At 65.6% G+C, this 114,474-nt stretch carries 94 protein-coding genes and 1 pseudogene (1 of these 95 only partly in view); 47 read left to right on the top strand and 48 right to left on the bottom strand.

What is annotated here, in order from left to right; translation table 11 throughout:
- From ACOJB8_RS24780 to ubiA, 4 genes are all read left to right on the top strand, one after another.
- Positions 1–922 carry the 3' portion of a catalase gene (locus tag ACOJB8_RS24780; RefSeq protein WP_368683749.1) on the top strand. Its footprint begins 518 nt before the window's first position, so the window shows 922 of its 1,440 coding nt (coding positions 519–1,440); the start codon falls outside the window, past its left edge; it ends in the stop codon at positions 920–922.
- 88 nt (positions 923–1,010) lie between these two features.
- A complete protein-coding gene (locus ACOJB8_RS24775) occupies positions 1,011–1,187 on the top strand; it encodes a hypothetical protein (protein ID WP_368606757.1) in 177 nt (58 codons plus the stop codon).
- Positions 1,188–1,357: 170 nt separating this feature from the next.
- Positions 1,358–1,846: a Dps family protein gene (locus tag ACOJB8_RS24770; protein WP_042262475.1), complete on the top strand. Its 489-nt coding sequence runs from the start codon at positions 1,358–1,360 to the stop codon at positions 1,844–1,846.
- 158 nt (positions 1,847–2,004) lie between these two features.
- Positions 2,005–2,868 carry a 4-hydroxybenzoate octaprenyltransferase gene (ubiA, locus tag ACOJB8_RS24765; RefSeq protein WP_475014816.1) on the top strand — a complete coding sequence of 288 codons (864 nt, stop codon included), beginning with the start codon at positions 2,005–2,007 and terminating at the stop codon, positions 2,866–2,868.
- A 72-nt stretch (positions 2,869–2,940) separates the two neighbouring features.
- On the opposite strand, the gene proC is transcribed toward ubiA, so the two are convergent.
- The 6 genes from proC to ACOJB8_RS24735 form a co-directional block, all read right to left on the bottom strand.
- Positions 2,941–3,756: a pyrroline-5-carboxylate reductase gene (gene proC, locus ACOJB8_RS24760; protein WP_475014815.1), complete on the bottom strand. Its 816-nt coding sequence runs from the start codon at positions 3,754–3,756 to the stop codon at positions 2,941–2,943.
- 22 nt (positions 3,757–3,778) lie between these two features.
- Positions 3,779–4,477 (bottom strand): YggS family pyridoxal phosphate-dependent enzyme, encoded by a 699-nt coding sequence (locus ACOJB8_RS24755; protein ID WP_475014813.1) that lies wholly within the window; start codon positions 4,475–4,477, stop codon positions 3,779–3,781.
- A 177-nt stretch (positions 4,478–4,654) separates the two neighbouring features.
- Positions 4,655–5,884, bottom strand: coding sequence for a glycolate oxidase subunit GlcF (gene glcF / locus ACOJB8_RS24750; protein ID WP_069267817.1), 1,230 nt, complete (start codon positions 5,882–5,884; stop codon positions 4,655–4,657).
- 18 nt (positions 5,885–5,902) lie between these two features.
- On the bottom strand, positions 5,903–6,991 hold the full coding sequence (gene glcE / locus ACOJB8_RS24745) for a glycolate oxidase subunit GlcE (RefSeq protein WP_069267816.1): 1,089 nt from the start codon (positions 6,989–6,991) through the stop codon (positions 5,903–5,905).
- A 141-nt stretch (positions 6,992–7,132) separates the two neighbouring features.
- Complete coding sequence (locus ACOJB8_RS24740; protein ID WP_069267815.1) at positions 7,133–8,638, bottom strand: FAD-linked oxidase C-terminal domain-containing protein; 1,506 nt, start codon at positions 8,636–8,638, stop codon at positions 7,133–7,135.
- Positions 8,639–8,686: 48 nt separating this feature from the next.
- On the bottom strand, positions 8,687–10,102 hold the full coding sequence (locus ACOJB8_RS24735; RefSeq protein ID WP_069267814.1) for an FAD-binding oxidoreductase: 1,416 nt from the start codon (positions 10,100–10,102) through the stop codon (positions 8,687–8,689).
- A 194-nt stretch (positions 10,103–10,296) separates the two neighbouring features.
- Between ACOJB8_RS24735 and ACOJB8_RS24730 the strand changes: the two genes are divergently transcribed.
- Positions 10,297–10,872, top strand: coding sequence for a cob(I)yrinic acid a,c-diamide adenosyltransferase (locus ACOJB8_RS24730; protein WP_475014809.1), 576 nt, complete (start codon positions 10,297–10,299; stop codon positions 10,870–10,872).
- Positions 10,873–11,133: 261 nt separating this feature from the next.
- A complete protein-coding gene (gene hmpA, locus ACOJB8_RS24725) occupies positions 11,134–12,336 on the top strand; it encodes an NO-inducible flavohemoprotein (protein WP_069267812.1) in 1,203 nt (400 codons plus the stop codon).
- Between the two features lie 119 nt (positions 12,337–12,455).
- On the opposite strand, the gene ACOJB8_RS24720 is transcribed toward hmpA, so the two are convergent.
- The 3 genes from ACOJB8_RS24720 to ACOJB8_RS24710 all read right to left on the bottom strand — a co-directional run bounded on the left by ACOJB8_RS24720 (position 12,456) and on the right by ACOJB8_RS24710 (position 16,290).
- Entirely contained in the window at positions 12,456–13,460 is a 1,005-nt protein-coding gene (locus ACOJB8_RS24720) for a GlxA family transcriptional regulator (RefSeq protein ID WP_342947677.1), read from the bottom strand.
- 321 nt (positions 13,461–13,781) lie between these two features.
- Positions 13,782–14,234, bottom strand: a complete 453-nt coding sequence (locus ACOJB8_RS24715) for a GDP-mannose mannosyl hydrolase (RefSeq protein ID WP_069267835.1) — start codon at positions 14,232–14,234, stop codon at positions 13,782–13,784.
- A gap of 190 nt (positions 14,235–14,424) precedes the next feature.
- The gene (locus ACOJB8_RS24710; RefSeq protein ID WP_475014807.1) at positions 14,425–16,290 is read right to left on the bottom strand and encodes a hypothetical protein; all 1,866 of its coding nucleotides are present in this window, start codon (positions 16,288–16,290) and stop codon (positions 14,425–14,427) included.
- 721 nt (positions 16,291–17,011) lie between these two features.
- Here ACOJB8_RS24710 and ACOJB8_RS24705 point away from each other — a divergent pair.
- The 7 genes from ACOJB8_RS24705 (at position 17,012) to ACOJB8_RS24675 (ending at position 27,090) form a co-directional block, all read left to right on the top strand.
- Positions 17,012–18,016: a GlxA family transcriptional regulator gene (locus ACOJB8_RS24705; RefSeq protein WP_028202002.1), complete on the top strand. Its 1,005-nt coding sequence runs from the start codon at positions 17,012–17,014 to the stop codon at positions 18,014–18,016.
- 89 nt (positions 18,017–18,105) lie between these two features.
- Entirely contained in the window at positions 18,106–19,641 is a 1,536-nt protein-coding gene (locus tag ACOJB8_RS24700) for a mannose-1-phosphate guanylyltransferase/mannose-6-phosphate isomerase (RefSeq protein WP_069267808.1), read from the top strand.
- Between the two features lie 43 nt (positions 19,642–19,684).
- Positions 19,685–21,076, top strand: coding sequence for an undecaprenyl-phosphate glucose phosphotransferase (locus ACOJB8_RS24695; protein WP_069267807.1), 1,392 nt, complete (start codon positions 19,685–19,687; stop codon positions 21,074–21,076).
- Between the two features lie 62 nt (positions 21,077–21,138).
- Positions 21,139–23,370, top strand: a complete 2,232-nt coding sequence (locus ACOJB8_RS24690; RefSeq protein ID WP_069267806.1) for a polysaccharide biosynthesis tyrosine autokinase — start codon at positions 21,139–21,141, stop codon at positions 23,368–23,370.
- Positions 23,371–23,459: 89 nt separating this feature from the next.
- Positions 23,460–24,578 carry a GDP-mannose 4,6-dehydratase gene (gene gmd / locus ACOJB8_RS24685; RefSeq protein WP_069267834.1) on the top strand — a complete coding sequence of 373 codons (1,119 nt, stop codon included), beginning with the start codon at positions 23,460–23,462 and terminating at the stop codon, positions 24,576–24,578.
- A gap of 6 nt (positions 24,579–24,584) precedes the next feature.
- Complete coding sequence (locus ACOJB8_RS24680) at positions 24,585–25,544, top strand: GDP-L-fucose synthase family protein (RefSeq protein ID WP_475014804.1); 960 nt, start codon at positions 24,585–24,587, stop codon at positions 25,542–25,544.
- 178 nt (positions 25,545–25,722) lie between these two features.
- Positions 25,723–27,090, top strand: coding sequence for a WcaI family glycosyltransferase (locus ACOJB8_RS24675; protein WP_475014803.1), 1,368 nt, complete (start codon positions 25,723–25,725; stop codon positions 27,088–27,090).
- A 62-nt stretch (positions 27,091–27,152) separates the two neighbouring features.
- Here ACOJB8_RS24675 and ACOJB8_RS24670 read toward each other — a convergent pair whose 3' ends face one another.
- A complete protein-coding gene (locus ACOJB8_RS24670; RefSeq protein WP_475014802.1) occupies positions 27,153–27,809 on the bottom strand; it encodes a hypothetical protein in 657 nt (218 codons plus the stop codon).
- Positions 27,810–28,034: 225 nt separating this feature from the next.
- Between ACOJB8_RS24670 and ACOJB8_RS24665 the strand changes: the two genes are divergently transcribed.
- On the top strand, positions 28,035–28,736 hold the full coding sequence (locus tag ACOJB8_RS24665) for a DapH/DapD/GlmU-related protein (protein WP_475014800.1): 702 nt from the start codon (positions 28,035–28,037) through the stop codon (positions 28,734–28,736).
- Between the two features lie 96 nt (positions 28,737–28,832).
- On the opposite strand, the gene ACOJB8_RS24660 is transcribed toward ACOJB8_RS24665, so the two are convergent.
- Positions 28,833–29,975 carry a polysaccharide biosynthesis/export family protein gene (locus tag ACOJB8_RS24660; protein ID WP_256094969.1) on the bottom strand — a complete coding sequence of 381 codons (1,143 nt, stop codon included), beginning with the start codon at positions 29,973–29,975 and terminating at the stop codon, positions 28,833–28,835.
- On the opposite strand from ACOJB8_RS24660, the gene ACOJB8_RS24655 reads away from it, so the two are divergent.
- Positions 29,965–30,264, top strand: coding sequence for a hypothetical protein (locus ACOJB8_RS24655; RefSeq protein WP_342947686.1), 300 nt, complete (start codon positions 29,965–29,967; stop codon positions 30,262–30,264). The genes ACOJB8_RS24660 and ACOJB8_RS24655 overlap by 11 nt on opposite strands.
- On the opposite strand, the gene ACOJB8_RS24650 is transcribed toward ACOJB8_RS24655, so the two are convergent.
- On the bottom strand, positions 30,261–31,490 hold the full coding sequence (locus ACOJB8_RS24650; protein WP_368606748.1) for a glycosyltransferase: 1,230 nt from the start codon (positions 31,488–31,490) through the stop codon (positions 30,261–30,263). The genes ACOJB8_RS24655 and ACOJB8_RS24650 overlap by 4 nt on opposite strands.
- Positions 31,487–32,884: a sulfite exporter TauE/SafE family protein gene (locus ACOJB8_RS24645; RefSeq protein WP_069267801.1), complete on the bottom strand. Its 1,398-nt coding sequence runs from the start codon at positions 32,882–32,884 to the stop codon at positions 31,487–31,489. The genes ACOJB8_RS24650 and ACOJB8_RS24645 overlap by 4 nt, the downstream gene beginning before the upstream one ends.
- A 313-nt stretch (positions 32,885–33,197) precedes the next feature.
- Here ACOJB8_RS24645 and ACOJB8_RS24640 point away from each other — a divergent pair, with 313 nt between their 5' ends.
- Complete coding sequence (locus ACOJB8_RS24640; RefSeq protein WP_069267800.1) at positions 33,198–34,361, top strand: acyltransferase family protein; 1,164 nt, start codon at positions 33,198–33,200, stop codon at positions 34,359–34,361.
- 63 nt (positions 34,362–34,424) lie between these two features.
- Here the strand turns inward: ACOJB8_RS24640 and ACOJB8_RS24635 are convergent, their stop codons facing one another.
- Positions 34,425–35,738 (bottom strand): glycosyltransferase, encoded by a 1,314-nt coding sequence (locus tag ACOJB8_RS24635; RefSeq protein ID WP_406953102.1) that lies wholly within the window; start codon positions 35,736–35,738, stop codon positions 34,425–34,427.
- A gap of 346 nt (positions 35,739–36,084) precedes the next feature.
- On the opposite strand from ACOJB8_RS24635, the gene ACOJB8_RS24630 reads away from it, so the two are divergent.
- Entirely contained in the window at positions 36,085–37,332 is a 1,248-nt protein-coding gene (locus tag ACOJB8_RS24630; RefSeq protein ID WP_368606745.1) for an oligosaccharide flippase family protein, read from the top strand.
- 29 nt (positions 37,333–37,361) lie between these two features.
- On the opposite strand, the gene ACOJB8_RS24625 is transcribed toward ACOJB8_RS24630, so the two are convergent.
- A complete protein-coding gene (locus ACOJB8_RS24625) occupies positions 37,362–38,558 on the bottom strand; it encodes a glycosyltransferase (RefSeq protein WP_475014796.1) in 1,197 nt (398 codons plus the stop codon).
- A gap of 405 nt (positions 38,559–38,963) precedes the next feature.
- Between ACOJB8_RS24625 and ACOJB8_RS24620 the strand changes: the two genes are divergently transcribed.
- Positions 38,964–39,899 (top strand): glycosyltransferase family 2 protein, encoded by a 936-nt coding sequence (locus ACOJB8_RS24620; RefSeq protein WP_475014795.1) that lies wholly within the window; start codon positions 38,964–38,966, stop codon positions 39,897–39,899.
- 56 nt (positions 39,900–39,955) lie between these two features.
- Here ACOJB8_RS24620 and aroG read toward each other — a convergent pair whose 3' ends face one another.
- The 4 genes from aroG to ACOJB8_RS24600 all read right to left on the bottom strand — a co-directional run bounded on the left by aroG (position 39,956) and on the right by ACOJB8_RS24600 (position 48,465).
- Positions 39,956–41,029, bottom strand: a complete 1,074-nt coding sequence (aroG, locus tag ACOJB8_RS24615) for a 3-deoxy-7-phosphoheptulonate synthase AroG (RefSeq protein WP_069267830.1) — start codon at positions 41,027–41,029, stop codon at positions 39,956–39,958.
- 426 nt (positions 41,030–41,455) lie between these two features.
- Positions 41,456–42,922 carry a metalloprotease TldD gene (gene tldD, locus ACOJB8_RS24610; protein WP_069267797.1) on the bottom strand — a complete coding sequence of 489 codons (1,467 nt, stop codon included), beginning with the start codon at positions 42,920–42,922 and terminating at the stop codon, positions 41,456–41,458.
- A gap of 149 nt (positions 42,923–43,071) precedes the next feature.
- Complete coding sequence (locus ACOJB8_RS24605) at positions 43,072–43,899, bottom strand: carbon-nitrogen hydrolase family protein (protein ID WP_069267796.1); 828 nt, start codon at positions 43,897–43,899, stop codon at positions 43,072–43,074.
- Between the two features lie 87 nt (positions 43,900–43,986).
- Positions 43,987–48,465: a YhdP family phospholipid transporter gene (locus ACOJB8_RS24600; RefSeq protein ID WP_475014793.1), complete on the bottom strand. Its 4,479-nt coding sequence runs from the start codon at positions 48,463–48,465 to the stop codon at positions 43,987–43,989.
- 184 nt (positions 48,466–48,649) lie between these two features.
- Here ACOJB8_RS24600 and glnE point away from each other — a divergent pair, with 184 nt between their 5' ends.
- The gene (glnE, locus tag ACOJB8_RS24595; protein WP_475014855.1) at positions 48,650–51,604 is read left to right on the top strand and encodes a bifunctional [glutamate--ammonia ligase]-adenylyl-L-tyrosine phosphorylase/[glutamate--ammonia-ligase] adenylyltransferase; all 2,955 of its coding nucleotides are present in this window, start codon (positions 48,650–48,652) and stop codon (positions 51,602–51,604) included.
- On the opposite strand, the gene ACOJB8_RS24590 is transcribed toward glnE, so the two are convergent.
- The 4 genes from ACOJB8_RS24590 to ACOJB8_RS24575 all read right to left on the bottom strand — a co-directional run bounded on the left by ACOJB8_RS24590 (position 51,601) and on the right by ACOJB8_RS24575 (position 54,986).
- Positions 51,601–51,921 (bottom strand): type II toxin-antitoxin system RelE/ParE family toxin, encoded by a 321-nt coding sequence (locus ACOJB8_RS24590; RefSeq protein WP_475014791.1) that lies wholly within the window; start codon positions 51,919–51,921, stop codon positions 51,601–51,603. The two genes, glnE and ACOJB8_RS24590, sit on opposite strands and share 4 nt — an antisense overlap.
- On the bottom strand, positions 51,918–52,199 hold the full coding sequence (locus ACOJB8_RS24585; RefSeq protein WP_069267792.1) for a type II toxin-antitoxin system Phd/YefM family antitoxin: 282 nt from the start codon (positions 52,197–52,199) through the stop codon (positions 51,918–51,920). The genes ACOJB8_RS24590 and ACOJB8_RS24585 overlap by 4 nt, the downstream gene beginning before the upstream one ends.
- A gap of 100 nt (positions 52,200–52,299) precedes the next feature.
- Entirely contained in the window at positions 52,300–53,979 is a 1,680-nt protein-coding gene (recN, locus tag ACOJB8_RS24580; protein ID WP_069267791.1) for a DNA repair protein RecN, read from the bottom strand.
- A gap of 95 nt (positions 53,980–54,074) precedes the next feature.
- Positions 54,075–54,986 (bottom strand): NAD kinase, encoded by a 912-nt coding sequence (locus ACOJB8_RS24575; RefSeq protein WP_069267790.1) that lies wholly within the window; start codon positions 54,984–54,986, stop codon positions 54,075–54,077.
- Positions 54,987–55,246: 260 nt separating this feature from the next.
- Between ACOJB8_RS24575 and hrcA the strand changes: the two genes are divergently transcribed.
- The 7 genes from hrcA (at position 55,247) to pabB (ending at position 64,707) form a co-directional block, all read left to right on the top strand.
- Positions 55,247–56,266, top strand: coding sequence for a heat-inducible transcriptional repressor HrcA (hrcA, locus tag ACOJB8_RS24570; RefSeq protein ID WP_028202023.1), 1,020 nt, complete (start codon positions 55,247–55,249; stop codon positions 56,264–56,266).
- 193 nt (positions 56,267–56,459) lie between these two features.
- Positions 56,460–57,527, top strand: a complete 1,068-nt coding sequence (hemH, locus tag ACOJB8_RS24565; RefSeq protein WP_069267788.1) for a ferrochelatase — start codon at positions 56,460–56,462, stop codon at positions 57,525–57,527.
- A gap of 58 nt (positions 57,528–57,585) precedes the next feature.
- Positions 57,586–57,993, top strand: a complete 408-nt coding sequence (locus ACOJB8_RS24560; RefSeq protein WP_342947693.1) for an RNA-binding S4 domain-containing protein — start codon at positions 57,586–57,588, stop codon at positions 57,991–57,993.
- Positions 57,994–58,542: 549 nt separating this feature from the next.
- Positions 58,543–59,130, top strand: coding sequence for a nucleotide exchange factor GrpE (gene grpE / locus ACOJB8_RS24555; protein WP_069267785.1), 588 nt, complete (start codon positions 58,543–58,545; stop codon positions 59,128–59,130).
- Between the two features lie 250 nt (positions 59,131–59,380).
- The gene (dnaK, locus tag ACOJB8_RS24550) at positions 59,381–61,339 is read left to right on the top strand and encodes a molecular chaperone DnaK (RefSeq protein ID WP_069267784.1); all 1,959 of its coding nucleotides are present in this window, start codon (positions 59,381–59,383) and stop codon (positions 61,337–61,339) included.
- A 294-nt stretch (positions 61,340–61,633) separates the two neighbouring features.
- On the top strand, positions 61,634–62,770 hold the full coding sequence (dnaJ, locus tag ACOJB8_RS24545; protein WP_069267783.1) for a molecular chaperone DnaJ: 1,137 nt from the start codon (positions 61,634–61,636) through the stop codon (positions 62,768–62,770).
- A 53-nt stretch (positions 62,771–62,823) separates the two neighbouring features.
- A complete protein-coding gene (gene pabB / locus ACOJB8_RS24540) occupies positions 62,824–64,707 on the top strand; it encodes an aminodeoxychorismate synthase component I (protein ID WP_368683765.1) in 1,884 nt (627 codons plus the stop codon).
- A 92-nt stretch (positions 64,708–64,799) separates the two neighbouring features.
- Here pabB and panB read toward each other — a convergent pair whose 3' ends face one another.
- From panB to hda, 6 genes and pseudogenes are all read right to left on the bottom strand, one after another.
- Positions 64,800–65,615: a 3-methyl-2-oxobutanoate hydroxymethyltransferase gene (panB, locus tag ACOJB8_RS24535; RefSeq protein WP_069267781.1), complete on the bottom strand. Its 816-nt coding sequence runs from the start codon at positions 65,613–65,615 to the stop codon at positions 64,800–64,802.
- Positions 65,616–65,681: 66 nt separating this feature from the next.
- Complete coding sequence (locus ACOJB8_RS24530) at positions 65,682–66,374, bottom strand: deoxynucleoside kinase (protein WP_342947697.1); 693 nt, start codon at positions 66,372–66,374, stop codon at positions 65,682–65,684.
- Positions 66,371–66,916 carry a 2-amino-4-hydroxy-6-hydroxymethyldihydropteridine diphosphokinase gene (gene folK / locus ACOJB8_RS24525; RefSeq protein WP_342947698.1) on the bottom strand — a complete coding sequence of 182 codons (546 nt, stop codon included), beginning with the start codon at positions 66,914–66,916 and terminating at the stop codon, positions 66,371–66,373. The genes ACOJB8_RS24530 and folK overlap by 4 nt, the downstream gene beginning before the upstream one ends.
- Before the next feature lie 72 nt (positions 66,917–66,988).
- Positions 66,989–68,623, bottom strand: a complete 1,635-nt coding sequence (gene pcnB / locus ACOJB8_RS24520) for a polynucleotide adenylyltransferase PcnB (protein WP_475014784.1) — start codon at positions 68,621–68,623, stop codon at positions 66,989–66,991.
- The gene (locus ACOJB8_RS24515; RefSeq protein WP_069267777.1) at positions 68,620–69,306 is read right to left on the bottom strand and encodes a histidinol-phosphatase; all 687 of its coding nucleotides are present in this window, start codon (positions 69,304–69,306) and stop codon (positions 68,620–68,622) included. The genes pcnB and ACOJB8_RS24515 overlap by 4 nt, the downstream gene beginning before the upstream one ends.
- A gap of 617 nt (positions 69,307–69,923) precedes the next feature.
- Positions 69,924–70,625 (bottom strand): annotated as a pseudogene (hda, locus tag ACOJB8_RS24510) (DnaA regulatory inactivator Hda); the annotation flags it as partial.
- A gap of 283 nt (positions 70,626–70,908) precedes the next feature.
- On the opposite strand from hda, the gene purM reads away from it, so the two are divergent.
- Positions 70,909–71,982, top strand: a complete 1,074-nt coding sequence (purM, locus tag ACOJB8_RS24505; protein ID WP_069267776.1) for a phosphoribosylformylglycinamidine cyclo-ligase — start codon at positions 70,909–70,911, stop codon at positions 71,980–71,982.
- Between the two features lie 77 nt (positions 71,983–72,059).
- Here the strand turns inward: purM and kynA are convergent, their stop codons facing one another.
- Genes kynA through kynB form a run of 3 tightly spaced genes read right to left on the bottom strand, consistent with a single transcriptional unit; the run spans position 72,060 to position 74,965 of the window.
- Positions 72,060–73,028 (bottom strand): tryptophan 2,3-dioxygenase, encoded by a 969-nt coding sequence (kynA, locus tag ACOJB8_RS24500; RefSeq protein ID WP_368683766.1) that lies wholly within the window; start codon positions 73,026–73,028, stop codon positions 72,060–72,062.
- Between the two features lie 10 nt (positions 73,029–73,038).
- Positions 73,039–74,289, bottom strand: coding sequence for a kynureninase (kynU, locus tag ACOJB8_RS24495; RefSeq protein ID WP_475014780.1), 1,251 nt, complete (start codon positions 74,287–74,289; stop codon positions 73,039–73,041).
- Positions 74,290–74,323: 34 nt separating this feature from the next.
- Positions 74,324–74,965: an arylformamidase gene (gene kynB / locus ACOJB8_RS24490; protein ID WP_475014778.1), complete on the bottom strand. Its 642-nt coding sequence runs from the start codon at positions 74,963–74,965 to the stop codon at positions 74,324–74,326.
- 174 nt (positions 74,966–75,139) lie between these two features.
- Here kynB and ACOJB8_RS24485 point away from each other — a divergent pair, with 174 nt between their 5' ends.
- Positions 75,140–75,646: an Lrp/AsnC family transcriptional regulator gene (locus ACOJB8_RS24485; protein ID WP_069267772.1), complete on the top strand. Its 507-nt coding sequence runs from the start codon at positions 75,140–75,142 to the stop codon at positions 75,644–75,646.
- Between the two features lie 31 nt (positions 75,647–75,677).
- Here the strand turns inward: ACOJB8_RS24485 and ACOJB8_RS24480 are convergent, their stop codons facing one another.
- Entirely contained in the window at positions 75,678–76,190 is a 513-nt protein-coding gene (locus ACOJB8_RS24480; RefSeq protein WP_069267771.1) for a flavin reductase family protein, read from the bottom strand.
- Positions 76,191–76,382: 192 nt separating this feature from the next.
- Between ACOJB8_RS24480 and msrA the strand changes: the two genes are divergently transcribed.
- Positions 76,383–76,931, top strand: coding sequence for a peptide-methionine (S)-S-oxide reductase MsrA (msrA, locus tag ACOJB8_RS24475; protein WP_069267770.1), 549 nt, complete (start codon positions 76,383–76,385; stop codon positions 76,929–76,931).
- A 41-nt stretch (positions 76,932–76,972) separates the two neighbouring features.
- Here the strand turns inward: msrA and ACOJB8_RS24470 are convergent, their stop codons facing one another.
- From ACOJB8_RS24470 to pdxH, 3 genes are all read right to left on the bottom strand, one after another.
- Entirely contained in the window at positions 76,973–78,385 is a 1,413-nt protein-coding gene (locus ACOJB8_RS24470; RefSeq protein ID WP_475014775.1) for a DUF72 domain-containing protein, read from the bottom strand.
- 120 nt (positions 78,386–78,505) lie between these two features.
- Complete coding sequence (locus ACOJB8_RS24465) at positions 78,506–79,720, bottom strand: class I SAM-dependent methyltransferase (RefSeq protein ID WP_475014773.1); 1,215 nt, start codon at positions 79,718–79,720, stop codon at positions 78,506–78,508.
- 183 nt (positions 79,721–79,903) lie between these two features.
- Positions 79,904–80,545, bottom strand: a complete 642-nt coding sequence (gene pdxH, locus ACOJB8_RS24460; RefSeq protein WP_475014771.1) for a pyridoxamine 5'-phosphate oxidase — start codon at positions 80,543–80,545, stop codon at positions 79,904–79,906.
- Between the two features lie 176 nt (positions 80,546–80,721).
- Between pdxH and tcdA the strand changes: the two genes are divergently transcribed.
- Positions 80,722–81,594 carry a tRNA cyclic N6-threonylcarbamoyladenosine(37) synthase TcdA gene (gene tcdA / locus ACOJB8_RS24455; protein WP_475014769.1) on the top strand — a complete coding sequence of 291 codons (873 nt, stop codon included), beginning with the start codon at positions 80,722–80,724 and terminating at the stop codon, positions 81,592–81,594.
- Between the two features lie 90 nt (positions 81,595–81,684).
- Here tcdA and ACOJB8_RS24450 read toward each other — a convergent pair whose 3' ends face one another.
- A complete protein-coding gene (locus ACOJB8_RS24450; RefSeq protein WP_069267766.1) occupies positions 81,685–82,419 on the bottom strand; it encodes a Crp/Fnr family transcriptional regulator in 735 nt (244 codons plus the stop codon).
- Positions 82,420–83,162: 743 nt separating this feature from the next.
- On the opposite strand from ACOJB8_RS24450, the gene ACOJB8_RS24445 reads away from it, so the two are divergent.
- A complete protein-coding gene (locus tag ACOJB8_RS24445; RefSeq protein ID WP_475014767.1) occupies positions 83,163–84,701 on the top strand; it encodes a mannose-1-phosphate guanylyltransferase/mannose-6-phosphate isomerase in 1,539 nt (512 codons plus the stop codon).
- Between the two features lie 50 nt (positions 84,702–84,751).
- On the opposite strand, the gene trxA is transcribed toward ACOJB8_RS24445, so the two are convergent.
- Together trxA and ACOJB8_RS24435 are read right to left on the bottom strand one after the other, a co-directional pair.
- On the bottom strand, positions 84,752–85,600 hold the full coding sequence (trxA, locus tag ACOJB8_RS24440; RefSeq protein WP_342947709.1) for a thioredoxin: 849 nt from the start codon (positions 85,598–85,600) through the stop codon (positions 84,752–84,754).
- 91 nt (positions 85,601–85,691) lie between these two features.
- Positions 85,692–86,573, bottom strand: a complete 882-nt coding sequence (locus tag ACOJB8_RS24435; RefSeq protein WP_368603956.1) for a pirin family protein — start codon at positions 86,571–86,573, stop codon at positions 85,692–85,694.
- Between the two features lie 221 nt (positions 86,574–86,794).
- Between ACOJB8_RS24435 and ACOJB8_RS24430 the strand changes: the two genes are divergently transcribed.
- Entirely contained in the window at positions 86,795–87,691 is an 897-nt protein-coding gene (locus ACOJB8_RS24430) for an EamA family transporter (protein WP_475014765.1), read from the top strand.
- Positions 87,692–87,775: 84 nt separating this feature from the next.
- Here ACOJB8_RS24430 and ACOJB8_RS24425 read toward each other — a convergent pair whose 3' ends face one another.
- Positions 87,776–89,323 (bottom strand): N-acetylmuramoyl-L-alanine amidase, encoded by a 1,548-nt coding sequence (locus ACOJB8_RS24425; RefSeq protein ID WP_406953116.1) that lies wholly within the window; start codon positions 89,321–89,323, stop codon positions 87,776–87,778.
- Positions 89,305–89,895 carry a tRNA (adenosine(37)-N6)-threonylcarbamoyltransferase complex ATPase subunit type 1 TsaE gene (gene tsaE / locus ACOJB8_RS24420; RefSeq protein WP_342947713.1) on the bottom strand — a complete coding sequence of 197 codons (591 nt, stop codon included), beginning with the start codon at positions 89,893–89,895 and terminating at the stop codon, positions 89,305–89,307. Before tsaE ends, ACOJB8_RS24425 begins: the two co-directional genes overlap by 19 nt.
- A 137-nt stretch (positions 89,896–90,032) precedes the next feature.
- Here tsaE and queG point away from each other — a divergent pair, with 137 nt between their 5' ends.
- From queG to ACOJB8_RS24385, 7 genes are all read left to right on the top strand, one after another.
- On the top strand, positions 90,033–91,298 hold the full coding sequence (gene queG / locus ACOJB8_RS24415) for a tRNA epoxyqueuosine(34) reductase QueG (RefSeq protein ID WP_475014763.1): 1,266 nt from the start codon (positions 90,033–90,035) through the stop codon (positions 91,296–91,298).
- A gap of 116 nt (positions 91,299–91,414) precedes the next feature.
- The gene (locus ACOJB8_RS24410) at positions 91,415–91,900 is read left to right on the top strand and encodes a methylated-DNA--[protein]-cysteine S-methyltransferase (protein WP_069267827.1); all 486 of its coding nucleotides are present in this window, start codon (positions 91,415–91,417) and stop codon (positions 91,898–91,900) included.
- A 10-nt stretch (positions 91,901–91,910) separates the two neighbouring features.
- Positions 91,911–92,885, top strand: coding sequence for a site-specific tyrosine recombinase XerD (xerD, locus tag ACOJB8_RS24405; protein WP_069267826.1), 975 nt, complete (start codon positions 91,911–91,913; stop codon positions 92,883–92,885).
- A gap of 42 nt (positions 92,886–92,927) precedes the next feature.
- Entirely contained in the window at positions 92,928–93,419 is a 492-nt protein-coding gene (gene ybaK / locus ACOJB8_RS24400) for a Cys-tRNA(Pro) deacylase (protein WP_342947716.1), read from the top strand.
- A gap of 200 nt (positions 93,420–93,619) precedes the next feature.
- Positions 93,620–94,240: a glycerol-3-phosphate 1-O-acyltransferase PlsY gene (gene plsY / locus ACOJB8_RS24395; protein WP_069267759.1), complete on the top strand. Its 621-nt coding sequence runs from the start codon at positions 93,620–93,622 to the stop codon at positions 94,238–94,240.
- A gap of 81 nt (positions 94,241–94,321) precedes the next feature.
- Complete coding sequence (locus ACOJB8_RS24390; protein ID WP_368616805.1) at positions 94,322–94,645, top strand: ArsR/SmtB family transcription factor; 324 nt, start codon at positions 94,322–94,324, stop codon at positions 94,643–94,645.
- Positions 94,638–95,126 carry an SRPBCC family protein gene (locus tag ACOJB8_RS24385; protein ID WP_342947718.1) on the top strand — a complete coding sequence of 163 codons (489 nt, stop codon included), beginning with the start codon at positions 94,638–94,640 and terminating at the stop codon, positions 95,124–95,126. Before ACOJB8_RS24390 ends, ACOJB8_RS24385 begins: the two co-directional genes overlap by 8 nt.
- A gap of 84 nt (positions 95,127–95,210) precedes the next feature.
- On the opposite strand, the gene ACOJB8_RS24380 is transcribed toward ACOJB8_RS24385, so the two are convergent.
- Positions 95,211–95,696 (bottom strand): YajQ family cyclic di-GMP-binding protein, encoded by a 486-nt coding sequence (locus ACOJB8_RS24380; RefSeq protein WP_028209548.1) that lies wholly within the window; start codon positions 95,694–95,696, stop codon positions 95,211–95,213.
- A gap of 278 nt (positions 95,697–95,974) precedes the next feature.
- On the opposite strand from ACOJB8_RS24380, the gene murB reads away from it, so the two are divergent.
- Positions 95,975–97,030: a UDP-N-acetylmuramate dehydrogenase gene (gene murB / locus ACOJB8_RS24375; RefSeq protein WP_069267825.1), complete on the top strand. Its 1,056-nt coding sequence runs from the start codon at positions 95,975–95,977 to the stop codon at positions 97,028–97,030.
- A 42-nt stretch (positions 97,031–97,072) separates the two neighbouring features.
- On the opposite strand, the gene ACOJB8_RS24370 is transcribed toward murB, so the two are convergent.
- The gene (locus tag ACOJB8_RS24370; RefSeq protein ID WP_342947720.1) at positions 97,073–97,900 is read right to left on the bottom strand and encodes an EAL domain-containing protein; all 828 of its coding nucleotides are present in this window, start codon (positions 97,898–97,900) and stop codon (positions 97,073–97,075) included.
- 245 nt (positions 97,901–98,145) lie between these two features.
- On the opposite strand from ACOJB8_RS24370, the gene hmgA reads away from it, so the two are divergent.
- Complete coding sequence (gene hmgA / locus ACOJB8_RS24365; RefSeq protein ID WP_475014758.1) at positions 98,146–99,495, top strand: homogentisate 1,2-dioxygenase; 1,350 nt, start codon at positions 98,146–98,148, stop codon at positions 99,493–99,495.
- Positions 99,492–100,805 (top strand): fumarylacetoacetase, encoded by a 1,314-nt coding sequence (gene fahA / locus ACOJB8_RS24360; protein ID WP_475014756.1) that lies wholly within the window; start codon positions 99,492–99,494, stop codon positions 100,803–100,805. Before hmgA ends, fahA begins: the two co-directional genes overlap by 4 nt.
- A 31-nt stretch (positions 100,806–100,836) precedes the next feature.
- On the opposite strand, the gene ACOJB8_RS24355 is transcribed toward fahA, so the two are convergent.
- Both ACOJB8_RS24355 and ACOJB8_RS24350 read right to left on the bottom strand, forming a co-directional pair.
- Positions 100,837–101,994, bottom strand: a complete 1,158-nt coding sequence (locus ACOJB8_RS24355) for an MFS transporter (RefSeq protein ID WP_475014753.1) — start codon at positions 101,992–101,994, stop codon at positions 100,837–100,839.
- A gap of 111 nt (positions 101,995–102,105) precedes the next feature.
- Positions 102,106–103,290: an MFS transporter gene (locus ACOJB8_RS24350; protein ID WP_342947724.1), complete on the bottom strand. Its 1,185-nt coding sequence runs from the start codon at positions 103,288–103,290 to the stop codon at positions 102,106–102,108.
- A gap of 350 nt (positions 103,291–103,640) precedes the next feature.
- Here ACOJB8_RS24350 and ACOJB8_RS24345 point away from each other — a divergent pair, with 350 nt between their 5' ends.
- Positions 103,641–103,910 (top strand): hypothetical protein, encoded by a 270-nt coding sequence (locus ACOJB8_RS24345; RefSeq protein ID WP_256094966.1) that lies wholly within the window; start codon positions 103,641–103,643, stop codon positions 103,908–103,910.
- A gap of 63 nt (positions 103,911–103,973) precedes the next feature.
- Here ACOJB8_RS24345 and ACOJB8_RS24340 read toward each other — a convergent pair whose 3' ends face one another.
- Positions 103,974–105,791, bottom strand: a complete 1,818-nt coding sequence (locus ACOJB8_RS24340) for a winged helix-turn-helix domain-containing protein (RefSeq protein WP_475014749.1) — start codon at positions 105,789–105,791, stop codon at positions 103,974–103,976.
- Between the two features lie 242 nt (positions 105,792–106,033).
- A complete protein-coding gene (locus tag ACOJB8_RS24335; protein ID WP_475014747.1) occupies positions 106,034–106,846 on the bottom strand; it encodes a crotonase/enoyl-CoA hydratase family protein in 813 nt (270 codons plus the stop codon).
- A gap of 119 nt (positions 106,847–106,965) precedes the next feature.
- On the opposite strand from ACOJB8_RS24335, the gene ACOJB8_RS24330 reads away from it, so the two are divergent.
- Entirely contained in the window at positions 106,966–107,496 is a 531-nt protein-coding gene (locus tag ACOJB8_RS24330; protein ID WP_141710832.1) for a plasmid fertility inhibition factor family protein, read from the top strand.
- Positions 107,497–107,594: 98 nt separating this feature from the next.
- On the opposite strand, the gene ACOJB8_RS24325 is transcribed toward ACOJB8_RS24330, so the two are convergent.
- Positions 107,595–108,557 carry a LysR family transcriptional regulator gene (locus tag ACOJB8_RS24325; protein ID WP_475014745.1) on the bottom strand — a complete coding sequence of 321 codons (963 nt, stop codon included), beginning with the start codon at positions 108,555–108,557 and terminating at the stop codon, positions 107,595–107,597.
- A gap of 588 nt (positions 108,558–109,145) precedes the next feature.
- On the opposite strand from ACOJB8_RS24325, the gene aspT (ACOJB8_RS24320) reads away from it, so the two are divergent.
- The 3 genes from aspT (ACOJB8_RS24320) (at position 109,146) to ACOJB8_RS24310 (ending at position 114,345) form a co-directional block, all read left to right on the top strand.
- The gene (gene aspT / locus ACOJB8_RS24320) at positions 109,146–110,828 is read left to right on the top strand and encodes an aspartate-alanine antiporter (RefSeq protein ID WP_475014744.1); all 1,683 of its coding nucleotides are present in this window, start codon (positions 109,146–109,148) and stop codon (positions 110,826–110,828) included.
- A gap of 98 nt (positions 110,829–110,926) precedes the next feature.
- Positions 110,927–112,612, top strand: coding sequence for an aspartate-alanine antiporter (aspT, locus tag ACOJB8_RS24315; RefSeq protein WP_069267746.1), 1,686 nt, complete (start codon positions 110,927–110,929; stop codon positions 112,610–112,612).
- A gap of 71 nt (positions 112,613–112,683) precedes the next feature.
- Positions 112,684–114,345 carry a bifunctional aspartate transaminase/aspartate 4-decarboxylase gene (locus tag ACOJB8_RS24310; RefSeq protein WP_475014742.1) on the top strand — a complete coding sequence of 554 codons (1,662 nt, stop codon included), beginning with the start codon at positions 112,684–112,686 and terminating at the stop codon, positions 114,343–114,345.
- The last annotated feature ends 129 nt before the right edge of the window (positions 114,346–114,474 follow it).

Raw genomic sequence — 114,474 nt, 5'->3', positions numbered from 1 at the left:
TCAGGTGACGATCCTCATGAGCGATCGCGGCATTCCGAAGAACTATCGCCAGCAGCACGGTTTCGGCTCGCACACGTTCTCGTTCATCAACGCGAACAACGAGCGCTTCTATGTGAAGTTCCACTTCAAGTCGGCGCAGGGCGTGGAGAACTACAGCGATGCCGAAGCCGCGCAGGTGATTGCTCAGGACCGCGAATCGGCGCAGCGCGATCTTTTCAACGAAATCGAAAAGGGCAATTTCCCGAAGTGGCATTTCCGCATTCAGGTGATGCCCGAGGCCGATGCCGCGAAGGTGCCGTACAACCCGTTCGACATCACGAAGATCTGGCCGCACAAGGACTATCCGCTGATCGACGTCGGCACGATCGAGCTGAACCGCAATCCGGAGAATTATTTCGCCGATGTCGAGCAGGCCGCTTTCACGCCGGCGAACGTGGTGCCGGGCATCGGCTTCTCGCCGGATCGCTTGCTGCAGGGGCGTTTGTTCTCGTATGGCGACACGCAGCGCTATCGCCTCGGTGTGAACCATCACCAGATTCCGGTGAATGCGCCGCGCTGCCCGTTCCACTCGTTCCATCGCGACGGCGCGATGCGCACCGACGGCAACCTGGGCGGCAACGTGAACTATGAACCGAGTCGTTTCGGCGACTTCGCGCAGCGTCCGCAGGCGGGCGAGCCGCCGCTCGCGGCCGGTGCGGTCGATCACTACGATCACCGCGAAGACGATGACTACTACAGCCAGCCGGGCGCGTTGTTCCGGCTGTTCGATGCGGGCCAGCGCGAGCGGCTTTTCGCGAACATCGCCCGGCATATCAACGGTGTGCCGGCTCAGATCGTGGAGCGTCAGATCGAACACTTCCGCCGCGCCGATCCTGCGTATGCGCAAGGCGTGATCGACGCGATCGCGAAGCTGGCGAAGTAAGGACGCAGGCGCGGTTTGTTGTCACGACGTCAAGACAGCGAGCCGCGCCTGAAGCAGGAATTCGAGGAACGACCACAGGAGCATGATCATGACCCGAACGATGACGATGACCCTCAAGACGATGGGACCGGGAAATGCGGCCGCGATGGCGCGCACGCGTGCGCAAGGCACGCAGATCGTGCGCCGGATGGTGGGCTTTGCGATCGTGGCGAGCGGCTTCGTGGCGATCGCCACGCAAGCCTTCGCGCACCTGGCAGGGCATTGAACGAGCCGGGCGCGTTGCTGCACAGTAGGGCCGGATGAGCCGGGTTTCTGATATTTCCAGGCTACACTGACGACCGATCGAGCGCTCGCGCGCCAGTTTTTTTTAAGGCGCAGGCGGGCACAACAGGATCGTCAAGCACGCGTAGTCTCACTGCTACACAAGGAGTCGTCATGGCCAAAAAAGCAACCGTACAGCACGTGAATATCGGCATCAGCGACAAGGATCGCAAGAAGATCGCGGAGGGTCTCTCGCGCCTGCTCGCGGACACCTACACGCTGTATCTGAAGACGCACAACTTTCACTGGAACGTCACGGGGCCAATGTTCAACACGCTCCACCTGATGTTCGAAGGGCAGTACAACGAACTCGCGCTGGCTGTCGACGCCATCGCCGAGCGTATTCGTGCGCTGGGCGTGCATGCGCCGGGCAGCTACAAGGAATTCGCGAAGCTCTCGTCGATTCCCGAAGCGGACGGGGTGCCGGCCGCGGAAGACATGATCCGCCAGCTGGTGGAGGGCCAGGAAGCCGTGGTGCGCACCGCGCGCGCGATCTTCCCGTCGACGGAAGCGGCCAACGACGAACCGACCGCCGACCTGCTCACGCAACGCATGCAGACGCACGAAAAGACCGCGTGGATGCTGCGCTCGCTGCTGGCCTGATGCCGATGCGGCGCCCGGGCGCTGCGCCTGAAGCGCGATTAGCACGATGAAAGGCCCGCCGGATGTCCGGCGGGCCTTTGTTTTTGCGCGGGCGCGGCTCGCGGCGACGGCGCGCCGCCCTGGCCTACAATAGCGGCATCGCTTTTCCCGCCCCGATCATGTTCGCCCGACTCCCGCTCTATTTGCGGCTCGTCCGCATGGACAAGCCGATCGGCAGCCTGCTGCTGCTGTGGCCGACGCTCAACGCGCTGTGGATCGCCTCGGACGGCCATCCGCCCCTCTCGCTGCTGATCATCTTCACGGTCGGCACCGTGCTGATGCGCTCGGCGGGCTGCGCGATCAACGACTACGCCGACCGCGATTTCGACCGCCACGTCAAACGGACGGCCGAACGCCCCATCACGTCGGGCCGCATTCGCGCCTGGGAAGCGGTGGCGATTGCCGCGGGCCTCGCGCTCGTGTCGTTCCTGTTGATCCTGCCGCTCAATGCGCTGACGAAGCAGCTTTCGGTCGTGGCGCTGTTCGTAGCGGCGTCGTATCCGTTCACCAAGCGCTATTTCGCGATTCCGCAGGCGTATCTGGGCATCGCGTTCGGCTTCGGCATTCCCATGGCATTTGCCGCCGTGCAGGACCACGTGCCGGCGCTCGCGTGGATCATGCTGGCCGCGAACGTGTTCTGGTCCGTGGCCTACGACACCGAATACGCGATGGTCGATCGCGACGACGACATCAAGATCGGCATTCGCACCTCGGCGCTCACTTTCGGCCGTTTCGACGTGCTCGCGATCATGCTCTGCTATGCGGCCACGCTCGGCATTTACGTGTGGGTGGGCGTGACGCTGGGCTTCGGCTGGCTCTACTGGCTCGGCTGGGCGGCCGCCGTGGGCTGCGCCATTTATCACTACACCCTCATCAAGAACCGCGAACGCATGCCGTGCTTCGCCGCGTTCCGCCACAACAACTGGCTGGGCGGCGTGCTGTTCGTCGGGATTGCTGCCCACTACGCCGTCGCGGGACTCTGAGGCGAGATCGATGAAAAAAAGCGCCGGGTGCATGACGCACCCGGCGCTTTTTCTATCTGGACTGCGGTGCGCTTACTGCTTGCCGAATTCCTCGCCCATTTCCTTCGCGCGTGCATCGGCCGCTAGCGCGCCCTTGACGATGGCGGCCTTCACGCCCGAAGCGTCGAACGATGCCAGCGCGGCGGCGGTCGTGCCGCCCTTGGAAGTCACGCGCTCGCGCAGCACGGCGGGCGGCTCGTCCGATTGCAGCGCGAGTTGCGCCGCACCCGCGAACGTGGCGATGGCGAGCGCGCGGCCTTGCTGCTCGTCCATGCCGAGTTGGCGCGCCGCTTCTTCGAGCGCTTCGATGAAGTAGAACACATAGGCCGGCCCGCTGCCCGAAATGCCCGTGACCGCGTCGATCTTCGCTTCGTCGTCGAACCAGACCGTTTGGCCGACTGCGCCGAGCACATCCGAAGCGAGCTGGCGGCCCGCTGCGTCCACGCCGCTGCTCGCGACGAGACCGGTTGCGCCCATGCCGATCAGCGCGGGCGTGTTCGGCATCGTGCGCACGACGCGCGCGTGGCCGTTCAGCCAACGCGAGAGATCGTCGATGCGAATGCCGGCCATGATGCTGATGACGACCTGATGCGCACCAAGGTACGGTGCGACGCCTTCGGCCACGGCCTTGGCGATTTGCGGCTTCACGGCGATCAGAACGGCGTCGTACGACGCGAGCGCGGCGTCCGCGGCGGCGCCGGTGCGCACGCCGAACTGCTCGGCGCTGCGCTTGCGGGCGTCCTCGTTCGGATCGATCGCGTAGAGGTTGTCGGCGGGAACGCCCTTGCGGATCAGACCGCCGATGAGTGCGGCGGCCATGTTGCCGCCCCCGATGAAGGCAATTTTCATGGTGATGGAATCGTTCAGTGAATCAGTGAGAGTAGTCGCGCGCGCCGAAAATCGCGGTGCCGACGCGCACGATCGTCGCGCCTTCGAGCACCGCGGCTTCGAGGTCGGCCGACATGCCCATGGAGAGCGTGTCGAGCGCGAGGCCATCTGCGCGTAGCGCTTCGAACAGCTCGCGTAGCTGGCGGTGCGGCGCGCGTTGCCCCTCGAGTGAGGTTTCCGGCTCGGGAATCGACATGAGCCCGCGCAGGCGCAGGTTGGGCAGGGCGGCGATCTGGCGCGCGACCTGCCGCGCTTCTTGCGGAGTGACGCCGCTCTTGCTGGCTTCGCCGCTCACGTTGACCTGCAGGCAGACGTTGAGCGGCGCCATGCCGGCGGGACGTTGCGCCGACAGGCGTTCGGCAATCTTCAGACGATCGACCGAATGGACCCAGTCGAATCGCTCGGCTACAGGGCGTGTCTTGTTCGATTGGAGCGGCCCGATGAAATGCCATTCCATGCTCGCGCGCAAGTCGGCGAGCGCCTCGATCTTGTCCACGGATTCCTGCACGTAGTTTTCGCCGAACGCGCGCTGGCCGACAGCGTGAGCGGCGCGCACGTCTTGCGCAGGAAACGTTTTCGAAACCGCGAGCAGCTCGACGCTTTGCGGGTCACGGCTGGCGTTGCGGGCGGCGGCGGCGATGCGCTCGCGGACAGCTTCGAGATTGTGGGAGAGATCGGTCATCGGGCTGAACGCCGGCGCGTGAAATGGCGCGCGCCGCTGTTTGGATCCAAAACGAACAGAACGAGGGCCATTATACGGACTGCGCACGGCGCGAAACACTGGCCGGAAAGGCTATACCGAATGGCCGACTGTTGGCGCGCCGCGCGTCTCGTTACGCTGGTTCTGTTCCCGATGGAGTCAATTCGTCACCAGCATATGTTCGACCAGCTCAATCCAGTGCGTGACCGGAATTGCCGTGCCGCTTTGCAGGTGCGTAATGCAGCCTATGTTAGCGGAGACGATCAATTGCGGCTCCAGCGCCTGCAGCCGGTCCACTTTCTGGTTGCGCAGCGTGTAGGAAAGGCGCGGCTGCATGATCGAATAGGTGCCCGCGGAGCCGCAGCAAAGATGGCTGTCGGCCGGCAACCGCACATCGAGCCCGAGCGCGGTGAGCAGCCGTTCCACGCCGCCGCGCAACTGCTGGCCATGCTGCAGTGTGCAGGGCGGATGCCACGCTACCGTCTTGATGCTACGGCGCCTCGTGTTGGCCACGAGCTGTTCCTCGAATGCGGGCAGCAATTCCGAGAGATCGCGGGTGAGTTCGACCACGCGGCGCGCCTTCTCCACATAGGCCGGATCGTCGCGCAGCAGGTGCGCGTATTCCTTCACCGTCGCACCGCAGCCCGAGGCGTTCATCACGATCGCTTCCGCGCCTTGCTCGATGTACGGCCACCAGGCGTCGATGTTCGCGCGCACGTCGTCGAGCGCGTCATCGGCGTAGCCCATATGCAGGCGGATCGCGCCGCAGCAGCCCGATTGCGGCGCGACGATGGTTTCGATGCCGAGCGCGTCCAGCACGCGCGCGGTCGCGATGTTGATGTTGGGCATCATCGAGGGCTGCACGCAGCCTTGCAGCATGAGCATCTTGCGCGCGTGCTTCGCCGTGGGCCAGGCGAGCGAGCGCTGGCGCACAGGCACCTTGTCGCGCAGGCGCTTGGGCAGAAGCGGCCGCACCTGCTGGCCGAGGCGCATCGCCGGCGTGAAGAGGGCGCGGCGCGGCAGCACGCCCGCGAGCAGGCGGCGCATGATGCGCTGGCGCAGCGGCCGCTTCACCATCTGTTCGGCATGCTTGCGGCCTACTTCCACGAGGCGTCCGTACTGCACGCCGGAAGGGCAGGTGGTCTCGCAACTGCGGCATGTGAGGCAGCGGTCGAGGTGCGTGAGCGTGCTCTTCGTGACCGGCGCGCCTTCCACCATCTGCTTCATGAGATAGATGCGCCCGCGCGGGCCGTCCAGCTCGTCGCCGAGCAACTGATAGGTCGGGCAGGTCGCGGTGCAGAAGCCGCAATGCACGCACTTGCGCAGGATCGCGTCGGCTTCGTCGCCGTCGGGGGTGTTGCGTATGAAGTCCGCGAGGTTCGTCTGCATCGCCGCGTGTGGGTGTCGTCAGAAGTCGGAATACAGCCGGCCGCGATTGAAGATGCGGGCCGGGTCGAAGGCGGCCTTCAGGCCGCGATGGATCCTCATGAGCGGCGCGGGCAAAGGCGTGAAGACGCCCGCGCTGCGATCGTAGTCGCGTCCCGTGCGGAACATCGTGGCGTGACCGCCGGCTTGCTTCGCGCTGATACGCACGGTTTGTGCGTCGGTTTCCGTGATCCACCAGCGCTGCGCGCCGCCCCATTCCATGAGTTGCGCGCCGGGCAATTGCAGGGGCTCCGCGATCGAGGGCAGCGCGAGGCGCCAGAGCGCCGCGTTGGGCGCAATCGACGCAAAGAACGGATCGGTCTGCTCGCGCAGGCCCGCCCAGAAGCGTTCGGCCTCCACGGCGTCCACTACTTCGCCGCCCAGGCTCGCGCGGGCCGTCTTCACCGCGGCTTCCGCGCCCGCGAGGCGTACCGCGAGCGTGCCGTTGCGCCAGGCGCTCGCCGTCATCGGCAGCGGGCGGCCGCCCCATTCGTTGAGCTTGCGCACGGCGTCCGTGCCGTTCATGTCGAACTTGAGCGTGGTTTCCGCTTGCGGCGTCGGCAGCACCTTCACCGAAAGCTCCAGCAGCAGCCCGAGCGTGCCGAGCGAGCCCGCCATGAGCCGCGAAACGTCGTAGCCCGCCACGTTCTTCACGACCTGGCCGCCGAAATGCAGCACCTCGCCGTGGCCGTTCATGAGCACCGCGCCCAGTACGAAGTCGCGCGGTGCGCCCGCGCTCGCCCGCCGCGGCCCGGCAATGCCTGCGGCAATGCAGCCGCCCAGGGTGGCCTGCGCGCCAAAGTGCGGCGGCTCGAACGCGAGCATCTGGCTGTGGGCCGCAAGCGCCGTTTCAATGTCCGCAAGCGGTGTGCCGGCGCGCGCCGTGATCACCAGTTCTGCCGGGTCGTACGCGATGATGCCGCGGTGTGCGCGCGTGTCGAGAATCTCGCCTTCGAGCGACTGGCCGTACCAGTCCTTCGTGCCCCCGCCGCGAATGCGCAGCGCCCGGCCATCGGCGCTCGCCGCCCGGATGCGTTCGGACCAGTCCGAGACGATGTCGTCCTCTTCCATGTCGTGATGGTCGCGCTCGTTCGTTATATGGTTCGTTCGATTGTACTGAGCGAACCCCGCCTGACAACCCGGAGCGGACCCTCATTCGGGTCACGCGATATGCATAGACTGCGCGGTGCCGGGTGCGTGTTTGCGCGTCCGTCAGAAGCGCGGCAACTCGGGGTGTGGCAGCAGATTCCCGCGCACATGCATGCGTCCGTACTCGGCGCAGCGCGCCCGGGTGGGGATCCCCTTGTCGGGGTTGAGCAGCCTGGCCGGGTCGAACGCATGTTTCACCGCATGAAACGCGTCGCGCTCCTGCGGCGAGAATTGCACGCACATCGAATTGATCTTCTCGATGCCCACCCCGTGCTCGCCCGTCACGGTGCCACCCAGTTCGACGCAGGTCTCGAGAATGTCCGAGCCGAAAGCCTCTGCGCGGTGCCATTCGTCGAGGTCGTTGCCGTTGAAGAGAATGAGCGGGTGCATGTTGCCGTCGCCGGCATGGAACACGTTGATGCAGCGCAGTCCATACTGCTTTTCCATCTCGTGGATGCGCGCGAGCAGCGGCCCGATCGCGCGGCGCGGCACGGTGCCGTCCATGCAGTAGTAGTCGGGCGAGATGCGGCCCGCGGCCGGAAACGCATTCTTGCGGCCCGACCAGAAGCGCAGGCGTTCTTCCTCGGTGCGCGAGATCTGGATGCGCGTGGCGCCATGCTCGCGCAGCACCGTGGTCGTGCGCGCGATCTCGTCGGCGACTTCCTCGGGCGTGCCGTCGGCTTCGCACAGCAGGATGGCGGCGGCGTCGAGGTCGTAGCCCGCGTTCACGAACTCCTCCACCGCGCGCGTGGCCGGCTTGTCCATCATTTCCAGGCCCGCCGGAATGATGCCGGAGGCGATGATGCCCGCGACGGCGTCGCCGCCTTTCACGACGTCGTCGAAGCTCGCCATGATGACCTGCGCGGTTTGCGGGCGCGGAATCAGTTTGACGGTCACCTCGGTCACGATCGCGAACATGCCTTCGCTGCCGATCATCACCGCGAGCAGGTCGAGGCCCGGCGCATCGGGCGCGAGCGAGCCGAATTCGACGATCTCGCCGTCCATCGTGACGGCGCGCACCCGCAGCACGTTGTGCACCGTGAGGCCGTACTTCAGGCAATGGACGCCGCCGGAATTCTCCGAAACGTTGCCGCCTATCGTGCAAGCGATCTGCGACGAAGGGTCTGGCGCGTAGTAAAGGCCGAAGGGCGCCGCCGCTTCGGAAACGGCCAGATTGCGCACGCCGGGTTGCACGGTGGCCGTGCGCGCATAGGAATCGACTTCGAGAATGCGCTTGAAGCGCGCGAGCGAAAGCACGATGCCATGCCGGATCGGCATGGCGCCGCCCGAGAGGCCGGTGCCCGCGCCGCGCGGCACGACCGGCACGTCGAGGCGCCGGCAGATCTGCACGATGCGTTGCACCTGCGACTCGGTCTCCGGCAGCGCCACGGCGAGCGGCAGCCGCCGGTAGGCGGCGAGGCCGTCGCACTCGTAGGCGACGGTGTCCTCCTCGCGATGCAGCAGGCAATGCGCCGGCAGCACGGCCATCAACGCCTGGACTACCTCGCGCTGGCGTTGCGCGAGCGCTTCCGGGCTCAGCTCGGGCAAGTTCGCCTCGGGTGCGTTCATGTCTCCTCCCGTCTGTTGCGCATGTGTGCGCTTCTCAGCGCTTGTCGGTTACACCGCCCAGCTGAAGATCTTGCCCGGATTCATCAGGTTGTGCGGATCGAGTGCGTGTTTGATCGCGCGCATCGTGTCGATGGTGTCCGCGCCGTGCTCTTCCACGAGGAAATCCATCTTGTGCAGGCCCACGCCGTGTTCGCCCGTGCAGGTGCCGTCCATCGCGATCGCACGCTGCACGATGCGGTGATTCAGGCGTTCGGCCTCCTCGATTTCCTCGGGCTTGTTCGGGTCGATCAGGATCGCCACGTGGAAATTGCCGTCGCCCACATGGCCGACGATCGGGCAGGGCAGCGGCGAGGCTTTGAGGTCGGTTTCCGTCTCGATCACGCATTCGGCGAGGCGCGAGATCGGCACGCATACGTCGGTCGTCACGGCGCGGCAGCCGGGCTTGAGCTGCAACATCGCGAAGTAGGCGTTGTGGCGCGCGTTCCACAGGCGGCTGCGGTCCTCGGGGCGCGTGGCCCATTCGAAGCCTTCGCCACCGTGCTGCGCGGCAAGCTCTTGCACGAGCTGCGCCTGTTCCGCGACGCCCGCCTCGGTGCCGTGAAATTCGAAGAAGAGCGTGTGCTTCTCGCGCAGCGTGAGGTTCGAATGCTTGTTGATCGCGCGCACCGCGAGCGAGTCGATGAATTCCACGCGCGCGATCGGCACGCCGATCTGGATCGTCTCGATCACCGTGCGCACGGCCTCCGCCATCGAAGGGAACGCGCACACCGCCGCCGAGACTGCCTCGGGCTGCGGGTAGAGTCGCACCGTGATTTCGGTGATCACGCCGAGCGTGCCTTCCGAGCCGACGAAAAGGCGTGTGAGGTCGTAGCCCGCCGACGACTTGCGTGCGCGCGTGCCGGTTTTGACCACGCGGCCGTCGGCGAGCACGGCGGTCAGGCCGAGCACGTTCTCGCGCATCGTGCCGTAGCGCACGGCGTTGGTGCCCGAGGCGCGCGTGGCCGTCATGCCGCCGATGCTCGCATCGGCGCCCGGGTCGATCGGGAAGAACAGACCCGTGTCGCGCAGCGCTTCGTTGAGTTGCTTGCGCGAGATCCCGGGCTCGACGGTCACGGTGAGATCTTCGGCGTTGATCGAGAGCACGCGGTTCATCTGCGAGAGGTCGATCGACACGCCGCCCTGCACGGCCAGCAAGTGACCCTCGAGCGACGAGCCGTTGCCATAGGGAATGATCGGCACGCCGTGACGGGCGCACAGCTTGACGATGGTCTGGATATCTTCGGTGCTCTGCGCGAACACCACGGCGTCGGGCAGTTGCGGATCGAAGGGCGATTCGTCGCGGCCGTGATGGGCGCGTACGGCTTCGGAGGTGGAGACGCGTTCGCCGAACGCGCTGCGCAGCTGATCGAGGAGTTCGGCGGGGAACGGGCGGCGTGCGAGGGCCGGCGGCGCGGGGTGATTCACGCGGGTGTCTCCTTCGTATGGGTATGACTTCTGGCTCGGACCATTTTACGCTGAACGTCCGCGCCGCAAAGCCGCGCTCCTTATGCTGCAGTGCACGAAACCTATAATAGGGCCGGCAGGCGTGGACGCCGTACCCGGCGCCGGGTGCGCGTGATGCGCGACCTGCGCGAATTTACAGCTTCGGAGAGCACGAGATGGGCAATCGCCTGAGCAAGATTGCAACGCGCACCGGCGACGACGGTTCGACCGGCCTCGGCGACGGCAGCCGCGTACGCAAGGACGACGCGCGCATCGCCGCGATCGGCGACGTCGATGAGCTGAACTCGCAGATCGGCGTGTTGCTGTGCGAAACGCTCCCCGATGATGTGCGCGGGGCGCTCGTCGCAATCCAGCACGACCTGTTCGATCTCGGCGGGGAGCTGTGCATGCCGGGCCACACGCTCGTGACCGACGAACACCTCGCGCGGCTCGATGGCTGGCTCGAGCACTACAACGCCACGCTGCCGCCGCTCAAGGAATTCATCCTCCCCGGCGGCTCGCGGGCGGCGGCGCTCGCGCACGTGTGCCGCACCGTGTGCCGGCGCGCCGAGCGCGCGGTTGTCGCAATGGGCGCGTCGGCGAACTCGGGTCCGCTGCTCGCCGATACGCCTCGCCGCTACGTCAACCGGCTCTCCGACCTGCTCTTCGTGCTCGCGCGCGTGCTCAACCGGGCCGCGGGCGGCAGCGACGTGCTCTGGCGGCACGACCGGGGCGCGGGCAAGCGCGAGTAAGGCATAAAAGGGCGCGAGCGCGCGGCGCCGTCCGGCCGACGTGCGCTCCGAGGTGGCGTCTAGCGTCCAACCGCACCGCCATCGTCCGAAAAAGACTGTTTCCCGCACCGCAAAAACTCCGCCGAAGCGGGCTCCACGGCCATGCGCCGCGCGTCCCGGGCGACCGCAGTCGGGAAATTGCTGGGTGCGACAAAATGCCTGGGTCGGGCTGTGGCATTAAAGATGTATTGTGTATGCATCTTTACCACGGAGAAGCCGTAAATGACTGCGCTCACCGCCGACCAGATGGCCCGCGTGAAGGCCACTGCGCCCGTTTTCGCCGAGCACGGCGCCACGATCACCAAGCATTTCTACAAGCGGATGTTCGCCGCGCACCCCGAGCTCAAGAACATCTTCAACCAGACGCATCAGCAAAGCGGCAGCCAGCCCGAAACGCTCGCCCGCGCCGTGTACGCGTACGCGGCGAACATTGACAATCTGGGCGCGCTCGGCGGCGCGGTCACGCACATCGCGCACAAGCATGCGAGCCTGAACATCCGTCCGGAGCACTATCCGATCGTCGGCCGCCATCTGCTCGGCGCAGTCGTGGACGTGCTCGGCGACGCCGTGGACCAGCCCACACTCGACGCCTGGGCCGTGGCCTACGAGCAGCTCGCGAACATCATGATCGGCACCGAGGCGAAGCTGTACGAAGGGGCTTCGTGGAGCGGCTTCCGTCCGTTCAAGGTGATGCGCAAGCAAGTCGAAAGCGATGAGATCACCTCGTTCTATCTCGCGCCGGCCGACGGTGCATCGGCAGGCGGCTTCGAGCCGGGCCAGTATGTGAGCGTCACGCGCTTCGTCGACAAGCTCGGCGTGGACCAGCCGCGTCAGTACAGCCTCTCGGACGCGCCGCACGGCAAATGGCTGCGCATCTCGGTGAAGCGGGAGGCTGGCCGCGGCGAAGCGCAGCCGGGCCACGTATCGAACCTCATGCATGACGGCGTGGAAGAAGGCGCGGTGGTGCACGTGAGCGCGCCGATGGGTGAGTTCACGCTCGATCGCAAGAAGACGTCGCCGGTCGTGCTGATGAGCGGCGGTGTGGGCATTACGCCGATGAAGTCGATGCTCTCCACGCTGATCGCCGAGCGTAGCGAGCGCAAGGTGACCTTCGTGCACGCATGCCGTAACGCGAAGGTGCACGCATTCCGCGACTTTCTGCGTCACGCGGTCTGCGAGTACCCGAACGTCAAGCGTGCCGTGTTCTACGAAGAAGTCGGTACAAACGACCGCCAGGGCGTTGACTACGACTTCGAAGGGCGCATCGATATCGGCCGCATCGAAGCGGATGCGTTGCTGCCCGACGCCGATTACTACCTGTGCGGCCCCGTGGCATTCATGCGCGAACAGCGCGAGGCGCTGATTGCCCGCGGCGTCGATGCTTCGCGTATCCACACGGAGATCTTCGGCTCCGGCATGCTGTAACGTTGCACACGAGGCGTGCCGAAATTACACGCTGAGTACGCCGAATGAAAAAGACGCCGCGCGTAAGCGCGGCGTTTTGCATATGCAGCGGTAAAACATGTATCGAATTGCGACCGGGATCACTCACCCGAAGCCCGCCGGTTCACGGCGCGATACCCCGATGGCGAAATCGAGAGCCTGCGTCGGAAGATCCGCGCAAGACGCTCGCCGCGCGGCACGCCGCAGCGTTGCGCGATCTCGTCGATGGGAAGATTGGTTTGCGCGAGCAGGAGGCAACTGGCATCGAGCCGGGTACGCAGCAAATATTCGGACGGCGTGAGTCCCGTTTGCGTCTTGAAGTGGCGCAGGAAGTTTCGCATGCTCATCTGCGCGACGCGCGCCGCATCGGCCACCGAAATCGGCTGATGGTAGTTCTCGCGCAGCCAGTGCGCAGCCGAACTGATCTTGCCGTTCGCGCTGTCCGCTTCGCCATCGTCGAGCATGGGGCCGAGCCGCTCCCACGAGCCCGGCATCGAGTCCTCGGAGACGCGCTGCGCGAGCGCCACGCCGTGATTGCGCTTGACCACCTTGAGCGCGGCGACGAGCGCCTCGGAAGGCGTCACGACAGAAGCGCCGGCGTTGCGCGCTTCCAGCGCCCGGCGTAGCCGCTGCGCCGAGCTTGCCGTATTGCCGCCCGTGCGCAGGAAGGGCACATCGGCGGCGGCGAGTACGGCGCGTCCCTCGCCGAGCGCGCGGATGATGCGCACTTTCGGTGCGAGCATCTGCAGCCGCGTGATGAGCCGCGCGTTGTCGCGCGCTTGCATCGCACCAGGGCCGCCGGCGATGAACAGTGTGTCGAAGCCGCTGCGCAGCGGGCCATGCAGGCTCTCGGACCATATCCGCAGGCCGCAGCCGCTGGCCACGTTGCCGCCAGGCTCGGAAAGCATGACGATCGAATAAGCAGGAAGCGTGTCGGCGCAGGCATCGTTCGCGAGACGAAACACATCGGCGAGCAAGGTCACATCCCCGAGCGGGAAGCCCTCGAAAACCAGGATGCCGATGCGTTTGGCCACGTGTCCGAACTTCAAGTGAGCGCCGCGCGGCTGGAAAGCGGCTTGCCGGCAGACCACCCTGTCGATGTACATGGCCGGTTCCTCGCGCAGAAAGGATTCGCAGGAGTACGTTGCGCTTTTGCGCCGCGTGCCCTGATCCGGCTGAGTGGGGCTGTTACATGCGGTCACATCACGCTCTCGGGATTCATGATAGGCCCGTGGGGTGCTGACGCACGCCGCAGTCTGAAAATGCCGAGAACTTGGCAGAATGGCTCGGTATGGTGGGCAAGGCGGAGCGGTCCTGGCGCGGCGTTGCACCCGGGTCTTACGGGCGCGCACGCGCGCCCCGCGCGAGCTTCACGAACGCCTTGCGGGGAAATCCACGACGCGTGTGTGTCTGTTACTGGGGCATTTTCAGCGGAAATATTGTTTCGAATTCTTGTGCACGTCTTCGCGCATGAGCAGCTCCTCTGGCCACAGCCACGCGTACTGGCTGTGCTGATCGAAGCGCCCCACAGGCACGGTGCTATCCAGCATGAACGCATACGCAAGTACAACGTAATGTGTGCCGATGCCGTTTTCTGCCGCGAAGTTGTCCGGATAGTGATGCTCGAAGACGCCGACGAAGCGCGCAGCCGAGCGCTGCATGCCCGCAATGCCGAGCTCTGTTTCGACGATGCGCGTGAACGCGCCGTCGAGCCATTCGTCCTTGTGGATGCGTCCGCCGGGCACGAACCATTTGCCGCGCGCCGGACGATTGCGTCGTTCACCCACAAGCACGCGGCCGTCGGCGTCGGCGACGATGAGGTCGATCCCGACAAGCGGTGCGAGCCGCACAACCTCGAGGAATTCGGTAGGCGACAGCATGGACGAGCGGATCCGTGGGGTGGCGGTCGTGTCGATATGATTGTCTCGAGCGCAGCCGTTGCGCGCGCGGCGCATGACAATCAGGCGTCGCGTTCATGAGCAGTCTAGGCGGCTCAAAAACGCGTTGCACTGTCCAGAGCCGCCTAAGTCTCGCTATCGTGGGCCAAGATGCGAGCCCTGGCCCTCGCCCTCAAGGCTTCGGCGCGACATAGCCCGCGGGCGTGACGGCATTCGATCTGGCGATCTCGGCGTTGTCCGACACTACGTATACAGGCGATTCGGTCAGGCGCAGCGGGAGCATGCCGTCGTTGTAAGTCATGGTGGTCGGGTTCCCCATCAGGTCGAACACGCTTACCTTGCCCGAGCGCCCGCGCGCGTCCACCTGAAGCGTGTAGTTCGTCGCGCGCGTCGCGTCGTACCCGGTCTTCGCGCTCCAGCGCGCGTTGTCGTGGCTCCACAGCGCCGTGATTACCTTGCCGCCGCCCGGACGCGCGAACGCGTAGGCGTAAACGCCTGCGGGCGTGCCCCGCAACGGCCCGAGTGTATACGTACCGTCGATCAGCCGCGTCATGGTCGCGACCGCGAGCGCGGCCGGCTTCGGGCTGATGTTCGAGGCGCCGTACATGCCCTTCGGATGCTCGAGTTCGAAAAACACGCCGTAGCCGGGTGTCGTCTCTGGCATGTCCGCGCCATAGAAGATGAACGTCGTGTCCGCGCCTTCGCCCAGCAGGATCAGATGCGAGCGCGCGACGACCGCGCCCTGCGCGTAGAGCGTTTGTGCGTCGGGATAGTTCGCTGCGTAATTCGTACCGATGTCGTAACTAATACCCGTTTCGGTCACGACGAGCGGGGCGCCCGGCTTGAGCAGGTCGCGCATCGTCGTGCGCAGTTCGCGCATGGCTTCGGGTAGCGAAAGCGTGCCTTTTTCGGGGGCGCCATACAGACGCTCCGGCGGATGCGAAGGGCTAGTGCCGAAATCGTAGTAGCCGTGGATCGTCACGCCATCGAGATATTTAGCAATCCCAAGCGGTGCGAACTTCTTGAGCCACTCGGTGTTGCCCTGCACGCCTGCATAGGTCGGGCCCATCACGATCGCCGACGGGTCGGTGGCGTGTATGCCCTCGTAGACGGTCTTGTAGAGATCGACGAAATGCGCGTCCGTATCTTTCCATGGCAGCCCGCCGTCCTTGTCGGGCTCCCACGTGACCTGATAGTAGTCGTGCGTCTGGCGCGGGAAGACGCGTGCCCGGATGCGCGCGGACTCCGCGCCTACGCGCGACATGTATTCGCGCAACTGGGGTAAGGACGAAGGCACGTAGCTGTGGGTCTCTTCGCCGTTCGGACTCGCCCAGCCGGGAAAGCCGTCGAGCGTGATCAACCGCATGATGTCGCCGGGCTTGAACTGTAGATCGAGCTGGGGGGAGGCCGCGTCGAACATATTCGGACCTTTGGGCTCCATGACGTACCAGCCCCGCTTGTCGTTGGCCCACGCCAAACCGAGGTCGGTGTAGAGCGGCCGCAGGCCATCACCGCCGCAGCAGTGCTGTCCGGGCGCGATATATGCTGAGCCTTGGCCACCGAAGCGGTGCAGGTCCTGGCGCGCGAAGGTGGGTGCGGGAAGTGCTGCACTCACGTCGGGCAGCAGGCCGAACGTGGTGATTCCGGCCGGCCGGGTGCCACGTCGGGGCAAACCCGTAGAGGGCTGCGAAGCCAGCGACGCCGAAAACGCGAAGTAGCCCGCCTGCGGCAGCGTGCAGGTGAGCGACGTGACGCGTGGGCCGGCTGCCACCGTGAAGTTGCCGCTTGCTTGCGGGCGGCTCCAGGTATCCGTGATCTGCCATTGCACCTTGTCGTCGCCCGTCGCGCGCGTGGTCACATCGATACGCACGCTCTTGCCGCGGGGAAAGAGGCGTGTTCCGTCGCTTCCGGGTGTATCGGCGGAGATGGGATCGTCGCCTGTGTCTGTTGCGATGCGGCTGGCCGCGCTCCTGCAAACGGGCGCGTCGGCGGCGCGACAACTCAGCACCGGGAGCAGCACGCCGAGGACGCTAAGCACGAGCGTGGCGGCCGGCACCCATGAAAAAGCGCGCGATCCGCGCGCCGGAGGAGGGTTCACAAGTGCAGATGCAAGCGCTGGTCGCAATGTCATTGGCAGGTTCCTCACAGCATGAAAGGGTAAGACTAGTTGTTCGAGCCAGTCATTTGACGCCAGCCTCCAGGCATTGTGCGCAATTTCTCCGGGAAGCGGCGCGACAGAGTTGTGCAGTGCTCGCGGAGCCCGATCATATAAAGCGGCTTTTTGTGAATTTTTTTATTGTGCGGCGCAAACAGGATTTAACGGGTTTAAAATGCGCCTGGCATGCTCGAAATCGGAACTCAAAGCTTCTTAAACATCATTTAATCAGACGAATAGACGCGCGGTCTCTAATTGCCCGTTTCGCTTCCATCCCGTGCGTACGCATCGATCGGAAGGCGTCAAACGATTTTGTAGTAACAAAGGCGAATATACCTGCCTGTAACGGTTATCAGGCACTTTTGGCCAATTCGATGTAATCGAACCAATTGCCTTTCACGCAGTTTGCTTTTTGTCATTTGATTTGGCGCCCAACCATCTAATCGGTCCTCGACCGGACTAAATGCGCCAATGTCTCGCCAGTTTCGGTCAGTCATCGTTGCGGGAATTTTTCTCTGCCTATGATGCACTGCACATGGAATGCTATCGAAATGCTATTACCGGGACTTTTCGCTTGGTACGGGGGATTGTTTAGGGGAAAAGCATGGCGTACGCAAGTCTGGATTTGCCGTCGTTCAGTCGCCCGCATCTAGTCACCGCGGGCATCAGTCGAGAGGTGCGTCATATCGCAATTCTGCTGTTCGATGGTTGTTCGCTCCTCGGCGCCGGTATCGTGGCTGAAGTGTTTCATGTAGCGAACGAGCTCTCGACAGACACCGCTCGTAGTTCGCCTTACGATGTAAGCATCCTTTCGGCCGACGGCGGCAACGTGACGTGCTCGTCGTCGGTACGGGTCTGGACAGATGGACTCGATGCGCGCCACTACGTCGGTTTCGACGCGCTGTTCGTGGCGGGTGGAAAGGGTGCCTTCGCGGCCGCCAACGACGAACGTCTCGTCGCATGGTTGCGTCGCGTGCATGCGAATACCGGCACTATTCGTCCGATTGGTGAAGGCCGTTCACTGCTCGAAGCAGCGAGTCTGTGCGGCCAGCGCACGCAGCACGAGTTCGGCTCGTATGCGATGCAAACGGGACGCGAGGAAGCGGGCGGTGACGCCGGCGACCGGCTCGAGTCGATGAAGAGCGCGCTCACGCTGGTCAAGCGAGACCTGGGCGTGGATGTTGCGCGCGCGGTGACTGAGCGGCTCATGCCCGATTCGGGCGGCAACCTGTTGCCATTCCTCGGCGATGCGCTGGGTAGTGCGCCAGCTGACAAAGTGCGTGCAGCTGCGCGCTGGCTGCAGGAAAACTGTCAGCGGGCCATTTCGATAGCGGACGCTGCGCAGGTTGCCGCGATGAGCGAGCGTAACTTTCTGCGCCGCTTCAAGCTCGAGATGGGCATCACGCCATCTGATTACTTACTGCATGCGCGGCTTGCGATTACCTGCAGCCTGCTCACCGATTCGGAATTGCCGGTCGACAAGATCGCGCGCCGCACCGGCATGGGCAATGGCGATCGCCTCGCCAAGATCTTTCGCAAACGCATGATGATTTCGCCCACCGAATACCGCGAGCAAAGCCGCCGCGAGGCCGGCGTCGCTGTATCGTAACGCCGCGGTAACAACGGTCGCACTTCGTTACAAACGGGGTCGCTGTTCGCGAGCCGAGGTGATCCTGCCCGATATGAAGGAGTCCGAAGATGAATGAAAGGTCATCGATTCACGAAGGACAAAGTCAGGCCCGTGCGCAAAGCGAGCCACGTCCAGCGCGCGAAGACGCCACGCCTTGCACGCGCATCGTGCCCGTGGTACTGGCGGGCGGTTCCGGTACCCGCTTGTGGCCGATGTCGCGCGAACAATTCCCTAAGCAGCTAATTGGTGTGGTGGGCAGCGATACGCTGCTGCAGGCAACTGTGCATCGCCTCGACGGCTTTTCGTCAGAGTGGGAGGTCTCGAGTTCGCCAATCGTCGTATGTGGTGAAGAACACCGCTTCGTGATCGTCGATCAGTTGCGTGCATGTGGCATGGACGCGCGGCTCGTCGTCGAGCCGGCGCGGCGCGACACGGCGCCGGCGCTCACGCTCGCTGCGGCGCTTGCGTGCGCAAACGGCGACGACGCGATTCTCATCGTGATGCCGTCGGACCATGCGATCGCCGACGTGGACGCCCTGCAGCGCGCGCTCGAATGCGCAGCGCGCCACGCGCAGCGCGGCGCGATCGTCACGCTGGGCGTGCCGCCGCGTTCGCCTGAAACGGGGTTTGGTTACATCCGCGTCGGCGAGGCGCTTGCCGACGGCGCGCATCGTATCGACGGTTTCGTCGAAAAGCCCGCGCCGGAACTCGCCACGCAGTACATCGCGCAGGGCGGCTACTGGTGGAACAGCGGCATCTTCGTGATGCGTGCGAGCGTGTGGCTCGATTCGCTGCGCGCGCTGCAGCCCGATATGCATGCGGCGTGCCTTGCCGCGTTCGTCGATGGCCAGCAGGACGGCCCTGCGTTCCGACCGGCCGCCGATGCCTTCAAGCGTGCCCCGTCGGACTCGATCGACTACGCGGTCATGGAGCGGCTGTCGGCCAGCAACGGCTGGACGCCCGAGGGCGTGGTGGTCGCGCTCGACGCGGGCTGGTCCGACCTCGGCTCGTGGGACGCCGTATGGGCGGCAATGGAAAAGGACGAAGACGGCAACGTCGGACGCGGGCGCGTGGTATTCGAAGGAGCGGTCGCGACTTACGCGCACTCCGACGGCAGGCTCGTGGCTTGCGTGGGCACGTCCAACCTCGTGGTGGTCGAAACGGCAGATGCGGTGCTCGTCGCCGACCGCTCGAAGGTGCAGGACGTGAAGGGGCTGGTTGCACGAATCAAGGCGGAACACGCGCCCGAGGCGGCGTCGCATCGCAAGGTGCAACGTCCGTGGGGCTTTTACGATTCGATCGATTCGGGGGAGCGCTTCCAGGTCAAGCGCATCGTCGTCACGCCGGGCGCACGGCTCTCGCTGCAACTGCATCACCATCGCGCCGAGCACTGGACGGTCGTGCGTGGCACCGCGCTCGTCACTCGTGGTGAGGAATCCTTTCTTATGACGGAAAACGAGTCCACTTATATTCCGCTCGGTGTGCGTCACCGGCTGGAAAACCCGGGCAAGGTGCCGCTCGAAATCATCGAGGTGCAGTCGGGAGCGTATCTGGGAGAGGACGACATCGTTCGTCTCGACGATACGTACGGCCGCTGCGGTTGAGGCTGGCGGCACGGCTTGCAGGGAGAGAAAAAAGGGAGAAAGCATGCGCGAGCTACAAAACTTGATGGCGAGAGTGCTCGACGTATCTGCCGTAATGATCGGCGCGAGCGTGGCTTCGGAGATCCGCTTCGAAGATATCGTGCCGCGTGGCGTGAACGAAGCTTTCGTGCTGCTCTCCGCAGCCTTCGCGCTCGTGATCTTTCCGGCGTTCGAGCTTTACCAGTCGTGGCGCGGCCGCTCCAAAGCGTTGCTCGCGGGTCAGGTGTCGCTTGCCTGGCTCGTGGTGCAGGGTTGCGCACTGATCTCGATGTACTCGACGATGCACCATGTCGATGTCGTTTCGCGTCTGTGGTTCGCTTACTGGACTGCGCTTGCAGGCGGCTTGCTCATTACGTGGCGAGTTTTCGCGCACGGTGTGCTTGCGCACATGCGGCGCGCGGGCATGAACCTTCATCAGGTCGCCATTGCAGGTTCCGCGTCGCAGTGCGACGAGATTGTGCGGCGCATCGATGCGGAGCCGGGCTCCGGTTTTCGCGCGAGCGCGCTCTACAACACGATGCCGCAATCGGCGCGACCCGCGAGCGAGAAATACGCGCAGGTGTGCGAGACGATCGAGGCGTTCGCGCAGCACATCCGCGAGCATGACGTGCACGAATTGTGGCTCGCCCTTTCGCTTGCGGAGGAGCGCACGGTGGTGCGGCTCGTCAGCGAGTTTCGCAACGACCTCGTGAACATCCGCTTCATTCCGGATGTGCGCTCGCTGGCGCTGTTCGATACCAGTACGGTGATCGAGTTGCTCGGCGTGCCGGCGATCAACCTCGTTGCCTCGCCGCTGCCCGCGAGCGCGCAGTTCAAGAAGGCGTTGTTCGACCGCGTGTTCGCAGCGCTTGCGCTCGTGAGCCTCATGCCGCTTCTCATCGGCATTGCCATTGCGGTGAAGTGTTCCTCGCCGGGGCCGGTGCTGTTCAGGCAGCGACGCAAGGGCGCCGATGGCCGTGTGTTCACGATCTACAAGTTCCGTACGATGCGCGAACACAAGGAGGCGCCCGGGACGGTGAGTCAGGCGACGCGCCACGACCCGCGCGTGACACGTCTCGGAGCGCTCCTGCGCCGCACGAGCCTCGATGAATTGCCGCAGTTCTACAACGTGTTGCGCGGCGACATGTCGGTGGTCGGACCGCGCCCGCATGCGCTCGAGCACGACGATCTCTATCAGAGCGTGGTGAAGGGTTACATCCACCGCTATCGCATCAAGCCCGGCATTACCGGCTGGGCGCAGGTCAACGGATTTCGCGGCGAGACCGATCGCCTCGAAAAGATGGAAATGCGCGTAGCACACGATCTTTATTACCTTGGCCATTGGTCGTTCTGGCTCGACATGCGCATCATCGCGGCCACGATCATTCACGGTCTGGTTGGCCGCAACGCTTATTGAGCGCAGCGGCGCATTCGAGCAAGCATCACCAGCAAGCAACACCAGGTTTCGGGAGAAGCAAGATGGCGATGAATTATGACGGCGCTTACTATGGCGCAGCAGGCGCCGACGAGCGATACCTAGGCGATTACCTGCAAACGATGGTGGCGAACTGGCGCGCCATCGCGATCGTGACGCTTGCCGTCACGCTGCTCGGCGCAGCCTATGCATTTCTCGCCACGCCGACCTATCGGGCCGACGTGCTGTTCCACCTCGTCGACAAGGGCGACGCCAGCAAGAAGGAAAGCAGCCTGCCGCCGCTCACGGGCATGTTCGACGAGAAGTCGACCGCGAACGGCGTGATCGAAATGCTGAAGTCGCGCAACGTGACCGAGGAAACGGTGCGCAAACTGCACCTCGATATTTCGGCGCGGCCGCGCGAAATGCCCGTGATCGGCGGCATGCTCTCGGGCATCATGAGTGCGCCCTGGGCGCAGCACCTGCCCGGGTTCCTTCGGCCATCCGGCTACGCCTGGGGCGGCGGCGACATCAAGGTGTCACGCTTCGATACGCCCGAGGCGATGTATGAGCGCGACTTCACGATCGTCGCCGGCGAAGAGCCCGGCACCTTCACGCTGCGCGACCCCGACGGCATTCCGCTCCTGCAGGGCCGCGTGGGCGAGGACGTGAGCGCCAACACGTCGGTCGGGCCGATCGCGCTGCACGTCGACAGTTTGAGCGGGCCGCCCGGAACGCCTTTCCTGCTCACGCGCGCCTCGACGCTCACCACTGTCGACCGGCTGGAGAATTCGCTGCAGATTCAGGAGGTCGGGCTACAGTCCGGTGTGATCCGCGCGAGTCTCGAAGGCCACAACAGCAAGACGACGGCTGCGATCCTCAACAACGTGGCGCACGAGTTCATCAAGCAGGACATCGCGAGCCGTTCAGCGGAAGCGGAACACATGCTCGCGTTCCTCGACGATCAGCTGCCGCAATTGCGCTCGCAGGTCGATGCCGCCGAGCAGAAGTACAACAAGTTCCGTAACGAGCACGGCACCGTCGATCTCGGCGAAGAAAGCCGGCTGCTGCTCCAGCAGGTGAGCGACAACAAGATCCGTCTCGAAGACCTGCGGCAGCAACGCGCGGAACTCGCGCAGCGTTTTACCGAGCATCACCCGGCCGTTCAGGCGCTCGATGCGCAGATCGGCACGCTGCAAGCCGCACAGTCGCAACTCACGCGTAATGTGGCGCAACTGCCGGATACGGAACAGTCCGCCGTGCGGCTCTTGCGCGACGTGCATGTGAGTACGGAGCTTTACACGAGCCTCCTGAACAGCGCCCAGCAACTGCGTGTGGCGCGCGCGGGCCAGGTGGGCGACGTGCGCGTGGTCGATTTCGCCGAACCACCGGATGATCCCGTGCGTCCGAAGAAGCTGCTCGTGATCGCGATCGCGATCGGTGCGGGGCTCGTGCTGGGCGTGCTCGTCGCGTTCGTGCGCAAGTCGCTGTACGGCGGTGTGGAGCGTCCGGACGAGCTCGAAGCCGCGCTTGGCGTGCCGGTCTTCGCCGTGGTGCCGCGCAGTCCGCAGCAGCTGCGGTTGCAGCATCACGTGTCGTCGCGCCGGCGCGGACTGCACGTGCTCGCGCAGCAGAATCCCCAAGACGTCGCGGTGGAAGGCGTGCGCAGCCTGCGGACTTCGCTGCAGCTCACGCTCAACGACGCGCGCAACAACATCGTGATGCTTACGGGCTCACGGCCCGACATCGGCAAATCATTCCTCTCGGTCAATCTCTCCGCGCTGGTCGCCTCAGTGAACAAGCGCGTGCTGATCGTCGACGGCGACATGCGGCGTGGCGACGTGCACTCGCACTTCGGCATCGTGCACCAGCCGGGTCTCTCCGACGTGTTGCTCGGCGCCGATCTGGACCAGGCGATCCAGCACGAGGTGCTGCCCGGGCTCGACGTGCTCGCCAAGGGCTCGCTCCATTCGCATCCGTCCGAACTGTTGATGAGCCCACGCTTCGAGTCGCTGCTCGAAGAACTGGGGGCGCGGTATGACCTCGTGATCGTCGACACGCCGCCGGTGCTCGCGGTGACCGACTCGACGGTCATCGGGCGCTACGCGGGTACGACACTTCTCGCGATCCGCCATGGCCGCCACCCGATTTCGGAGCTCGAGGAAACGGTCAAGCGCCTGCGCATTGGCGGCGTGAATCTGCGTGGCGTGCTGCTCACCGACGTGCCGAAGACGGGCGCGTTCATCGGCGGCGGGTATCGCGGCGGTTACTACGGTTACGAAAGCATTGCAGGGTAGCAGCAGGTTGACGGTCGGTTTTCGGGCCGCCCGTCGATGATGAAAACCACCGAATCCCATTTCGCGCACGCGAGGAGAGAACGATGGCAATGGCTCGTAAAGTTGCTTTGATTACCGGCATCACCGGTCAGGACGGTTCGTATCTGGCAGAACTGCTTTTGAACAAAGGCTATGAGGTGCACGGCATCAAGCGCCGCTCATCGCTCTTCAACACGGACCGCATCGATCACCTGTATCGCGATGCACACGACTCGGAGCCCGGCATCCACCTGCATCACGGCGAAATGACAGACACTACGGCGCTGTTGCGCGTGGTCCAGGAGATATCGCCCGACGAAGTCTACAACCTCGCCGCGCAGAGCCACGTGGCCGTGTCGTTCGACGAGCCCGAATACACCGCGAACGCGGACGGTCTCGGCACGCTGCGCATTCTGGAAGCGATCCGCATTCTCGGCCTCGCGAAGAAAACGCGCTTCTACCAGGCTTCGACCTCGGAACTTTACGGGCTCGTGCAGGAAGTTCCGCAGCGCGAAACCACGCCGTTCTACCCGCGCAGCCCGTATGCGGTCGCGAAGCTGTTCGCGTACTGGACCACGGTGAACTACCGCGAGGCGTATGGCATCTACGCGTGCAACGGCATTCTCTTCAACCACGAGTCGCCGCAGCGTGGCGAGACCTTCGTTACGCGCAAGATCACGCGTGCGATTGCGCGCATCGCCGTCGGGTTGCAGAAGGAACTGTATCTCGGCAACCTCTCGGCCATGCGCGACTGGGGCCATGCGCGCGATTACGTCGACATGCAGTGGCGCATGCTCCAGCAGGAGCAGCCCGAGGACTTCGTGATCGCAACGGGTGTGCAGTACAGCGTGCGCGACTTCGTGCGCGCGGCGGCGGCGGAACTGGGCATCACTGTGCGTTTCGAGGGCAGCGGTGTCGATGAGGTCGGCATTGTCGACCACGTCGACTCGCGTGAGATGCGGCTCGAAGCGGGGCAGGTGATCCTGCGGGTCGACCCGCGCTACTTCCGCCCGGCCGAGGTCGAGACGCTGCTTGGCGACGCCTCCAAGGCGCAGGAGAAGCTGGGCTGGAAGCCAGCCACTTCGTTCCAGGCGCTCGTCAAGGAAATGGTGCGAGCCGACTATCAGGCCGCCCGGCGCGACGCGCTCGTCACGCTGGCCGGCTTCAAGGCTCTCGAACATCACGAGTGAGATGCCATGGACAAGAACTCCCGAATCTTCGTTGCCGGCCACCGCGGTATGGTGGGCTCAGCACTCGTGCGCGCGTTGCAGGCGCACGGCTACCATAACCTCGTCACGCGTCCCCACGCGGAGCTCGACCTCACCGATCAGGCCGCGGTTGACGCCTTCTTCGAAGGCGAGCACATCGACGCGGTGCTGCTCGCGGCCGCGCGCGTGGGCGGTATCCTCGCGAATTCGACGCAGCCCGCACAGTTCGCCTGGGACAATCTGGCGATCGAGACCAACGTGATCCGGGCCTCGTACAACGCGGGCGTGCAGCGCCTCGTGTTCTTCGGCTCGTCGTGCATTTATCCGCGCGAATGCCCGCAGCCGATCCGCGAAGACTATCTGCTCACTTCGCCGCTCGAGCCGACCAACGAGGCCTACGCGATCGCGAAGATCGCGGGTCTGAAGCTCTGCGAAGCGTACAACCGCCAGTACGGCACGCATTTCGTCTCGCTCATGCCGACCAACCTGTACGGCCCCAATGACAACTACGACCTCGGCAGCAGCCATGTGCTGCCCGCGCTGATCCGCAAGGCGCACGAGGCGCGCGGCAACGGCCAGCGCACGCTGACCGTCTGGGGTTCGGGCAGGCCGCGCCGCGAGTTCCTGCACGTCGACGATCTCGCCGATGCGACGATCTTCGTGCTCGAGCACGAGACCGGCGACGGGGTGTACAACGTCGGCGTCGGCGAGGACCTGTCGATCCGCGACCTCGCGCAGCGCGTGTGCGACGTGGTGGGCTTCGAAGGCGAACTGGTATTCGATTCGACCAAGCCCGACGGCACGCCGCGCAAGCTGCTCGACGTGTCGCGCCTGGGCGACCTGGGCTGGCACGCGCACATTGGCCTCGAGGAGGGGCTCGCCCGCACCTACGACGATTTTCTGCAAACCCATGCCGCGCCGGCGTACGAGGCGGGCATGCGGGCTTGACGTGGCCTGACGGGACCGATGGCTTTTAAACAATCGGCTCAACAGGACGAAAGGGAACAGGCGTCTGGTTGGTGGTGGGCGTCGTGCGCGGACCGGATGCACGACGCCCGCTTTTTTTCGCTCGGCGCGCGAGACGATTAAAAGCGGCACACAGCAGTTCAGGGACGGAAGCAACGCAATGAGAATCCTGATCTACGGACTTAATTACGCGCCCGAAGTCACAGGCGTCGGCAAATACACAGCCGAAATGGCGGAGCTGCTCGCGGCGCACGGCCACGAGGTGCGCGTGATCTGCGCGCCGCCTTATTACCCGCAATGGCGCGTGCATGAAGGCTATCGCGCGGGGCGTTATCAACGCGAAACGTTGCGCGGCGTGGGCGTCTCGCGAGCGCCGCTGTGGGTGCCGACCCGGCAGGGCGGCTTCAAACGCATCGTGCATCTGGCGAGCTTCGCGCTCTCGTCGCTGCCGCTTCTCGCGCGCCTCGCGGCGTGGCGGCCCGAGGCGGTCATGTTGATCGTGCCGACGCTCTTCTGCGCGCCCGGCGCCCTCATGCTCGCACGTGCCGTCGGCGCGCGCAGCTGGCTGCATATTCAGGACTTCGAAGTCGATGCGGCATTCGACCTCGGGCTGCTGCGCGGCGGCCAGGGGTCGCGTCTCGGGCGCGCGGCCCTTGCCGGCGAACGCTGGCTGCTGCGGCGCTTCGACGTCGTCTCGTCGATTTCAGCGCGCATGGTCGAGCGCGCCATCGACAAGGGTGTGGACGCCGCGCGCGCCGTGTGCCTGCCGAACTGGGTCGACACCCAGACGATCTTCCCGCTGCCGTATCCGAGCGCGTTCCGGCGTCGCCTCGGTATCCCGCAGGACAACACCGTCGTCCTCTACTCGGGGAACATGGGGGCGAAGCAGGGCATCGAAATTCTCGCGGACGTCGCAACGGCGCTCGCCGCGCGGCCCGACATCAGCTTCGTGTTCTGCGGCGACGGCGCGGCCAAGCGCGAGCTGATGGCGCGTTGCGAGCCGCTCTCGAACTGTCACGTGCTGCCGCTGCAGCCGTCTTCGATGCTCAACGAGCTGCTGAACGTGGCCGATATCCACGTGCTGCCGCAGCGCGCCGACGCTGCCGACCTCGTGATGCCCTCGAAACTCACCGGCATGCTCGCGAGCGGCCGTGCGGTGGTCGCCATGGCGCGGCCCGGCACGAGTCTCTTCGACGTGGTCTCGGACCACGGGATTGTGGTGCCGCCCGAGGATAGCGGGGCGCTCGCTGCGGCGATCGTCGATCTGGCCGGCGACCCCGCGCGCCGTGCCGAGCTTGGCCATGCCGCGCGTCGCTACGCGAAGCGCATGCTGTCACCGCAAGCGATCTTCGACGTGCTCGAAGCGAGGCTTGCCGGGCTGGCAGGTGAAGTCGCCGAGCCGCCGGCGGCCCAGACCCAGGTCGAAGCGCAGACCGCGGCAAATGGCGCTGCATCGGCGCAGCAACCTGCGCGTCAGGCAGGCAAAGGCGGGTCGACGTTGCCGGAGGTCGAGCAGTCCGATGTATGAGCGACTGCGCCCAAGGCCGCGATGATGGTGGCCTTGGGCTGTCCCTGACCGCTGGCGGAGGCTTACCAGGGCGACTTGTAGAGTTCGGAGTTGGACTGATCCGGCGACCCGTACGGGCTGCCATACGGATTGCCATAGACTTGCGCAGTTGGCGAGGTCTGACTGGCGCCGTAGTCATAGCCAGCCGTCGAGCGGCCTCTCCCCGCAGGACCCCCCGCACCGGCCCCACCGGTGCTCCTCGCCACCGCATTGCCGGCGCGCGACATGCCGTTCGCGCCGATCCTGCCGTGGTTCGCGGCACCCCTGCCGCCTGCGCTCGAAGTGCTGCTTCTGTCGCCCCTGCCGCCGTTGGCGCTCACCGCGCTCGCCGCGTAATCGCCAGGCGTCACGACGTGCATGTGCTTTTCGTTCGTGAGCGCGTCTCGCGCGTCGTCTGGCGAAGCGCCGTTGCTGCTGTAGGGGGTCACGCTGTACGGGTTGTCGGAAGTGCCCGGACCGCCGAGCAGGCGCTGTTCGTCCTGTTGCTGGCGCTGCACGGCGCCCGTGCGGGTGTCGCCCTGGCTGCCCTGGCGACTCTGGTCACTCGCGGCAGCGGGGGAGCCCCCGGCGCCGTACGGGGCGTTCTGCGCAAATGCCGCGTACGGCCAGGCGGCGCACGCAGCTTGCAGCGCGGCGGCGAGTACATAAGGCGCAAATCGATGATGAGAAAAACTGGACATGGCATTGATCCCGCGCGCCGCGAACGATGCGGCGTCAAGCCTTCATGTTGCCTACCGCGCGTCGCGCCGCTGCGCCAAAACCCCTGCCGTGTCGGCCACGCGTATGGGGCGATGCGGTGGCCGCCCGATAATGAAATCGTGGCCTGATGCGTCCCGTTATGCGGGCCGCCAGGCGCAATCCGCAGGAAGCCAACAGGAACCGACCCGGATGGGCAAGGAGCGTTCATGACGGAAGCGGTCGAAGGTCTAGGGGCCCGCAAAGGGAACGGCGGCGCGGCCGGCCGTAGGGATGGAGCGGGCGAAGCGCCGCCCGCAGGCGTCGTACCGCCACAAGCCGCAAACGACGCGCGAGCCGCGGAAATCCGCGTGATCGATTTGAGTCGTGCGGGCAAGGGCAACTTCGTCGCGCGCCGGGGCAAGCTCGTGCAGGCCGCGTGGTATCTGGTCGAGGCCTGCGTGCTCGACAACCGTCTGCTGCCGCTCTCCGCGCTGCGCGTAGGCCTGCTGCGCCTGTTCGGCGCGAAGGTCGGCCAGGGCTGCCGCCTCGTCCATCCCATGCGCGTGAAGGCGCCGTGGAATCTGGAAATGGGCGACAACTGCTGGATCGGCGTGGACGTCTGGATCTACAACCAGGCGCCCATCCGCGTCGGCTCGAACGTCTGCCTTTCGCAGGGCGCGTTTCTCAGCGCCGGCTCGCACGACATGCGCACGAACATGGACCTGCACGTCGCGCCGATCGTGATCGAGGACGGTGCGTGGGTCTCGTCGAAATGCGTGGTGCAGATGGGCGTGACGATCGGGCGCTCGGCGGTCGTGACGCCGCTCTCGGTCGTGCATCGTTCGCTGGAAGCCGGCGGCGTGTATGGCGGCAATCCGTGCCGCTTTATCCGCTGGCGTTTCGAGGAGGGCAAGCCGCCCAAGGCATAAGGGCGGCGCGAAGCTGGCTCGTTTCAAGCAGATTCATTCAACGCACGAGCAGGCCCGAAGGCCTGCTCATGCTCATACTCATACGAACCCCGCCGGCTAGTATCCGCCGTAACCCACCGCCCGGCCCGCTGCGGCCGCCTGCGTACTCGGCAGGATCAGGTTGATGACGCGGCTCCATTTCACGAGCGCCGACGCGTCGACGAACACGACATCGTTCGGCTGCAACTCGAACTCGTCGGCCGTGGCCATGGCTTCCGGCGACGACGCGTCGAGGTGGAAGACCTGACGGTGTCCCTCCTTCTGCCCGCGCACGACGTACACCTGCGAGGCGTCACCCGAACCCTGGCTGACGCCGCCTGCGTTGCCTAGCGCGTCGTTCAGCGAGAGGTGGCCGTTATCGAACGGCAAGGGCCCCGGGTGTCCCACTTCGCCGAGCACGAACACGCGGCTTTCGTTCGCCGAATACACGCGCACGAGGTCGCCGTTCTGCAGCAGGATCTTGTCCGGGTTCACACCCTTCTTGATCATGTCGGGAATGTTCACCATGGTCGTCTTGTCGCCGCGCGTGACGCTAACCCGCGAGCGGTCGCCGTTCGCCGTGAAGCCGCCCGCGCGGTTGATCGCCTCGGGCAGCGACATCGTCATGTCGTTGAGCACCATGAGACCGGGCGTGCGCACTTCGCCGTCCACGTATACGCGCCGGCTGCGGTACGACTCGATGCGCAGCGTCACCTGGGGTTTGTTCAGGTAGTAGGCGAGCTTCTTCGACACGAGGTCGCGGGCTTGCATCTCGGTGAGCCCCGCCACGTGGATCGGACCCACGTACGCCACCTGGATCGCACCCGACGAGTCGACGGTATAGCCCGACTGCACCTGACTCGCGCTCTGGTCCTGCTGCCCGCTGCCACCGCCGCCGCCGCCGTTCGTCGGCAGATTCATCTCGGGGTGATCCCACACGACGATGCTCAGCACGTCGCCGGGCCCGAGCGTGTAGGGCTTGGGCGTGCCGAACAGCGTCTCGACGTTTGCCGGGACATTCGACGGTCTCGCTGCGGCTTCCTTCGCGACCAGTTCGTTGTTGATCTCGATGAGCGCGCCTGGCGGAGGTTGATCACCCTTTCCGCCTGAACGGGCGGCGTCGGTCGCGGCCTTCGCCTGCGTGACGCTCGATGGCGCCTGCATGCCAGGCGAGAGCGCGCAGCCCGCCAGCAGGGCCGCAGCCGTCACCATGGTCGCCATCGCCGCCAGGGCCGCCCGTGCGCGGCCCGCCGATAATCTGCGCAAACTGCGCGCGGGCTGCTTCACAGGCTGCGCCGCGGTTACGTCGACGGTCTCGCCGCCCGAACAATCAGGTCTGCTGTTTAACATAGTGTTGCCCCCTTACTCACAGGATTCGCACATCGCCACGAAAGTGCAACGCGGGTTCATCGTTCGACTCGTTATGACGCTTCAGCTGCGTTGCTTCGTCACCCCTGCCAATCCCTACCATTTCCGCTATCTGAATTTGATGCCGCTTTTTTCAATTTAATCAGCCTGTTCCGCGGGCTCGCCCTGCGCCATGGCGCTCATCGGGCGCCCTGGGCGAAATCGCGCGCCAGCGTGTAAAGGATGTTCCTGCAACAAGCCCAGCAGCGAGCGCACCATGCCATCCATCGCGAAGCGTGCGTCGAACGTGCGCCGGGCCTGAGCGCGCATCGCGTCGCGCGCGCGCTCGTCGAGCGCCCGCCATGAGGCAAAGTTGCGCTGCGTGCCGGCGACCGTGTCGGGCGCAACGAACCCCGCGCCGTCCTCGTCGATCTCGCGCCAGACGCCGACCTTGTCCGAAACCAGTGCGGGCAGTCCGCACGCCAGCGCCTCCGCCACGGAAACGCCGAAGTTCTCCTGGTGCGACGGCAGCACGAACACGTCGCTAGCAAAAAACGCGCCCCACTTCAGGTTGCCCTGCAGCATGCCCGGCCAGCTGATGCGATGTGCGATGCCGTGCGACTGCGCGATCGCCTGCAGCGCGGGTTGCCAGTTACCCTTGTCGGGCCCCGCGATCAGCAGATGCGCATCCGGCGTTTCGCGCGCATGTTCGGCGAACGCGTGAACCAGCACGTCGCAACCCTTCTTCGGGTGCAGACGCCCGAGAAACAGGACGATGCGCTTGTTGCGCAAATGCGGCGACTCCTGCAGGAAGGCTTCGCGCAACGTGTCCGGGTTCTCGCTGGGCGCATTGGTGCCGAACGGCACGACGCGCTCATTGGCGCGGTACAGCCAGAACGATTCGCGCGCAAGCAGGCGTTCTTCGTCGGTCGTGAAGATCACGGCGCAGGCGTCGCGCAGCACGCGGAAATCGGCCCATGGCCAGTACGCCCACTTCTTCAGATGCTTGACCGGATAGGTGGCCTTGAACCACGGATCGAGCATGCCGTGTGTGTACACGTAATACGGCACCTGCGCGTGGCGCAGCGCGCGCCACGCGCCGAAGCCGTGGTATTGCCAGAGTCCGTGCACGATCGCCGCGTCGAAGCGCGTCGCGTTCGCGCGCAGCCACGACACGTAGCCGGGGCAGTATCCGTAGTGCCCGCGGCCCGGCCCCAGCGCGTGCAGCGGGAGCGGAAATTCGCGCACATAGGGCGCGTCGATCGGATCGAGCGACGCCACTTCGATCTGGTGATCGAGCGCCGTCATCGCGAGACCGCTCTGGCGAACGCCCTCAATCGGGCCGCCCGAGCGGGGGTCGACCGTGGAAACGAGGTGCAGGATTTTCATCGGGGCTCCGGAGTCGCATACGTGTTGAGCGGCACCGGCGCCGCCGCGGGCGCCGTGGGTTGGAAGGCAGGTTCGCGCCCGTAGGACGGATGCAGGCGTTGGCGCTTGCGTTGAAGGTCAATGCGGTAATGAAGCTGCGAATACAGCGCGACGATGAGCCCGAGCGCGAGGCCGTAGACGAGGCCCGAGAAACGCGTGCCGAGCGGATTGCCGCCGATCGACGCGCCCGGCAGCGCGGCGAGCACGAGCAGCGCCATGCTGAGCGGCATGAGCATCGGGTGACGCGGCGCGATGCGGCGCCAGCGTCTGAACGCGCGGCCCGCGACGATGAGCGCGACGATCACCGCAAGCGGCATGCAGCCTCCGAACACGATACCTTCGGCGTAGAGCTGGTAGACCCAGAAGTTGTGGCCCGCCACCCAGTCGCTGGTGTTGAAGTAATCGTCCTTGCTGAAGGTCTGGTTCACGTACTGGTAGTAAATCGGCGAATAGCGGTAGAGGTGCCCATAACCCTTGCCGAACAGGACCGAATCCACCGATTCGGTGACCTGGTCGTACTGGTCGCGCATCTCCGCAATACGCGTGACCGTGGTCGGATCGCGGTCGGACTCCGCGTTCTGCGCGGCCGTCACGCGCTGCGTCCAGTGTTCGGTGATGGACGGGAAGAGCCACGCCGTTCCCACGCCCAGCGCGACAACGAACGAAAGCGCGATGCCCGTGCGGAAAAACGATTTGATCAGATGACTGAGCGACGGCGAGGCGAGCCACGCCGCAAACATGGCGAGCAGGATGGTCGCGATCAGCAAACTACGCGTGACGCTCAACAATTCGACGACGAGCGTGGCGAGGAACACGAGTACCATCGTCATGTTGAAGCGCCGGGCGACGATGAACTGGTGCAGCAGCATGGCCTGCAGCGCGAGCATGGTCGGCGAGACGATGCGAAACCGAATGTCGGCCAGCGGCCCGCCGACTGCCAGCAAGCCGAAGAAGAAGGTAAACACGAGGCCCATCACCATCGCGTAATAAAGCGCACGCTGCATCTGCATGACGCGCATGATGTGCCACGGGCGGCACATGGCCCAGTACCCGAGCGCGAACAGCAGGAACGGCAGCATCACGCGCAGGTACTGCCCGACAGGATTGTGCTGCAGCATTTGCGCAATGAGACTGCCGACGAGGCTGGCGACGAGCGCGCCCGTCACGAACGAGCGCAGCCGCGTCGGGCGCGCGAAGCGCGGGCCGATCAACGCGAGAATGAGCGCGCCAGCCAGGGCCGGAACGACGGCCAGCCATTGCGCGCTGTGGCCGAACTGGGAGTCCGGTGCCTTATAGTCGAAAGCAAGAGGCACGAGGCACACCCAGAGCCAGAGTGCAGCATGTTTGTTTCGCATCGGCGTTTCTCCCGGTGCGGTGCATAGGGTCGCATACGTTGCGCAAAATACATGCGCGCCGCACGCGTTGGCTCGACTCAATATAAAACGCCGCAAGTGGCTTGCGCATGCGCGTGGCGGGAACCGGCTGGGTTGTGGCGGCAGGAAAAAAATTCTGATTTCACGTGTGGTTTCGCCCACACACCTGGCCGACAAGGAAGGGAACTTGGCGCACGCTGCACGGCGCCTGTGTCCATGATGGGGCCGGCAGGAGTAAATTTTTCATCGTCTGCCTTGCGTAAGAATCCGGCATGGACGTAGCGAGGGAAAGGTCATGAAGCTGCTACACGGAGTGCGACTGTCGACGAAAGGGCGTTCCGTCGAGCTCGACTTCGTGCGTGGCGTTGCGATCTTCGTCGTGATGGGCTATCACTTCCACACGGTGCACACGGGCCATCCCTGGGTGAAAGTGCTCGAGTATCCGCTGAAGAGCTTCGGCCACGAAGGCGTCAATCTATTCTTCACACTAAGCGGCTTCCTGGTGGGCGGGCTGTTGTTGCGCCAATATTCGCAAACGGGCCGCATAGGCGCGCGCCGCTTCATCGTGCGACGGATCTTCAAGATCTGGCCCGCGTATTACGCGCTGATTTTCTTTCACCTGCTTGCCGGCCGCCATCGGTCCGATACGTTCCTCTGGCAGAACCTCACCCACATGCAGAATTACTTCGGCACCTCCATCGCGCAAACGTGGAGCCTCGCTGTCGAAGAGCACTTCTATTTGTTCCTGCCCGCGCTCCTGATCCTGCTCGCGCACTTCCGGCTGCGCGCGAATGCGCTGATCGCCGTGATGGCCAGCCTCTGCGTAGTCGTCCTCAGCGCGCGTTGCATTGCGGTATCCCATGGCGACCTCGTTGGGGCGTTCAACTACACGCAGTACCGCATGGACAGCCTGCTCGTCGGCGTCATTCTCGCGACCGTCTACTGGATGAAGCCCGATCTCTGGCGCCTGCTCGTCGCGAAGAAGCGCTGGCTGTTCGGCGTGGTGGGGCTGCTGCTCGCCTGGCTCATCTTCGCGACGCCCGACGTCGCGCTGGACGAGAGCGTGGGCTACACGATACAGGCCGTGGGCTTTTGCGCGCTCATCATGCTCGTGCTCGAACATTCGGGCGGATTGCGCACGACGTGGGTGTATCGCGGGCTCGCGTGGCTCGGCGTGTACTCCTATGGCATTTACCTCTGGCACTCGCTCGCGCTCGCGCCCGGCGACTATCTGATCCACAAGGCAAGCGCGCTCGGTGTGCCGCCGCTCGCCGCCTGGCCAGTCGTGATCGTCGCGCAGTTCTTCATCGCCTCGGTGCTGGGCTATCTCACCACGCGAGCCGTCGAGTTCCCGTTCCTGCGTCTGCGCGACGCGATGTTCCCCGACATGCGCGGAGCCGTCCCCGCCGAGCGGCCCGACACGAGCGCGGCCGACAACAAGGTCGAAGGCATTGCGTGATCCTTCGTGACTGGATCGGACTGGTTCGGGTTGCTCAATATTTAACGGCGTTCCTGCGAGCGTTCACGCTATCGCGGCCTGAAGCGTGCGCTTGAACTGCTCAAGCGTATTGCACGAAAGGAGGTGTTCGCCGGTGGGCTGCACGGCGTTCGCACCTGCGCGCCAACGCTCGGCGAGTACATCGAGCGCGCGTGCGATCGTGGCCGGCTCGAGGTCGTCGAGCAATGGGCCGAGCGCGCCGTCGCGGCAATACCAGCCGATCAGGCCGTCAGCGCTCGCCACCACGGGCTTGCGGAAGCGGTACGCCTGCACCAGCACGCCGCTCATGCCGTAGTGCTGCTTGTAGCCGAGCCACACGGCGTCGCAGGCGGAAAAGAGTTCGCGCTCCATCTCGTCGGAGATGAACTGGTTGTAGATCACCGGCGCGCTCGCGAGCCGCGGTGCGTGAGCGTCGATGAACGCGCGCGTTTCGTCGTCCTGCTGGCCCGCGATTACGAGGCACGGCGCGTCGGGCTTGTGCTCGAGCGCGAGCATCAGTTCGCGAATGCCCTTGCGTTCGCCGATCGCGCCGTACACGAGCAGATAGCGCGTATGCGCGCCGAGCTTCAGCTGCTCGCGCGCGAACACGGGGTCCATCGCTTCGATTTCGGGAAACGGGTCGGCCAGGTAGCTGAGCGGCGCCGCGCGCTGCGGCTTCGTGGTCGCGAACCAGTCGGGCAGCGTCGGGTCGATCGTGAAGAGTTCGCGCAGCCCGCGCGAGCGCATGGCACGGCGAAACAGCGCCGACTTGGCCAGGTCGACGAAGCGTCGGCGCGGCGTGCGCAAGCCGATGCGCGCCTGATGAAACGTCATGCCCATGACGATCGCGATCCACGGCGTCTCGCCGAATGGCGAGTCGAACCCCGCGAGCGTGTAGAAGAAGTAGTCGGCGTAGGGCGCGATGACGAGCCGCACGTGCATCGTTTTGCCCACCTCACGCAACGCGCGCGCATAGAAGTTGCGAAAGCGCATGTACACGCTCGCGGCGAAATGCGGGCCAGGCGGAACCGTATGCAGGTCGAGCAGCACGAGGCGCAGATCGGGCCGCGCTTCGCGCACGATGCGCTGCGCGAGCGGATGGTCCGCGTACTCGTTATCAGTCACGACGAGGCAGCGGTGCCCGGCTTCCACGCACGCCTGCGCGATCCACTCGACGTAGCGCCAGCGGTGCCCCGTGAAGTTCGGCTCGATGACGGCGATCCAGTCGCCGCCAACCGACGCACGGGTGTCCGCAGGCGCGGACGTCACGAGTGTATCGGCCTCGACGTCGCACAGTGCGGCGGAGTCCGGGCTGTTAGGGGCGGCATTGCGATATCTGGCGATCGACACGTTTTCCATGCGGGCGGCCCGATGAGCATTATTACGAACAAAATAGCAGCGGTGCGCAAGCGGCATGCGCCAGATTGCGGGGCAGAGTGGCCGAAAAAACCTGGGGATATGCCGATTGCCTGAAAATTCGTGAATTGCTGCCGCGCGCATTGGCTTTCCATGAGAGGCCGCCCCGCGGTTGGCCGCCCCACGGATGGCCGCCCCGTCTGATTCCACCTGGTAGATGGCGCGTCCTGTACGCCGCCGCGCGGTAAGGTCCAGAACGGGTGGCAAAAACGCGTTCCCAAACATGTTTAAAGGAACTGGGAAAAGGGGCGAAAGCTCCGACTCAGAGATCGACAACAGGAGAGGCATTTTGCGCGTAATGCGGCTGCCAGCCATACCGATCAAGGCCGGCTTCGGACCCGGCGCAGCAACCTGGGTGTTGCTGCAGCAGGTCGTCGTGCGCGGCCTCGTGGCCGTCAAGTTCCTCGTGATCGGGCGCATTCTTGGGCCGTCCGCAATCGGTCTCGCGAGCGTCGCGTTGCTCGCGGTCGCGATTGCCGAAGCGCTCTCCGATACCGGCCTCGCGCAGGCCGTCATACAGGGCCAGTCGCCGCCCACGCGCGCGGAGGCCGGCGCCGTCTGGACCACGCTTGCCACGCGGGGCCTGCTGATCGGTTTGCTGCTCGTCGCGAGCGCGCCGCTCATGGACGCGCAGTTCCACCTGGGCGGCGCGATCGGCCTCGTGCAACTCGCCGCGCTGCTCCCGCTCCTGCGCGGACTCGCCTCGCCCGCGTATTTCATCACGCAGCGCGAGCGCCACTTCCAGCATATTGCGGCGATCGAAATCTCGTCGTCGTGTCTCGACTGCGCTTTCGGCATCGGGCTCGCACTCGCGGGGGCGGGTCCGTACTCGCTCTTGCTCGGCATGATGATCGGCGAGGCCTTCAAGAGTGTCGTCACGTGGATCGCGCTCTCGCCGCGTCCGCCGATCCGGCTGCGCTGGTCGGGCATCGGCCATTACGTGGGCTTCAGCCGCTGGATCTGGGCGAGCAGCGTGATCATTCTCATCACCAACCAGTTCGACAAGGTGGTGGTGGGCAAGCTGCTCGGGCCGACGCAGCTGGGCGCCTGGCAGATGTCCTCGAAGCTCGCGCAAATGCTGCTCGCCGACGCCGCGCTCGCTCTGTCGCAGTATCTTTTCCCCACGTTCGCCGCGCATCATCGCGGCGGTCCGCAATCGGCCGCACGGCTTTTTCGTCTCTATCTCATGATCGCCGTGGCGGGGCTGGCGTGCGTGGTGATCGTACTGCGCTTCGCCGCCGAGCCGCTCTTTTCGCTCGTGCTCGGCGCCGCGTGGCTGTCGGCCGTGCCGCTCTTTCGCATCTTCGTCATCAACATGGCGATCAGCGCGCTCAACTCGGTGCTCGCTTCGTATCTGCGCGCGGTTGGCGACGCGCGCGCCGTCACGGTGGCGTCGCTGCTTCAGGTCGTGGCGCTCGTCCTGTCCGTGCCGCCTTCGTTGCACCTGTGGGGTGTGACGGGCGTTGCATGGTCGATGACCGTCGGGCTGACCTCGTGCGCGGCATGGATGCTGTATCGCGTCTCGCGGCAGAAATAAGCCTGAGCGCAGAGGGACTCAAGCGGGATTCAGGCGCGCAGCGCCGCTTCGACGATCTCCGCGAGCTGATGTCCGAGCGTAGGCGAGTTGAGCTGGCAGTACACCGCGTGCGCGGCGGTCGCGGCTGCGCGCATTTCGTCGGGCGGCATGGACCAGATGCGCCGCAGCGTGGCGGCAAGCGCTCCTTTGCCGCCGTCGCGCGCGAAGAAAAAGCCGCTGCGGCCGTCCTCGACATAACCCGGCTCGGGGCCCATGTGCAGCGGCAGCCGGTCGTGCACGATGGGCGGCAGGCTCAACGCGAACATGTGCACGACGCTCAAGCCCGCCGAGCCGGGATAGCAGCCCACGCGGCAGCACCGGCTGATGGTCGCGATGGCGTCGTCGTCGAACACCGCGCCATACCAGACCACGTAGCTGCGATCGCTGTACTTGCGTTTCAGGCGCTCGCCGTGCTCGCCGTCGCCGATCACGTGGAGCGTGATGTCGTTGCCATCGGCATGAAGCTGCCCGACCACGTCGATGAGCGGTTCGATCTCCGACCCTTCGCGCAGCCTGCCGATGAACAGCACGCCGCTCTCGGCGCCCGTCTTGGTGGCAGGCTCCACGCCGCACGAGACCGTGAGGGCATTGTTCGCGACAACGAGCTTCGCGAGCGGGCAGCCGATGGCAACGAGCGAGCGCCGTGAAGCCTCGGTATAGCAGACGTAGCGCACGGCGAGCGCGACCGCGAGGCGGTAGCAGACCGTGCGCACGAGCCCCGCGCTCTCGTGCCGGTAGAGCCCCTGGCCGTGAATGAGCACAGGCACGCGCATGACGCGTCCGGCGAGGAGCGCGAGCCACAGCGACAGATAGCGAACGTCTGCAAAGATCAGGACTGCATCGGGACGTTCGAAAACGATGCGGCTCAGCACGCGGCTTTGCAGGCGAATCCGCCGCGAGGGCAGGCCCGCGAAACTCGCGATATGCGTTTCGACGAATTCGTCGCACTCGGGCTTCTCACGCGAAAAGCCGTTGGCCTCCACGCCCTCGGAGCATGCGAACACCTTGACGGAGAAAAGACGGTTTAGCGACTCGATGACTTCGATGCGATAGCGCGCGATCAACGGCTGCACGTAGAAGACCACGGGGCGTTTGAGCCGCGCGCCGGATTCGGTTTCGCAAACCGTTGTCCCGGAAGAGATGATCTCGTGTTCCACTGGCTGGCTCTGACGTGTCGACGCAGTCATGTTGAGAGGATCTTTCCGGTGGGGCGGGCTAGTCGGTCATATTTGCGCGAATCTCTTTTAGCAGTTGTAGGCGAGTCTTATCAAAAGAGGAATCCGAAAATTGCTATTGGACGAATTTACCGTGGGGTGCCGCGCTATGGGTGATGCGTAATCGATAAATGCGCAGAAAAAGTGCAATAAATGCGGATTTTATTAACGGAAAAAAGAAGCGGTAAAAGGTTCGCCCGTACGCGGCCATGCAGACACGGCGCACTACGCCCCGCATGCGTGCTTGTTCACAAACAGTTGGAATCGGTCGTTGAATAGATCGTTTCGGACAACTTGAATCCGGCCCGACTGGCGGCGCGAAGGCCTCGTGCTAACCTCGGTTCGAGTCGAAACGACCACCGGAATGCGGAGAAACCGATGACAACGCTCGCTACCGATGATCTCGCGTCTTCCGTGGCCGCGAACGGCGCGAAGGCGCGCATGCGCGTCGCGGTGGTGATCGCGACCAAGGGCCGTCCAACCGCCACCGCATGGGTCGTGCGCCTGCTCGCGCGGCAAACTGTGCGGCCGGATCAGATCATCCTTTCTGGCAGCAGCGCAGACGACATCGGACCTTACGATGCCAACGGTCTGCGCGTGAACGAAATCATCGGTACGGCGGGTTCGAGCGTGCAGCGCAATCGCGCGCTCGACGCGCTTGCGCCGGACATCGACATCGTGATTTTCCTCGACGACGACTTCGCGCCCGAGTGTCACTGGATCGAGTTGTGCGTGGAGCTGTTCGAGAGCGACGCGAATCTCGTGGGCGTCTCGGGCCGCACGCTGCGCGACGGTGCGAACACGCAGCCGATCTCATGGGAAGAAGCCATTGCGCTCGTGGACGGTGCGCAAGCGGAGGTGATGCGGCGTCCGCCGCTGCGGCCCTGCGTGGAGCTGTATGGCTGCAACATGGCGTGCCGCGCGCAGGCCATCGCCGATCTGCGCTTCGACGAGCGTCTCGTGCTGTACGGCTGGCTGGAAGACAAGGACTTCTCGCGGCGCCTCGCGCGCCGTGGCGGGCTCGTGTACTGCGACTATCTGCTCGGCGTGCACCTCGGGCTGCGAGGCGGGCGCGTTTCGGGCCGCCGCTTCGGCTATTCGCAGGTGGTCAACGCGATGTACCTGTGCAACAAGGGCGTGATGTCGCGCAAGGAAGCGACCAGCAACATCCTGCGTGCGCTCAGCATGAACTGCGTGAAGTCGGTGCGCCCGGAGGCGCATCTCGACCGGCGCGGCAGGCTCATCGGCAACGTGATCGGGATTGCCGATCTGTGCATCGGCGCGGTGCGGCCCGAGCGCGCAGAGCGGCTTTGATTCACGCGCAGCGCGGCATTAAATGACCGCACCGCGCGCTCCGATGCGTGCGGCGCTCAGTTGCCCGAACCGCGCGCAATGCGACGCTGCTTCACCGCTTGCGCGAGCCCTTCGAGCACGCCCACGCTTTCGTCCCAGCCGATGCACGCATCGGTGATGCTCTGGCCATAGGTCAGCTCGCAGCCTTCCTTCAGGTCCTGGCGGCCCGCCACGAGGTGCGACTCCACCATCACGCCGACGATGCGCTCGTCGCCCCCCGCCACCTGGCGGCCGATGTCGGCGCACACCGGAATCTGGTTCTCGTGCTTCTTCGAGCTGTTTGCGTGGCTCGCGTCGATCATGAGTCGCGCGGCGAGACCCGCCTTGCCGATATCGCTGCACGCGGCGTTTACGCTATCCGCGTCGTAGTTCGGCGTCTTGCCGCCGCGCAGAATCACATGGCAGTCCTCATTGCCCGCGGTCGAGACGATAGCCGAGTGGCCGCCCTTCGTCACCGAAAGGAAATGATGCGGCTGCGAGGCGGCCTTGATCGCGTCCACGGCGATCTTCACGTTGCCGTCCGTGCCGTTCTTGAAGCCGACCGGGCACGACAGACCCGAAGCCAGCTCGCGGTGCACCTGCGATTCCGTTGTGCGCGCACCGATCGCGCCCCACGAGATGAGGTCGGCGATGTACTGCGGGCTGATCATGTCGAGGTATTCGGTGCCGGCGGGCAGGCCCAGCTCGTTGATCGAGACGAGCAATTCGCGCGCGGTGCGCAGACCGTCGTTGATCTTGAAGCTGTTGTCGAGGAACGGGTCGTTGATGAGGCCCTTCCAGCCCACCGTCGTGCGCGGCTTCTCGAAGTACACGCGCATCACGATTTCGAGTTCGTTCTTGAAGCGCTTGCGCTCTTCGACGAGCTTCTTCGCGTAGTCGACCGCGGCCTTCGTGTCGTGAATCGAGCACGGCCCGATGATGACGATCAGGCGGTCGTCCATGCCGTGCAGGATGCGGTGCATGGCGCGGCGCGATTCGAAGATCAGCGTGGAGGCCGCTTCCGAGCAGGGGAATTCGCGGATCAGGTGAGCGGGCGGCGTGAGTTCCTTGAGTTCGCGAATGCGGACATCGTCGGTGTTGTGCGGGGGCATGGTCGTTTTCTCCTGATCCTGTGCGTAGCGTGCGTCGTTCGGACGGTGCTTCAAATTCGGTTAGATGAAGGTGCGGCTCGCAACTGTTGTCGAAACTGCGGGGCGAAAAAAAACCGCCAGGCTTGGCTGGCGGTTTCTCGTGTGTTCGGGGTCCTGCGCGTACTATCAACCCTCTCGATCCGCCAGCGGTCTGAGATACCAAAAGAAGTAAAAATAAAACTTCGTGGCGAACATGGCGGGTCTTGTCTGAACGTTCGTTACGTCGAAAGGGTGGTTGCCTTTATAACCCGGCCGTCTCGTGGCTGGCAAGCAGGGTGCGGTAAAAAAGCGGATTATCTGCGCAAATAACGACTCATGTGCAGAAAATCCGCATAGCGATGCGGAATTCCCGCATCGCCGTGCATGGAATGCGCGCAGGCCAAACGCTTAAACCGTGCCGCCGACCGTCATGCGGTCGATGCGCAGCGTCGGCTGACCCACGCCCACCGGCACGCTCTGCCCCTCCTTGCCGCACACGCCCACGCCCGAATCGAGCCGCATGTCGTTGCCGATCATGCTCACGTACTTGAGCGATTCCGGGCCGCTGCCAATGAGCGTCGCGCCCTTCACGGGGTAGGTGATCTTGCCGTTCTCGATCATGTAGGCTTCGGAGGCCGAGAACACGAACTTGCCGTTCGTGATGTCCACCTGACCGCCGCCGAAGTTCACGGCATACAGACCGTTCTTCACCGAGCCGATGATTTCCTGCGGGTCCTTGTCGCCGTTGAGCATGTACGTGTTGGTCATGCGCGGCATGGGCAGCGCGGCGTACGACTCGCGGCGCGCGTTGCCCGTCACGGGCATCTTCATGAGGCGCGCGTTCAGCGAGTCCTGAATGTAGCCCTTGAGAATGCCGTCCTCGATCAGCGTCGTGCACTGCGTGGGGTTGCCTTCGTCGTCGATATTGAGCGAGCCGCGGCGGTTGGGCAGCGTGCCGTCGTCGACCACGGTCACGCCCTTCGCGGCTACCCGCTCGCCAATGCGCCCGGCGAACGCCGACGAGCCCTTGCGGTTGAAGTCGCCTTCGAGGCCGTGGCCGATCGCCTCGTGCAGCAGCACGCCGGGCCAGCCCGGGCCGAGCACGACGGTCATCGCGCCGGCGGGTGCCGGGCGCGCTTCGAGGTTCACGAGCGCAGCATGCACGGCGTCGTCCACGTACTTCGACAGGAGGTCGTCGGTGAAATAGCCATAGTCGTAGCGGCCGCCGCCGCCGCCGTTGCCGATCTCGCGGCGGCCGTTCTGCTCGGCGATCACCGTGACCGAGACGCGCACGAGCGGGCGGATGTCGGCGGCGAGCGCACCGTCGCTGCGGGCGACGAGCACCACGTCGTACTCGCCCGCGAGCGCGGCCATGACTTGCGTGATGCGCGGATCGCGCCCGCGCGCCATCTCTTCGATGCGCTCGAGCAGCTTCACTTTTTCGGTCGCGTCGAGCGAGCTCAACGGGTCGGAGGGCAGGTACAGATCGCGGCCCGTAATGCCCGTGAGCGACTTCGCCACCTGGATCTTCTGCTTGCCGCCGCCCGCCTTGGCGATCGAGCGCGTGGCGATGGCGGCCTGGCGGATCGCTTCGGGCGAGAGGTCGTCGGAGTAGGCGAAAGCGGTGCGCTCGCCGGACACGGCGCGCACGCCGACGCCCTGGTCGATGCTGAAGCTGCCCGACTTGACGATGCCTTCCTCGAGGCTCCAGGCCTCGCTGCGCGTGGTCTGGAAGTAGAGGTCGGCGTAGTCGATGCGATGCGTGAAGATCTCGCCGAGCGTGCGCGTGAGCACTGCCTCGTCGAGGCCGTAGGGCGTGAGGAGCAGGTCCTTCGCGGTCGCCAGATTGCGGATGCCGGGTTCGATGATGTTCATGCGCTCTGTGGGATCAACGATAAAGTCTGTCAATGGAGATTCGGGCGCGGTGCTGCGAAATCAAGCGCCTTAAACGGAGAACTCGCGTGGAATTCGATGGGGTTCATTCGCGGGGCCAGTCGTCGCGTGCGTTGCATGCGTTACGCGCGTCATGCGCAGTCGAGCACGCGGTGACGCCACGCCGGAAGGCTCGCGCGCACGCTGGCGATGCGCTCGAGGTCGATGTCGCCGGCCACCACGCCCGGGCCTTCGTCGCGCACGTCGACGATCTCGCCCCACGGGTCGACCAGCATGCTGTGGCCCCATGTGCGTCGGCCGTTCTCGTGCGTGCCGCCTTGCGCCGCGGCGAGCACGTAGCACTGGTTCTCGATCGCGCGGGCGCGCAGCAGGAGCTGCCAGTGGGCGCGGCCGGTGGTGTAAGTGAACGCTGAAGGCACGACCATCAGTGCGCAGTCTCCCATGCGCCGGTACAGCTCGGGAAAGCGCAGATCGTAGCAGACCGACAGGCCGACACGGCCAAACGGCGCCTCGAACGTGCGCACCTCGGCGCCGGGCCGGATCGTGCGCGCTTCGTCGAACGATTCGGCGCCTTTTTCGAAATTGAAGAGGTGGATCTTGTCGTAACGCGCGCGCTCCTCGCCGCTCGGGTCGAACACGAGCGTGGTATTGAGCACACGGGTTTCCTCGGGCGCATTCAGCGGCAACGTGCCGCCGATCACCCACACGTCATGGCGCCTTGCGGCATCGGCAAGAAAACGCTGAATGGGGCCGTCGCCGTGGGGCTCGCGGATCGCCAGTTTGTCGCTGTCCTTGTGACCCATGAAGCAGAAATATTCGGGCAGCAACACGAGGCGCGCGCCCGCGGCGGCGGCTTCGGCGATCAACTGGTCCGCTTCGGCGAGATTGCGCTCGCGCTCGGGCGTGCTGACCATCTGCAGCGCGGCGACGCGAAACGGGTCGAGGGGGGGAGCGCTCATCGGCAGATCTTGATTGGGTTCGGGATGCATGGCACGCATACCGCGTGCCCGCGACGCGGCGCACCTGGCGGCAACTCAGTGCGTAATTCAGTGCACTGCGGCCGGCGCCTGCGCGTCCATCTTACCCTGATCGCCATGCAGCCGCTCGATGTGCGGTTTGGCCCACGGGCCCGTAATCGCGAAGTCCATCGCGAAGGCGTGCTCGAGCGTTTGCGAGAGCACGACGTCGCCGATCAGCGCGCCGAGGCCGAAGAGCGGATTGATGATGGCCGCCGCGACCACGCCTGCGCCCGCGCTGACCGTCGGCACCACGTGCACGTGCAGGTCCTGGGTTTCGTGCGCGAGGTCGACGCTGCCCGCCATCGTCGCGCGCCCGGGGGCGGTGACGAGCTTGAAATCGTTGGTGCTGCCAATGCCGTTCTGGATCTGCGCGGTGGCCGTCGCGCTCGTGAAGGGCAGGCCCTCGCCGATGACGTCGCGGAAGTCCGTCGTGAGGAAGCGCGCGAGGCTTTGCAGGCTCAGCACGCCGAGCAGCCTTGCCACGCCCGGATCGACCTTGAGAATCTGGCCGTGTCGCAGGTCAAGGGTGAGGTTGCCGTTGAGCGACGGGAAATCGATGCGCGTGGGGCCGCCTTGCCATTCCAGGTTGCCCGCGAGCGTGCCCGAGCCGTTCTTGAGCACATGCGGCCGGCCGGCGCGTTGGAGCAGGGCGCCGGCGTCCTTGATGTCGAGATGGAAATCGAGCGCCGTGCGGCGCGCCGTTTGCATGCCGGCTGCGGCCGAATCCTCGCTGGCTGCCGTGTCGCCCACCGCGCGCCAGTTTTCCGTGGCGGTGAGGTGCGCGTCCGGGTTGCTGATGTCGAGCTGATCGAGCTGCCAGACCGGCACGCCGTTGTCGTCGAAGTTGTGCGCGTTGACCTGGAGACGGCCGAGGTCGCGATCGCGCACGATGAGCTGGTTCACGACGAGGTCGATCGACGGCATGTTCTGCGCGGGCTGCGACATCGCCTGGCCGAGCAGGTCGTTTTCGGTGGCAGCGGGCACGGTGAGGCGCGCGAGCCGCGCTTCGAGCGTGCCCGGTGCGCCCGGCACGGCGCCGGGCTTCCACGAGACGTGGCCCGAGACCTGGTTGGAGGCGACGTTGGCCTGCCATTCGTTGCCGCGCTCGCCGGTGCGCGATGCGCCGAGCACGACGTTCTCCCAGTGGCGCTTGAGCAGCGTGAGCGTGCCGACGTGGACCGCGAAGCGCGAAGGCAGGAACTGGCCGACCGCGCCGTTGGGGGCGAGCGGTGACGAGGCGGCGGTTGGCGCGGCCGCCGTGGTGGCCGTAGTGGCCGATGCCGGGCTTTGCGGCGCGGCAGCGGCGGCGCTGGGCACGGCGGATTCGGAGGTTGCGCCCGGGGCCGCGTCTTGATTTTGAGCCATCCGCTCGGCCGCTCGTTCTGCGGCGGTTCGCGGCGGGGGAACCGCCGCCCGCGCGCCGCTTGCCGCCGCGCTCGCAGGCGTCGCGCCCTGGGCCTGGGCCGCCGCGGTCCCGCGCAACTGCTGCACCACGGCGCGCCAGGCGTCGGCGTCGAAGGCGGGCAGGTCGACGGCGGCGGCCACGCCTTCCGAGGGTAGATCGGCCGGGCGGTTCATGCCGATCGCGCCGCGCACGACTTCCGGTACGTGACCCGGATGGCGGCGCATCACGTAACGCGCGGCGAGCGGCCCGAGTGTGAGTTCTGCATGTTCGAACGCGGCGTCGTCGGCCCTGGCATCGGCGCCGACGGCGGATTCGGCGGGCGTGCCCGTGCCCGGCTGCAATTCGAAGTTCAGCGGCATCGGCGTGCCGGCGGCCTTGCCGAACGGCGCGGGCAGGTCGAGCGCGAGACCGGTGAGATCGGCGTTCGCCTTCACGTCGGGCAGGCGCCCGCGCTGGCCGGCTACCGAAAGCGAGTAGGGCGCCGCGCCCGACAGGCGCCCGAGCGCCGCCGCCGCCATGCCATGCAGGTTCAGCCCGCGCGCCGCATCGACCGCGACGTCGCCGGCCACGTCCACCTTATAGTGCCCGTCGTCGCGCATGCCGCCGCTCGCGCGCAGATCGCCGCCGAGAAAGCGCGCCGTAAGCCGGTCGACATTGGCGCTGTGGTTCGTGAAGCGCACCTGCCCGGTGAGTTTCGAGACCGGCGGCACGTTCTTCGCGGTGAGCGTGTTGTTCTCGAAGCCGATGGCGCCCGCGAGCAGCACCTTCGGCTTCGGATGGCGCGGGATCGTGAGTTTGAGTGCGAGCGTGGACTGCCCTTGCGCGCGCACCTTCGCGGTGGCGTGCTTCGAGATATAGCCGATCGAGCTGTTGTCCGCGTAGTCGAGCAGGTCCGCGAGCGGACCGCGCCCGCTGCCCTCGATCACGATATCGGAGCCCTTGATGCCCAGTTCCTCGATGCGCCCGCTCACGTTGCGCAGCACGAAGTTGCGGTAGTGGCCGCGATCGACGTCGAAGCGCAGCTTGTTCTCATGCAGCTTGAACACGCCGTCGATGCCGTCGAACGCCGGCCAGACGTTCGGCGCGCCGTTGCGCATCGTGCGCGGCGGGAACGGCGACGGGTCGAAGCGGCCGCCCGTGAACGGCGCGACGATGCGGAACTGGCCCGCGTCTGGGTCGCGCGAGTAGGGGAATTTGGTGAGGTCGCCGTGGATCTCGATCGTCGCACCCTTCGACAGGCCCGCCTGCAGGCCGTGGCCGAGATAGATGCGCGTCTTCTCGCTGATGGCGGTGGGCAGGTAACGCGGGATGGCCTTGACCTTGGCCTCGTCGAAATGCGCGACGAGGTCGAGCGAGCCGCGTCCCTTGCCGGGGTTGGTGTAGTGCGCGGTCATCTTCGCGCGCGCGTCGGCGTTCTCGATGCCCAGGTTCGCGACATCGACGGTGAATGCCTTGAGCCGGTTGCCGGGCTCGCGCTCAGCGGCCACGGTCCATCTGGCCGCGCCCGAGAGCCGGTCGAACGTGAGGCGGGGATTGTCGAACACGCCAGGCAGCGTGATGGCGACGCTGTTCGTGTCGAGGTCGATGGTGCCGTGCGACTCGTCGGCGTCGATGTGACCCCAAAGGTTCTCGACCCCCGGCAGGCCCGCGCGCGGGTGGCCGCGCGGCGTGAGCCCCGGCCCCGGCTCCTGTGCATTCATGCTGATGCCCTGCAGGTCGCCCTTGAAGCGATAGTGGGTGACCGGCTCGACGCTGGTGGAGCGCTGCTCGGCAGCCGCTTCACCCGACTCGGGCTTCGCGCGCTCGAGGGATAGGTCGTAGTTCGCCACCAGCCCGCGCGGGTCGAAGCGCACGAGCGCGCCCTGCACGCGACCGGGCAGCGGCAGCGCGCGCATGAACTCGGCGAGGATGCCGAGATCGATGCGATCGCCGCGCACGCTCATGAGTTGGCCATGCTGGAGCGTTTGCTGGCGAAAGCGCGCGTCGAGCGTCGTGAGCGCGAGCGAGCGCGTGAGCGGCGTGCCGTCGTCGAGCGGCGGCTGGCCCAGTTCCGCGTGCAAGTCGCGCAGCTTGAGCGCGTAGTCGTCGGGCTGGATGCCGAGGCTCCAGTGGAAGCTCGCGACCGGCATGTCGAGCAGCGGCTGCGTGGGCCGCGTGCGCAACGAAACGTTTGCGCCTTCCAGCGCGCCGCTCGCTTCGAGGATGCGTCCGTTCGAGAAGTGCGCCCAGATCGAGTTGTCGATGCGCCCCGCGTAGGTGGCGATCGGGAAGTTGATGTAGCGCGCGAGCGTGGGCAGATCGACGGGGCCGGTCGAGAGATAGGTGTCGCCCGTCCAGCTGATCGGCTTGCCGGCCTGCGCGTAGTGCGCGTGCGTGAAGTGCGCGCGGAAGTCGAGCGGGCCGTGCAGCACGGTGCCCTCGGCCGGCGCCTGGAGCGCGACGCGGTGATCGTACCCGTCGTTGAGGATCGCGAGGCGGATGTGCGAGAACGCGAGGTCGGGCACGTCGCGCGTGGCGTCGTGCCAGCGCAGCGTGCCGCCGCGCAGCACGACGGCCTGCTGGCGCATGAGCCACGTCGTGAAGGTGGCGTTGCCCGTGTGTGCGGTGGGCACCGGCACGCCCGCCACGGTGAGCGTGCCGTCGTCCTCGCGCGCGATGTGCACGTCGGGCTGCTCGACCACGATGCTCGAGAGCAGCGGTTCGAGCAGCACGACCGAGCGCCACGACACCGAGGCCGTGGCGTGCGGCACGTCGAGCGCGATGTTGCCGTGGCGGTCGCGAATCGTCAGATCAGTGACGTCGATGCCGGGCTGGAAGCCCGACCAGTGCGGCGCGAGCTTGCCGATGCGCAATTCGGCGTGAATCTTCGAGGAGACGAGCTGCTCGATGCGCGGACGCAAGTTGTCCACGTATGGCAGCACGACATAGCGCAGACCGAGCAGCAGGACAGAGACAAGGAAATACAGGACGAGCGCGATGATCGCCAGCACGCGCAGTGTGTGGCGCAGGACCGGATGATGATGGTGCGGACCCCCTGGCTCGGTCGCCTGGCTGGCATGTCCAGATTGGGGTAGGCCGGCGTGATCGTTTCGCTCGGACATGCTGCGGCGGGTGGGGTATGGTAGCGTTGCGTTCTAACGACGAAATGTATCACAGAGGGCCGTCAGAAGGCCCATCCGGGGAAGCCGGGATGGCCGCTCGGCGCGTGACACGCATGATTTTTTGCACTGCAGTGGCGGCTATGCCGGACGCATCGGCGAGGCGAACCGCGAGAGCCCGTGGGCGGTGCATGCGTGGCGCGGGGCGAACCCTCGCGGTCGAACCGTCGAGATCGGCATCGTCGCATCGACACCGTCATCAACCCAGGCGCGCGCAGCGACACAACAGCGAACAGCGAACCTTCCCGGCAAGCAGCACTTCATGACTGACATCCCTCTTCTGAGTTCCAGCTATTCCCGCTATGCAGCACGGGCTTACGCCGCGCGCCCTGGCCTCGCGGCGCAGGTCGAGGCGCTGGCCGCGGCACCGCTCTCGCGCGAACGCATCGTCGCGCGGCTCGACGCGTTGAGCGGGGAACTGCTCGCCGAAGCAAACGCCGCGCCTGGCGCGGCGCTCAACGACGAGCAGTTGAAGAGGGTCCTGCGCCAGTTGCGCGTGGAAGTGATCTGCGCGGTGATGGAGCGCGATCTCGGCGGCGTGGCGGACGTCGCCGAAGTGACCGGCGGCATGACCGATCTCGCCGAAGTCACGATCCAGCGCGCGCTCGCCTGCGTGAGCGCCGACCTCGAGACGCTCTTCGGCGAGCCGCGCGGCCCGGGCGGCGAGCGCCTCACGCTCGGCGTGGTGGGGATGGGCAAGCTGGGCGGACGCGAGCTGAACGTTTCGTCCGACATCGACCTGATCTTCGTCTACGAGGACGACGGCGAAACCACGGGAGGCCAGCGCGCGCCCATCGCTACGCAGGACTTCTTCACGCGCGTGGGCAAACGCCTGATCGCCGCGCTCTCCGACGTGACGGCCGATGGCTTCGTGTTTCGCGTGGACATGCGTCTGCGCCCGAACGGCGACTCCGGGCCGCTCGTGTGCAGCCTCGGCATGCTCGAAGAGTACTTCTACGTGCAGGGCCGCGAGTGGGAGCGCTATGCGTGGATCAAGGGGCGGCTCGTTTCCGAGGACGAGAGCGACAGCGCGCTGCGTCTTGCCCGTCAGCTCGATTCGCTCGTGAAGCCATTTGTCTACCGGCGCTACCTGGATTTCGGCGTGATCAGCGCAATCCGCTCGCTGCACTTGCAGATTCGCCAGGAAGCGCAGCGGCGCGCCATGATGCGCCCCGACAAGGCCGACGACATCAAGCTCGGGCGCGGCGGGATTCGTGAGATCGAGTTCAGCGCCCAGGTGTTCCAGCTCATTCGCGGCGGTCAGGACGCGGGTTTCCGCGTGCGCCCGACGCTCGCGGTGCTCGGCTACGCCGCCGCGCGCGGACTGATCGCGCCGGAGGTGTGCGGCGAGCTCGCGCGCGCCTACAACTTCCTGCGCGACCTCGAGCATCGCCTGCAATACCGCGACGATGCGCAAACGCACGCCATGCCTGTCGACGCCGAGGAGCGCGCGGCGCTCGCGAAGTCGATGGGCTTTGCCGACTATGCCGCGCTGATGACGACGCTCGACGGCCACCGCGACAACGTCGAGCGCCAGTTCGTGCAGATTTTCTCCGACAAGATGGGCGGCGAGGGCGGCTGTGGCGCCTCGGAAGACGGCGCGGCGGCATGGGTCTGGAGCGGTGCGCTCATGGAAGAGGGCGCCGAAGACTCGTTGCTCGAACGTCTCACGGAACTGGGTATCGACGACCCGGCGCCGCTGCTCGCGCGCCTGCGCGGACTCTGGCAGTCGGCGCGTTACGCGGGGCTGCCCGAGAAGAGCCGCGAGCGCTTCGATAGCGTCGCGCAGCGCGCGCTCGAAGCTGCACGCACGCTCGAGCCGCGCGAGCGGCGCGGCGACACGCTCGCGCGCATGTTCGACCTGCTCGAAGCCGTGATCCGGCGCGGCGCGTATCTCGCGCTGCTCTGCGAATATCCGGATGCGCTCAGCCGCGTGCTCAAGGTGCTGGGCGGCTCTCGCTGGGCGGCGGGCTATCTGATCCGCCATCCGCAACTGCTCGACGAACTGCTCGACGACGAGGCAGTTGCATCGCCCTTCGACTGGCCTGAATTCTCGCGTCTGTTGCGCGCACGGCTCGCCGCTGCCGCCGACGTCGAACAGCAGATGGACCTGCTGCGTCACGCGCACCAGGCCGAGGTGTTCCGCATCCTGCTCAACGACCTGGCGGGGCGGCTCTCGGTGGAGCACGTAAGCGACCGGCTCTCGGAGCTTGCCGACGCCGTGCTCGGCGTGACCATTGAGACCGTGTGGAAGCAGTTTGCCAAACGCCATCGCGAGGTGCCGCGCTTCGCGGCGATCGCTTACGGCAAGCTGGGCGGCAAGGAGCTGGGCTACGCGTCGGACCTCGACATCATCTTTCTGTACGAAGACGAGGACGAGCGCGCCTCGGAGATCTACGCGACCTTCGCGCGCCGCCTCATCACGTGGCTCACCACGGCCACCGGCGCGGGCACGCTGTTCGACGTCGATCTGCGCCTGCGGCCGAACGGCGAGTCGGGCCTGCTCGTGACCGACCTCGATGCGTTCCGCCGCTACCAGCTGCGCGAGGGCGACGCCGCGAACACGGCATGGGTCTGGGAGCACCAGGCACTCACGCGTGCGCGCTTCTCGGCCGGGGACGTGGCGATCGGCAGCGCCTTCGAGGCGATCCGCGTGCAGGTGCTGACCACGCCGCGCGACGCCGCGCCGCTCGCGAAGGAAATCGTGGAGATGCGCCAGCGCGTGGAAGACGGCCACCCGAACCGCACCGAACTCTTCGACCTGAAGCATGACCGCGGCGGCATGGTGGACATCGAGTTTCTCGTCCAGTACTGGGTGCTGCTGCATGCGGCGCAGGACCCCGAGCTGATCCGTAACACGGGCAATATCGCGTTGCTGCGCGAGGTGTCGCGCTTCGGGCTCATGAGCGAGGAGGAGGCCGAGACGATAGGCTCGGCGTACCGGCTGTATCGCAAGCTGCAGCACCAGTTGCGGCTCGACGGGATGGAGAAGGCGCGTGTCGATCCGGCGCGTGTGGAGCGCGAGCGCGAGGCCGTGCTGGCGTTGTGGAAGCGCGTGTTCGGGGAGCGCGGGGAGGCTTAGGCCCGCAGCAAAAGCCTGGCCAGAACGTCCTTCAGGTCTCTGCGGGTGTCGACGATCAAATGGATATAGATCATCGGATCGTCAATCTCGTAGATGATGCGGTTCATGCCGCTTACTATCTGCCGATAGTTCGTAGAGCCCAGTTCCGCGAGCTCAGGAGGAACGTGCCCATTTCGGGGAAATGCCTCGAGTTGTTCAATATCGTCGCGAATCTTCGCCGATGTTTCACGCCAGGCCTTCGGGCCGAATTTGGCGATCACGTAACGTCGAATGTCTTGCATGTCGGTCCGCGCCGACTGGAGGAAGACGGCCTTCATGCAATACCGTCGTCCTTGTCCATCTGCTCCAGTTCAGTGAAAACATCACTCGCCGGAATGTAGCGACCGGCTTCGATGTCCTTGCGCCCTAGCGTCAGAATCTTCAGAAGTGCTAACGTTTGTTGCATATCCTCGTAGGATTGTGCGTCCTGCACGACGACCCGGGCTTCACCGTTTTGGGTGATCAGCATCGGCTCGCCACTTTCCGTGATCTCGCGGACGATCTCAGCGGCGTGGCTCTTCAGATAGCTAATGGGCTTCACCTGGCTGGGCTTCATCTCCGTTCCTCGGGCTGGCATGTCAATAGGACTAAATATAGACCTAAATTCGGACTGATTGGAGGCAATATTTAGGGTTGTATCAACGAGGCAGGGAAGCTCAAGCCGCTAGCATCTCCTTCGCATGCCGCCTGGTCGTCGCGGTAATCTCCAGCCCGCCCAGCATGCGCGCGACTTCCTCCACCCGGCCGCCCCTGTCGAGCGGCGTGACGGCCGAGACCGTGCCGCCGTTGCCGTCGCCGGACTTCGCCACCTGGAAGTGGTGATCGCCGCGCGCCGCGACCTGCGGCAAGTGCGTCACGCACAGCACCTGGCGCGCGCGACCGAGCTGGTGCAGCAAACGTCCCACCACTTCGGCGACCCCACCGCCAATGCCCGTATCCACTTCATCGAAGATCAGCGTGGGCGTGGGGCTCGCCGCGCTCGCGATCACGGCGAGCGCGAGACTGATACGTGCGAGCTCGCCGCCCGAAGCGATCTTCGCGAGCGGGCGCAGCGGCACGCCGGCATGGCCCGCCACCCGGAATTCGATCTGCTCCAGACCATGGGCTCCGCCGATCGGCTCGCCGGTCGAGCTGCTGCCGAGCGCCACGAGCGCGACTTCGAAGCTGCCGCCGGCCATCGACAGTTCCTGCATGCCTTGCGTGACCGCCGAGCCGAGCGCCTTCGCCGCCTTGGCGCGCGCCTTCGAGAGCTGGCGTGCCTGCGCGAGATAGGCTTCCTGCGCCTTCTGCTCGGCGGCGCGCAGGCCGTCGAGATCGGATGCGGCATCGAGTGCCGCGAGCTGCTGGCGGCGCGACGCGTGTTCCTCAGGTAGCGTTTCGGCCGGCAGGCGGAACTTGCGCGCCGTCGAATGCAGCGCGTCGAGGCGCCGTTCGACCTGCGCGAGATGTTGCGGATCGAGATCGAGGCGTTGCGCGTAGTGCGAGAGCGAGTACGCCGCTTCCTGGATCTGGATCGCGGCCGGTTCGAGCGCGGCGAGGGCGTCGTTGAGTTCGGCGTCGACTTCGGCGAGGGAGCGCAGCTTCGAGACGATCGAGTTCAGCTGCGAGAGCATCGCCTCGTCGGATTCCGATAACGCCGCGAGCGCGCCTTGTACGCCTTCGATCAGGTTGGCCGAGTTCGAAAGCCGCACGTGCTCCGCGTTCACTTCCTCCCATTCGCCCGGCTGCGGCGCGAGCTTGTCGAGCTCGGCGAGCTGCCACGCGAGGCGCTCGCGCTCGAGCTGCAGCTCGCGGTCGCGCGACATGGCGCTCTGCAGGGCGAGACGCGCGTCGCGTGCCTCGCGCCACGCGCGCGTGACGGTGGCGGCGAGATCCGTGAGGCCCGCGTGCGTGTCGAACAGTTCGCGCTGCGCGTCGGGGCGCATGAGCAGTTGGTGAGCATGCTGGCCGTGGATGTCCACGAGCATTTCGCCCAGCTCGCGCAGTTGCGCGAGCGTGGCGGGCGTCCCGTTGATGAAGGCGCGCGAGCGCCCGCCGCTGTCCACCACGCGGCGCATCATGACCGTGTGCTCGCCGTCGCCGTTCGTGAGCGCCTGCTCGTCGAGCCAAAGCGCGGCATGCGCGGGCACGTCGAACTCGGCGGTGATGTCGGCGCGGGCCTCGCCGGTGCGCACGACGCTCGCGTCGGCGCGCGTGCCGAGCGTGAGAGCGAGGGCGTCGATCAGGATCGACTTGCCCGCGCCGGTTTCGCCGGAAAACACGGTGAAACCGCTATCGAATTCGAGGTCGAGCGCGGCGACGATCACGAAGTCGCGAATCGAGAGATGGCGAAGCATGGCGTCTGGTTCTGCTTTTTTGGGTTGGCTTTGACTACCGTGGGACTGCTGGCTGCATGGCAACGCACGCGCGCGCTTCACGCTAAGACGCGGGTTTAGTCCTCCGGATCGCCCTGCAGCGAGGGGTGCTCGTTCCAATGCAGCTTCTTGCGCAGCGTGCGGTAGTAGCTATAGCCGACCGGGTGCAGGAAAGGCACCGTGTGGCGCGAGCGGCGCACCTCGATCACGTCGTTCAGCTCCAGCGCCGTGAACGACTGCATGTCGAAGTTGACGTTGACGTCGCGGCCCGCCACGATCTGGATGCTCACCTTGCAGTCGTCGGGCAGCACGATCGGGCGGTTCGAGAGCGCGTGCGGCGCGATCGGTACGAGCACGATGCCTTGCAGCTGCGGATGCAGGATCGGCCCCTGCGACGAGAGCGCGTAGGCGGTCGAGCCCGTGGGCGTCGCGACGATCAAGCCGTCTGAGCGCTGGTTGTACATGAAGCGGCCATCCACGTTCACGCGCAGTTCGGCCATGCCCGAAAAGCCGCTACGGTTCACGACCACGTCGTTGAAGGCGAGCGCGTGGTAGATCGGGTCGCCGTCGCGGGTGATGCGCGACTCGAGCAGCGAGCGCTCCTCGCGCTCGAACGAGCCCGCGAGCAGTTGCGGCACGACCTCCTGCATCTCGGAGAACGCGATGTCGGTAATGAAGCCGAGCCGCCCGTGGTTGATGCCGATGAGCGGCGTGCGGTAGGGCGCGAGCTGGCGGCCGATGCCGAGCATCGTGCCGTCGCCGCCGAGCACGACGGCCACGTCCGCGCGCGCGCCGATTTCGGACGGCTGCAGCGCGGGATAGCCTTGCGCGCCGATTTCCTCTGCGGTTTGCGCTTCGAACACGACCTCGAAGCCGCGCTTCGAAATGGTCTGGGCGAGCGCCGTCAGCGGCTCGGCAATGCCCGGCGTATTGCTGCGCCCAACGAGCGCAACCGTCTTGAACTGGCTCTGGATCTTCTGGATCTGCATGCCGGCATTACACCATAGTCAGGTCACGAAAAGAACCTGGCGCAAGCCGGGCGCGGCCCGCCAGGCCTTGCGCGCCGCGCCCTCCCGCCCTAAGCCGGTGACACGGCGATGACAACGCGCGATGTGCCAGACGATGTGCCATGCAACATGCCCGGCGGCAACGGGCGAAACCGGGCCGCCCCGCGCTGCGGGCCTGCCCGTCGGGCCCGACCTGGCGGCGCACTCGCGGCCAACCCGCCATTAGGCTAAAATTTTGAGTCATGCTAGATCCCCGCGCACAAACCCTCCTCAAGACGCTGATCGAGCGCTACATCGCCGAAGGTCAGCCGGTCGGCTCGCGCACGCTGTCGCGCTATTCCGGCCTGGAACTGAGCCCGGCGACGATCCGCAACGTCATGTCGGACCTCGAGGAGCTGGGTCTCGTGTCCAGCCCGCATACCTCGGCCGGGCGTGTGCCCACGCCGCGCGGCTATCGCCTGTTCGTCGACACCATGCTCACCGTCGAGCCCAGTTCGGACGACGACGCGCTCACGCGGGCGGTAAAGACCACGCTGCGCCCCGGCGAGCCGCAGAAAGTGGTGGCGGCGGCGGCCAGCGTGCTCTCGAACCTCTCGCAGTTCGCGGGCGTGGTGCTGACGCCCCGGCGCAGCCACGTGTTCAAGCAGATCGAGTTCATGCGCCTGTCCGACAAGCGCATCCTGCTCATCATCGTGACGCCCGAAGGCGACGTGCAGAACCGCATCATGGCGACGCAGCGCGACTTCACGCCTTCCGAGCTCATCGAAGCCTCGAATTACATCAACGCGCACTTCGCGGGCCTGTCGTTCGACGAGGTGCGCCGCCGCCTGCGCGAGGAAATCGACGCGCTGCGCGGCGACATGACCACGCTCATGCACGCGGCCGTAACCGCGAGCACCGAAGAGCCCGAAAGCGGCGACACCTTGCTCATTTCCGGCGAGCGCAACCTGCTCGAAGTGGCCGACCTTTCCTCGGACATGGCGCGCCTGCGCAAGCTCTTCGACGTATTCGACCAGAAAACCAGCCTGCTGCAGCTGCTCGACGTCTCGAGCCACGCGCAGGGTGTGCAGATTTTCATTGGCGGCGAGTCGCAACTCGTGCCGATCGAGGAAATGAGCGTGGTGACGGCTCCCTACGAGGTGAACGGCAAGATCGTCGGCACGCTCGGCGTGATCGGACCGACGCGCATGGCGTACAACCGCGTGATTCCGATCGTCGACATCACGGCGCGGCTGCTCTCGCTCACGCTCAGCCAGAACTGAGCGCCGCATCGGGCACCCCCGCCTTTCCGACGATCATCCCTCGAAAGGCGTGGTGCGCGCCATCGGCCGAATGGCCAACGCGCGGCGGTCACTCGCCGCGTCGCGGGTCCGGTTTGGCCCGCCAGGACCGCCCGCTATAATGCTTGTTTCATGCAACCGTTGCTGCGCATTCGCGCGGCGCCACTGATCGCCTATGCGTTTCGACCTGGAGCGGCCTTCGCAGTCCGCCGCGGCGCATCGCGTCGCCGTGCTGCTCATCAACCTGGGCACGCCGGACGCGCCCACGCCGCGCGCCGTGCGCCGCTATCTCGCGCAGTTTCTGTCCGATCCGCGCGTGGTCGAGATTCCGGCGCCGATCTGGCAGGTCATCCTGCGCACGCTGATCCTGCCGTTTCGCGGCCGGTCGTCGGCGAAGAAGTACGCGGCGGTCTGGACGCCCGAGGGTTCCCCGCTGCGCGTGCATACGCAGAAGCAGACCGACGGCCTGCGCCATCTGCTGCAAATCAACGACTACACGGTCCTCGTCGATTACGCGATGCGCTACGGCACGCCAGACATCCCGGCGATGCTGAACCAGCTCAAGCTCGCGGGCGCGGAACGCATCCTGCTCATGCCGATGTATCCGCAGTACTCGGCGTCGACCACGGCCACGGCGTTCGACGCGGCCTTCGCCGCGCTGCGCCGCATGCGCAACCAGCCGGAAATCCGCACGGTGCGCGGCTATCACGACCATCCGGCGTATATTGCGGCGCTCGCGGCCCAGGTGCACCAGTACTGGCACGCGCACGGCAAACCCAATTTCGCGGCGGGCGACCGCCTCGTGCTGAGTTTTCACGGGGTGCCGAGCCGTACGCTCGATCTGGGCGACCCGTACCACGACCAGTGCCAGCAAACGGCCGCGCTCCTCATGCACGCGCTGGAGCTAACGCCGGTCGAATGCCGGGTGACCTTCCAGTCGCGCTTTGGGCGGGCGCAATGGCTCCAGCCATACACGGCGCCCACGCTGCGGGAACTGGGCGCGGGCGGCGTGCACCGTGCGGACGTGTTCTGCCCCGGTTTCACGGCGGATTGCCTGGAAACCATCGAGGAAATCGGCATGGAAGTGCGCGACGAGTTCCTGCACGGCGGCGGCAAGGAGTTTCACCGCATAGCATGCCTGAATGCCTCGCCGGCGTGGATCGCGGCGCTGGGCGAGATTGTTGCGCAGCACCTGCAGGGCTGGCCCGTGCAAGCCGCGGCGCCGGCTGGCGCAGTGGCCTGACCCAGTGAAGTGAGCGTGAACTGAGCGTGAACTGAGCGGCGCATCCGGAAAGCTTCTGATGAACTACAAGATTTCGACCGAACCTGGCGCGCGGCTGCGCATCGACAAATGGTTATGGGCGGCGCGTTTCTTCAAGACGCGCTCGCTCGCCTCGGACGCCGTGGGCAAGGGGCGCGTGCGCATTGGCGGCGACGCCGTGAAGGCATCGAAGGACGTGCGCGTGGGCGACCTCGTCGAAATCGAGATCGATCATGTGGTCTGGGAAGTGCAGGTATTGGGCATTTGCGAGATGCGCGGCCCCGCCAGCATCGCGCAGACGCTCTATGCGGAAACTGAAGCCGGGCGCGAGCGGCGCGCGGCGGAGCAGGACCGGCGCCGGCTCTTTCGCGAACCGGCTGCCGTGTTGCCGGGCAGGCCGACCAAGCGCGACCGCCGCACTATCGACAAATTTTCGCGTGAGGGTTGAAGAGCGCTTCCATCGTAGCGTGCACGCCCCCGTATTCCGTCGTGTTTTCGTTCACGGCGCCCGACATGCAGATGGTCGTAGTCCCGGCGATGAGTACCAGCGCGACCACCGATATGGCAAAGGTCAGTTTCACGGTACTCCCCTTGGGATCGCAGCAAAACAGCCAGTTTCGAGGCCCGGATAGCGTTTTTATGTGCGGTGCTGCTGCTAAAAAAGGTGCTGTCCGTGGGCCCATTCGGTGCGGTGCCGGGCTCAGGGTAAACGCGTCATGAGCAGCACCTGTTCCTGAGTGTAGGTCAGGGATGTCCCTTACTCAATTTCATTTTTGCGGCGCTGCAGTAATGATTGTTACGGGCGATTGCGTGGCTTGATTTTCTGTATAAAAAAGCCGCAAGCGCCTCTTGAAACAAGCGATCCGGCACCCATGTGCTCTCGCGATGTCCGAAGCCTCTGTCGCGTCGGCGCAACGGCCCAGGCGCAGTAGAGCGGCCGGCGTCATGGCGCCCGAAGCTTTGTTCCCTTTTTCACTATTCAACGACGTTCAGCGACATGGAAAACACGCAAGAGAACCCGACGAGCCAGAACCCCACGCCCGCGGACGAGGCGTCGCAGGCAGCCCAGCCCCAGACGGCTGAAGCGGCCGAGCAGGCAGCCCAAGGCGGCGTGGACCAGAACGCAGCGGCGCTTGCCGAGGCCGCACTGGCCGAAGCCCAAGCGAAAGTCGCCGAATTGCAGGACGCCTTCGTCCGCGCCAAGGCCGAGACCGAGAACGTACGCCGCCGCGCGCAGGAAGACGTCGCCAAGGCGCACAAGTTCGCGATCGAAAACTTCGCCGAGCATCTGCTGCCGGTGATGGACAGCCTCGAAGCCGCTCTCGCCCATAACTCGGACGACCTCGCCAAGGTCAACGAAGGCGTCGAACTCACGCTCAAGCAGCTCACCGGCGCGCTCGAGAAGGGCAAGGTCCTCGCGATCAACCCCGTGGGCGAGAAGTTCGACCCGCACCGTCACCAGGCCATCTCGATGGTCCCGTCCGAGCAGGAAGCGAACACGGTGGTCAGCGTGCTGCAAAAGGGCTATGTGATCGCCGACCGCGTACTGCGTCCGGCGCTCGTGACCGTTTCGGCACCGAAGTAAGAAAGATGTAAGTAATGCGGTGGCCTGAAGGAACCCAAAGGAAACCCAAAGGCCCTGCGATTAAAAAAAATGATGGAACGCATAGCCCAAACCCCTTGAAATCGCCGTAGCGGCACTTATTTGGGCAGTAGTTCCGTATTGAAGTGGACGCCAGCCGCGCACAAGGGAAAACGCGGCTCGAGCATGTAGTTACCTGCGCAGCGCGAAAGCGGCGTCCGCACAGCGACCAAATTCTGGAGATTTGACAAAAATGGGCAAAATCATTGGTATCGACCTCGGCACCACCAACTCGTGCGTGGCGCTGATGGAAGGCAATCAGGTCAAGGTGATCGAGAACTCGGAAGGCGCCCGTACGACGCCTTCGATCATCGCCTACATGGACGACAACGAAGTTCTGGTCGGCGCACCGGCCAAGCGCCAGTCGGTCACGAACCCGAAGAACACGCTGTACGCAGTCAAGCGCCTGATCGGCCGCCGCTTCGAAGAGAAGGAAGTGCAGAAGGACATCGGCCTGATGCCCTACAAGATCGTCAAGCACGACAACGGCGACGCCTGGGTCGAAGCGCATGGCGCGAAGCTCGCGCCGTCGCAGGTTTCGGCTGAAGTGCTGCGCAAGATGAAGAAGACCGCTGAAGACTACCTCGGCGAGCCGGTCACCGAAGCCGTGATCACGGTTCCCGCGTACTTCAACGACAGCCAGCGTCAGGCCACCAAGGACGCCGGCCGCATCGCCGGCCTGGAAGTCAAGCGCATCATCAACGAGCCGACGGCAGCCGCACTCGCGTTCGGTCTGGACAAGGCCGAAAAGGGCGACCGCAAGATCGCCGTGTTCGACCTGGGCGGCGGCACGTTCGATATCTCGATCATCGAAATCGCGGATGTCGACGGCGAAATGCAGTTCGAAGTGCTCTCGACCAACGGCGACACGTTCCTCGGCGGTGAAGACTTCGACCAGCGCATCATCGATTACATCATCGGCGAGTTCAAGAAAGAGCAGGGCGTCGACCTCTCGAAGGACGTGCTCGCGCTGCAACGCCTGAAGGAAGCCGCTGAAAAGGCCAAGATCGAACTGTCGTCGGGCCAGCAGACCGACATCAACCTGCCGTACATCACGGCAGACGCGTCGGGTCCGAAGCACTTGAACCTCAAGTTCACGCGCGCCAAGCTGGAAGCGCTGGTCGAGGAACTGATCGAGCGCACCATCGAGCCGTGCCGCATGGCGATCAAGGACGCAGGCGTGAAGGTCGGCGACATCGACGACGTGATTCTCGTCGGCGGCCAGACGCGTATGCCGAAGGTGCAGGAGAAGGTCAAGGAGTTCTTCGGCAAGGACCCGCGCCGTGACGTGAACCCGGACGAAGCCGTGGCCGTTGGCGCCGCGATCCAGGGGCAGGTGCTCTCGGGTGACCGCAAGGACGTGCTGCTCCTCGACGTGACCCCGCTGTCGCTCGGTATCGAGACGCTCGGCGGCGTGATGACGAAGATGATCAACAAGAACACCACGATCCCGACCAAGCACGCACAGGTCTACTCGACGGCGGACGACAGCCAGTCGGCCGTGACGATCAAGGTGTTCCAGGGCGAGCGCGAAATGGCAGCGGGCAACAAGCTGCTCGGCGAGTTCAACCTCGAAGGCATTCCGCCCGCACCGCGCGGCGTGCCGCAGATCGAAGTGACCTTCGACATCGACGCGAACGGCATTCTGCACGTGGGCGCGAAGGACAAGGCCACCGGCAAGGAAAACAAGATCACCATCAAGGCGAACTCGGGTCTGTCGGAAGCCGAAATCGAGAAGATGGTGAAGGACGCCGAAGCGAACGCGGAAGAAGATCACCGTCTGCGCGAGATTGCCGACGCGCGCAACCAGGGCGACGCACTGGTGCACAGCACGAAGAAGGCCGTGGCCGAGTATGGCGACAAGATCGAAGCCAGCGAAAAGGAAACGATCGAAGCCGCGCTGAAGGACCTCGAAGAAACGCTGAAGAGCTCGTCGGCCGACAAGGCGACGATCGAGGCGAAGGTCGAGGCGCTGTCGGCAGCGTCGCAGAAGCTCGGCGAGAAGATGTACGCCGACATGCAGGCGCAGCAGGCAGGCGCGGCCGGTGCCGCCGGCGCGGGTGCCGCAGGTGCCGGTGCGGCCGAGCAGGGCGCGCAGAACGACGCCGACGACGTGGTCGACGCCGAGTTCAAGGAAGTCAAGAAGGACTAAGCCGGTTCGTGGCGGTCATGACCGTTCTGCCTGATCAGCGAACGGTCGTGATCCGATGAAAGCGACTACGAAAGCGGCCGCATCGGTTACGATGCGTGTCAGCATTGCAGCGCCTGGCGAGCCATCCGGCTCTCCGGGCACATTTGTTTTATGGAGGCCGTTCTCTGTCAGGGGCCGCCGCGGCGTGATAAGCGCCTGTGCGGATGTTCAGGGGAACGGCAAACGGGTCACGAGATCCAGCATTCAAGAGGAGCCGGCGCGCGCCGTGAAGCGCGAGGCCGGCGTTGAACCGATATGGCGAAACGGGATTACTACGAGGTTCTGGGCGTCGCGAAGAACGCGAGCGACGACGAAATCAAGAAGGCGTATCGCAAGCTCGCGATGAAGTATCACCCCGACCGCAATCCGGACAACAAGGATGCGGAAGAGCATTTCAAGGAGGCCAAAGAGGCCTACGAAATGCTGTCGGACTCGCAAAAGCGCGCGGCTTACGACCAGTACGGCCACGCCGGCGTCGATCCCAACATGGGCGGCGCGGGCGCGCAGGGCTTCGGCGGGTTCGCGGACGCTTTCGGCGACATCTTCGGCGATATCTTCGGCCAGGCCGCTGGCGGCGGCCGCGGTGGCCAGCGCAGCGGCCCGCAGGTGTATCGCGGCGCGGACCTGCGCTACAGCATGGAAATCTCGCTGGAGCAGGCGGCGCACGGCTACGAGACGCAGATCCGCGTGCCGGGCTGGACCGGCTGTGAAGTCTGTCACGGCTCGGGCGCGAAGCCCGGCACGAAGCCCGAAACCTGCCCGACCTGCCATGGTTCGGGTTCGGTGCGCATGTCGCAAGGCTTCTTCAGCATCCAGCAGACTTGCCCTAAGTGCCACGGCACGGGCTCGTACATTCCTGAACCCTGCACGAACTGCCACGGCGCAGGCAAGGTCAAGGAAACCAAGACGCTCGAAGTGAAGATTCCGGCGGGCATCGACGACGGCATGCGCATCCGTTCGGCTGGCAACGGCGAGCCTGGCATCAACGGCGGGCCGTCGGGCGATCTGTATGTCGAGATCCACATCAAGCAGCACGCGGTGTTCGAGCGCGACGGCGACGACCTGCACTGCCAGATGCCGATTCCGTTCACCACGGCGGCGCTGGGCGGCGAGATCGAAGTGCCGACGCTGGCGGGCCGCGCCTCGTTCACGGTGCCCGAAGGCACGCAGTCGGGCAAGACGTTCCGTCTGCGTGGCAAGGGCATCAAGGGTCTGCGTTCGAGCATCGCCGGCGATCTGTATGTGCATGTTCAGGTGGAAACGCCGGTCAAGCTCACCGAACACCAGCGCGAGATGCTGCAGCAGTTCGAGAAGTCGCTCGTGGAAGGCGGTTCGCGCCACAGCCCGCAAAGCAAGAGCTGGTTCGACCGCGTGAAGAGCTTCTTCGACTGACGCGCTTTTCCGGCGTCACCATGCAGCAGGTAAGCAGCAGGTAGTGATCAGCAATGGCAGTCAATCCTGGCGGCGCGACTTTCGCGCTGCTCGACGATGGCGACTCGACGGCGGTGAGCCGCTCGAGCCGCCTCTATACGGGGTTCGTGCGCGAGCTTGCGTGCCAACGCGCGGCGGATCTCGACGCGGTGTGCGCGCAGGCGAATGCCGAACTGGGCAAGGGACTTCACGCCCTCGTGATCGGCGACTACGAGTTTGGACGCACGCTCGAATTCGCCAGGCGCGACACGACCTCATCCGACGAAACGCAGCACGGCCACGCCGCGCTGCGTTTTTTATTGTTCGAACGCTGCAAAACGCTCTCGCGCGAGGAAGCCGATGCTTGGCTCGCGGCGCAAGAGGGCGCTGAAGCGCCTGCGCCTGCAGGCGTGGCGGGCGTGACGATCGGTGTCGATCGCGAGCGCTTCGAGCATGACATCGCCGCCGTGCAGGATGCCTTGCGCGCGGGCGACTCGTATCAGATCAACTACACCTACCGGCTCGGCTTCGAGGCGTACGGTTCGCCGCTCGCGCTTTACAGGCGCTTGCGCGAGCGTCAGCGCGTGCGTTACGGCGCGCTGATCGCGTTGCCGGGCGACCGCTGGGTGCTCTCGTGCTCGCCGGAGCTGTTCGTGGAGAAGCGCGGCCAAACGTTGCGCGCGAAACCGATGAAGGGCACGGCCGCGCGCAGCGCCGATGCGGAGCAGGACGCCGCCGCCGCGCGTTTTCTCGCGAACGACCCCAAGAACCGCGCCGAGAACGTGATGATCGTCGACCTGCTGCGCAACGACCTCTCGCGCGTCGCGCAAACCGGCTCGGTGCGCGTCCCGGCGCTCTTCAGTGTCGAGCCCTACGCGTCCGTCTGGCAGATGACTTCGACCGTGGAAGCGACGCTGCGCGAAGGTACGACATTCGCCGGCGTCATGCGCGCGCTTTTCCCGTGCGGCTCGATCACGGGTGCGCCCAAGCACCGGACGATGGAGCTGATCGAAGCGCTCGAGCATGCGCCGCGCGGGCTTTACACAGGCACGATAGGCTGGCTCGAGGCGCCCTCGGCAGGCGAGGTTTGCGGCGACTTTTGCCTCTCGGTCGTGATCCGCACGTTGACGCTCGACGCGCCGTCCGGGGGCACGGGCGCCACTCGGCGCGGCGAAATGGGCGTTGGTGCGGGCATCGTGCTCGACAGCGTGGCTGCCGACGAATACGAGGAGTGCCGCTTGAAAGCCCGTTTTCTCACCGATGCCGACCCGGGCATCGAATGCTTCGAAACGATGTGCGCGACGCGCGCTGAGGGCGTGCGCCACGTGGAGCGTCACCTTGCGCGGCTCGCGGCGAGCGCGGCGTGGCTCGGCTTCCCGTGCGACGTTCAAGCGTTGCGAGCGCGCATCGACGAAAGCTTGGCCAAACTTGCTGACCAAAACGCGCCACACCGTTTGCGTCTCGCGCTCGGCAAGAGCGGGGCAGCGACGATTACCAGCGCACCGCTTGCGCCGCTCGCGCAAGACACCGTAGGCGTGCTGCTGGCATCGGACTACGGCTTTGCGCCGGTCGAATCCGCCGACGCGCTGTTGCTGCGCAAGACCACGCGCCGTGCAGAATTCGATCGTGCGTGGCGCGAGGCCGAAGCGCAGGGCGGCTTCGACATGCTGTTCTTCAACGAGCGCGGCGAACTGACCGAAGGCGGCCGCTCGAACGTGTTCGTGAAGCGCGACGGCAAATGGTTCACGCCACCGCTCGCCTCGGGCGTGCTGCCGGGCGTGATGCGCGGCGTGCTGCTCGACGACGATGCATTCGGCGCACAGGAGCGCGTGCTCACGCGCGACGATGTGCTCGACGCCGAGGCCTTGATGCTCACGAACGCGCTGCGCGGCGCGGTGCCGGCGCGCTTGATTCGATGAAGCTCGCGTAGCGCACCACAGGCGCACCACAAAAACAAAGCGCGCTCCCAACGGAGCGCGCTTTGTTGATTCTGCGAAGCGAAGCTGCCCAATCAGAACACGTGCTCGGGCCCCGGGAACGTGCCCTCCTTCACGGCCTGCACATACGCGCGCACGGCCGATTCGATATCGGGCTGGCCCGTCATGAAGTCCTTCACGAAGCGCGGCCGCTTGCCGGGGAAAATGCCGAGCATGTCGTGCAGCACGAGCACCTGGCCCGAGCAGTCGACGCCCGCGCCGATGCCGATGGTCGGAATGCGCAACTGCTTCGTCACTTCCGCGCCGAGCGCCGCGGGCACGGCTTCGATCACCACGAGCTGCGCGCCGGCATCCTGCAGCGCCAGCGCGTCGCGAATCATCTGCGTCGCGGCCGCATCGCTCTTGCCCTGCACCTTGAAGCCACCGAACGCATGCACCGATTGCGGCGTGAGGCCGATGTGCGCGCACACGGGCACGGCGCGCTCCACCAGCATCTTCACCGTGGGCGCGAGCCATTCGCCGCCCTCGATCTTTACCATCTGCGCGCCGGCGCGCATGAGCTTCACCGAGTTCGCAAACGCGTCTTCGGGCGTGCCGAAGGTGCCGAACGGCAGATCGGCGATGATCAGCGCCTTGGTCTGCGCGCGCGCCACGCAGGCCGTGTGATAGGCGATGTCGTCGATGGTGACGGGCAGCGTCGTGGTGTGCCCCTGGAGCACGTTGCCGAGCGAGTCGCCGATCAGCACCGTATCGACGCCCGCGCGCTCGCACAGCGCCGAGAAGCTCGCGTCATAGCACGTCAGCATCGCGATGCGTTCGCCTGCATCGCGCATGGCCTGGAGTTTGGGCACGGTGACCGCGCTGCGGCTCGTTTCCTGCAGGTAAGTCATGGGGAAATCCGTTGGGAAAGGGAAAACGGGGAGGGGCTGCGCCGCGCGATCGCGCCGATGAGGCGGTTATAGCGACGTGCCCTTGACGAAGGATTCCTTGCGGCCGCGCATCGTCTCGATACGTTCGGCGACGAGCGCGAGGTCCGCATCGGAACCTGGCAGATCCAGATGCTCCGCGCCGACGGTGAGCACCGGCGCATGATCGTAATGATAGAAAAAATCGTTGTAGCTGTCGCAGAGCGCCCGCAGGAACGCACTCGAAATAGCCAGCTCGCGCGGCAATGCCCGCTTCTGGATGCGCGCGTACAGCGCCTCGGGGCTCGCCTGCAGATAGACGACGAGGTCGGGCGCGGGCGCCGATGAGGTCAGGCGCGAGGCGAGCGCGCGGTAGAGCGGCAGTTCGTCTTCGGCGAGTGTGAGGCGTGCGAACAGATCGTTGCGTTCGGCAAGGAAATTCGTCATGAGCGGCACGCCCGCTTCACGGCGCGCGGCGACGTCGCGCGAAAGTTGCTCGCGTTGCAAGGCGATATGCAACTGCGCCGCGAGCGCGTGCGACGAGGGCGCGGTGTCGCGATACACGCGTTCCAGAAACGGATTCTCGGCGTTCGATTCGAACAGCGTCTGCATCGACCAGCGTTCGGCCAGACGCGTCGCGAGCGTCGTCTTGCCCGCGCCGATCGGCCCTTCGATCACGATGTACTGGAGCGCGGCCGGTCGCGTGGCACGCGCGCTGACGACGGGCAGGGGTGTCGTGCTCATCGGCAGTTGCCGGAGCCGGAGGGCGGCGTGTCCGGTGCTGGCGCCACACCCATGCACTGGCACAACGGCTTGACCTTCTCGATGCGCTGGGCGGCCACGGCGGCGAGGAACGCGCTGGCGGGCCCCTGGCCCGGAATCACGAGTTCGGGATCGATCTCGACGAGCGGCACGAGCGCGAATGCGCGGCCCGTCATGCGCGGATGCGGCACGACGAGGTCGGTTTCGTCGATGGTGGCGTCGCCGTAAAGCAGGATATCGATGTCGAGCGTGCGGGGCGCGTTGCGAAAGGGGCGCTCCCGGCCGAAATGATGCTCGACGCGCTGGCACAGGCCGAGCAGCGCGTGAACGTCGAGACTCGTCTCGATCTTCACGACGCAGTTGTAATAGTCGTCGCCGCCCGCGTCGATGGGCGCGGTGCGGTACAGACTCGATTTGGCGACGACGGTGAGGGTGTGCTGTTGTGCAAGGCACACCACCGCGTCTTTGAGGGTTTGGCGCGCATCCCCCAGATTCGCGCCAATTCCCAGCCAGGCAACCGTCATGGCTTCACTTCCTGCGACTTTTGTTGCGGTTCGACGCATGTGCGCCGCGGCAAGCCGCGACGCCGCACGGCGTCAGTCCTCGTGCGGACCGGCGTGGCCGTCATAGTCCGCACTGCTGGCTTCATGCACGTCACCGGCAGCGCCGGCTTCCGATACAGCACCTTCGCCCGTTCTGCGGCTCTTCGCGCCGCCGCGGCGGCGGCGTTTGCGCGGCGAGCGCTCCTTGCCGCCCTGCGCGAGAAGCGTCTCGCGCTCGGCGTTGTCGCCGGAAATGAAGTCCGTCCACCATTGGCCGACTTCGGCGTCCAGCTCGCCCGATTCGCAGCGCAGCAGGAGGAAATCATACCCCGCTCTAAATCTTTGGTGTTCCAGCAGCTTGATCGCGCCGCGGCCACGTTTTTCGAGGCGCAGCTGCAGGCCCCAGATCTCGCGCATATCCGACGAAAAACGACGGTGAATCGCCAGTTTTTCCGTTTGCGCGTCGATGACGTCGTCCATCGCGCGATGCAACGCCGGCACGGGCAATTCGCCTTCGGCCGTATATTGCTGCCAGCGTTGCTGCACGTCGTGCCACAGCAGCGTGGCGAACAGGAAGCCCGGCGAGACCGGCTTGCCTGCACGTACGCGCGCGTCGGTGTTCGACAGCGCGAGCGTGATGAAGCGCTCGCCTTGCGGCTGTTCGAGCACCACGTCGAGCAGCGGCAGCAGGCCGTGATGGAGCCCTTCCTTGCGCAACCACTTGAGGCACTCGAGCGCGTGGCCCGAGAGCAGCAGCTTGAGCATTTCGTCGAAAAGACGCGCGGCCGGTACGTTGTTGATGAGGTCCGCGAGCTTCACGATGGGGTCGCGCGTGTGCTCCTCGATCTCGAAGCCGAGCTTCGCCGCGAAACGCACTACGCGCAGCATGCGCACCGGATCTTCGCGATAGCGGGTGGCCGGGTCGCCGATCATGCGCAGCAGGCGCGCGCGCATGTCGGCCATGCCGTTGTGGTAATCCAGCACGGTTTGCGTGGCCGGATCGTAGTACATCGCGTTGATCGTGAAGTCGCGGCGCGTGGCGTCTTCGTGCTGCTCGCCCCAGACGTTGTCGCGCAGCACGCGGCCGCTCGCATCGACGTGGTGCGTCTTGCGGTCGAGCTCGTCGCGGCGCATGCGCTTTGCGGGCGCCGGCGCGGGCGCTTCGGCGTCCGCAGGCGGCGCATCCACGAGCGCGCGGAACGTCGAGACCTCGATGATCTCCTGGCCGAACTGCACGTGCACGATCTGGAAGCGCCGGCCGATGATGCGCGCGCGGCGGAACAGCTTCTGCACCTGGTCGGGCGTGGCGTCGGTGGCGACGTCGAAGTCCTTGGGCGCCACGCCGAGCAGCAGATCGCGCACCGCGCCGCCGACGATGAACGCGCGGAAGCCCGCCTGCTGCAGACCTTCGGTCACGCGCACGGCGTTGCGCGAGATGAGCGCGGGATTGATGCCGTGGACGTCGGCGGAAAGGATGACGGGCGTGGCCGGATCGGGCGCGCTCTTGCCGGCGCGCGGCTTCGAAGTCTTCTGTGCGCTGGCCGGCTTGCGGCGCGCGCGGGTGCTGCCGGCGAGCGCGGTTGCGCCTTCATGCGAGGCCGTGTCCGGATCGGCGGCGGGGGCTTCGGTGTCTTGCGCCGCTTCGGCGTCGTCCTGGCCGAACAGCTTGCGGATGAGTTTCTTGATCACTGGGCTTGGAACAAATCGAGAATGCGCCAGCCCGCTTGTTGCGCGTGAGCGCGCAGGGTGTCGTCGGGGTTGGTGGCGATCGGGTCGGTGACGTTTTCGAGCAGCGGAATATCGTTGTGCGAGTCGCTATAGAAGTAGCTGTGCTCGAAGTCCGAAAAGCGCTTGCCGAGCGAGGCGAGCCATTGCTCGACGCGCACGATCTTGCCTTCGCGGTAGCTCGGCGTGCCCGTCGGGCGGCCGGTGAAGGCCGAGGCCGGATGGCCGTCCACGGTTTCGACTTCGCACGCGATCAGCTTGTCCACGCCGAAGACCTCGGCGATGGGCGCCGTGATGAATTCGTTGGTGGCCGTGACTACGCAGCAGAGGTCGCCCGCTTCCTTGTGCTTTTTCACGAGCTCGACTGCGCTTGGCAGGATGGTCGGCTTGATCACCTCGTGCATGTACTGGTCGTGCCATTCCTTCAACTGCGCGCGCGAATATTTCGCGAGCGGCGTGAGCATGGCGACGAGGTAAGCGTGGATGTCGAGCTTGCCGGCCTTGTAGTCGGCGTAGAAGCGGTCGTTTTGCTCCGCAAAGCGCTCGCCGTCGACAATGCCGAGCTTCACCATGAAGCGGCCCCATTCGTGGTCGCTGTCGGTGGGGATCAGGGTGTGATCGAGATCAAAAAGTGCAAGGTTAGCCATGGGCGCTCATTTTACTTGAAGCGGGAGACGCCGTTGCCGCCGCCGGCGGGCGGCGTCGGCGCGGCGGGGTCCGCGGGGGATTCGGGGCCTGCAGGCGCGTCGTTCTGGGCGGGCGCGTTGTTCCCTTGCGATGGCGATGTATCGGACGCATCGGGCGTCGACGGTGGCTGTCCCGGCGTCTCGCCCGGGTTTGTCTCGGGTGCAGCGGTGCCGGCGGGCGGATCGAGGTCGCCGCGCAACTCGCCGGTCATCTCGTTGCTCACGTCGGCATCGACTTCGCCCTTGAGTTCAGTGCCCAGTTCCTTGTGGACGACATGACGATATTTGGCCCCCAATTCGCCTTCGACGTTGTCGGTCGGCTTGTCGAAGGGCACGGGCGTTGGCGGGCGCGCCTGCAACGCCGGCGGTTTCGGCGCCTCGTAGGGCTGGGCGTCGTCGGGCCCGGCGGCGGGGGCTTCCGGCTCGCTGGGGAAGAGCGACGGCTCCTCGCCTTCTGCGGATGGCGTGGGGGCCACCGCGTTGCCGCTGGGCTCATCTTCGCGCGCGTCACTCGCGTCGTCCGTTTCTGCCGGCTCTTCGGCGGACAATTCTTCGTCCGTCGGCAATGCGCTCGCGACGCTCACCAGATCGCCCACGCCCTTCGCGAGCATCGCGCGCAACAGCGGCAGCGTGACCGCGCGCTTCTGTTCGAGTGAAAAGCGGTCGAGCGCGTCGAGCAAGCCCATCAGGCTCGGCATGTCGCGCCGGAAATGCGTGAGCAGGTAGGCGGGCACGTCGTCGGCGAGCGCAATGCCGCGCTCGCGCGCCGCGAGCTTGAGGATGGCCGCCTTGCCTTCGTCGGAGAGCGGCGCAAGGTGGAACACGAGGCCCCAGCCGAGGCGCGTGCGCAGGTCCTCGCGCACGGCGAGACCCATGGGCGGCGCGTTGCCCGTCGCCACGAGCGCGCAGGCGGGGTAAGAGCGCACCTCGTTGAACAGGTTGAAGAGCGCGATCTGCTGCGCGCCCGAGAGCGAATCGCAGTCGTCCACCGCATAGATCGTCACGCGCGGATCGAACGTGAACGCCGCCAGCGCGCTTTGCGGGCCCAGATACCGCACATGGCCCGGCGGCGCTTCGTCGGCGAGTGCGTGCAGTAGGTGGCTGCGTCCGTTGCCGGGCTCGCCCCAGACATAGAACGTGCGATCGGCGATCGGGCCCGCCATGAGCGCCGCGTCCAGACCGCGCAGGCGCGCGACCAGCTCGGCGTTGGCGCCGATATGGAAGTTGTCGAAGGTCGATGGCGGCGGGGTGCCGAGATCGAGCGTTAACTGTCGCTGCACGGTGTGTCTGGACGGAGTCGGTTCTAGTAAAGCGTGCTCTCGTGAGAACCACGGAGGTCACTGGGCCGCGGCCGCCGCAGCACGATGCCGAAGGCGAGCGCGATCCCGGTCCCGATAACGGCCCGACGCTGGTACGGTGCGTAATACGGTGTGTTGTGCGGCAAAACTCGGTTTCCGGTTGTGGGGCACAGGCGAGGCGCGTTCCAAATCTCGCTCCACCCGCGGCGGCGGGGCGCCGTCAATCGGTTAAAATCGCATTTTACCGACCTTCTGGCGCTTCCCCATGAATCAACCGAAATCCGGCCCCGCTAATCAGGCACAGTCGCAGGACCAAGGCCTCTCCTACGCCGACGCTGGCGTCGACATGGTCGCGGGCGACGCGCTCGTCGATCGCATCAAGCCGTTTGCGAAGAAGACCCTGCGCGAAGGCGTGATGGGCGGCATCGGCGGATTCGGCGCGCTCTTCGAAGTACCGAAGAGGTACAAGGAGCCCGTGCTCGTGTCGGGCACCGACGGCGTGGGCACCAAGCTGCGCCTCGCGTTTCATCTGAACAAACACGACACGGTCGGCCAGGATCTCGTCGCGATGAGCGTGAACGACATCCTCGTGCAGGGCGCCGAGCCGCTGTTCTTCCTCGACTACTTCGCCTGCGGCAAGCTCGACGTCGATACGGCGGCCACGGTCGTGAAGGGCATCGCGCAAGGCTGCGAGCTGTCGGGCTGCGCGCTGATCGGCGGTGAAACGGCCGAAATGCCGGGCATGTACCCCGACGGCGAATACGATCTCGCCGGCTTCGCGGTGGGCGCGGTCGAAAAGAGCAAGATCATCGACGGCAGCACGATCGCCCCGGGCGACGTGGTGCTCGGTCTCGCCTCGAGCGGCATTCACTCGAACGGCTTCTCGCTCGTACGCAAGATCATCGAGCGCGCGCAGCCGGACCTCGCCGCCGACTTCGACGGCCGCTCGCTCGCCGACGCGCTGATGGCGCCCACGCGCATCTACGTGAAGCCGCTGCTCAAGCTGATGGAAACCATCACGGTCAAGGGCATGGCGCACATCACCGGTGGCGGCCTCGTCGAGAACATTCCGCGCGTGCTGCGCGAAGGCCTCACGGCCGAACTGAACCACGCGGCATGGCCGCTGCCGCCGCTCTTCACGTGGCTGCAAAAGCACGGCGGCGTGGCCGATGCGGAAATGCACCGCGTGTTCAACTGCGGCATCGGCATGGCCGTGGTCGTGGCGGCGGATCAAGCCGACGCCGCTGCCTCGCTGCTGGCCGCCGCGGGCGAGCAGGTGTGGAAGATCGGCGTGGTGCGCGAAAGCAAGGAAGGCGAAGCACAGACCGTGGTGGTCTAAACCTCGCGCGTTGCCGCGCAAAAAAATGCCCGCCATCGACTGGCGGGCATTTTTGCTTTTCGGCGCCGCGTTCGGCGTTACAGCACCGTGCGCACGTGCCACAGCTCGGGAAAGAGCACGACATCGAGCATCTTGCGCAGATACGGCGCGCCATTCGTGCCGCCCGTGCCCTGCTTGAAGCCGATGATGCGCTCGACCGTCGTCACGTGGCGGAAACGCCATTGACGGAACGCGTCTTCGAGATCGACGAGCTCTTCGGCCATCTCGTACAAATCCCAGTACTCCGAAGGATTACGGTACACCTCCAGCCACGCCGCCTCGACCGTCGCGTCGTGTTCGGTCGGCAGGGTCCAGTCGCGGTTCAGGCGCTCGGGCGCGATCGCAAAGCCGCGCCGCGCGAGCAGGCGAATCACTTCGTCGTAGAACGAGGGTGCTTCGAGCGTCGCTTTCACCTGCTCGAAAATCTCGCCCCGATGCTCGTGCGGCTTGAGCATCTGCACGTTCTTGTTGCCGAGCAGGAACTCGATCTGCCGATATTGATACGACTGGAAGCCCGACGACGCACCGAGATACGGCCGCATGGCCGTGTATTCGGAGGGCGTGAGCGTCGAGAGAACGCTCCACGCCTGCACGAGCTGCTCCATGATCCGCGAGACGCGCGCGAGTTGCTTGAACGCGGGCGGCAGCGCGTCGCGGTGCACGTTGGCGAGCGCCGCGCGCAACTCGTAGAGCGCGAGCTTCATCCACAGCTCGCTCGTCTGATGCTGCACGATGAACAGCATCTCGTTGTGGTCGGGCGAGAGCGGATGCTGCGCACCCAGCACCGCGTCGAGCGCGAGGTAGTCGCCGTAGCTCATCGACTTCGAGAAGTCGAGCTGTGCGTCGTGCCAGCCTTCGCCTTCGCCTTGTGCCGCGGGCGCTTGCGCAGCGGAAGCGGGCGCGGCGGCGCCGTGTCCGAACGGGCAGCCGCCGCGTGCTGCGCTGTGGGTCTCACTCGTGGTTTCACCCGCGTCGGGCATGCCCGGGATTTGCATGTGATCGTTCATCTGCCGCTCCTCAGGTCACCGCGCCGCGCTCGGCGAATTCGGGCTTGCGCCAGGACTCGGTGGCGAGCACGTCACGCAGCGTTTCCACGGCGTCCCACACATCGACGTAACGCAGATACAGCGGCGTGAAGCCGAAGCGCAGCACGCGTGGCTCGCGATAGTCGCCGATCACGCCGCGCGCGATCAACGCCTGCATCACCTCATAGCCGCGCGGGTGCTCGAAGCTCACGTGCGAGCCGCGCTCCGCATGAGCGCGCGGCGTGACGAGCGTGAGGCCGTATGCCTTGCAGCGCGTCTCGACCAGTTCGATGAAGAGATCGGTGAGCGCGAGCGACTTGCGGCGGATCGCCTGCATGTCGGTTTGCAGGAACACGTCGAGACCGCACTCGACGAGCGCCATCGAAACGATCGGCTGCGTGCCGCACAGATAGCGGCCGATGCCGTTGTCCGGACGATAGACGGGGTTCATCTCGAACGGCGACTTGTGGCCCCACCAGCCCGAAAGCGGCTGCGAGAACGCATCCTGATGACGCTTGGGCACCCACACGAAACCGGGCGAACCGGGGCCGCCATTCAGGTACTTGTACGTGCAGCCCACCGCGTAGTCGGCGTTCGCACCGTTCAGGTCCACGGGCACGGCGCCTGCCGAATGCGCGAGATCCCACAGCGCGAGCGCGCCCTGCGCGTGAATATGCTCGGTGAGCGCGCGCATGTCGTGCATCTCCCCCGTGCGGTAGTTCACGTGCGTGATCATCGCGACGGCCACGTCTTCGCGGATCGCGGCATGCAACGCGGAGGGATCGTCGACGAGGCGCAGTTCATAGCCGCGGTCGAGCTGCTCGATGAGGCCTTGCGCGATGTACAGGTCGCTCGGAAAGTTCGAGCGCTCGGAAACGATCACGCGACGCTCCGGGTCGCGGGCGTTCTGCACGCGCAGCGCGGCGGAGAGCGCCTTGAAGAGGTTGATGGAGATGGTGTCGGTGACGACGACTTCGTCGTCGGCCGCGCCGATCAGCTTCGCGAGCTTGTTGCCCAGACGCTTGGGCATGGCGAACCAGCCCGCCGTGTTCCAGCTGCGGATCAGGCCTTCGCCCCATTCGCCGCCGATCACGGCCTGCGCGCGCGCCGCCGACGCCGAAGGCGGCACGCCGAGCGAGTTGCCGTCGAGATAGATGGTGCCGGCCGCGAGCGTGAATTGCTCGCGCAGGGTGGCGAGCGGATCGGCGCGATCGGCTGCCTGGGCTTCGTTGCGGTCGTTCATGTCTACGTTTCTTGGTTTGGCTAATTCAAGGGATTCAGTCGGCGGCCGAAGGCAGTTCGCGTAGCACGGCGCGCACGGGGCTGGCGTCGAGCGTCGCGAACTTCAGCGGCAGTGCAATGAGTTCGTAGTCGCCGGGCGCGATGTCGTCGAGCACGACGCCTTCGAGGATCGCCATGCCATGGGCGCGGATGCGGTGATGCGCGTCCATCGTCTTCGATTCCTGCGGGTCGAGCGAAGGCGTGTCGATGCCGATGAGACGCACGCCATGCGCGGCGAGCAGATCGATCGTTGCGGGCGCGACGGCGCAAAACTTGCTGTCCCAGCGGTCCTGCGGCGCGTGCGCGTAGGTACGCAGCAGCACGCGCGGCGGGATGCCGGGCAACGCGCCTTCCACGTGTTCGGGCAGCACGAGCGGCGCGGCGCCCACGCAATGAATGACGCGGCACGCGCCGATATACGTGTCGAGCGGCACTTCGCCGATCGGCGCGCCTTGGGCGTCGTAGTGCAGCGGGGCGTCGGTGTGCGCGCCGGTGTGTGGCGACATCGTCACGCGCGCGACGTTGACCGGCGAGCCCGCCTCCATGCGCCACACGCGCTCGACGCCAACGGGCGTATCGCCGGGCCAGACGGGCGTTTCGGGGTGAATCGGCGGCGAAATATCTTTGATCTTGGTCATGTCAGTGGCGTCTTGCGTTTGCGTTGTCTCCTGTCGGCCGCACTCAGTGCGGTCCCAAGCAAGGCTGATGCTTCGAATGATAGGCAACCCTGCGCGAAATGTGCTTGCAAAAAAACGCCGCAAAGTTCCGTTGGTGGCACATAATTTGGCTTAAGACGGGAATGGAGACCAAATATGAACGCAATCTCGCTTGATGCTACCGATTGCCGTATTCTCGCCGTGCTGCAGAACGAGGGGCGGATCAGTAATCTCGATCTGGCGGAGCGCATTTCGCTTTCGCCGTCGGCGTGCCTGCGCCGTTTGCGGCTGCTCGAGGAGCAAGGCGTGGTGGAGCGCTACCGCGCGAGCCTGAACCGCGAGATTCTCGGCTTCGAGATGGAGGCGTTCGTGCAGGTGTCGATGCGCAACGACCAGGAGAGCTGGCACGAGCGCTTCGTCACGGCGCTGCGCGACTGGCCGGAGGTGGTGGGGGCGTATGTGGTGACGGGCGAGACGCACTACCTGTTGCGCGTGCTCGCGCACAACCTCAAGCACTACTCGGACTTCGTGCTCAACAAGCTGTACAAGGCGCCGGGCGTGATGGACATCCGCTCGAACATCGTGCTCACGACGCTCAAGGTGGAAGTGGGCGTGCCGGTGGACCTGATCGCGCAGCGCGAGCCGAAGAGCGCGTCGGCGTAATCGGGAAAGACGGGGCGCGCGCCCCGCCGTATCAGAGCGACTGGAGCTGGTGGAACGCGCCGCCGTGGAACACGAGCGGCGAAGCGTCCGTGCCGTCCTCGCGCACGCCGCAGCGCTCCACTTCCCCGACGAAGATCACGTGGTCGCCTTCGTCGTAGCGGCTGCGGTTGTGGCACTCGAACCACGCGATCGCGCCGTCCAGCACGGGCATGCCGGTGTCGCCGGCCGCGTGCGAGACGCCCTCGAAACGGTCGCCCTTCACCGTCGCAAAGCGCTTGCACAGGTCGAGCTGCGACGCGGCGAGCACATTGATCACATAATGGCTGTTCGAGCGGAACACGGGCATGGATGCCGAGCGCGTGGCGAGGCTCCACAGCACGAGCGGCGGATTGAGCGAGACGGAGTTGAACGAGCTGGCCGTGATGCCGATGAGCGTGCCGTCGGGCGCGCGCGTCGTGATCACGGTCACGCCGGTGGCGAACTGGCCAAGCGCGCGGCGGAATGCGCCGTCGTCGAAATTGGGCGGGCTGGCGCGGCGGGTCATCGGTGCAGGCCTTCACGGGCCGCGCGCGCGGCGGCGGGAGCGGAAATCGGGATCAACGTCATGTGGAAATTCGGCGAATTGTCACAATTTTAGCGGAAGCGGCGGATGGCGGGTCGCGCGAGGCACCGGGCAGTGGTGTCCGCAATGAGGTCCGCAATGGCGTCCGCAGTCACGATCTAAGGAGCGAACAGCATGAGTCAGACAGTCGAAACGGCCACCCTGGGCGGCGGATGCTTCTGGTGCCTGGAGGCGGTGTATCTGCGCGTGGAGGGTGTGAGCGCGGTGGAGTCGGGCTACGCCGGCGGTCACGTGGCGAACCCGAGCTACGAGCAGGTCTGCGACGGCGACACCGGCCACGCCGAGGTCGTGAAGGTGGACTTCGATCCGGCGAAGATCGCGTATCGCGAGATTCTCGACATCTTCTTCGCGATTCACGATCCGACGCAGCTGAACCGCCAGGGCAACGACGTGGGCACGCAGTACCGCTCGGCGATCTTCACGCACTCGGAGGCGCAGCGCGAGACGGCCGAGCAGGCGATCCGTGAGCTGGCCGCTGAAGGCGTGTACGACGGCAAGATCGTCACTCAGGTGCTGCCGCTCGACGGCAACTATTTCCCCGCCGAGGCGTATCACCAGAACTACTTCGCGCAGCACCCGAACCAGGGCTATTGCTCGTTCGTGGTGGCGCCGAAGGTCGCGAAATTCCGCCAGAAGTTCGCGCACCGGCTCAAGGCTGAATAAGCTTCAAGTGGCGCGCGGCGGTTTCGTTGCCGTTGCGCGCCTCAGTCTTCCTTTTCTTCTTCTGTTTGCGCGCCGGGCGGCGTTTCGTCCGGCGTCGCATCACATGCGGCGTGCGGCGCCAATTCCCCGCGCAAGCGTTCCATCTCGTCCGCAATCGCCCGCGCGAGCTTCGCGCAGGTGAGCGGCGCCGATCCCTCCGCCTTGTTGTTCGTCGTGATCAGCACGGGCTGGCCGGCCATCGCGTAGCGCGCGGCCAGTTCCGCGAGCGTGACGCGCGTGTGCGGGTCTTCGTCCACCAGCTTGTCGAACGGCTCGTAGCGCGCCTTCGCCTGCTCGTACTTGAAGCCGCTGTGCAGGCTCCAGCGCACGATCAGCGGGCCGGCCGGGGTTTCGCCGTCCATCAGCGCGAGCGCGGCGGCCTGGCGCAACGGGTCCGGCATGCGGGCGTGCAGGCCTACGCAGTAGCGCACGCCCGCGGCGCGCAGCGTGCGCACGAAGCGCGGCGTGAGCAGGATGGCGTCGCGGATCTCGATGGCGTAGCAGGGACCGTCGCCGGCTGCGGCGGGATCGGACGATTGGGGCAGCGGCGGCAGCGCGGCGAGGAAGGCGGTTAGCCTCTTGACGAACGCCGCTGGGTCGGCCAGCAGCTGATCGGGCAGCGGCGGGAACTGGAACACGAGCGCGCCGGCCTTGCCGCCGAGGCCTGCAAGGCAAGGCTCGACGAATTCGCGCGCGGCCAGTTCCGCGTTGAGAAAGCACGGGTTCGCGGAAACAGGCTCGCCACGCTCGCCGCGCACGCTGGCGTCGGTGACGAGCGCCGGCGCCTTCACGATGAAGCGGAAGTGGTCCGGCACCTGCTGCGCGTAGCGCAGGTAATCGGTGACGGTGAGCGGCGCATAGAACGAGCGGTCGATGCTCACCGAGCGCAGCAGCGGATGCGCGCCGTAGGCCGAGAGGCCGTCACGGGCAAGCTTCGACTGGCTGTAATCCTCTCCGTAGACGATGCCGCGCCACCCCGGAAACGACCACGACGAGGTGCCAAGGCGCACGCTCGCAGGCAGCGCGGCGGCGACGTCGAGCGTGTCTTGCGTGGCTACGGCGGGCAGCACACCGCGGCCGCGGCGTTTGGGAGCGTCGGGTTTGGGCGTCGGCTTTTTCGGCCGTTGTTCGCGCGGCAGGCCATCTTCGCGCGCTTCGATTTCGCCGTCGTTCTCGCGCGTGGCGCGGGCAGGGCGCTGGGTAGCAGGCTTCGTCGCAGGCGCGCTCGCCGGCGCCGCGAAGCCGAACAAGTCAGGCTGCGGTTCGGCGGCGGCTTCGGCTTTCGGCGTGTTGCGGCGCGCAGCCGGGCGGACGGCCTGATGCGCGCCCGCCTGGGCCGCGTTGGGGCTGGGGTCGTTGGCCGACCCGCGTGTGCTGTCGCCAAACAGGTCGTGGCCTTCGTCGCGTTCGTTCATGCAGTGGCGTCGCGCTGTGGCGTCGTGATGGCGGTCGTTGGGGCGAAGCCGCCCGGGCCGCGCGCAACTGCGGGAACAGTCGATATGCCGGCGGCGCGGCAAACCGCGCCGCCGCCTGCGTCAGAGCGGCTTCTCGTACATATACCGGCGCGACCACGGCAGCGTGCTCGCGCTGCGGCCGGCCTTGCGGCAGACGATCTGGAAGATCGACACGTCGTCGTGCTCGAACGCGTACGCGCAACCCGCCAGATAAACGCGCCAGATGCGGAACTTTTCGTCGTCGACGAGCTGTTTCGCTTCCTCGGCGCGCGCCTCGAAATTCTCCGCCCACAAATCGAGCGTGTGCGCATAGTGACGGCGCAGGCTTTCCACGTCAACCGCTTCGAGGCCGCCGTGCTGCGCCGCCTGGAGCGCAAGGCCGATGTGCGGCAGCTCGCCGTCGGGGAACACGTAGCGGTCGATGAACTCGCCGCCGCCCAGCGCCGTTTCGCCGGATTCGGCGTCCGACGAGGTGATGCCGTGGTTCATGGCGACGCCGTCGTCGGCGAGCAGGTCGTGGACCTTGCGGAAATAGCCCGGCAGATTCTTGCGCCCGACGTGCTCGAACATGCCCACGCTCGTGATGCGGTCGAATTCGCCCTGGATGTCGCGATAGTCCTGCAGGCGGATCTCGATACGGTCTTCGAGGCCGGCCGCCTTCACACGCCCCGTCGCGAGATCGAACTGGTTCTGCGAGAGTGTTACACCCACGCAGCGCGCGCCGAACTTCTGCGCCGCGCGCAGCACGAGCGCACCCCATCCGCAGCCGATGTCGAGCAGCGTGTGACCTTCCTGCACCTGGATCTTGGTGAGGATATGGTCGATTTTCTTGAGCTGGGCGGTGGCGAGGTCTTCGTCGCCGTTTTCGAAGTACGCGCACGAATAGACCATGTTCTCATCGAGCCAGAGCTGGTAGAACTCGTTCGAGACGTCGTAGTGGTACTGGATGGCCTGCTTGTCCGTGGACTTCGAGTGCGTGAAATAGCGGCGCACGCGTGCGAGCTTGCTGGCGCTGGTGACGGTGTTGCGCGCGAGCGAATAGCTGATGTTGATGATGTCGGCGAGCTTGCCTTCGATGTCGATCTTGCCCTTGACGTAGGCCTCGCCCAGGTTGTCGAGGCTCGGCGTGAGAAGAAGCGGCAGCGCCGACGCGCTATTGACCTTGAGCGTGACCCGAGGCGCGGCGAAGTGGCCGAAGTCGTATTGCTGGCCGCTCCAGAGCACGAGGCGGGCGGGCAAGTCGGCCTTGCTGCGCACTTCTTCTACCCACTGTGCGAGTTTTTTCTCCCAGAACATGCGTTTCTCTCCATGTCAGATGAACGATTGAAGCCCAACGACAAAAGCGAATTGCGATGCAGGTTTTTTGGCAACAGCGTTACGGCGACAGCGAAGTACTGAACGACATACAACGAAAGCGGTGAGACGAAAACCCGACGGGCGCGGCGTAAGTGCGGTAAGCGTGTCACGCCGCGCATGCGCTCAGGGCGCGAGACGCTCGATGCGCCAGGCCACATTCGCGCTCTCACGCGTGTAGCGGATACGGTCGTGCAGGCGCGACGGGCGGCCTTGCCAGAACTCGATGGCCTCCGGGACGAGCCGGTAACCGCCCCAATGCGGCGGGCGCGGCGGCGTCTCGCCATACTGCGCGGCGATTTCGCGCTCGCGCGCTTCGAGCGTCTCGCGGTTCGCGATCACCGTGCTTTGCTCCGAGGCCCATGCGCCAATGCGCGAGCCGAGCGGGCGCGAGTTGAAGTAGGCGTCGCTTTCCTCTGCGCTCGTGAGTTCGACCTTGCCCTCGATGCGGACCTGGCGCTCCAGCTCGATCCAGTGAAAGAGCAGCGCCGCATGCGGATTCGCGCTCAACTCGCGGCCCTTGCGGCTCTCGTAGTTCGTGAAGAATACGAAGCCGCGCTCGTCCACGCCCTTGATGAGCAGGATGCGCGCGGCGGGGCGGCCTTGTGCGTCGACCGTGGCGACCGTCATGGCGTTGGGCTCGGGCAGCTTCGCGTCGAGCGCCTGGGCGAACCAGGTCTGGAACTGGCGGATCGGATCGGGATCGACGTCGGCGGCGTCGAGCGAGCCGAGCGAGTAGGTCTTGCGGAGATCGGCGAGGGAGGTCATCTTTTAGGCAGACGCTTCAATGCGGACAAGTATATCGAAGAGACAGGAAGCAGGGGCCCGGCCAGGGGTGCGCGGCTGGGGCCTCCCGGCCTCATTCGGCGCGATCAGGCAAAATACGGGTCTTGCGAGGACCGCGACAGCAGCGTGCGACCGGTCCGCTTACGATTGCTACCGTCATGTCCAGTACCCCGATTTCCCCTGCCACCGGCTCTGTCGATCTTACCCCGAGCCCCGCCGACGATGTTGCCGACCGCGCCCGCCGATTCGGCGGAATCGCGCGGCTTTATGGCGCACCCGCGCTCGAAGCGTTCGAGCGCGCCCACGTTGCCGTGATCGGCATTGGCGGCGTGGGCTCGTGGGCCGCCGAGGCGCTCGCGCGCAGCGCGATCGGCACGCTCACGCTGATCGACCTCGACAACGTGGCCGAGAGCAACACCAACCGCCAGATCCACGCGCTCGACGGCAACTACGGCAAGCCCAAGGTCGAGGCCATGGCCGAGCGCATCAAGCTCATCGACCCGGCCTGCGACGTGCGCCTCGTCGAAGATTTCGTCGAGCCGTCGAACTTCGATGCGTTGCTGGGCGGCGGCTTCGACTACGTGATCGACGCCATCGACAGCGTGCGCACCAAGACCGCGTTGATCGCCTGGTGCGTGGAGCACCGCGTGCCGCTCATTACGGTGGGCGGCGCGGGCGGGCAGCTCGACCCCACGCGGATTCGCATCGACGACCTCGCGCTCACGATCCAGGACCCGCTGCTCTCCAAGGTGCGCGGCCAGTTGCGCAAGCAGCACGGCTTTCCGCGGGGGCCGAAGGCGAAATTCAAGGTGAGCGCGGTGTATTCGGACGAGCCGCTCATCTATCCCGAGGCGGCTGTGTGCGATATCGACGCCGAGGCCGAGCACGTCACCACATCGCCGGGGCATCACGGTCCGGTGGGGCTGAACTGCGCGGGCTTCGGCTCGAGCGTGTGCGTGACGGCGAGTTTTGGTTTCGCGGCGGCTTCGTACGTGCTGCGAGCGTTGGCGCATCAAGCCAGCGGGCGTTGAAGGCGAGCGCCTGGAACGCAAGAAAGCGTGCCTTTTAGGCACGCTTTCGTATCGAGGTGGAAAGCGAACGAACCGCGCGCGTCGGCCGCCTTATTCGACCGCTTCCGCTTCGTGCAGGCGCGGCAGCAGACGATCGAACTCGCGGCGCACGAGACCGTAGCACTCGCATGCGCGCGCTTCGAGGCGCTTGCGATCGAGTACGCGGATCTTGCCGCGGCTGTGATGGATCAGACCTTCGTCATGCAGCTTGCCGGCTGCTTCCGTGACGCCTTCGCGGCGCACGCCGAGCATGTCGGCGATCAGTTGCTGCGTCACGCTCAGATCGTTGGAGTCGACGCGATCCACTTCGATCAGCAGCCACCGGCACAGCTGCTTGCTCAGCGAGTGGTGGCGGTTGCAGGCGGCCGTCTGTGCGACCTGCGTGAGCAGCGCGTGCATGTAAAGCAGCGTAACGCGACGCAGGAGGTCCGAGCGCGCAAACTGCTGCTTGAGCGCCTGTGCGCTGATGCGGTACGCGAAGCCCGAACTTTGCACCTGCACGCGGTTCGGCATCGTTTCGCCGCCGGTCAGCACAGGCACGCCGGTCATGCCTTCCCGGCCCACCGCTGCAATTTCGACGGAACTGCCGTCTTCCATTGTCGTGAGCATCGAGATGACGGCAGTCGTCGGAAAGTACACATGATGAATACGCTGGCCGCAATCGCAGAGCAGCTGTTCAGTGCGCAGTTGAACGAGTTCAAGATGCGGCGCCAACGCCTGCCACTCGTTTGACGGAAGTGCGCCAAGCAGATGATTGCCGTGCAAATCGGATTGAAGGGTCAACATGATCGGTCCTCGCGTAAAGCGGCGTGTGCCGCCTCCTGTTTTTTCTGCTTCCGGCTGCCGAATTTTTTGTTATCGCCGCTACCCGTTCGGCTATACGTTCGTTGCGCCGGCCCCATAAGCCCCACTAGCGTTTTGCGATCTCGTTTGTCGGCATCTACGCCAGTGCGGTGAACTCTACTTAGCAGGGGTTGTGCCAGCAGCCGCGAAAGTGAGGACGCTTGCGGCCTGGCGTTGCGCCAGCTATTTCCGGGGCGACGCAAAGCCGCATTATTGTTTCAGTTCTGTACTGCGCCAGCGCGGCGCCGTTTGCGAAGTCGCTAGAGTTTGTTGTTGCCAACGCCTTGATTTATATAGCGACTTTCGCTCGTCAGACGGATGCGCGGAAATGAGTCCTCGCTGAAACATCGTCGGGCCATCGCCGCGAACGCGTTGTGCGCCTGCCTTTGTTGCGCTGCGGTGTTGATCCACTTCTGTTGGGGGGCTACCGACACTGTCGCAAAAACGTTCGGATGTGAAACATCACCTTGCGCGGCCATCTTCGCGCTTCGTGCGTTGCCGCACATAACGATGACTGCGCGATGACTGCGCGATGACCAGACCTGCGCTGCAAGGAAAAAATTCCTGGCGCACTGAGCGCTCAATGTGGCTGCGCGTACAGATTCGCGCGATACGTATTGTTCAAATGTCACCCGTACGCCAACCAATAACGAGACTCGGTGCATGACTTCGGGGGAGTGACACAAATGAACAACGATGTGACATCTGCCAGCCTGATAGCCGCGATCAGCGAAGGTGACGCTGAACTCGTCGTTCAGCCCGTCGTGCTGGCGGGCGGTTCCGGCACGCGGTTATGGCCGCTTTCGCGCGAACACTGTCCCAAGCAACTGATCGATCTGCTCGATGGCGAGTCGCTGCTCGAGGCGACTGTACGGCGCCTCGACGGCATGTTCCTGCACGCCGGCGCCCCGCTGCCTGAAGCGCACACAGCGGTTCGCAAAGCTGCGCCATTCGTCGTGAGCAGCGAGGACTTGCGCCATCTGACCGCTGACCGTCTTGGTCGCAGCGGCTTGGCCGCTCGCTTCGTGCTCGAACCGCTCGCGCGCAACACGGCGCCCGCGCTGACGGCGGTAGCACTCGCCGCGAGCCGCGACGGCGACCCCGTGCTCGTTGCCATGCCCGCTGATCATCTGATCGCCGATGGCGCCGCGTTTGCTGCCGCGCTCGAAGAAGCCGTGGCACACGCGGCGCGCGGCGCCATCGTCACACTTGGCGTGCCGCCGCAGCGCGCCGAAACGGGCTACGGCTACATCGGCGCGGGTTTGCCGCTCGGCAGCAGCGGCGCGCGCAGCATCGAGCATTTTGTCGAGAAGCCGGACGCCGAGCGCGCTGTGAGCTATGTTGCTTCGGGGAACTATCTTTGGAACAGTGGGATTTTCGTTGTGCGCGCATCGGTCTGGCTCTCGGCGATCGCGCACAGCCGGCCGCTCATCGCGGCGCAGTGCGCGGCGGCCTTCGAAAATGCCTCCGTCGACGCTGACGGCACCGTCCACTTGAACCGCGATGCACTCGCTGCCTGTCCGTCCGATTCGATCGACTACGCGGTGATGGAGTCGGTCGGCGTGAACGCGCGGCTCGCGGGCGTGGTCGTACCGCTTCGTTCGGGCTGGTCGGACGTCGGCGCGTGGGATGCCCTGTGGCAAGTCTCGGAGAAGGACGAGAAGGGCAACGTCGCGCGCGGGCGCGTGCTGTTCGAGGATGCGACGGATACCTTCGTGCATTCGGACGGGCGACTCGTTGCCTGCGTGGGCGTGCGGGGCATGGTGGTGGTCGAGACGGCGGACGCCGTGCTCGTCGTCGCGAAGGACCGCGTTCAGGACGTCAAGGCGGTGGTCACGCGGCTCAAGGCGCAACACAGTGAGGTGGCGCGGCAGCACCGGCGCGTGGAGCGCCCGTGGGGCTGGTACGACTCGGTCGATCAGGGCGAGCGCTTTCAGGTCAAGCGCATCGTTGTCAAGCCGGGCGGCCGGCTTTCGTTGCAGATGCATCACCACCGCGCGGAGCACTGGACCGTGGTGCGCGGGACGGCGCGCGTGACGCGTGGCGAGGAGGTGCTCCTGCTTTCCGAAAACGAATCGACCTATATCCCGCTTGGCATGACGCACCGGCTCGAGAATCCGGGCAAGACCGCGCTCGAGATCATCGAGGTGCAGTCGGGCTGTTATCTCGGTGAGGACGACATCGTGCGCTTCGACGACCAGTACGGTCGGGTTCAGCAGGCGTAGCCGACTGAACGCAAGGCGAGGACGCCCGCGGCGTCCTCGGCCGCTCGATATCAGTTCAGCGTTGCACTGAGCCTGCGCCGCCACTCGCTCACGAGCTGCGGCTGATGCGCCGCGAGATCGAACACGGAAAGCATGGTCTTGCGGCCCACGTCGTCGCGGAAGGCGCGGTCGCGCTTGACGATCTCCAGCAGATGCTCGAGCGCCCCCGCGTATTTGCGGCGCGCGATCAGCGCGTTCGCCAGATCGAAGCGCGCTTCGAGGTCGCCGGGGTTGGCGGCGACCTGGGCTTCGAGCGCATCGGTGGGCGGCAGGTCGGCGGCGGCGTCGAGCGCGTCGAGGCGCGTCTTGAGCGCGTTAAAGCGCGCGTCGATGCCCTGCGTGGTCTTGGGCGAGAGCAGCTCGACTTCCTTTTGTGCGTCGTCGGCGCGGTTGTCGGCGAGCAGCATCTCGATCAGGTCCATGCGCACTTCGTCGTTGCCCGGATCGAACGCGAGCGCGGCCTGTAGCGCTTCATAGGCTTCGTCGCGGCGGCCCTCGGCCAGCGCTTCCTGCGCGGCGCGGCGCGCAGCGTCGGCGCCGTCGGGGATCAGCCCGTCGAGGAACTGGCGCAGCTGGCCTTCGGGCAGCACGCCCACGAACTGATCGACCGCCTGACGGTCCGCGAACGCCACGACGTGCGGAATGCTGCGCACGCCGAAGTGCGCGGCGAGTTCCTGATTCTCGTCGACGTTCACCTTCACGAGCTTCCATTTGCCCGCGTACTCGGCCTCGAGCTTTTCGAGCATCGGGCCGAGGCTCTTGCAAGGGCCGCACCAGGGCGCCCAGAAGTCGACCAGCACCGGCGCTAGCGCCGACGCTTCGATCACGTCTTTTTCGAAAGTGGCGAGAGTGGTGTCCATTGCGTCCTCGTTGAGATAACCGTTATGTCGCTAGTTGGGGACGAAACGCCCTGGTTTCAATCATCCTCCGAAAGCGGCGAGCCGTTAGCCTTTAGCGCGGCTTCTTTTCCGGCAGCGGAATCCATTCCGTTTCGCCGGGAACATGCCCCATTTCCTGGCGCGTCCAGGCCTCCTTCGCGGCTTCGATCTTTTCGCGCGAGCTTGCCACGAAGTTCCATTCGATGAAGCGCTCGCCTTCGAGCTTTTCCCCGCCGAGCAGCATCACGCGTGCCCCGTTCGCGCTCGAGAGGGTGGCGGTTTCGCCCGGCACCAGCACGGCCATGGTGTGCTGTTCGAGCGGGGTGCCGTCGATCGCGAGGTCGCCTTCCACGAGATAGACGCCGCGCTCTTCGTGCTCCGCGTCGAGCGCGAATGCGCTGCCCGGCGCGAAATCTGCGGCGACGTAGAGCGTGCCGGAAAAGGTCTCGACCGGCGAGGTCGCGCCGAACGCCGTGCCCGCGATCACGCGCATCGTGACGCCGTTGCGCTCGATTTCGGGCAGCGTGGCGGCGGTGTGATGGAAGAACGACGGTTCGGTGTCTTCATGATCGAGCGGCAGCGCCACCCAGGTCTGGATGCCGTGCATGGTGAGGCCGGTGGCGCGGTCCTCGTCGGGCGTGCGCTCCGAGTGGACGATGCCGCGCCCGGCCGTCATCCAGTTCACGTCGCCGGGCACGATCTTCTGGCTGGACCCGATGCTGTCCCGATGCATCAGCGCGCCGTCGAAGAGATACGTGACCGTTGCGAGCCCGATATGCGGGTGCGGGCGCACATCCACGCCCGAGCCTGGCGCGAGCGTGGCGGGGCCCATGTGGTCGAAGAAGATGAACGGACCGACGAGGCGAGCGGCGAGCGCGGGCAGCACGCGCCGCACATAGAGATTGCCGATGTCGCGTTGATGAGGCTTGAGAACCGCTTTGATCGATGAGGACATGATGCTTCCTGGATGAGTCGTACGGCGCGGGTTATCGTCGAAGTCGGCGCGCGGGCACGCCGCGCGCGAGGCTGGCGCTCATTCTAACGCCGGCTTTCCCGGCGTGCGGCCAAGGCAACGGCCCGGCGCTGGAGGCACGGCGCGGGGCGTCACCAAGTGGCGCGAGGCGGTAAGATCGCCGCTTCGAAGAACAGGCATGACGCAAAAAAGGGGGGAAAGGGATGTCGCCGAAGGACTTGTTGCTCGCGCTGGTGGTGGTGCTCGCGTGGGGCGTGAACTTCGTCGTGATCAAGGTGGGGCTGCACGGCGTGCCGCCGCTCCTGCTCGGCGCGCTGCGTTTCATGCTGGCGGCTTTTCCCGCGGTGCTGTTCGTGAAGCCTCCGCAATTGCCGCTGCGCTGGCTGCTGGCCTACGGCGCGACCATCTCGCTCGGCCAGTTCGCGTTCCTCTTCACGGCCATGTACGTGGGCATGCCCGCGGGTCTCGCTTCGGTCGTGCTGCAGGCGCAGGCGTTCTTCACGCTCGGTTTTGCGGCGGTGTTTCTGCGTGAGCGCTTTCACGCGCAGAACGTCATCGGCTTGTTGATCGCGGCAGGCGGGCTCGCACTGATCGGCTTGCAGTCGATGGGCGGTGGCGCTCAGGGGATGACCATCGCCGGCTTCGTGCTCACGCTGTGTGCGGCCTGCATGTGGGCGCTCGGCAATATCGTCACGAAGAAGGTGGGCAAGGTGGATCTCGTCGGCCTCGTGGTGTGGGCGAGTCTCGTGCCGCCACTGCCGTTTCTCGTGCTCTCGTACTGGATGGAAGGTCCGCAGCGCATTGTGGCCGCGCTCTCGGGCATCGGCATGACGTCGGTGGGCGCGATCTTTTATCTCGCGTTCGTGGCGACGCTCATCGGCTATAGCCTCTGGAGTCGCCTGCTCTCGAAGTATCCCGCCAGCCAGGTGGCGCCGTTCTCGCTGCTCGTGCCGATTGTCGGCCTCGCCTCGGCGTCGCTGCTGCTCGGCGAGCAGTTGACCGCGGCCGAGATCGGCGGCGCCGTGCTCGTGATGGGCGGCCTCGCCGTCAACGTGTTCGGGGGCTGGGTCAAGCAGCGCCTCGGGGCCGTGCGCTCGTAACCATCCTGCTTCAAATGAAAAACGCCGCGCGAGCCCGAAGGCTTGCGCGGCGCTGCTGAAGCCGCCAGATGCCTCACGCGGCGCTCAGGTCATACGGCTCTTCGCAAGCGGCGGATTGGCCGCGAAATAGCGCCTGATGCCCTTGAGAATCGCGTTCGCCATCTTGTCGCGATAGGCGTCGTCGTTGAGCCTGGTCTCTTCTTCGGGATTGCTGATGAAAGCCGTTTCCACGAGGATCGACGGAATGTCGGGTGCCTTGAGCACCGCGAAGCCCGCCTGCTCGACCGAGCCTTTGTGCAGCTTGTTGATCTCGCCGACCTCGTTGAGCACGAAGCCGCCGTAACGCAGCGAGTCGCGGATCTGCGCCGTCGTGGACATGTCGAAGAGCGCACGGTTCACCGCGGCGTCGGCCGTCTGCACGCTGATGCCGCCGATCTGGTCCGACGAGTTCTCCTTGTTCGCCATCCAGCGCGCCGCGGCGCTCGTCGCGCCGTGCTCCGACAGCGCGAACACTGACGAGCCGCGTGCCTCCGGCGTCGTGAACGCGTCGGCGTGAATCGACACGAACAGGTCCGCGCCCACGCGGCGCGCCTTCTGCACGCGCACGTTCAGCGGCACGAAGAAGTCGGCGTCGCGCGTCATCATCGCGCGCATGTTGGGCTGGGCGTCGATCTTCGCGCGCAGCTTCTTCGCGATGTCGAGCGCGACGTGCTTCTCGTAGGTGCCCGCACTGCCGATCGCGCCCGGGTCCTCGCCGCCGTGGCCCGGATCGATCGCGACCGTCAACAGGCGCGTGGTGCCGCCCCTGGTGGACTTCGGCGCGGTGAAGCCGTAGTTGTCGTCGGCGCTGGCATTGTCGTCGTCGCTGTTGCGCTGGGCGACGACGGGCGGCTTCGGCGCAGCAGGCTTCGGCGCACGCGGCGCAACCACGGGGGGCGCGGAACGCGGCGTGCTCGGCGCGGTGCCCGCGTCGTTCTGCGCGTAACGCTCGAAGAATGCGTCGCTGTTGTCGTGCGCGGGCGGCGTATTAGGACCCGCGAGCGTGGGCGGCGTGGAAGGCGGCGCGCTGTCCTTCATCGCTTCGTGCGCGTCGAGCTGCTGCTGCTTGCGCTCGGTTTGCGCGAGCAGGTCCATGAGCGGGTCGGGCGCGACCGCCGGATAAAGGTCGAACACGAGCCGGTACTTGTACGAGCCGATAGGGGCAAGCGTGAACACCTGGGGCTTCACACCGCCCTTGAGGTCGAACACCATGCGCACCACGTGCGGCTGATACTGGCCCACGCGCACGGCCTGGATCTGCGGATCGTTCGGCGTGATCTTGGAGACGAGGTTCTTGAGCGCGTCGTCGAGATCGAGTCCGGTGAGATCGACGACGAGACGATCGGGGCCCTGCAGCAGTTGCTGCGTGTTCTGCAGCGGCTGGTCCGATTCGATCGTGACGCGGGTGTAGTCGCGCGCGGGCCACACCCGCACGCCGACGACCGACGTGGCCCACGCGAGGCGCGGCACGGCAAGACCGAGCACGAGCGTGGAGGCGCCCGCCTTCAGAATCTGCCGGCGACGCCAGTTGTGCGTGGCGGTGGCGGCCGATTCGATCGAGCGGAACGGTTTGATTAACATCTTTCTAGACATGCCTTTCCTGATGCGCTGTATGCGTATGCGGTGAGCACGCGGCCTTCGCCGCTTGCATCCGGCTCCAGCGAGAACACGAGATCGGGTATGCCAAGCAGGCCGCCCGCGCGTTGCGGCCATTCGACGAGGCACACCGCATCTTGCGCGAAATATTCGCGGAAGCCCGAGTCGGCCCATTCGGCCGGATCGCTGAAACGGTACAGATCGAAGTGATAAAGCTGGAGTTCCCCACAGGGCGTTGTAACCGTGTACGGTTCGACGAGTGTGTAGGTGGGGCTGCGCACGCGGCCCGTGTGGCCGAGCGCGCGCAACGTGGCGCGCACGAGCGAGGTCTTGCCCGCGCCAAGGTCGCCGTGCAGCTGCACGTGCAGACCGTGAAAGGGCGGTGCGTCGCGATTTTGCGCGCTCGTTTGTGCAACTTTTGCGCGCAGCGAATCGAGCGCGTGCGCAAAGCGTGCGCCGAAGGCGTCGGTGGCGTCGGCGTCTGCGAGATCGAAACGGCGCTCGAGGAGAACGGCGGCGGATGGATCAAGCGAAAGCGGCGCGTGGTCGTGACCGGGGCTGTCGGGCATTCTCGTAAAATGGCGTGATGAACCCCAAGCATTCCCCTTCCAACTCCGCGCAGGATGCGCGCGCGTCTTCGGAGGCGTTCGACCCAACGTCCGTTCAGGCGCCGCGAGATTCGACTGCGCCTGCTGCCGGGCAGGCCATGCCGCTCGATGAGGCGGCGCTCGCCGCGCTCGCGGCGCGCATCCGGACGTGGGGGCGCGAGCTGGGGTTCGGTGCGATCGGTATTAGTGACACCGACCTTTCCCATGCCGAGGCGGGCCTCGCCGCGTGGCTCGAAGCAGGCTGCCACGGCGAGATGGATTATATGGCCAAACATGGGATGAAACGCGCGCGGCCCGCCGAGCTTGTGGCCGGCACGCGACGCGTGATTACCGCACGCATGGCCTATTTGCCCATCGATACGCTCGCGCCGAATGCAGCGGGAAAGACGCACGAAAGTGCTTCGCAAGGCGGCTCGGATCGCAGCGGGAGCGCTGGTGCTGCGGTGGGCAACGAAGTTGGCACGGACGTTGCCCACGAGAGCATTCACGCCGACTGGCGTCTGCGCGAGCACGCGCGTCTCGCCGACCCGCACGCCGCCGTCGTGTCAATTTACGCGCGCGGCCGCGACTATCACAAAGTGCTGCGCGCGCGGCTGCAGCAGCTTGCCGAGCGCATCGAGGCCGAGATCGGCCAGTTCGGTTTTCGCGTGTTCACCGACTCCGCGCCGGTGCTCGAAGTCGAGCTTGCGCAGAAGGCGGGCGTGGGCTGGCGCGGCAAGCACACGCTGCTCCTGCAGCGCGATGCGGGCTCGCTCTTCTTTCTCGGCGAGATCTACGTGGACGTGCCGCTGCCTGCCGACGCCGACGCCGACGACCCGGCCAGGGCCGCGCCCGAAACACCTGGCGCGCATTGCGGCAGCTGCACGCGCTGCATCGACGCGTGTCCGACGGGCGCGATCACCGGCCCGTATCGCGTGGATGCGCGCCGCTGCATCTCCTATCTCACGATCGAACTAAAGGGCAGTATTCCCCTGGAACTGCGCGAGCTGATCGGCAATCGTGTGTATGGCTGCGACGACTGCCAGCTCGTGTGCCCATGGAACAAGTTCGCGAAGGCCGCGCCCGTGGCCGATTTCGACGTGCGCCACGGGCTCGATCGCGCGAGTCTCGTCGAGCTGTTCGGTTGGAGCGCGGCGCAGTTCGACGAGCGCATGCAGGGCAGCGCGATACGGCGCATCGGCTACGAAAGCTGGTCGCGCAATATCGCGGTGGCGATGGGCAATGCGCTGCGCGCCACGCATGAAGGCGCGGATAGCGCCCGCGACGCCGCGCGCGCTGCGATCGTGCAGGCGTTGCGCGGGCGCGAGCATGACGAGTCGGCGCTCGTGCGCGAGCATGTGCTCTGGGCGCTCGAAGCGGCTTGATGCGGATGAAAACGGCAGAGGCTGGCATGGACCTGAAACTGAACGACGGCGCGCTGGAAATCGCGCGCACAACGCGGCACCATGGCGTGCAACGTTCGCGCACGAAGGAGACGACGATGTTCAACGCAGTGATCGACGCGCCATTCGGCAAGGTCGGCATCCGCACCGTCGGGCAAGCGCTGCGCGAGATCGTCTATCTGCCGGGACAGACGGCGAGCGTCGAGCCCGATTGTGAGCTTGCTTCGCGCGCGGCCGTTCAGATCGAGCAGTATTTCGAGGACGCCGACGCCGGCTTCGACCTGCCGCTCGCACCGCTCGGCACCGAGTTCCAGCGGCGCGTGTGGGACGGCATCTGCGCAATCGAAGCGGGCGAAGTCTTGACCTACGGCGAACTCGCGAAGCGCATTGGCGGCGTGAGCCCGCGCGCCGTGGGCCAGGCGTGCGGCGACAATCCCTTTCCGCTCGTGATTCCGTGTCATCGCGTGGTGTCGGCGAGCGGTCTCGGCGGCTTCGCGCATCACGGCGGCGAAGGCTTCTTTCGCGACGTGAAGCGCTGGCTGCTCGCCCACGAATGCACATCGAACCGATTTCAACTGCGCTGACACGATGACGATGACGACGAATCCGCCGCCGCTTGACTCAAGCGATGCCGCCGACGAAGTGGAGCAGGCGCTCGGCCCCGCCGCCGCCGAAGCGCTGGCATCGAGCCTCACCGCCATCGACACGTTCTGCGACGCCATGTGGCTCGAGCACGGCCTCTCGCGCAACACGCTCGACGCCTACCGGCGCGATTTGCGCCTCTTCGCGCAATGGCTCGCGAGCGAGCGCTCCAATTCGCTCGATACGACCCACGAAGACGATTTGCTTGCCTATAGCGCGCGTCGCAAGGACGATAAATCCACTTCGGCGAACCGGCGCCTTTCGGTATTTCGCCGCTACTACGGCTGGGCGCTGCGCGAGCAGCGCGTGCATACGGACCCGACCGTGCGCATCCGCTCGGCAAAGCAGGCGCCGCGTTTTCCGTCGACGTTGAGCGAGGCGCAAGTCGAGGCACTGCTGGGCGCGCCCGATGTCGAGACGCCGCTCGGCCTGCGCGATCGCACGATGCTCGAGCTGATGTACGCGAGTGGCCTGCGCGTGACCGAACTCGTCACGCTCAAGACCGTCGAGGTGGGCCTGAACGAAGGCGTCGTGCGGGTGCTCGGCAAGGGCTCGAAAGAGCGGCTCATTCCGTTTGGCGAGGAGGCGCACGCGTGGATCGAGCGCTACCTGCGCGAGTCGCGGCCGGCGCTGCTCGGCGCACGCACGGCCGACGCGCTGTTCGTGACCGCGCGCGCCGAAGGGATGACACGCCAGCAGTTCTGGCACATCATCAAGCGCCACGCGGCGGCGGCCGGCGTGCATGCGCCGCTCTCGCCGCATACGATGCGCCACGCGTTCGCCACGCACCTGCTCAATCACGGCGCGGACCTACGGGTCGTGCAGCTTCTGCTCGGCCATAGCGACATTTCCACCACGCAGATCTATACGCACGTGGCCCGCGAGCGGCTGCGTCTGTTGCATGAGAAGCATCATCCGCGCGGGTGAGGTTGAAGCGATCGTTGCAGACCGTGCGATTACAATGCGCCGATGAGCAAAACGAAACACGTGTCCGAAACGCCCGCCACGCAGATGCTGCGCCGCGCGGGCGTCGCGTTCGGCGAGCATCCCTACGAGTATGTCGAGCACGGCGGCACGGAAGAGTCCGCGCGCCAGCTCGGTGTGGACGAGCATCGCGTCGTCAAGACGCTGGTGATGGAGGACGAGCACGCTAAGCCGCTCATCGTCCTGATGCATGGCGACCGCAAGGTGTCGACGAAGAATCTCGCGCGGCAGATCGGCGCGAAACGCATCGAGCCCTGTAAACCCGACGTCGCGAACCGTCATTCGGGGTACCTCGTGGGCGGCACTTCACCCTTCGGCACCAAGAAAGCCATGCCCGTGTATGTCGAGTCGACCATACTCGAACTCGACGAAATCTGGCTCAATGGGGGCCGTCGCGGCTATCTCGTGAGCCTTGCCCCGGCGGTGCTCACGACGCTCCTGAACGCGAAGCCGGTGCAGTGCGCAAGCGTCGAATAGCGCACGGCGAACGGTGACTGGACGCTTCCGCCCGTTCCCGTTGCTTCCCTGATTTACCCTGGTTCGTGCGTGCTTATGCCGCCTGCGCGGGCAGGGCGCGCCCGCGCTTCGGTAGAATGAGCGCCGTCGCGCGTTGCCGGGCGGCGATGACCATCGCTTGCTCCCGGCGCGCATCGTTCCACTTCCTCCGGGTTTCGTGCATGTACAACCTGTTCGTCGCCGTTCTCGCCTATCTGATCGGCTCGGTTTCGTTCGCCGTGATCGTGAGCGCCTTCATGGGCCTCGACGATCCGCGCTCCTACGGCTCCGGCAATCCCGGCGCGACCAACGTGCTGCGCAGCGGCAACAAGAAGGCCGCGATCCTCACGCTGATCGGCGATGCGTTCAAGGGCTGGCTGGCCGTCTGGCTCGTCGCGCACTTCGGCCCGCGTTACGGTCTGGGCGACGCCGCCGTCGCGCTCGCCGCGATCGCCGTGTTCCTCGGCCACCTGTATCCAGTGTTCTTCCGCTTCAAGGGCGGCAAGGGCGTCGCCACCGCGGCCGGCGTCCTGCTCGCCGTGAATCCGATTCTCGGTGTCGCCACGCTCGCCACCTGGCTCATCGTCGCGTTCTTCACGCGCTACTCGTCGCTCGCGGCGCTGGCGGCTGCCGTGTTCGCGCCGCTCTACTACGTGTTCATGTTCGGCCCGCGCATCGTCGCGCTCGCCATCCTCGCCATGAGCGTGCTGCTGTTCTGGCGGCATCGCGCGAACATCTCCAAGCTCATCGCGGGCAAGGAGAGCCGCATCGGCGAGAAGAAGGCGGCCGGCGCCGGCAAGTAGGCCGGGTGCGACGGGAGAAGACGGCGCTGCGGCGCCGTTTTTTCACCTTGACATGCAACCATACGGTTGCATAATCAATGCATGAACGACGACGCCGTATTCCGCGCGCTGGCGGACGCGAGCCGCCGTCAACTGCTTGACCGCCTCCACGCAAAAAACGGCCAGACGCTGACCGATTTATGCGAAGGGCTGGCCATCTCGCGTCAGGCCGTTACGAAGCATCTCACGGTGCTGGAAGAGGCGAACCTCGTCGCGACGCAGCGGCATGGGCGCGAGAAGCGGCATTTCATCAATCCGGTCCCCATCGGCGAGATTGCCGCACGCTGGATCGGCAAGTTCGAGCACGAGCGCGTGGGTGCGCTCGTCGACCTCAAGCGATCACTCGAAGGAGATAGCCATGAGTAGCGACAAGCACACGCAAGGCAGTGCAGCCGGCGACTCGACGTTCGTCTACGTCACGTTCATCCGCACCACGCCGGAAGCGTTGTGGACGGCGCTCACGAGCCGCGAGTTCACCGAGCGCTACTGGTTCGGCATGCATCACGAATGCGACTGGCAAACGGGCTCGCCCTGGTCGCTGCGCTTCGCCGACGGCCGGATCGCCGACTCGGGCGCGGTGCTCGAATCCGATCCCCCGCGCCGGCTCGTGCTGCGCTGGCGCAACATGTTCCTGGCCGAACTCCATGCCGAGGGCGATTCGCTTTGCACGATCGACATCGAACCCGTGGAGCACGCGATCAAGCTCACGATTACGCACCACATGGCGCGGCCGGGATCGGTCTTCATCGAGAAGGTGTCGGGCGGCTGGCCACGCATCCTCTCGAATCTCAAGACACTGCTGGAAACCGGCGAGGTGCTCATGCCGCTCGTGGTGACGGCGGACTGAGCGCGAGAAAGCGAGCGCGCGCGGCGACGTGTGAAACGAAACGGGGCGGCCCGAGCCGCCCCGCAATACGCTGGACTTGCCGCCTTAGTCGCGGAAGTTGTTGAAGTCGAGCGGCGTGTCGGTCACGTCCTTGCGCAGCATGGCGATCACGCTTTGCAGGTCGTCGCGCTTGGCGCCCGTCACGCGCACGGCGTCGCCCTGGATGCTCGCCTGGACCTTGATCTTGCTGTCCTTCACGAGCCTCACGATCTTCTTCGCGAGGTCGCCCGACACACCCTTCTTCACGGTGATGACCTGCTTGACCTTGTCGCCGCCGATCTTCTCGATCTTGCCGTAGTCGAGGAAGCGCACGTCCACATTGCGCTTGGCCATTTTCGACACGAGCACGTCCTTCACCTGGCCGAGCTTGAAGTCGTCGTCGGCGAACGCGGTCAGCTCGCGCTCTTTCTGCTCGACGCGCGAATCCGAGCCCTTGAAGTCGAAGCGTGTGGAGATCTCCTTGTTGGACTGCTCCACGGCGTTCTTTACTTCGATCATGTTGGCTTCGCTGACGACGTCAAACGATGGCATTGCTTTCTCCAAAAAGTACGAGGTGCGCAAACGGCGGTGCAAAAACCATGCAAGCCAAATGCCCGCGGGTCGCAGCTGTATTCCGCAGCCCACAGACGCATTTTCAGGCAGCGGTTCGCACACTCGCTATAATCACGGACCGACGCCATTCTACCGGCGCCGTTGCGTTTGCCCAAGGCGGCTTGCCGCCGCCCGGAGGCGAGTCAGCAGTGCGCAGGTGCCTCCCGGCGGCCTTTCCGGCCATTTTTCGTCTGCTGTCCGTGTTCCGTTCTTTCTCGATGCCCGTCGTCCAAACGCCCGTTACAACGTCACCTGTGTGGTTCGCCGCCGGCTTTGCGCTGCGCGCGCACAACACATTTGGCTTCGACGTGCGTGCGCGCTACGCGTGCCGCGTTGAAAGCGAGGCCGACCTTGCTGCCGCGGTGCGCGACCCGCGCGCCCAGGGCTTGCGTACGCTCGTGCTGGGTGGTGGCAGCAACGTCGTGCTCACGCGCGACTTCGACGGTCTCGTGCTGCTCATGGCGCTGACCGGCAAGCGCGTGGCCTACGAAGACGGCCACGCCTGGTACGTGGAAGCGGCCGCGGGCGAGAACTGGCACGATTTTGTGTCCTGGACGCTCGAAGCGGGCATGCCGGGCCTCGAGAATCTGGCGCTGATTCCGGGCACGGTGGGCGCGGCGCCCATTCAGAACATCGGCGCCTACGGGCTCGAGATGGCCGAGCGCTGCGTGTCGGTGCGGGCCATCGAAATGGCGACCGGCAAAGCCGTGGAGTTCGACGCGGGCGCCTGCCGCTTTGGCTATCGCGACAGCTTCTTCAAGCGCGAAGGGCGCGATCGTTTCGTCATCACGTCGGTCACGTTCCGCCTGCCGAAGGTGTGGCAGGCCAACGCGGGCTATGCGGATCTCGCGCGCGAGCTGGCCCAGCACAACGCCGGCGAGGCGCCGCATGCGCGTGCCGTATTCAACGCTGTGGTCGCGGTGCGGCGCGCGAAGCTGCCTGACCCGCTCGAACTCGGCAATGCGGGTAGTTTCTTCAAGAACCCCGTGATCGAAGCGCAGCAGTTCGATACGCTCGTCGTGCGCGAGCCGCAGATCGTTTCGTACCACCAGGCCGACGGGCGCGTGAAGCTCGCGGCGGGCTGGATGATCGACCGGTGCGGCTGGAAGGGCCGTGCGCTGCGGGCCGCGGCGGTGCACGAGCGTCAGGCGCTCGTGCTCGTCAATCGCGGCGGTGCGACCGGCGCGGACATTCTCGAACTCGCAGAGGCGATCCAGCGCGACGTGCTCGCGCGCTTCGGCGTGGAGCTGGAGCAGGAACCCGTCAGCCTCTAAGGCCGCACAGGCGCCGCCCGGCGCCTTGCTTGCCTCACATCGTCAAACCACCTTGTCCTGGGCCGCGAACACGGGCCCCTGCACGAAGCGTACGTCGTACTGCTGCAACTGCTCGAACTGCGCCGCATCGGTCACGCGGTTGAAAATCAGCGGAATGCGCAGCCGCGCCGCATAGCTCACGAGCGGCTTCACCATCGAATCGCGCAGCGCGGACGCCGCATCCATCTTCACGAAGTCGGGCCGAGGCACGTCCGACACCGAAAGAATCTGCCCGGCATTGGGCAGATTGCCCGCCACCTTGAACCCGTACCGCTGATAGCTCTTCGTGAGATAGCCGAGGAACGTGCGGTGCGCGACCGCCGCCGGCGGCAGCTCGATCACGATGCGTCCGGGGTTCAGCCCGAACGACACCAGCACGTTCGAGAAATGCCTTCCATGGTCGTACTTCACGCTCTTCAAGAGGCGCTCGTGCACGCGCAGGAAGAGCAGCCCGTGCTGCTGGCCACCCAGAAAATTGATGGCGTGCAGCGCGCGCACCATGCGGTCGACCGCGACGAGGTCAGGATCGTCGAGCGTGTCGCTGAATGCGTCGCAGGGCGCGAGTTGGCCGTCCTGTTCGCGCAGCGTGACCGCCTGATAGCCGAGTTCGTCGCCAAAGCGCGAGGCCATCGCGAGATCGGCGGTGAGCGACTGCGCCCCGCTGTGCACGCTGATGTCGTAAATCGGCTCGTAGGCGCTCAATAGCTCCACGCCGCGCCGCCGCGCCACGGCTTCTTTGGCGTGCGCGCCAGTGCCCATCGCCAGATGCTCGCCGAGAAACGGATGGTCGGCGGCGCGGGCAACGAGCTCGGGAATGGTGGGAGCAATCATGTGATGTAGCGGGAAGCGGATGAGAAGTGCGAGCCCCACACGGGGTCGCATGACCCGATGGTAGCAGCCCGCAGCCGCCCCGGATGGACTGTTTGGTCATAACGTTATCGACCATTCGCCCATATTCTGGAGGCCACCGACTGTCCGTCAGGGTATACGCCTAATTTCACTAATCGTAATTGGTTTTACTATCCGTAAATCGCGTGACGTCATGTCACGGCTCGAGAACGTGGAGAGACCAAGCAATGAACGCACCTTTGCGTGACCCAACCGAAGTCCAGCACGGCTATATGAGCGGCTTCGCCAACGAATTCGCGACCGAGGCGCTGGCGGGCGCGCTGCCCGAAGGCCAGAACTCGCCGCAGCGCTGCGCCTATGGCCTGTACGCCGAGCAGCTCTCGGGCACCGCGTTCACCGCGCCGCGCTCGCACAACCGCCGCACGTGGTTCTACCGGATCCGTCCGGGCGCCGTGCATCGGCCGTTTGCGCCGGTCGCCTCGCGCCTCGATGTGAATGGCGCGCCGCGCCTCGTCGCCGATTTCGGCGACGTGCCGCCCACGCCGCCCAACCAGCTGCGCTGGGACGCGCTGCCCATGCCCACGGAGCCGACCGATTTCATCGACGGCTGGGTGACGATGTCGGGCAACGGCTCCGCGGCCTCGATGAGCGGCTGCGCGATCCACCTGTACGCGGCGAACCGGCCGATGGTCGACCGCTTCTTCTACAACACCGACGGCGAGCTGCTGATCGTCCCGCAGCAGGGGCGGCTTGCCATCCGCACGGAGATGGGCCGGCTCGATGTCGAGCCCTTCGAGATCGTCGTGATCCCGCGCGGCGTGCGCTTCACGGTGGATTTGCCCGATGGCGAAGCACGCGGCTATATCTGCGAGAACTTCGGCGCGCTCTTGCGTCTGCCGGATCTCGGCGTGATCGGCTCGAATGGCCTCGCGAATCCGCGCGACTTCCTCACGCCCGTCGCCGCCTATGAAGACCGCGAAGGCAAGTTCGAGCTCGTCACGAAGCTGGGCGGCCAGCTCTGGCGCGCCGACATCGGCCACTCCCCGCTCGACGTGGTGGCATGGCACGGCAACTACGCGCCCTACAAGTACGACCTGCGCCGCTTCAACACCATCGGCTCGATCAGCTACGACCACCCCGATCCGTCGATCTTCCTCGTGCTGCATGCGCCCACGGACACGCCGGGAGTCGACTCGATCGACTTCGTGATTTTCCCGCCGCGCTGGCTCGCGGCCGAGAACACGTTCCGACCGCCCTGGTATCACCGCAACGTGGCGAGCGAGTTCATGGGCCTCGTGCACGGCGTGTACGACGCCAAGGCCGAAGGCTTCGTGCCGGGCGGCGCGAGCCTGCACAACTGCATGTCGGGCCATGGCCCGGATGCCGAGACCTTCGAAAAAGCCTCGAACTCCGACACGACCAAACCGCACAAGGTCGGCGACACGATGGCCTTCATGTTCGAGACCCGCACGCTGATCCGTCCGACGCGCTACGCGCTCGAAACGAGCCAGCTGCAGGCGCATTACTACGAGTGCTGGCAAGGCCTCACGAAACACTTCAATCCGGAGCAGCAATGAACAGCACTATGACGGACGAACTCAAGGCGACGCTCGACGCGAAGCGCAAGAGCTGGGTCGAGAGCGCGAACGACGCCCAGTGCGATTTCCCGATCCAGAACCTGCCGTTCGGCGTGTTCAGCGATACCGGCAACGCAACGGCGCGCGTGGGCGTCGCGATCGGCGACCTCGTGGCCGACCTTGCGGTGCTGCACGAAGCCGGGCTGCTGCGTCTGCCCGCGAATGCGCAGCAAGACGTCTTTGCGCGTGCCGCGCTGAACGACTTCATCGCGCTTGGCCGCGAGACGTGGCGCAGCGTGCGCGTGCAGCTTTCTTCGCTGCTCGCGCGCGAAACGGCCACGCTGCGCGACGACGCGGCGTTGCGCCAGCGCGCCTTCGTGAAGCTCGCCGACGCGAAACTGCATCTGCCGGTGCAGATTCCGGGCTACACCGACTTCTACTCGTCGAAGGAACACGCGACGAACGTCGGCTCGATGTTTCGTGATCCGAAGAATGCGCTGCTGCCGAACTGGTCCGAGATGCCGATCGGCTACAACGGCCGCGCGTCGTCGGTGGTGGTGAGCGGCACGCCGGTGCGCCGCCCGAGGGGCCAGTTGAAGCTGCCCGATCAGGATCGTCCGGTGTTCGGCGCATGCCGCAAGCTCGATATCGAGCTGGAAACGGGCTTCATCGTCGGGCGCGGCAATGCGCTCGGCGAGCCGATCGCGTGCGAAGACGCCGAGGACCACATCTTCGGCATGGTGCTGCTCAACGACTGGAGCGCGCGCGACATCCAGCAATGGGAATACGTGCCGCTCGGGCCGTTCAATTCGAAAGGGTTTGCCACGACGATTTCGCCGTGGGTCGTCACGCTCGACGCGCTGGAGCCGTTCCGCGTCGCGCAGCCGGTGCAGGAACCGCAGCCGCTCGAATACCTGCGTCACGAGGGCGACCACGCGTTCGACATTGCGCTCGAAGTGCGGATGCGGCCCGAAGGCGCGGCCGAGGCGACGACCATCGCGCGCACGAATTTCCGCCACATGTACTGGTCGATGGCGCAGCAGCTCGCGCATCACACCGTGGCGGGGTGCAACACGCGCGTGGGCGACCTGATGGGTTCGGGCACGATCTCGGGCCCGACGCCGGACTCGTTCGGCAGCCTGCTCGAGCTCACCTGGAACGCGAAGAATCCGCTCGAACTGAAGGGCGGCGGCACGCGCGGCTTCATCGAAGACGGCGACGAACTCACGCTCGCGGGCTGGTGCCAGGGCGATGGCTATCGCTTGGGGTTGGGTGCCTGCGTCGGCAAGATTTTGCCTGCGGTGAAGTGATTTTTTTGGGGCTGCGTGTGGCGTTGGCCGCTTATGCACGCACCCCCGCCAGCCCGCGCGACCGCTCCCACCGCAGCGCGCCGAGAAACACCAATGCCCCCGCAAACAGCACCCACAGCATAGCGTCTTGGCCCGCGTGCTCCATCAGCGCGCCGGTGACGATCGGGCCGGCGAAGCTCGCCGCGCTCCACGCCGCGCTCACGAGCGCACTCGCGGAAACGAGCGCGACGCCCGCGAAACGCTCGCCGCAGGCCACGATAGCGAGCGTATAAATGGAGCCCGCCGCCGCGCCCAGCACGAAGAGGAGCGGCCAGCGCAGCCAGGGCGTATCGACGACGAAAGGCAACAGCGGCAGCAGCACCGCGACGATCACGCCCATGAGCGCATGCACGCGCTCGCGGCCGAGCCGGTCGGCGAGCCAGCCGATGGGGAATTGCATGGTCGTGTCGCCGAGCAGCACGACTGAGGCGAACAGCACGGCCACTTCGGTGTCGATGCCGTGACCCATCGCGAAGAGCGGCAACAGCGACAGCGCGAGCGTGTCGAACAGTGCGAAAAAGCCGGTGGCGACGATGAGCGCGGGCATCTTCGGCATCACGTGACGCCAGCTTCCGTGCGGCTCGTGCATGTCGGTTTGCTGCGGATTCGAGCGGATCGCCGCGAGCATCGGCAGCGCGATGAGAAAGATCGCGCCGCAGATCGTGAAGCGCCACGCCGTATAGCCCGCGATCTGGCTCACCAGCACCGGGCCCGACATCTGGAACAGCGTGAACGTGGTCGCGTAGATGCCCACCACGCGGCCGCGGTTCGAGTCGTCGGCGAGTTCGTTGACCCAGGCTTCGCCGATCGTGAAGAGCAACATGAGCGCCGCGCCGCAGAGCATGCGCAGGAGCGCCCAGAGCCACAGATTGGCGCTGGTCTGCATCAATGCGGTCGCGACGGCCACGGTCAGCACCGAGCCGACGATCACCTGGCGCGAGCCGAAGCGTGTCGAGATCCATGCCGTGAACGGCACGACGGCAAGGCCCCCCAGCGCCTGGGCGGCAGTGAGCAGGCCGACGATGGCGGTGCCATAGCCGGCGTCGGTGAGGGCGAGGGCGGTGAGCGGAAGCGTCGCGCCGGAGCCGAGACCGACCACGGCCACGCTCAGGATCAGCGCGAGAAAGTCGCGGGTGAGGACGGTTTTCATCGGGCGAGATGCTACTACGTGCGCATGAAAATCGCGGCGCAGGCGTGCCTCAGGTTGAGCGCGCGCGCCTCAATGTAACGCGCGCACGCCGTGCCCGCAGCGAGCAAAGCATCAGGCGCAGGAAGTCGGCCCCGAAATCGCCACACGGCGGCGCGCGCGCCGGTCGATCTGCGCCGAAACCAGTGTGAGCGCGAGCGCTGCGAAAGCCGTGACCACGCCCACCCACGGCAGCGCCGTGAGCGGCGCGCCTGCGCTGATCGCGACGCCCCCAATCCAGGCGCCGCCTGCATTGCCGAGATTGAATGCGCCCTGGTTGAGCGTGGAGGCGAGGTTGGGCGCATCGCTCGCGCGGTTGACAATCAGTATCTGCAGTGGCGGCACGATCGCGAACGCAAGGATGCCCCACACGAAGATCGTCGCCATGGCCGCGATCGGGTCGTGCATGGTCAGCGAGAACGCGGCGAGCACCACGGCGATCATGGCGAGGAACGTGAGCAGCGAGCGCATGAGCTTCCAGTCGGCGAGCTTGCCGCCCAGCGTGCTGCCTACCGTGAGCCCAAGGCCGAACAGCAGCAGCACGAACGTGACTTCATGCGGCGAGAAGCCGGTAACGTCTTCGAGAATCGGCGTGATGTAGGTGAACACCGCGAAGAGGCTGGCCGAGGCCAGCACGCTCATGCCGAGCACCATGAGCACCTGCGGGTTCTTCAGCACGCCGAACTCATGCACGAGGCTCGCCTTCTGCATTTCGATCTTCGCGGGCAGGCACACCTGCAGCGCCGCCGCCGCGAGGATGCCGATGGCCGTCACGGCCCAGAACGTCGTGCGCCAGCCGGCGATCTGGCCGAGCGCTGTGCCGAGCGGCACGCCCAGCACGTTGGCGAGCGTCAGGCCCGTGAACATCAGCGCGATGGCCTGCGCACGGCGGTTCGGCGCGACGAGGCCGGCCGCGACCACCGAGCCGATGCCGAAGAACGCGCCGTGGCAGAACGCCGTGACGATGCGCGCGGCCATCAGGATCGAGTAGTTCGGCGCGAGCGCACACAACAGGTTGCCGACGATGAAGATGCCGATCAGGCGCATGAGCGCCTGCTTGCGCGGCACATTGGCAATCGCGATGGCGACGATGGGCGCGCCGATCGTCACGCCGAGCGCATAGGCCGAGACGAGCATGCCCGCCGCCGGGATCGAGACGCTCAGGTCGCGCGCGACGTCGGGCAGCAGACCCATGATGACGAATTCGGTGGTACCGATACCAAAAGCGGCAACGGCAAGGGCGAGAAGAGGCAGGGGCATGGCGTGGGGTCGGCGCAGGACGGCGACAGGCATTGAGCGCGAAGCCGTTTTATTTAAGTCAACGCGGAATTGTACTGAAACCCGACACAACGCATACGGCACGCTTTTCAAAGCTGTTGGGAAAACAACAGCTTTTCTTGCCGGACTCCGTTCACCGTTCCTTCATATTTCTTGACGATTTCTACAGGTTACGTGCATGGCGCAACGCGCTCGCGGGCAGCACGATACCCACACGATCCAACGAGCGAAACAGTCCGCCCACCGGCCCGCCCGCCGGCGGTCGCCGCCCTCGCGTCGTCCGTCCCGCGCATGACGGAACCGAATATGCGCAACCTTCCTGGAGCGATGTCATGAACACGATGACCACAGTACGCATCGCGGTGGCCGCTGCGGCCGCCTTATTCGCAGGTAGCGCGCTGGCGCAATCGCAGAGCGACGACCCGTCACAACAGGCCAGCACACCGCCGGCTGCGCAGGACGTGGGCGGCTCACCGATGTCGACGAGCGCATCGGGCGCGCCGATGAGGCTCACGCACGCGCAGGTCTATCAGGACCTGGTGCGCTCCGAGCAATCGGGCCAGCAGAAGGCGCTGAACGAAGGGCTCTATCACGGGAACTGAGTCGACAGGGAGACCCAGGTATCAGGACGGCGACCCGACGCGCTCTCGCAATCTGCGCCACGCTCAGCGTGTCGGGCCGCCGCCAATATGTTTTTCGATGAGCCGCATGCGCCCCGTCGGGCGCCAGGGCGCGAACCATGGATTCGTGCGCAACTCGCATAGCCGCGAACTGCGCTCGGCCAGCGCCGTTTCGAGCCAGCGGAACATTTCGTCGGGCTGCGCGAGCCGCGCGTGGGCCTCGGCGATGAGCAGCGGCGAGGTGTATCGCGCCCGCCGCCGCGCGAGCAGATCTTCCAGATACCAGCGCAGCACCGCGTCATAGCCGCCCGTTTCCCAGCGGGCGCGAATGGTGGTCGCACGCGCCTGCTGGTTGCAGCGTTCGAGCGCCTCCACGGTGGCGTCCACGGCCTGCGCATACAGCTTTTTCACTTCGAACGCGGTAGCGAGCAACTGATAGACGAGCGGCGGATGGTCCATGTGCCCCGGCGCGAGATATTCACTCACGACTTCCGCATGCCTGCCCGACATCACCATGCCGAACGCGCGCGAGCCCTGGAACGCCAGCGGATCGATGCGCTCGGCGCGCTCCATCGCGGCGTCGCCTTCCGCGCGGCGTCCCGCCGCCACCAGCATGCGCGCATAGAGCCGATGCGCCTCCGGGTAACTCGGGTTGCGCCGCAGGGCATCCTTGAAGCCGGCCTCGGCCTGGTCCCAGTCCCAGTCGTAGAAGTAGCGCACGGCCGCGAGCGCGTGATGCGCCTCGGGCAGATCGGGGTCGAGTTCGAGCGCGCTTTCGGCGAGCGAGCGCGCAACCGGCCAGCCGTCGTCGGGCGCGACGAAGCCATGCACAACCGTCGATCCGTAGTAGTTCGAAAGGCCCGTATAGCCGAGCGCATAACTCGGGTCGTGTTCGAGCGCGGACTCGAAGTAGGTTCGGCTGCGCACGAAGTCTTCGCCGTCGATGCCGTGATGCGCGCAAAAGCCCGCTTCGAAATGCACGCGGCGATACCAGAAGAAACGCCCGCGCACATACGCGTCGTGCGCGGCGGGATCGACAGGCAGGCGCCGCTCGAGGCGCGTGCGCTGCTGCTCGGAAAGCGTGGTCGCCAGGTTCTCGGCGAGCGCCGCGACCGCTTCCTTGAGGATGTCAAGTGCGCCTTGCGTGGCGCTTTCGTGCGCGCGGCTCCAGATCTGCGCTTCGTCGGCGCAGCGGATCAGACGCGTGAGGATGCGGGTTTGCTGCCCCGCGCGCGTGAGCGAGCCTTCGAGCACGTAGTCGAGGTTTAGTTCGCGCGCGATCTCGCCGATGCTCTTTTGTGTCGCGCGGTAACGCGCCGCCGTGGTGCGCGCGATCGTGAGGAGACGCTCGGGGTTGAGCGCGCCGAGGGTAACTGAGATCTCATCGGCGAGGGCGCTGCACAGGCTGTCCTGGCTCGCGTCGCCGGTGTGGTTGGTGAACGGCAGCACCAGCATGCGTACGGCGGGCGGCGCGTGCTCGCTCTCGCGCGGCGTTAGCGGGTCGCGCGCGGCAGCCGACGCACCGTGAACCTCGGACGGCTCGGGCAGGATGCCGTCGAACCGGTAGCCCTTGCCCTTCACGGTGATGAGGTGGCGCGGTTTGGCGGGGTCGTCGGCGAGCGCGATGCGGATCTTGCGGATCGCCGTGTTCAGGCCGTTGTCGGTGTCGCGAAAGGGGCTGCCGGCCCACAGCCGGTCGACGATGTCCGCGCGCGAGATCAACTCGCCGCGGCGCGAGGCCAGCAGGATCAGAAGATCCATCGGCAACCGCTCCAGCTTGACCTCCATACCTTCTCGGCGCAACTGGTACCGCTCGACGTCGAGTTCGAAGTCCGCGAAGCGGATGATTCGATCCGTCGGCATGAGATCTCTCCCGTGATGCGGCATCAGGGAAGGGGGCGCCGGGGCGGTTCGTCTGAAGATTGCCGTTAGACGACGCAGCAGTCCTCAGCGTCATTACACATGGCGGCAGGGGCGGGGGCAGCGGCGCGGATCAATTTCAATGTAGTGGGTCGGGCGCGCGCCTTCAAGCGTCAAGCACTGCGCATTGTGGCCATCGACACGTCAATCGGCTGTCGCGACGTTCGCGTGCGATTTTGTTTAGCTCACTTCTGTTTCAGCGGATCGAGCGGTTCGCCGTGACGGCCCGCGCCGGCCGCGAAGCGCGCCGCGAGTGCGAGCCCCTCGTCGAGCACCGCGCGATAGCCGAGCGCGCCTTCGCGGCGCAACGCTTCGGCAGTGTCGGGCAGCATGCTGTGTTCGAGCGCCGAGCGGCGGTCCGCGAGCAACGCGGCTTGGGGCAACGCCGCGAGTTGTGCGGCAAGTTGCTCGGCGGCCTCGCGCGCGCCGCCTTTGGCGACCACACGATTGGCGAGGCCGAACGCGAGGGCTTCCTGCGCATCGACGGCGCGCCCCGTGAGGATCAGATCGAGTGCGCGCGACAGCCCGATCAGGCGCGGCAGGCGCACCGTGCCGCCGTCGATGAGCGGCACGCCCACACGGCGGCAGAACACGCCGAGCACGGCGTCTTCTTCGACCACGCGCAGGTCGCAAAGCAGTGCGAGTTCGAGGCCGCCCGCAACGGCGTAGCCTGAAATCGCCGCGATTACGGGCTTGCTGAGCGACATGCGCGTGGGGCCGAGCGGGCCCGGGCCGCTGCCGTCCGCGCGGATTTCATTGCGGCGTTCGGGGTCGGCGAGCGCGGTGAGGTCCGCGCCCGCGCAGAACGTGCCGCCCGCGCCGTACAGGACACCCGCGAGCCATGCGGGATTTTCTTCGAAGCGTGCAAAGGCGGCAGCGAGTGCAGTCGCAACGGGTCTGTCGATGGCGTTGCGCTGCGCCGGGCGGTCGAGCACGACAATTGCTACATGTCCCTGGCTTTCGATACGCACGTGCTCGCCGAAGGTTTCGATCGTCATGTGTCAGTCCTCGATGCGCCCCGCATTCGTCATAAAAATTTAATGGCTCATCCGTAGCTTAGGCCGGTTTCATTTCCTGAACCACGTTTCCACCAAAAGCACGCATGCAATCGACGTCCATGTCCAGCATCACCTCCGTTTCGGATTCCTCGCCGTATCCCGCTTGTGGACCTCTTTGGACTGTCCCGTTGCCCGACCACGACGCGTATGACCACGTGCGCTTCAAGCGCGTCTTCACGACCGACGGCACACGCCACGTCGTCGTGATCGTCGATCTGCAAAAGCTGCTTCTCTGTGCCGACCGCGACGACACCGACTACGTGCTCAAGCCCGTCGACGACTGGCATAGCGGCAAGATTCGCGGCATACGCGAGTTTCTCGATCCGGATAACGAGCGCGTGCCGCAGATGCCCTACGTGACGATCAGCAAACGCCGCGTGGCGGGGCTGGCCGGATGGCTCGGACTTGCGCACGAGGGGGTAGTGGCGTTTCGCAACGGCCAGCATCGCGCGCGCTACCTCTCCTGGGCGGGGGCATTGTGGCTACCCGTAGAAGTGCACGAGCGCGAGGCGGCATTGCTGCGCGAACTGTGCGGCGCGGGCGACGGGGGCCTGCTGGTTCCGGTCGACGGCAGTTCGCCCCGGCTCTGATGCATCGTCGCGCGAACGGCATGTTCGTTAACGGCGCATTTGCAAGCAGCATGTTCTCAAACCATCCGGTGGGCACATTACGCCCGCCCGCTGTGTGCTTACGCCACGCTCAGCGGCCGGCTCGCTGCACCATTGGAATTCGCCGCGATGGGCGATGCATGACGCGCAAGCTCGAAATGCTCGACCGTGTAGTCGACGAAGCGACGCGTCTTCGCGGGCAAATACTGGCGGCTCGGATAGACGATGGACATGCGGGCGTCGGGATCGTCGATGTCGTAGTCGGGCAGTAGCCGCCGCAGCGTGCCCGCGCTGAAGTCGTCGGCGACGAGCGGCGCAGGCACGACCGCCACGCCCATGCCGGCCAGCGCGGCGAGCCGCACCATCAGCATGTTGTTGACGGCGTAGCCGGGCTGCAGCGTGACCTGCTGTGCACGCTCGCCGGGCTTCGCGAACTGCCACGTCGCGCTGCGCTCCTCGGGAGGCAGCGCGACCGCCGCGCATTGCGCGAGCTCGTCGGGGGTATGCGGCTCGCCGTGCTCGGCGAGCCATGCGGGCGCCGCGCAGGGGACGAACGTCGTGGTGCCGAGCGCGCGCTCCACGCACTCGCCGTTGCGTGCGGGCGTGGCGCCGACGATGCCCACGTCGAAGCCGTCTTCCATGAGATCCACGGGCCGCTCGGCGAGCGTGAGGCGCACGTTCACGCGTGGATACAGACGCCGGTAGCCGTCGATGAGCGGCGTGAGCGTGGCAAGCGAGAGCGCGCCGGCGGCCACCACGCGCAGCGTGCCGCTCGGCTCGCTTTCCGTGTGCGCCAGCGAACGCTCCAGATGATCGAGTTCCTCTAGCACGCAACGACAGCCTTCGAGGTAGCGCTGACCCGCCTCGGTGAGCGCGAGATTGCGCGTGGTGCGATTGATGAGGCGTGCATTCAGGTGCGCCTCGAGCATCGCGACGGAGCGCGTGACGAGCGCGTTGGAGACGTCGAGCTGCTGCGCGGCGCGACGAAAGCTCCCGGTTTCCGCCACCCTGACGAAGACGCGCATGGCATGTATCTGGTTCATGTGTAGCCTCGTATGCTCGATGCATGGACCGGTTGAGGGACACCGCAACTGCTGGCGAAGTTGAGGAACGAAGCGATGTGTCGCGATGTTATGGTCAATGTGCCTCGAATGAACTACTGCGATGGACGACCGCGGGAATCTAACAAAAATAATATTGACAGTCCGTGAGAATTACAATATCTATCTCAACACACGGCAGCATTTCTTACTTGTAAAAGATCCAATACGCAGTCGGCATGTATTGAGTGAGGAATGCGTTGTGCGTTTTTGTCACTATCTAAATATTGTGCATTGCGGATAACGTGTTTGCGTAATTCACGCAAGCAGCGGATGTCTGTCAGAACTGCCAGGTTCCGGGCGGGGCGCCCTTTGCCTCTGGCGAATTGTGAGTCATTGCGGTCGGTGAATTTCCCGTCATTTACGAGCCGGAATTAAGCGCGTGTTGACGCTCTTTCTGTATGAATGAATTGTTGTGCGTGAGGGAAAATAACGACCGGGAATTAGCGCTGCATGTTATTTAATGTGCATTACCGCTCGTTTTTTGAGCACGCTTTCGGGCTAACTAAAACATAAATCGGCAGACCAGACATGATCGTCGAAGTGCTGAAGTCGCAACCCGAGATTGCCCTGTTCGTGAGCCTCGCGCTCGGTTATCTGATTGGTTCGATCCGCTTCGGTCCGATCTCCCTCGGAGGCGTGTGTGGCACGCTGATCGTCGCGCTCGTGCTCGGGCAAACCGGCGCGCGCATCTCGCCCGACCTCAAGAACGTCGCCTTCGCACTCTTCATCTTCGCGCTCGGCTTCACGGGCGGTCCGCAGTTCTTCGCGAACGTCGGGCGCGGCTGGCGCTACGGACTGCTCTCGATCGTCGAGATCGTCTCGGTCATGGCGCTCGTCATGATCGCGGTCGTCGTGATGAAGCTCGATGCGGGCACAGCGGCGGGCCTGCTCGCGGGCGCGGCGACCGAATCGGCCGTGATCGGCACGGCTTCCGAAGCGATCACGCGGCTCGGCCTGACCGACGCCCAGGTGAGCACGCTGCAGGCGCATATCGTGACCGCGTACAGCGTGAGCTACCTCTTTGGCCTCATCACCATCGTGCTCTTCACGAGCCAGATTGCCCCGCTGATCCTGCGCGTGAACCTGCGGGAAGAGGCCGCGCGCCTGTATCGCAAGCTCGGCGGCGACGGCGCGCTCGACGAAGGACAGCGGCTCGCGCTCGCGCCGCTCGAAGGTCGCGCGTTCAAGGTGGGTCCCGCAGCCGGCCGCTCAGTCGCCGCCTTCGAGGCGCGTTTTGGCAATAACGTCACGATCGAGTACGTGCTGCGCGAGGGACGCCAACTGGACGCCAATGCGCAGTCCGTGCTGCAGCCGGGTGACATCGTGCTGATCGCCGGGCGCCGCGAAGCCGTGATCGAAGCAGCAGGCAGTCTCGGCGAAGAGATGCCGGGCGAGGGCTTGTTCAAGCTGCTCGCGAAACGCGTGGACGTGATGGTCACGCAGCGCGACGTCAGCGGCCTCACGCTCGCGCAAATGCGCGAGCGCGCCGCGCCGGAAGCGGGCCGCGGCATCTACGTCGGCGCGATCACGCGGCTCGACAACACGGTGCCCGCCTTGCCCGGCATGGTCGTGCATCGCGGCGACGTGCTGACGCTGGTCGGCACGCCCAGCGACGTCGCGCGCGGCGCGAAGCGTCTGGGCTACGTGATCCAGCAGACCCAGAAGACCGACTTCGTCTATCTGGGCCTCGGCGTGCTGGTCGGCATGATGATCGGGCGTTTCGGCGTGAACGTGGGCGGCGTCACGCTGGTGCTCGGCACGGGCGGCGGGTGCCTGCTCTCGGGTCTGTTCTTCGGCTGGCTGCGCTCGCGTTACCCCCTGGTAGGCTCGCTGCCCTCGGCCGCCGCGCAGGTGCTCAAGGACTTTGGTCTTGCAACCTTCATCGCGGCCGTCGGGCTTTCCGCCGGCCCCGACGCCATCAAGCTCGTGCGCGAGTACGGTCTCGCGCTGCCGGTCGCAGGCATTCTGATGGTGCTGATTCCCGGGCTCCTCTCACTGTGGATCGGGCACATGTTCCTCAAGCTCGAAGCGCCGATGCTGCTCGGCGCCATCGCCGGCCAGCAGTGCAGCACGCCGGCGATCAGTGCGCTCGTCGGCGTAGCCGGCAACTCGACTCCCGTGATCGGCTACACGATCACCTACGCGCTGTCGAACATCCTCTTGCCGCTCATGGGCCCCGTGGTGGTAGGGCTCGCGGCGAAGTTTGGCTGACGCATCCTGGCTGGTGTTTTCGGCTCGATCTGGCCGGCGGTGTCTCATTGCCGGCCATCCCCAGCAGCAAGGGGGTTCTTTCTCAAAGCGAGGACACGATGGAATGGCTACATGACATCTTTCACAAATCCCCGGAAATCGCGCTATTTCTTTCTCTGGCCGTTGGCTACTGGATCGGTCAGATCAATTTCGGCAAGTTCCAGTTAGGCGGCGTGGGCGGCTCGCTGCTCGCCGCCGTCGTCGTGAGCCAGGTGGGCGTGACCGTCGACAACGGCGTGAAGGCGGTGATGTTCGCCGTCTTCATCTACGCCGTGGGCTACGACTCGGGCCCCGGCTTCTTCAACTCGCTCAACCGCAAGACGCTGCGCGAAATCGCCATGGCCGTGTTCATGGCGGTGGCGGGTCTCGCCACCGTGCTGGTTTGCGCGAAGCTCTTTCACCTCAACAAGGGCCTTGCCGCCGGTCTCGCGGCGGGCGGCATGACGCAGTCAGCCATCATCGGCACGGCCGGCGACGCGATCGCGCGCCTGGGCTTGCCGCCCGACCAGGTGAAGGCCATGCAGGCCGACGTCGCGATCGGCTACGCCGTCACCTACGTGTTCGGCTCGCTCGGCGCGATCATCGTCTGCGTGAACATCCTGCCGAAGTTCATGGGCCGCAGCCTCAAGGACGCCTCCGCGGACGCCGAGCGCGAGATGTCGGGCGGCAACGCCGCTGCGGGGCCGGGCCAGATCACGGCGCTGCCCGAGTTGTTCGGGCGCGTGTTCCGTGTCGAGAAAGCCGCGGGCAAGACCGTCAAGCAGATCGAGCTGGCCGAGAGCGATTTCGTCGCGGTCGAGAAGATTCGCCGCGCCGGCAAGGTGCTCGACGCCACCCCCGACTTCGTGCTGAGCCGCGACGACGTCGTGCTGGTCGTGGGCCGCCGCGAGCAGATGGTCGAAGTGGGCGCGCTGATCGGGCCGGAAGTGCCGGACTCGGGCGGCATGAGCCTCGTGATGCAAACGCGCCAGCTCGTCTTCACGCGCAAGGGCATGAACCACACGACGATTGCCGAAGTGCGCAAGAACGTGGACCGCGATCTGCGTCACGGTGTGTACATCGAGAAGATCGAACGTGTTGGCCAGCCCGTGCCGCTCCTGCCCGAAACGAAGCTCGAGCACGGCGACGTGGTGACGATCTATGGCACCGCAACGGATACGAAACGCGCCGTGCAGGCCGCCGGCTACGAACTCGCGTACAGCAACAAGACCGACTTCATCTACATGGGCGTGGGCCTCGTGCTCGGCCTGCTGGTGGGCCTGATCGTCGTGAACGTGGCCGGCATTCCGCTCACGCTCGGCTCGGGCGGCGGTTGCCTGCTCGCGGGTCTCGTGTTCGGCTGGATGCGCGGCAAGCACCCCATGTACGGCGTGATGCCGCCCGCGGCTTCGCAACTGCTCAAGGACTTCGGGCTTGCGGCGTTCGTCGCGGTGGTCGGCCTGAACTCGGGCCTGCAGGCCGTTGTGACGGTCAAGCAGAGCGGCATCACGATCTTCCTGCTAGGCGTGGTGGTGACGCTGGTACCGCTCTTCCTCACGATGCTGTTTGGCCGCTACGTGCTCAAGTACAACAACGCGGCCATTCTGGCGGGCGCGCTGTCCGGCGCGCGCAGTGCGAACCCGGCGTTCGGCGGCATTCTCGACAAGGCGGAAAGCGCGGTCCCCACCGTGCCGTTCGCCATCACCTATGCGATCGCGAACGTGCTGCTCACGCTGCTCGGGCCGCTCGTGGTCGGTCTTGCATGACATGCATTCAACGTGTGCTGCGCGAGGAAAAAAGCGCGCGGCACACGCAACGTCTTCCAATGGAGAACACCATGGCAACGAAAGCGAAGGGTAACGGCGCGAAAGAAAAGTCGGGTCTCGATGCACTGAGCCCGTTCGAGCTGAAGGACGAACTCATCAAGGCGGCCGGCGGCGGCGCGACCGCGCGCCCGGCCAATCTCGCGATGCTCAACGCGGGCCGCGGCAACCCCAACTTCCTCGCCACGATTCCGCGTCACGGCTTCTGGCAACTCGGCCTCTTCGCCATGCGGGAGTCCGAGCGCTCGTTTGCCTACATGCCCGAGGGCGTGGGCGGCTTCCCGCAGCGTGACGGCATCGTCGAGCGCTTCGACCTGTTCGTGCGCGAGAACAAGGGGCAGCCCGGCATCAGGTTCCTCGCGGGCGCGGTGTCGTACGTGCGCGATCAGCTGGGGCTCTCGGCGGGCGACTTTCTCTATGAGATGTGCGAAGGCATTCTCGCCTGCAATTACCCGGTGCCGGACCGCATGCTCAAGCTTTCGGAGATCATCGTCGGGCAGTATCTGCGCCGCGAGATGATCGGCAAGCATCCGTTCGTCGGCGAGTTCGACGTGTTCGCGGTAGAAGGCGGCACGGCGGCCATGACGTACATCTTCAACACGATGCGCGAGAACTTCCTGATCAAGGCCGGCGACACCATCGCACTCGGCATGCCGATTTTCACGCCGTACATCGAGATTCCGGAACTCAACGATTACCAGCTCAACGTGGTGCATCTGAACGCCACGGTGGAAAACAACTGGCAGTACTCGAAGAAGGAGCTCGACAAGCTGCGCGACCCGAAGGTCAAGGCGTTCTTCCTCGTGAACCCGAGCAACCCGCCTTCGGTGAAGATCGACGACGCGAGCCTCGAGTACATCGCTGAGATCGTGAAGGAGCGTCCGGACCTCATCATCCTGACCGACGACGTGTACGGCACCTTCGCCGACAACTTCGTCTCGCTCTTCGCGCTCGCGCCGAAGAACACGATTCTCGTGTACTCGTATTCGAAGTACTTCGGCGCGACCGGCTGGCGTCTGGGTGCGATCGCCACGCACCGCGACAACGTGCTCGACCACACGCTCGCAAAGCTGCCGAAGGACGAGAAGAAGGAACTGCACAAGCGCTACGAATCGATCACCACCGAGCCCGAGAAGCTCAAGTTCATCGACCGTCTGGTGGCCGACAGCCGTACTGTCGCGCTGAACCACACGGCCGGTCTTTCGACGCCGCAGCAGGTGCAGATGGTGCTGTTCTCGCTGTTCTCGCTCATGGACACGCCCGACGCGTACAAGAACGCGCTCAAGCGACTCATTCGCAACCGCAAGCGCGCGCTCTTCGAGGAAATGGGCGTGCCCTACGGCGAGGGCGATCCGAACCAGGTCGACTACTACACGATCCTCGACATGGAATACATGGGCGAGAAGCGCTTTGGGCGCGAATTCGTCGACTGGCTGCTCAAGCAGGTCAAGCCCAACGAGTTGCTGTTCCGTCTCGCGGAGGAAGCGCGCGTGGTGCTGCTGCCGGGCAAGGGTTTCGGCACGCCGCATCCTTCGGGCCGCGTGTCGCTCGCGAACCTCAACGAGTCGGACTATCGCAAGATCGGCCGCGCGGTGCGCAAGCTCACCGAGGAATACGTGCAGCGCTATAACGAGGCCACCGGCAAGAACCTCGATCCGACTGCCGTGAAGAAGTAAGCGCAGGCGGCGCCTGGCCACCTCGAGTCCCCATACGTTTGCAGTCCGGGCCGCGTCCGGCGTAGTTGCCGGGTGCGGTAATGAGATGGTCACCCCCACCCTACACGCGGGTTACGCTGTAGGGTGTTT

It is taken from the genome of Paraburkholderia sp. BR10141 (assembly GCF_056155635.1).
The sequence above is the reverse complement of the archived record's forward strand: the minus strand, read 5'-3'. Positions and strand labels throughout refer to the sequence as shown.

Excerpts from the sequence above, each read along its gene's own strand:
- ACOJB8_RS24775 (WP_368606757.1), top strand. The coding sequence starts at position 1,011 with ATGACCCGAACGATGACGATGACCCTCAAGACGATGGGACCGGGAAAT.
- ACOJB8_RS24770 (WP_042262475.1), top strand. The coding sequence starts at position 1,358 with ATGGCCAAAAAAGCAACCGTACAGCACGTGAATATCGGCATCAGCGAC.
- ubiA (WP_475014816.1), top strand. The coding sequence starts at position 2,005 with ATGTTCGCCCGACTCCCGCTCTATTTGCGGCTCGTCCGCATGGACAAG.
- proC (WP_475014815.1), bottom strand. The coding sequence starts at position 3,756 with ATGAAAATTGCCTTCATCGGGGGCGGCAACATGGCCGCCGCACTCATC.
- ACOJB8_RS24755 (WP_475014813.1), bottom strand. The coding sequence starts at position 4,477 with ATGACCGATCTCTCCCACAATCTCGAAGCTGTCCGCGAGCGCATCGCC.
- glcF (WP_069267817.1), bottom strand. The coding sequence starts at position 5,884 with ATGCAGACGAACCTCGCGGACTTCATACGCAACACCCCCGACGGCGAC.
- glcE (WP_069267816.1), bottom strand. The coding sequence starts at position 6,991 with ATGGAAGAGGACGACATCGTCTCGGACTGGTCCGAACGCATCCGGGCG.
- ACOJB8_RS24740 (WP_069267815.1), bottom strand. The coding sequence starts at position 8,638 with ATGAACGCACCCGAGGCGAACTTGCCCGAGCTGAGCCCGGAAGCGCTC.
- ACOJB8_RS24730 (WP_475014809.1), top strand. The coding sequence starts at position 10,297 with ATGGGCAATCGCCTGAGCAAGATTGCAACGCGCACCGGCGACGACGGT.
- hmpA (WP_069267812.1), top strand. The coding sequence starts at position 11,134 with ATGACTGCGCTCACCGCCGACCAGATGGCCCGCGTGAAGGCCACTGCG.
- ACOJB8_RS24720 (WP_342947677.1), bottom strand. The coding sequence starts at position 13,460 with ATGTACATCGACAGGGTGGTCTGCCGGCAAGCCGCTTTCCAGCCGCGC.
- ACOJB8_RS24715 (WP_069267835.1), bottom strand. The coding sequence starts at position 14,234 with ATGCTGTCGCCTACCGAATTCCTCGAGGTTGTGCGGCTCGCACCGCTT.
- ACOJB8_RS24705 (WP_028202002.1), top strand. The coding sequence starts at position 17,012 with ATGGCGTACGCAAGTCTGGATTTGCCGTCGTTCAGTCGCCCGCATCTA.
- ACOJB8_RS24700 (WP_069267808.1), top strand. The coding sequence starts at position 18,106 with ATGAATGAAAGGTCATCGATTCACGAAGGACAAAGTCAGGCCCGTGCG.
- ACOJB8_RS24695 (WP_069267807.1), top strand. The coding sequence starts at position 19,685 with ATGCGCGAGCTACAAAACTTGATGGCGAGAGTGCTCGACGTATCTGCC.
- ACOJB8_RS24690 (WP_069267806.1), top strand. The coding sequence starts at position 21,139 with ATGGCGATGAATTATGACGGCGCTTACTATGGCGCAGCAGGCGCCGAC.
- gmd (WP_069267834.1), top strand. The coding sequence starts at position 23,460 with ATGGCTCGTAAAGTTGCTTTGATTACCGGCATCACCGGTCAGGACGGT.
- ACOJB8_RS24680 (WP_475014804.1), top strand. The coding sequence starts at position 24,585 with ATGGACAAGAACTCCCGAATCTTCGTTGCCGGCCACCGCGGTATGGTG.
- ACOJB8_RS24675 (WP_475014803.1), top strand. The coding sequence starts at position 25,723 with ATGAGAATCCTGATCTACGGACTTAATTACGCGCCCGAAGTCACAGGC.
- ACOJB8_RS24670 (WP_475014802.1), bottom strand. The coding sequence starts at position 27,809 with ATGTCCAGTTTTTCTCATCATCGATTTGCGCCTTATGTACTCGCCGCC.
- ACOJB8_RS24665 (WP_475014800.1), top strand. The coding sequence starts at position 28,035 with ATGACGGAAGCGGTCGAAGGTCTAGGGGCCCGCAAAGGGAACGGCGGC.
- ACOJB8_RS24655 (WP_342947686.1), top strand. The coding sequence starts at position 29,965 with ATGGTCGCCATCGCCGCCAGGGCCGCCCGTGCGCGGCCCGCCGATAAT.
- ACOJB8_RS24660 (WP_256094969.1), bottom strand. The coding sequence starts at position 29,975 with ATGGCGACCATGGTGACGGCTGCGGCCCTGCTGGCGGGCTGCGCGCTC.
- ACOJB8_RS24650 (WP_368606748.1), bottom strand. The coding sequence starts at position 31,490 with ATGAAAATCCTGCACCTCGTTTCCACGGTCGACCCCCGCTCGGGCGGC.
- ACOJB8_RS24645 (WP_069267801.1), bottom strand. The coding sequence starts at position 32,884 with ATGCGAAACAAACATGCTGCACTCTGGCTCTGGGTGTGCCTCGTGCCT.
- ACOJB8_RS24640 (WP_069267800.1), top strand. The coding sequence starts at position 33,198 with ATGAAGCTGCTACACGGAGTGCGACTGTCGACGAAAGGGCGTTCCGTC.
- ACOJB8_RS24635 (WP_406953102.1), bottom strand. The coding sequence starts at position 35,738 with ATGGAAAACGTGTCGATCGCCAGATATCGCAATGCCGCCCCTAACAGC.
- ACOJB8_RS24625 (WP_475014796.1), bottom strand. The coding sequence starts at position 38,558 with ATGACTGCGTCGACACGTCAGAGCCAGCCAGTGGAACACGAGATCATC.
- ACOJB8_RS24620 (WP_475014795.1), top strand. The coding sequence starts at position 38,964 with ATGACAACGCTCGCTACCGATGATCTCGCGTCTTCCGTGGCCGCGAAC.
- aroG (WP_069267830.1), bottom strand. The coding sequence starts at position 41,029 with ATGCCCCCGCACAACACCGACGATGTCCGCATTCGCGAACTCAAGGAA.
- tldD (WP_069267797.1), bottom strand. The coding sequence starts at position 42,922 with ATGAACATCATCGAACCCGGCATCCGCAATCTGGCGACCGCGAAGGAC.
- ACOJB8_RS24605 (WP_069267796.1), bottom strand. The coding sequence starts at position 43,899 with ATGAGCGCTCCCCCCCTCGACCCGTTTCGCGTCGCCGCGCTGCAGATG.
- ACOJB8_RS24600 (WP_475014793.1), bottom strand. The coding sequence starts at position 48,465 with ATGTCCGAGCGAAACGATCACGCCGGCCTACCCCAATCTGGACATGCC.
- ACOJB8_RS24590 (WP_475014791.1), bottom strand. The coding sequence starts at position 51,921 with ATGAAGGCCGTCTTCCTCCAGTCGGCGCGGACCGACATGCAAGACATT.
- ACOJB8_RS24585 (WP_069267792.1), bottom strand. The coding sequence starts at position 52,199 with ATGAAGCCCAGCCAGGTGAAGCCCATTAGCTATCTGAAGAGCCACGCC.
- recN (WP_069267791.1), bottom strand. The coding sequence starts at position 53,979 with ATGCTTCGCCATCTCTCGATTCGCGACTTCGTGATCGTCGCCGCGCTC.
- ACOJB8_RS24575 (WP_069267790.1), bottom strand. The coding sequence starts at position 54,986 with ATGCAGATCCAGAAGATCCAGAGCCAGTTCAAGACGGTTGCGCTCGTT.
- hrcA (WP_028202023.1), top strand. The coding sequence starts at position 55,247 with ATGCTAGATCCCCGCGCACAAACCCTCCTCAAGACGCTGATCGAGCGC.
- hemH (WP_069267788.1), top strand. The coding sequence starts at position 56,460 with ATGCGTTTCGACCTGGAGCGGCCTTCGCAGTCCGCCGCGGCGCATCGC.
- ACOJB8_RS24560 (WP_342947693.1), top strand. The coding sequence starts at position 57,586 with ATGAACTACAAGATTTCGACCGAACCTGGCGCGCGGCTGCGCATCGAC.
- grpE (WP_069267785.1), top strand. The coding sequence starts at position 58,543 with ATGGAAAACACGCAAGAGAACCCGACGAGCCAGAACCCCACGCCCGCG.
- dnaK (WP_069267784.1), top strand. The coding sequence starts at position 59,381 with ATGGGCAAAATCATTGGTATCGACCTCGGCACCACCAACTCGTGCGTG.
- dnaJ (WP_069267783.1), top strand. The coding sequence starts at position 61,634 with ATGGCGAAACGGGATTACTACGAGGTTCTGGGCGTCGCGAAGAACGCG.
- pabB (WP_368683765.1), top strand. The coding sequence starts at position 62,824 with ATGGCAGTCAATCCTGGCGGCGCGACTTTCGCGCTGCTCGACGATGGC.
- panB (WP_069267781.1), bottom strand. The coding sequence starts at position 65,615 with ATGACTTACCTGCAGGAAACGAGCCGCAGCGCGGTCACCGTGCCCAAA.
- ACOJB8_RS24530 (WP_342947697.1), bottom strand. The coding sequence starts at position 66,374 with ATGAGCACGACACCCCTGCCCGTCGTCAGCGCGCGTGCCACGCGACCG.
- folK (WP_342947698.1), bottom strand. The coding sequence starts at position 66,916 with ATGACGGTTGCCTGGCTGGGAATTGGCGCGAATCTGGGGGATGCGCGC.
- ACOJB8_RS24515 (WP_069267777.1), bottom strand. The coding sequence starts at position 69,306 with ATGGCTAACCTTGCACTTTTTGATCTCGATCACACCCTGATCCCCACC.
- purM (WP_069267776.1), top strand. The coding sequence starts at position 70,909 with ATGAATCAACCGAAATCCGGCCCCGCTAATCAGGCACAGTCGCAGGAC.
- kynA (WP_368683766.1), bottom strand. The coding sequence starts at position 73,028 with ATGAACGATCACATGCAAATCCCGGGCATGCCCGACGCGGGTGAAACC.
- kynU (WP_475014780.1), bottom strand. The coding sequence starts at position 74,289 with ATGAACGACCGCAACGAAGCCCAGGCAGCCGATCGCGCCGATCCGCTC.
- kynB (WP_475014778.1), bottom strand. The coding sequence starts at position 74,965 with ATGACCAAGATCAAAGATATTTCGCCGCCGATTCACCCCGAAACGCCC.
- ACOJB8_RS24485 (WP_069267772.1), top strand. The coding sequence starts at position 75,140 with ATGAACGCAATCTCGCTTGATGCTACCGATTGCCGTATTCTCGCCGTG.
- ACOJB8_RS24480 (WP_069267771.1), bottom strand. The coding sequence starts at position 76,190 with ATGACCCGCCGCGCCAGCCCGCCCAATTTCGACGACGGCGCATTCCGC.
- msrA (WP_069267770.1), top strand. The coding sequence starts at position 76,383 with ATGAGTCAGACAGTCGAAACGGCCACCCTGGGCGGCGGATGCTTCTGG.
- ACOJB8_RS24470 (WP_475014775.1), bottom strand. The coding sequence starts at position 78,385 with ATGAACGAACGCGACGAAGGCCACGACCTGTTTGGCGACAGCACACGC.
- ACOJB8_RS24465 (WP_475014773.1), bottom strand. The coding sequence starts at position 79,720 with ATGTTCTGGGAGAAAAAACTCGCACAGTGGGTAGAAGAAGTGCGCAGC.
- pdxH (WP_475014771.1), bottom strand. The coding sequence starts at position 80,545 with ATGACCTCCCTCGCCGATCTCCGCAAGACCTACTCGCTCGGCTCGCTC.
- tcdA (WP_475014769.1), top strand. The coding sequence starts at position 80,722 with ATGTCCAGTACCCCGATTTCCCCTGCCACCGGCTCTGTCGATCTTACC.
- ACOJB8_RS24450 (WP_069267766.1), bottom strand. The coding sequence starts at position 82,419 with ATGTTGACCCTTCAATCCGATTTGCACGGCAATCATCTGCTTGGCGCA.
- ACOJB8_RS24445 (WP_475014767.1), top strand. The coding sequence starts at position 83,163 with ATGAACAACGATGTGACATCTGCCAGCCTGATAGCCGCGATCAGCGAA.
- trxA (WP_342947709.1), bottom strand. The coding sequence starts at position 85,600 with ATGGACACCACTCTCGCCACTTTCGAAAAAGACGTGATCGAAGCGTCG.
- ACOJB8_RS24435 (WP_368603956.1), bottom strand. The coding sequence starts at position 86,573 with ATGTCCTCATCGATCAAAGCGGTTCTCAAGCCTCATCAACGCGACATC.
- ACOJB8_RS24430 (WP_475014765.1), top strand. The coding sequence starts at position 86,795 with ATGTCGCCGAAGGACTTGTTGCTCGCGCTGGTGGTGGTGCTCGCGTGG.
- ACOJB8_RS24425 (WP_406953116.1), bottom strand. The coding sequence starts at position 89,323 with ATGTCTAGAAAGATGTTAATCAAACCGTTCCGCTCGATCGAATCGGCC.
- tsaE (WP_342947713.1), bottom strand. The coding sequence starts at position 89,895 with ATGCCCGACAGCCCCGGTCACGACCACGCGCCGCTTTCGCTTGATCCA.
- queG (WP_475014763.1), top strand. The coding sequence starts at position 90,033 with ATGCCGCTCGATGAGGCGGCGCTCGCCGCGCTCGCGGCGCGCATCCGG.
- ACOJB8_RS24410 (WP_069267827.1), top strand. The coding sequence starts at position 91,415 with ATGTTCAACGCAGTGATCGACGCGCCATTCGGCAAGGTCGGCATCCGC.
- xerD (WP_069267826.1), top strand. The coding sequence starts at position 91,911 with ATGACGACGAATCCGCCGCCGCTTGACTCAAGCGATGCCGCCGACGAA.
- ybaK (WP_342947716.1), top strand. The coding sequence starts at position 92,928 with ATGAGCAAAACGAAACACGTGTCCGAAACGCCCGCCACGCAGATGCTG.
- plsY (WP_069267759.1), top strand. The coding sequence starts at position 93,620 with ATGTACAACCTGTTCGTCGCCGTTCTCGCCTATCTGATCGGCTCGGTT.
- ACOJB8_RS24390 (WP_368616805.1), top strand. The coding sequence starts at position 94,322 with ATGAACGACGACGCCGTATTCCGCGCGCTGGCGGACGCGAGCCGCCGT.
- ACOJB8_RS24385 (WP_342947718.1), top strand. The coding sequence starts at position 94,638 with ATGAGTAGCGACAAGCACACGCAAGGCAGTGCAGCCGGCGACTCGACG.
- ACOJB8_RS24380 (WP_028209548.1), bottom strand. The coding sequence starts at position 95,696 with ATGCCATCGTTTGACGTCGTCAGCGAAGCCAACATGATCGAAGTAAAG.
- murB (WP_069267825.1), top strand. The coding sequence starts at position 95,975 with ATGCCCGTCGTCCAAACGCCCGTTACAACGTCACCTGTGTGGTTCGCC.
- ACOJB8_RS24370 (WP_342947720.1), bottom strand. The coding sequence starts at position 97,900 with ATGATTGCTCCCACCATTCCCGAGCTCGTTGCCCGCGCCGCCGACCAT.
- hmgA (WP_475014758.1), top strand. The coding sequence starts at position 98,146 with ATGAACGCACCTTTGCGTGACCCAACCGAAGTCCAGCACGGCTATATG.
- fahA (WP_475014756.1), top strand. The coding sequence starts at position 99,492 with ATGAACAGCACTATGACGGACGAACTCAAGGCGACGCTCGACGCGAAG.
- ACOJB8_RS24355 (WP_475014753.1), bottom strand. The coding sequence starts at position 101,994 with ATGAAAACCGTCCTCACCCGCGACTTTCTCGCGCTGATCCTGAGCGTG.
- ACOJB8_RS24350 (WP_342947724.1), bottom strand. The coding sequence starts at position 103,290 with ATGCCCCTGCCTCTTCTCGCCCTTGCCGTTGCCGCTTTTGGTATCGGT.
- ACOJB8_RS24345 (WP_256094966.1), top strand. The coding sequence starts at position 103,641 with ATGAACACGATGACCACAGTACGCATCGCGGTGGCCGCTGCGGCCGCC.
- ACOJB8_RS24340 (WP_475014749.1), bottom strand. The coding sequence starts at position 105,791 with ATGCCGACGGATCGAATCATCCGCTTCGCGGACTTCGAACTCGACGTC.
- ACOJB8_RS24335 (WP_475014747.1), bottom strand. The coding sequence starts at position 106,846 with ATGACGATCGAAACCTTCGGCGAGCACGTGCGTATCGAAAGCCAGGGA.
- ACOJB8_RS24330 (WP_141710832.1), top strand. The coding sequence starts at position 106,966 with ATGTCCAGCATCACCTCCGTTTCGGATTCCTCGCCGTATCCCGCTTGT.
- ACOJB8_RS24325 (WP_475014745.1), bottom strand. The coding sequence starts at position 108,557 with ATGAACCAGATACATGCCATGCGCGTCTTCGTCAGGGTGGCGGAAACC.
- aspT (WP_475014744.1), top strand. The coding sequence starts at position 109,146 with ATGATCGTCGAAGTGCTGAAGTCGCAACCCGAGATTGCCCTGTTCGTG.
- aspT (WP_069267746.1), top strand. The coding sequence starts at position 110,927 with ATGGAATGGCTACATGACATCTTTCACAAATCCCCGGAAATCGCGCTA.
- ACOJB8_RS24310 (WP_475014742.1), top strand. The coding sequence starts at position 112,684 with ATGGCAACGAAAGCGAAGGGTAACGGCGCGAAAGAAAAGTCGGGTCTC.